The following is a 115,343-nucleotide window of genomic DNA, read 5'->3' on the forward strand; positions in this document are numbered from 1 at the left end:
TTCTTTATATATGTAACAAGTCATTTATTAGCGCCTTTTGTTTCTGATTACAATATTAATCATTATGACATAGAATTTTTGATGATTTTATGTAATCAAATTTTAATAGGAATGGCAATAGGATTATTGTTTCAATGTTTATTTTCTTGTATAATTTTTATAGGGGAAATTATTAGTTCACAGATTGGTTTATCATTTTCAGTTTTTTTTGATTTAGGTTTTCATGTATATTCTTTAGTTCTTTCAAATTTATTAAATATTTTTTTTTTATTTTCATTTTTCGTATATAATGGTCATTTAAAATTAATTATTTTTTTAATTAAGAGTTTTCAGGTATTTCCATTATATAATACATCGATAGATCGAAACATTATTTGGTCTATTATTCATTTTTCTAGTCTTATTTTTTTAAATGGAGTATATTGTGTTTTACCAATTTTGTTTTTTTTTTTGATTTTATTTATAGCATGTATGGTATTAAATCGTATAGTACCTAGTACATCTTTATTTTCTTCTTTTTCAGTTATTATTTTTATTGTAGGGATGATTTTATTAAAATATTTTATTTTTAAGTTTTACGGAATTAGTAAAATTTTATTTGATTATTTATTTCATTACTTGAAAATATATGGATTTAAATTATTGTGGCATAAATAACATTAACCATTCATATATATTATTTTTTTTATTTTTTAATAACAATAATATATCATTACAACTTATATTATTTTTAATATCAAATATTTACAAATTTCATTTATTGGAGATCTTATGGTAGATCTCCGGTAATTACGTAATTTATATTACGTATATATTTTTATATATAAAAACTATTTAATTTTTTTTTCTTCATATACTACATGTTTTCTAATTTTTGGATCATATTTTTTGAGCTTTAATTTATTAGTTTGGTTCCTTTTATTTTTTGTAGTAGTATAATAATGGTTGCTGCCGCTAGATGACATAAGTTTTATTTTAATACGACTCGTTTTTGCCATATTTCCTCTTATTTAAATAATGTATTTTTTATATATTTGTTCAATTCCAAATTTGTTAATCATTCTTAATCCTTTAGCAGATATGCGTAGTTTTATTTTTTTATTTTTGTCGGGCAACCAAAATGAATGATATTGTATATTTAAAGAAAATTTTCTTTTAGTAGCATTCATAGCATGTGAACGGTTTTGTCCTAACATTAATTTTTTTTTAGTAATTTGACATATTTTAGGCATAATTATTATTTCCTGAATTATACGTGATGATTTTATAAATTTGAAATTCTCAACATATATTGAAATTTATTATAATAAATATATTTATAGATTTATTTTTCTTGATATCTATGAATAGCATTTATTATTTCTAATTTTGCACATTGAACATCTTTCCATCCATTTATGATGACGGATTTATTTTTTTCTAATTTTTTATAATGTTCAAAAAAATAAATAATTTGTTTTTTTAATAATTCAGATAATTGATGAATATCATAAATTTGGGTATATTCTTGTGTAATTTTTGTATGCGGTACAGCTATTATCTTTTCATCTTTTCCTGATTCATCTTGCATATCTAATAAACCAATAGGACGGCATCGAATGATAGATTTAGATTGTAGAGGATGTGGAGTTGGTATTAAAATATCTAATGGATCTCCATCTAAAGATAGAGTATGATTTATAAATCCGTAGTTACAGGGATAAAACATAGTAGTAGGTATAAATCTATCTACATATAATTCTTGAAAGGATTTGTGTATTTCATATTTTATAGGACTGGAAAATGCAGGAATTTCTATAATTCCGTATATATCATCAGGAATATTTTTTCCTGCGGGTACTTGAATAAAATTTTTCATTTTTTTTGTTTTTTATAAATAGTTGTCGTAGTAAATGATTTGTATAAAAATTTATATACAATATTTGTATTTATTATAGATGTTATCCATTAATAATGTAAATCTACATATTTATATATGTATTACATTAATGAAAATTAGTATAATATAGTATATTATATTTGTTTAAATTTGTATCGACTTTAGGTATCTAGAAATGCTACATTTTACATGTAGAAGAAGATTTAAAAATCTTAATATATAATATACAACAAATAATATTTTATATGAATCAAAAAAAATATACTGATATTATTAAAATAAATAAAATATATTTTTTAAGTGCATCAAATCGATACGGAGTTATAGATAATATTGAGTTATTTTAATTATGTTACTAGTATGATGACGATATATAATAATTATTGTTGATATGTTATTTCATTGAATGATATATCTATTTTGGGTATGCGTTAATCTGTTGATAGATCAATTTATTTATCTCAATATACAACTATTAATCAATTTATTATTTTTTCAGTATAGATCAGTTATATTGCTATAATAAAAAAATTAATTTATTTTTCTCTCAATCGTTTAAGTTTAAATGAGATTAATGATTTAGTCAATACTATAGATTCTACTGCTTTAAATTTTGATCCTCGAATTGTTAATACAGATGGTGCTATTTTTGAACATTTTTATTGATATTAAGGTGATAGGAAATAGTTTAAATTGGGCAGGAAATCAACTATTAATAGATAATTATTTATCTAGCAGTGTTGTAGCTTCGTGTCATCACCATTCTATAGAAAGAGATTTTATTTATACTGTTACAAGAGATTTTAATAATTTAGAAGATCCAATATTTATTGGATAAAGTAGTGCTAGAAAAAGTATTACTAAATTAAATTCAAGAAAAATATCCGTACAAATTTCTCCTATTATATTAAGTTCTGATATTTCATATGAATTATTTTTCTTGTTTAATATACGCGATAAATGGAGATTCTGTATACAATGAATCAACATTTTTATTAAATTCTTTAAATAAAAATATTTTGCCAAATTAGCTAAATATTTTAGAAAATCTGTTTTTATGTAAAGGTTTTATCATCCAGTTTATTTGATAATGAAAGTGTAGAAATTGTTACTAGAAAAATTATAAATCAAGGTATTTTGAAGATGTGGTTATTAGATATGTATTCAACTTGTCGTTTAAATATGTATAATACTAGGTATGTTGGAGCAACGTATAATTGGATAGTATCTACGGATAGTAAATTTATAAAATCTTTTAATCAAATTTTATCTTTTATGTCTTGAGGATTTTTAGTCACTGAATTGATAGGTGATGGTTTTGACGTCATTACCGGCGAATATTCTTGTTGCGAATATGGTTTTTGGATAGAAAGAAGTCGAGTACAATATTCAATTCATGAAGTTACAATTTCGGGTAACTTATTAAGTATTTGGAAGAATATTGTTTTATATATCTGATGATATAAATAAAAAAAAATAAAATTCAATATTCATTGTTATCAATAGACAGAATACACATTTCTAGATTTTAATAAGTAGTTGTTTTTTTTATATATTATGAAGTTGACTTATAAGCCGGGTTCTGTTTAAAACAGTCATTTATCTAGATTAATAATTACTTATTAATTCATAATAGCAGTCTACCCGGAGTAACGTGCGGGCCACACTCTCCTACTTGACCTTGCTCCAGGTGGAAGTTTACCGTGCCAAAATTGTTACCAATTTTGCGGTGCGCTTTTACCGCACCGTTTCACCTTTTCCTATTTAAAATAGCAGGTAATGTATACTTACATATATTATAATAGGTAGTTTATTTTCTGTTGTACTAGTCGTAAGATCACTCTTCCCAGGTGTTACCTGGCACCATACCCTGTGGAGCCCGGACTTTCCTCTGTGTATAATTATTTTTTACAGTGACTGTTCAATCAACTTCATAAAATATTTTTTTTAATTATTTCATTATAAAGAATATTTTTATTAAATCTACATATTTTTGCTGTAATTTTTATAGCTGTAGTATTACTAGTATTTTTTTTTAATATTTTAAATATTCTAAATACTCGTGAAGGTATTATATTTTTATTTTTTTTTTTAGCTCCGCTAATAATAATAGTTATTTCTCCTTTTTTGCAATAAATATTATCATTAATAGTTAGTAATAGCTGTTCAACTGTGCCTCGTTGTATATTTTCCCATTTTTTAGTTATTTCTTTAGCAATTGTAATTTTCCGTTGAACGCCCATAATTTTTTTTATTAATTTTAATGTATATTCTAATCGTTTTGGAGACTCGTATAAAATTATCGTTCGTGTTTCTTTGCGTAACGAAGATATTTTTGTTTCACATTTTTTTTTTTTATTTGGTAAAAATCCTTCATAACAAAATCTATTAGTTTTTAATCCTGAAGCGCAAATCGCTGTAATGGCAGCACAAGCTCCGGGTAACGGTACAACACGAATATTATTATGATATGCATATTTAATTAATATATATCCTGGGTCGTTGATCGTGGGCGTACCTGCTTTAGATACAATCGCCATATTATTTCCACTTTTTAATATATCGATATATTGATTAGTTTTTTTTCTTTCATTAACGATATTTAAAGATAATAACTTATTTTTAATAGAAAATTGATTTAATAAAATTGATGTGTATTTAATATTTTCAGTTATAATAAAATCTACTTTTTTAAGAATATTAATAGAGCGATATGTTATATCAAGTAAATTTCCTATGGGTGTCGGAACGATATATAATAAACCAATATTATTTTTTTTTTATACATAAGAATTAATTATTCCTTATATCGATAATTATAGTTTTTAGTTAATTAATACGAAATTAGTATTTTTTCATCAATAAAGTATTATATATTTTTATATATGCTAACTATATATTTTTTTTTAAAATTATATCATACTTTTTAAAAGATAATTTTGTATTAATTATTAATAAAATTATTTCTTTATTAAATTCTACAAGTAATTTAATGAATCTAAATTTAGAGAATAGATAAAATTATTTTATGTAAACATAAAATAATTTTATCTATTATTGGAATATTTTATTAAGGATAATAATCATTGAAAAGAGTAGTTATTACTGGTTTTGGAATTATTTCAAGTATCGGTGTTACTGAACAAAATATTGTAAAATTATTAAAAAAAGGTATTTCAGGAATAGTCTTTTCTAAAAAAATGAAAGAATATGGTTTATATAGCACTGTGTGGGGAAATGTTTCTTCTAAAAGAAAAAATCAAATACCTAAAAATTTTTTGCGTTTTATGAATTCTGCATCGATATATTCTTATTTATCTTTACAAGATGCCATTAAAGATAGCAACTTACATCCTGATGTATATATGGAAAATCCCAGAGTAGGTATTATTATAGGATCTGGTAGTGGAGCTGTTAGTCCGTATACAACTTTATTAATGAATAAAAAAAATAATAATAACAAAATTAGTCCATATACAGTTATTAAAAATATGCCTTCTTCTATTTCAGCTTGTTTAGGGGCTTTTTTTAAAATTTATGGTATAAATTATTCTATTAGCTCTGCTTGTTCTACTTCTGCACATTGTATTGGAAACGCATACGAACTGATTTCTTTAGGAAAACAAGACATTATTTTTGCAGGCGGCGGAGAAGAATTAAGTGTAGAATTAGCACATCAATTTGATGTTATGAGGACTTTATCTGTACGATTTAATGAAACTCCTGAACTTTCTTCTCGAGCGTTTGATAAAAATCGTGATGGATTTGTTATTTCCGGAGGTAGTGGTGTTATTGTTCTAGAAGAATTAAAGTATGCTGTATCTCGAAATGCCAAGATATATGCTGAAATAGTTGGTTACGGAACTGCTTGTAATGGTTATGATGTTGTACGTCCAACAAGCGATGGTTGTGTGCGTTGTATGAATAATGCGATTAAAGGTATCAAGAATTCTATTAATTATATTAATGCTCATGGCACTTCTACTAAAATTGGCGACATTAAAGAATTAAATGCTATAAAAAAAGTTTTTAATGGTTTTAGTATGCCATATATATCGTCTACTAAATCCATTACAGGTCATTCGTTAGGAGCAGCTGGGGTTCAGGAAATAATTTATACTATGTTAATGATTAAATATAATTTTATTGCTCCCAGTATTAATATAGAAGATTTAGATCCTATAGCATATAATATGAATATTGTTACAAAACCTATAGATACAATAATAAATTTCGCTATTTCTAATAGTTTCGGTTTTGGAGGAACAAATGTTAGTTTAGTACTAAAAAATATTATTAAATAAACAATTATTTAAATTTTTATTGGAAGATTTATGTAATTGTTATATATTTTAATAAATATATATTTAATAGTTTTATTATTTAATAATAGGTGTAACATTATATGTAGTGGTATGATTAGATTGATTTTGATAATAATAATATACACATTTCATGTGTTGTTTATATTGATACAGTATTAGTTTAATTTTATTTTTGAATTTCTTATATTATAAGGTTTTATATATGAATCAACTAGAACAATTAAGAAAATATACTACTGTAGTAGTAGATAGTGGAGATATAGAATGTATTCAAAAATATAAACCACAAGATGCTACCACTAATCCAACATTAATTTTAAAAAGTGTTTTATCTAAAAAATATGATTTTATCGTTAATAACGCAATTCAATATGCGCAAAAAATAGGCGGTTCAGTATCTGATAAAGTGCAAAATGCTAGCGATATGGTCTCTGTAGGATTTGGTACAGAAATTTTAAAATATATTCCAGGATATATTTCTACGGAGGTTGATGCGCGATTATCTTTTAATACTGATAAATGTATACAAAAATCAATTCAATTAATTAATTTATATCGTAATCGAGGGGTTGACACTTCTCGAGTTCTTATAAAGTTAGCGGCTACATGGGAGTGCATTCAAGCAGCTCATCAACTAAAAAAATTAGGCATTTTTTGTAATTTAACATTACTATTTTCTTTCGCTCAGGCTCGTGCATGTGCGGACGCTAATGTTTTTTTAATTTCTCCATTCGTGGGTCGAATTTATGATTGGTATCAAAAATTTAGTTTAAATTCTTCGTATTGTTCTTTATCTGACCCTGGAATTTTAGCTGTAAAAAAAATTTTTGTATATTATAAAAAATATATGTATAAAACTATTATTATGAGTGCCAGTTTTAGACGAATAGAACAAATTTTAGAATTAGCTGGATGTGATCGTATTACTATATCTCCTGATTTATTAGAACAACTAAAAATACAAACATTGAGTTTTACGAAAAAATTAGATGCTTCTAAAATTGATACTGTAGCAACTCAACCGGTTCCGTTAACAGAATCTGAATTTAGATTTTTACATAATCAAGACGCTATGGCTGTTGAAAAGTTATCCGAAGGTATTCGACAATTTAGTTATGATCAAATGGAACTAGAAAAATTTTTATTAAACTTAATATAGTTTTTAAAAACTATATTAAAATAATATATTTATAATATTTTTATGAGAATTACTTTCTGAAAGGAACATACATGTTATTTCGACGTGAGTTATCTAATGCAGCGCGAATGTTAAGTATTGATGCGGTTCAACGAGCGCAATCTGGTCATCCAGGTGCTCCTATGGGTATGGCTGATATTGCTGAAGTTTTATGGCGTGATTTTTTAAAACATAATCCTAATAATCCGTTATGGCAAAATAGAGATCGATTTATTATATCAAACGGTCATGCTTCTATGTTATTATATAGTTTGTTGCATCTATCTGGATACAATATATCTATAGAAGATTTAAAAAATTTTCGGCAATGTTTTTCTAATACTCCTGGTCATCCTGAAGTTGGTTGTACTCCAGGAGTAGAGATTACTACTGGTCCTTTAGGTCAAGGACTAGCTTCTAGCGTAGGTATGGCTATTGCTGAAAAATTATTATCACAATATTTTAATAGAAATAATTTTAATATTATTGATCACTATACGTGGGTATTTGCTGGTGATGGATGTTTAATGGAAGGTATTTCTCATGAGGCATGTTCATTAGCGGGTACATGGCAATTAGGTAAATTAATTGTTTTTTATGATAAAAATGGTATTTCGATTGACGGCGAAATATCTGGTTGGTTTACTGATGATACAAAAAAACGGTTTTTAGCATATAATTGGCACGTAATAGAAATAAACGGTCATAATTCAGAAGAGATTATTAATGCTATAAAAATAGCTAAAGGCAACATAATTCAACCATCATTAATAGTATGTAATACAGTTATTGGATTCGGTTCTCCTAATAAATCTGGTAAATCTAGTGCGCACGGAGCACCTTTAGGTGAAGTAGAAGTAGCTTTAACTCGTAAACAGTTAAATTGGATTCATCCTCCATTTTTTATTCCTCCTCATATATATTCTGCATGGAATGCTAGTCATTCAGGACAATTAGTAGAATTATCATGGAAAAATTTACTTAAAGAATATTCTATTAAATATCCAAAGTTATATTCGGAATATATACGTCGATTTAAACGACAATTACCTAGTCAGTTAGATGATAAATTGCAAGAATTTTTATTACAATTAAATAGTTCATTAAAAGATGTTTCTACACGCGAAGCATCACAAAATTTTTTAGAAAAATTTGGATCTTATTTACCGGAATTAATAGGCGGTTCTGCTGACTTGGCTCCTAGTAATTTAACTATTTGGTCCGGATCTAAATCTATTAATAAAGAGAATTTAGGTAATTATATTCATTACGGAGTAAGAGAATTTGGAATGACAGCTATAGCAAATGGAATATATCATCATGGAGGATTTATTCCGTATACTGCTACTTTTTTAGTTTTTGTTGATTACGCACGTAATGCTGTACGAATGGCGGCATTAATGAAAACACAACAAATTTTCATTTATACACATGATTCTATTGGTTTAGGAGAAGACGGTCCTACTCATCAACCAATTGAACATATCTCTACATTAAGATATATACCTAATTTAAGTGTTTGGAGACCTTGTGATTCCGTTGAAACCGCAGTGTCTTGGTTTTATGGTTTAAAAAGAAAAAAAGGACCTACATCTTTAATATTGTCTCGTCAAAATATAACACAATTTTCAAGGACTGATGATCAAGTAAAAAATATTTTTAAAGGCGGATATATTTTAAGAGAATATGGAACAGTTATTACTATAATTATTATTGCAACTGGATCAGAAGTACCGTTAGCAATTAAAGTTGCTAAAAAATTATATACATTAGGGTATCATACCCGGGTAGTTTCTATGGTTTCTACGGATTGTTTTGATAATCAAGATATAATATATCGTGAATCTGTTCTTCCTACAAAAATTATACATCGAATCTCTATAGAAGCTGGTATTAGTGATTATTGGTATAAATATGTAGGTCTTAATGGTATTAAGATTGGTATTGATACGTTTGGAGAATCTGGTCCTGGAAAAAATTTATTCAAAATATTTGGTTTTACGGTAAATAAGATTGTTTCTCGAATTAAAAAAATATTTTTTAGTTAACTGATCTAATTTTTTCAGTTTTATGTTTTTTAGTATGTTATTTTTTCATTAAAAAACGGTTTTTAATATAATAATTAGGAATTATGTAAGATAATATTAGGGTATGGTATGCATACAACAGTATTAAATTTAGCACGAAAATTAATTAATATACCATCAATTAGTCCAAACGATTTTGGTTGTCAAGAAATTTTAATACAAAGATTACAATCTTATGGATTTTTTATTGAAAGAATGAATTTTAATGACACTAGTAATTTTTGGGCATGGCGAGGATCAGGAAAAACAATTACTTTTTTAGGACATACTGATGTAGTACCAGCTGGAAATATACTTGATTGGAATCATCCGCCATTTACATCTACTGTAGAACATGGGTTTTTATTTGGCAGGGGTGCGGTAGATATGAAAGGTTCAATAGCTGCTATGACAGTAGCGGTAGAAAAATTCGTTCAAAAAAATCCTAATCATAATGGTCGTATATCATTTTTAATTACTTCAGATGAAGAATCAACAGGTAAAAATGGAACTAAAAGAGTAATTTCATTATTAAAAAATCGTAAAGAAATAATTGATTATTGTCTAATTGGCGAACCGACTAGCGAAAAAGTTTTAGGTGATTGTATTAAAAATGGTCGTCGAGGTTCTTTATCAATTGATTTAACGATATATGGTAAACAAGGTCATACAGCATATCCGGAATTAGCTGTAAATCCTATTCATATTTCTATACCGTTTTTAACAGAACTATCTACTATATCATTTGATGATGGTAATGATTTTTTTAAACCAACTACATTACAAATTTTAAAAACGTCTTCGGGAAAAAAATACGTAACTAATATGATTCCAGGAGAATTAAATATTTCTTTAAATGTAAGATTTAGTTATTTATCAAGCGAAAAAAAAATTATTAATACAATTGATATGTTACTTAAAAAATATTTTATAAAATATTCTATTCGCTGGATTTGTCATGCTAGACCATTTTTTTGTTCGCCGGATAGGTTTTACAATGTTGTTGCAGATAGTATATATCGACAAACTAATGTAACTACTATTTTAAAAACAAACGGTGGTACTTCTGACGGACGATTTATGACGGATATCGCAAATGAAATAGTAGAATGTGGTTTATTAAATTCTACTATTCATCAAATCAATGAATGCGTTAGTGTTTCAGATTTATTTACATTACAAAATATTTATAATAGTGTATTAGATACACTATTGTTGTAATTTTTTTTTAAATGAGGCGCTATGTTTAAAGTTAATATTATTTTGATTAATTATTAATTAATATAATTATATATATATTTTCTATGCAATGATAAAGATTTATTTTATCATTGCGTAATAAGTATATTGAGTGTTTCTAAATGAAATAGATTTTGATAAATATTTTTTATATATGTATATGTTATGGTACATAACTATAAGAACAGTTATGTTTATAGAATTATTCTATTGTATAATACTATGGATAGAATATACTATAAATTAATTGAATTAATAACTTTTTTTAATATATTTTGATTTTTTTTTAATAACGGCGTCATAGGTAATCTTAATGAATCTGATTCTATTAATCCGACATATTTAGTAGCCCATTTTATGGGTATAGGATTTGTTTCTTTGAATAAAAGATGATGTAGAAGATTTAATTTTTGATTTATTTTTCTAGCTTTTATAAAATCTCCTTGTAATGCTAGTGTACACATTTTTGTCATATAATTTGCGGCAATGTTTGCTGTTACTGAAATAACGCCTATTCCTCCTAGTTGGATAAAATCTAATGCTGTTGTATCATCGCCACTAATTAAAAGAAAATCATTTTTTACTAATTTTTTAATTTGATTAATTCTAGATAAATCTCCTGAAGCATCTTTTAATCCAATTATATTTTTATAATGAGATAGTTTAGCAATTGTTTCTGGTAATAAATTACATCCTGTCCTATTAGGAACATTATATAATATTTGTGGTAAGCAAGTATTTTCGGAAATGGCTTTAAAATGAAGATATAATCCTTGTTGTGTAGGTCTATTATAATAAGGAGTAACACTTAAACAACCTGAAACTCCAGATTTTTCAAGTTTTTTAGTTAAAAGAATACTTTCAGAAGTAGCGTTAGATCCTGTTCCGGCTATTATAGGTATTTTTTCATCTGCAAATTCTAGAGTATGCATAATGACATTTGTATGTTCTTTTCGGGTTAACGTTGCTGACTCTCCAGTTGTTCCTACAGAAATTATTGCATTTGTTTTGTTATCAATATGATAATTTATTATTTTTTTTAAGCTTTTTTTGCAAATATTTCCTTTGTTATCCATTGGTGTAATAAGAGCAACCATGCTTCCTTTAAACATTTTTTTGATTCCTTGTGAATACAAGAATATATTTTTTTTTAAATGCAATTAAAATTTTTTTAAATAATTTAATTTAAATTTATAAAAACAATTATTTTATTTATATCAATATTTAATATTGTTTGTTAAAAATAAAATTTTTTAAAAATAAAAGGAATTTGATATATTTATCATAAATTTTTTATTATTGATAATAGATTTTATTTATATTCATGAATAGTTATAGAATTCTAATATAGATTATTTTTAATGTATTGAATTTTTGTATATTTTAATTATTATATGATTATATCAATTTTAATTGATAAAAGTATAACTTAATTATACTAAGTCAATAATTTACTATCAATGTATTATTAGTAATATACGATTATTATCCGCATTGAGCTCGAAATCGTAAAACATGATCCATTAATGTTATTGCTAACATAGCTTCTGCAATTGGTACAGCTCTTATACCAACACAAGGATCATGTCGACCTTTTGTTATTATATAAGTTTCTTTTCCGAATTTATCAATTGTTTTGCCGGGTATTCTAATACTCGATGTTGGCTTAAAAGCTGCCTGAACAATTATTTTTTCTCCATTACTAATACCTCCTAAAATTCCACCTGAATGATTACTGGCAAATCCGTTTGGTAAAATTTCATCTCGATGAATATCACCTGTTTGCTCAACAACTTTGATGCCGTCTCCAATTTCAATAGATTTAGCTGCATTGATGCTCATAATCGCGTGCGCAATATCTGCGTTGAGCCTATCAAATACGGGTTCTCCTAATCCAATAGGAACATTTTTTGCAATGATAGTAATTTTAGCTCCAACAGAATTACCGGATTTTTTTAAGGTTTTCATATACTGACTTAATGGTTTGATTTTTTCGGAATTACTACAAAAAAATGGATTATTTTCTACTTCTTTCCATGATTTAAAAGGACATTTAATAGGTCCTAATTGTGATAAATATCCTCGAATAATAATATTAAATTTTATTTTTAAATACTGTTTTGCAATGGCTCCTGCTGCCACGCGTATAGCTGTTTCTCTAGCTGAAGCTCTGCCACCACCTCTATAATCTCGAATTCCATATTTTTTGTCGTATGTAAAATCAGCATGATTGGGGCGATATATATTTTTGATACTAGAATAGTCTTGTGAACGTGTATCTGTATTTTTGATGTTTATTCCTATACTAGTTCCTGTTGTCATTCCTTTAAATACACCAGAAAAAATTTCAATAACATCAGATTCTCTTCTAGGAGAGGTAAATGAAGAAAAACCCGGTCGTCTTCTATTTAATTCATACTGTATATCACTAGTTTTTAAAGGAAATCCAGGTGGTACTCCATCAATAATTCCAGCTAACATAGGTCCATGTGATTCCCCGCATGTTGTTACTTTAAATAACTTTCCTATAGTATTTCCAGACATTTTAACCTCAATTTTAAAATAATTAAATATACATTTAAATCTAAAACCATTTTATATTATTATAATGTTTTATTTATTTAAAATAAATATATTATTGACTATATTGGTCTATATATATAAGTATATATACTTATATTTTTTTGTGTAATTTGTTTTAACACTATAAAAAATAGTTAATATTCTTTTAAGTGTTATACATTTATAAAATTTTATTATGGCAATTAATTATTATGGAAAATTTATTTATGAAAAAAAATAATTCAATTAATTTAAATAAAAAAGAAACTTTTTTACATTATATGAAAGGAGTAAAACGAATTATACAAGATAAAATTTATCATCTAGATGTTAATAATAATAATCAACATACTGTACATAATAAAGATATTTATACACAAGAAGCGCATAGTTATTACTTTAAAAGTCTAACGAATGAACATAAATATTCTTTACATGATAATCCTATTTGTTTTGTTCGTAATTTGAATTATAATTTCAATCTGAAAAAATTAAAAAGAGGTGAATATATACCAGAAATTATTTTAGATTTACATGGAATGAATTTATATCAAGCACGAAAAGAGTTAGGAAAATTAATTACAATTTGTCATCAAGAAAAATTTTTTTGTGCTAGTATTTTACATGGACATGGCAAAAAAATATTAAAAAAATATATTCCGTTTTGGTTATCAAAACATCCTGATATATTAGCATTTCATCAGGCTCCGAAAATATTTGGATATGATGCAGCTATCTTAGTTGTTATAAAAAATGATGATTTGCAATAAATACCGTCTTTTTATGAGAGTAGTATGATTACTGTTATGTTTTAAGAAAATGAATTAATAATTTTTATTATTAAAATTTAATTATATTTTTATTATTAATTTTTTTTATTTAAAATATTTAAAAATATTTTTTTATTTTTTAGAATATATATTATTATATTAATAAATTTATTAGTTTAGTTATTAAAAAATAGATAATTATTTATTTTCATGATTATTAATGATATATTAATTATATTAATGATAAGTTATAAGGTTATAACTTAAACATAGAATGTTTAAGTTGTTTAAACTATATAATATAGTGTTTATATTACAGTGTTATGCTGGTATAATTAAAAATTAATTGTTTAAATAATTATATATATTAATCAAATATGATATATAATATGTCATTTATATGTTGCAAAGTTAAAGACATTGTTATCTTTAGGGATGTTTAAGAATACTGATAAATAGGACGATAAAATTGAATAAAAATCGTGTACGTTTAGCTATACAAAAATCAGGCCGGTTAAGTTATGATTCACAGAAGTTATTAAAAAGTTGTGGTATAAAAATTAATTTACAAACATCTAGTTTAATCGCATTTGCTGAGAATATGCCTATTGATGTTATGTTAGTAAGAGATGACGACATTCCTGGTTTAATTATGGATGGAGTAGTAGAATTAGGTATTATTGGTTCTAACGTTTTAGAAGAAAAATGTTTAACTCGATCGTTAGCTGAAGAATCTGTTTCATATACTATTTTACAAAATCTTGATTTTGGGATTTGTCGACTATCTTTATCGGTTCCTTTAGATATGCATTATTCAGGGATCTTATGTTTAAAAGATTCCCGTATTGCTACATCATATCCTAATTTATTGAAACGATATTTTGATAAAAAAAATATTTCTTTTAAACCGTTTGTTTTGAATGGTTCGGTGGAGGTTGCATATAGTTCGGGATTAGCGGATGCGATATGTGATTTAGTTTCTACAGGAGCTACTTTAAATGCTAATGGTTTAAGAGAAGTAAAAACTATTTATAATTCTTGCGCATGTTTGATTTCTCGTAAAATGAAACATTTGGTTCCAGAAAAAAGAATATTTATTAAAAAATTATTAAATCGTATTCAAGGTGTCATTAAAGCACGAGAATCTAAATATATTATGTTACATATTTCAAAAAATAAATTAAGTGCGGTCACTGATTTATTGCAAGTAGCAGAACAACCAACTATTTTAGAGTTATTTGGTAATAAAAATAAAGTTGTTCTTCATATGGTAAGTAGTGAAACTATTTTTTGGGAAACGATGGAGCAACTAAAATTATTAGGAGCAAGTTCTATCTTAGTATTACCTATAGAAAAAATGATGGAATAAAATAATTATGTTAGATGCAAATAAAAATATTATTTATTGGAATAATTTAACAACACAAGAACAAAGTAATATACTTTTAAGACCATCTTTGCATACTGATGATAAGATCAAATTATATGTTTCGAAAATTATTAATAGAATTCGAAAATACGGAGATACTGCTTTACATTCCTATAATTTAGAGTTTGATAAAATAAAAACAGATTGTTTTTATATAACTCAAGAAAAAATTGATTTTTCCTCTAATTTAGTGTCTACATCATTTAAGAGATCTATATTAATAGCAAAAAAAAATATTAGTACATTCCACGCTAAACAAATATTCTCTAATTTAGAAGTAGAAACATACCCAGGTATACACTGTCAACAAATTATTAGACCGATTAATTCAGTAGGATTATATATTCCAAAAGGGCAATATCCATTGGTTTCTACTGCTTTAATGTTATCAATTCCTGCGCAATTAGCTGGATGTCCAAATATTATATTATGTTCTCCGCCGCCTGTTAGTAATGAAATATTATATATTGCTAAAGTGTCTGGTATTAAAAAAGTTATTCAATTAGGAGGCGCTCATGCTATTGCTGCTCTTGCGTTAGGTACTGAGAGTATAGGGCATGTAGATAAAATTTTCGGACCCGGTAACATGTTTGTTACAGAAGCTAAACTACAGATTAGTCGTTCAGTTCCTGGAGTATCTATTGATATGCCCGCTGGTCCTTCAGAAATGTTAATTATTGCTGATAACAGTTCTCGTCCTGATTTTATTGCTGCTGATTTTTTAGCTCAATTAGAACATGATAGTAATTCACAAGTAATATTATTAAGTACGAACATAGAGTTATTAAAAAATGTAGTATTTATTATTAATAAACAAATATTAGGCTTAAAAAAACAAGATATTATCTTACATGCATTAAAAAATAGCAGAATTATTGTTGCTCAATCGTTAATTGATTGTTTTAATATTTCTAATTTATATTCTCCCGAACATCTGACTTTACACATAAAAGATTCAGAAAATTTTTTATCGTATATAAAAAATGCTGGATCAATTTTTTTAGGAAAATGGACACCTGGATCTGCAGGTGATTATATTACAGGAGCAAATCATGTTTTACCCACATATGGATACTCTAATGCTTATTCTTCTTTACAAATTTCCGATTTTCAGAAAATAATTACAGTTCAAAAAATGACAAAACAGTCTCTAATGAATTTATCACATCATATTAAAGTATTATCTAAAATAGAAGGCATGGATGCTCATAGTAAATCGATAACAATCAGAACAAATTTTTTAAAAAATATTTCTACTATATAGTGAGTGGATATCATATGAAACATTTAGTTCCTCGACATATAGATGCGTTAAAACCGTACCAGTCAGCACGTCGTATTGGTTTAACTGGTCGTATTTATTTAAATGCTAATGAATCTCCTTGGACGAATACGATTGAATGTAAACATAATAATTTAAATCGATATCCTGATTTTCAACCATATGAATTATTAAACAAGTATTCTCAATATGCCGGTATTTCAAAAAAAAATATTTTAATTACACGAGGTGCAGATGAAGGCATAGAATTATTGATGCGTTCTTTCTGTATCTCGGGTAACGATAAAATTATGTTTTTTCCTCCTACATATGATATGTATGCTATAAATGCTGATATTTTTAATATAAGAAAAATAATAATTCCACTTTTATCAAATTTTCAGTTAGATTTAATTAGCATTAAAAAAAATATTAATAATGTTAAATTAATTTATGTATGTAATCCTAATAATCCAACTGGAAATATGTTTTTACGAAAAAATATTATTAGTATTCTTAAATTTATTCCGAAAACAACTTTATTAATAATCGATGAAGCTTACATAGATTATGCTATAGAAAATAGTTTTATCGATATATTAAATCAATACACTAATTTAGTTATATTGCGTACTTTATCAAAAGCTTTTGGTCTGTCGTCTTTAAGATGCGGATTTGTATTATCAAATACATATGTAATTAATATTCTAAAAAAAGTGTTAACCCCTTACCCGATTGCTACGCCGATATCTGATATCGCCGTACAATCATTGAAAGCAGGTAATATTAAATACGTACAAAAAAACATATTGAAAATTTTGTATAATAAAGAATTTTTAGTTAGAAAATTAAAAATTTTTTCATGTATACAAAACATTTTTTTAAGTCAAACTAATTTTATTCTTATTAAATTTTTTTATTCTGAAATTATTTTTCAATATCTCACATCAAATGGAATCATTATACGCGATCAATCTCATAAACTCGGTTTAAAGGATTGTTTAAGAATATCAGTAGGTACTATGAATGAATGTCAAGATTTAATTTCTGTATTATCTAGGTTTGAGACAAAAAAATTGTAATATGAAAGAAAAATTTTTATTTATTGATCGTGACGGTACGCTAATTCGCGAACCTAAAAAAACATTTCAAATTGATAGTTATAGTAAATTTTTTTTAGAAAAAAATGTCATTGTTTCTTTGTTACAATTAATTAAACTGGGATATCAGTTAGTTATCATAACTAATCAAGATGGTTTAGGGAGTAAATCTTTCCCTATTCAGAAGTTTAGCAAAATACATAATTTAATGTTGGATATTTTTTGTTCACAAAAAATATTTTTTAAAAGTATTTTAATTTGTCCGCATTTTATTCATGAACAATGTGATTGTCGAAAACCAAATACTTCATTAGTAAAATATTGGATTAATAATAAATTAGATAAAAAAAATAGTTACGTAATAGGAGATAGAGATACAGATATTAAATTAGCTGATAATATGGGCATTAAAAGTTTTTTATATCATCCTGAATTTTGTTCATGGGAACATATAGTAACACAATTAACATATCCTAATAGGTTTTCAGAAATTTCTAGAAATACTTTAGAAACAAAAATATTTATTAGAATTAGTTTAGATATTCCTATTGTTTGTTACATTAATACAGGTATTAATTTTTTAAATCATATGTTAGATCAAATCAGAATACATGGAGGTATTTTTATGTATATTGATGTCATTGGTGATTTATCTATTGATGATCATCATACTGTAGAAGATATTGGAATAACATTTGGAACTGCATTAAAAAATGCACTAAAGAATAAAATAGGAATATCAAGATATGGTTTTACGTTGCCTATGGATGAGAGTATTTGTTCATGTATTATCGACATATCTGGTCGTTCTTTTTTATCGTTTTATGCAAATTTTACAAATAAATATGTCGGTGATTTAAGCACATGCATGATAGAACATTTTTTTTATTCATTAAGTCAGTCTATGAACCTTACGATTCATTTACATGCTCGAGGTAATAATGATCATCATTGCGCCGAGAGTTTGTTCAAAGCATTTGGTCGTACGTTAAAACAAGCTATTTATATACAAGGAAATGATTTACCTACATCAAAAGGTTTTTTACAATGACAATTGTGATTATTAATACGGGTTGTTCTAATTTGAATTCTATCAAATATTCTATACAGCGGGTAGGATATCAGGCTAGTATTACTGATTCAATTCACGATATTAAAATAGCTCATAAGATATTTCTACCTGGTGTAGGTACTGCTGCTGCCGTAATAAATATTTTAAAAAATAAAAATTTATTATCATTTATAAAAAATACAACACAACCAATTTTAGGTATTTGTTTAGGTATGCAGTTATTAGGAACATACAGTGATGAAGGAAAAAAATGTATTTTATTAAATAAAATACCTTATTCGATAAAAAAATTACCTAATAATAACTGTTATATTCCACATATTGGTTGGAATATTGTAAATATTACTAAAAATAATTTTTTATTTAACAATATTGATGATAATACTCGATTTTATTTTTTACATAGTTATTATATGAAGCAGAATGAATATACGATTGCTATTTCTAAACATGGTATTTCTTTTTGTTCTGCAGTAGCGGTGGAAAATTTTTTTGGTGTACAGTTTCATCCGGAAAAATCAGGTTATTCCGGCGAACAATTAATTAAAAATTTTTTAGAGATATAAAAATATGATTATTCCATCATTAGATTTTATTCAAGGTAAAACGGTACGATTATATCAAGGTAATTATAATTGTAAAACACGATATAATATTAATATTTTTGAACAAATTGACGAATACATATGTCACGGAGCTACTCATATACATTTAGTAGATTTAGATGGATGTAGCAATCCTTTAGATCGTCAAAAAAATATTTTAAAAATTGTTTCTAATTATAAGAATATTACGTTTCAAGTAGGTGGTGGTATACGTACACATGATGATATAAAATCTTTATTAGATGTTGGTGTTAATAAGATTGTAATAGGTACGGTAGCTATTTTATATCCTAATAAATTTAAACGATGGTTATCTAAATATGGAGGTGACAAGTTAATATTAGCGGTCGATATAAAGGTTAATAATAAAAATGAAAATAAAATTGCTATTAACGGCTGGAAGGTTATAACACAGTCTAATATAGAGGATATTGTTAGTATGTTTGTTCCATATGGATTAAAAAATATTTTATGTACTGATATCTTAAGAGACGGAACATTTTTAGGTCCTAATGTCGAATTATATAAACATTTAAAAAAACAATTTCCGAATATTATATTACAATCTTCCGGAGGTGTTTGTTCTATTGCGGACATATGTTCATTACAAGAACATAATGTAGAACACGTTATTATTGGGCGTGCTTTATTAGAAAAAAAATTTACTTTTTTGGAGGCTCGTCAATGTTGGCAAAAAGAATTATCGCTTGTTTAGATGTTAAAGATGGTATGGTTGTCAAAGGTATTCAGTTTAATAATCATATCGTTATTGGAAAAATAATTGAATTAGCGAAGTATTATTCTCAAAATGGAATTGATGAATTAGTTTTTTATGATATTTCAGCATCACCTCAAAAAAAATTATTAGATATACAATGGATTACTGGTATTGCTGAAATTATTAATATTCCTTTTTCAGTAGCAGGAGGTATTTCTTCTATTCACGATGCACAACAGATTTTATCAGCAGGAGCTGATAAAATTTCTATTAATTCATCTGCGTTAAATAATCCATATTTAATTAGTAAATTAGCAGATCGTTTTGGAGTTCAATGTGTTGTAGTAGGAATAGATTCATGGTACGATAAAGTAAACAAAAATTATCAAATATTTCAATATACTGGTGATAAATATAAATCACGTGTAACTCATTGGAAAACTGTTGAATGGATTAAAAAAGTTCAAAAATTAGGTGCGGGTGAAATTGTATTAAATACAATGAATACTGACGGCACTAAGAAAGGATATGATGTTGAACAGTTAAAAAAAATACGCGACATTTGTTTGATTCCTTTAATTGCATCTGGAGGAGCTGGAAACATGTATGATTTTTTAGATGTATTTAATATTTCTCAAGTTGATGGTGCGTTAGCAGCGTCGATCTTTCACGATAAAAGTATTTCTATTGTAGATTTAAAGAATTTTTTATTTAATCACGGAGTTACAATTAGACAATGTTAAATTATAATAATATTGCCAATTTAAATTGGGATAAATTAAAAAATATGATTCCGGCTATCGCACAACATTATGTTTCAGGCGAAATATTAATGTGCGGATATATGAACCAAGAAGCATATCATCACACTCTTGAAAAGAAATTATTTACTTTATATTCTCGGCAAAAAAAAAGATTATGGATTAAAGGAGAAACTTCAAAGAATTTTTTATATGTTAAAAACATCACTACAGATTGTGATGGTGATGTTATTTTAGTTCAAGTACAGCCTGCCGGAAATACTTGTCATCTTAATAGATTTAGTTGTTTTGAACATTCTCAACCAATTTATTCTTTTTTATTGCAGTTAGAAAATATAATTAAATTACGAAAAAAAAAAAAGTTAGAAAAATCATATATTAGTAATTTATTTACTCAAAATAGACACCGAATTGCTCAAAAAGTTGGAGAAGAATCAGTAGAAGTAATTATAGCTTTTTTAGAAAAAAATTCTGTTAATTTAATTAATGAATCATCTGATTTATTATTTCATTTATTAATTTTATTACAATCTATGAGTATAGATTTAGAATTAATTATTAATAATTTAAAAGATCGTATGCATAAATAAAAATATTTTATGATTAATTTTTTATTAATTATTTATTTTTTATATTTTATTTAATATTTTAAAAACATTTACTTTTGTGAAGGATATATATGTCAAACCATGATATTGGTGTTATTGGTATGGGAGTTATGGGAAAGAATTTAGCGTGTAATATTGTTAATCACGGATATACGGTATCGGTTTTTAATCGATCATTTAATAAAACAATGAAAATATTGTTTAACGAACCGATTGAACGATTACATCCATATCTTATTTTGAAAGAATTTATTCATTCATTACGCAAACCACGTTGCATTGTTATGATGATACAATCAGGTGCTCCGGTGGATGAATTAATACATAATTTATTGTCTCATGTGTGTGTTGATGATTTAATAATAGACGGAGGTAATTCATTTTATATAGATACAATTAAACGATTTAATTTTTTGCAAAAAAAATCTATTCATTTTCTTGGAGTAGGGATATCAGGCGGAGCAGAAGGTGCTTTAAACGGACCTTCTATTATGCCCGGCGGAACTATTGCAGCATATAAATTAGTAGCTCCTATTTTTAAAAATATTTCAGCTAAATATAATCAAGAAGAGTGTGTAGAACATTTAGGTCCTGACGGATCCGGACATTATGTAAAAATGGTACATAATGGTATTGAATACAGTGATATGCAGTTAATTTCAGAAACATATTCGTTATTAAAAAATTTAATTGGTATGAATAATATAGATGCATCAAATATTTTTAAACATTGGAATCAAGGAGAATTATGTAGTTATTTAATAGAAATAACCGGAAATATTTTATGTAAAAAAGATATAGACGGTAATTTTATTATAGATGTTATTTTAGATTCTGCATCTAATAAAGGTACTGGGACGTGGACATCAAAAAGTGGATTAGATTTACATGTACCATGCTCTGTTATTACAGAATCTGTTTTTGCAAGATATTTATCATCTTTTAAAGCTAACAGAATGATTGCGTCAACCATATTATCCGGTCCCAAAATATCTATAAATAATAATTTTAATCGAGAAAAATTTGTTGAAGATATTCGACAAGCTTTATATTTAGGAAAAATTATTTCATATGCACAAGGTTTTTACTTAATGAAAAGAGCATCAGAATATTATTCTTGGAATTTATCTTTTTCTATAATTGCTAAAATTTTTCGAGCTGGCTGTATTATTAGAGCAAATCTTTTAAATGATATTGCTATAGCTTATTCTGAAAATAAAAATTTAATTGATTTATTATTTGCTCCAATATTTCGAGATATTATTAATAAATATCACCAGTCCTTACGTAATGTTGTTAGTACAGCTGTGTCTAACGGAATTTCTGTTCCTGTTTTTTCTGCTGCATTATCTTATTACGACGGATATCGTACTGTAAATTCTTCTGCAAATTTAATACAAGCACAAAGAGATTATTTTGGATCTCATACATATCATAGAGTTGATAAATCAGGTATTTTTCATACTGATTGGTTAGATAAATAACAAATTTATCAAAATTATATAGATATAAAAATTAAACGTTTCATATATTGTAATATTTTAATGTAACAATTATTTATAAATAATATTTATTAGATTTTATCTGTATAAAATTTTATTTGTAATATTTATTTTCTATAATTATGGTTTTTTATGAAAAATTCTATGTATAAGAGTTTAGTAACATGCGCGTTTCCATATGCTAATGGAGAAATACATTTAGGTCATTTATTAGAACAGATACAAGCAGATATTTGGGTACGATATTTTCGTTTAAAAAATCGTTCAGTATTTTTTATTTGCGCTGATGATGCACATGGAACAGCAATAATGCTGAAAGCTAAGCAAATGAAGATTAGTCCTGATCAATTAATTAATAGTATGCATAAGCAACATAAAAATATTTTTCTGAAGTTTTCTGTTATTCATGATCATTATTCGTCTACTCATAGTCCAGTTAATAAAAAATTATGTAATAAAATATTTAATATTATTTTAAAAAAAAAATTTTTAAAAGAAAAAAAAATTGCTCAATTATATGATATTAAATTAAATATGTTTTTATCAGATCGTTTGGTTAAAGGGGTATGTCCACAATGTAATTCAGATGATCAATATGGTGACAATTGTGATGTTTGTGGCGCTATTTATGATGCAACAGAATTATTACAAGTTACTTCTGAGTTATCTAATTCATCACCTCAGATAAAATTTTCTAATCATTTATTTTTTAAATTATCTTTTTTTTTAAATTTTTTAAAAAAATGGGTTAATTCCGGTGTGTTACAAACATCAGTATTCAATAAAATTAATGAGTGGTTAACTAGTAATTTACGTTCTTGGAATATTTCTAGAGATCAACCATATTTTGGCTTTAAAATTCCCGGTTATTCTAGTAAATTTTTTTATGTATGGTTCGATGCTCCTATTGGATATCTTAGTTGTTTTAAAGAATTATGCGATATTAAAAAAGATATTAATTTTGATGAATTTTGGTCAATAAATTCTAAAAATAGATTATACCAGTTTATTGGTAAAGATATTATTTATTTTCATGCTTTATTTTGGCCGGCCATCCTTGAAGGATGTGGGTATAGAAAACCTACAAAAATATTTACTCATGGTTATTTAACTTGTAACGGATTAAAATTATCTAAATCTAAGGGAGCTATAATATTAGCTCGTCAATGGTTATCATGTTTTGATTCTGATTCTTTACGGTATTATTTTGCTTCAAAATTATCTAATACAATTGAAGATATAGATATAAATTTGTATGATTATGCATATAAAATTAATGCAGATATTGTTAATAACATAATAAATTTAGCATCACGTAATGCTTCTTTTCTAGAAAAATATTTTAATAACATATTATCTAATCAACTAATAAAATCAGGTATATATAAAAAATTTATTAGTACTGCTGTAGAAATTGAAAGTTTTTTTGAGGATAGAAAATTTTCTTTAGTAATTCAAAAAATTAGATATTTATCAGATCTTGCAAATAAATATATTAGTAAACGTAAACCGTGGATATTAATTAAAAATGCATCTAATAAAAATCAAGTACATAATATTTGCTCATTAGGGATTAATTTATTTAAGATTTTAATTATTTTCTTAAAACCGATTATGCCTGAATTAGTTACCAACATAGAGTTATTTTTAAATACATCATTAATGTGGAAACATATTTCTACGCCTCTTTTAAATCATAAAATTAATCGGTTTTCTTATTTATATAAACGTATTGATATTAAAGATATTGATTTTTTTTTAAAAAAAATTTAATTTTTTTAAATTTTATTAATCCATTTGACAGTTAAATATTTCCTATTTTTTATAGGATGATTGTTTGTAACAAATACACCGATACCAGATACTAGTTTATTATCATAATATAACAAAGGAATTATAGTTCTTAACCAGGGTGGTATATTGTATTTTTGCCATATTTTTTTTATTTTTGTATTATTTTTAGTATTGGTATAATTTTTTTTAATATAAAAACAAACGTTGATTAATGTATTTTTTAGTGGATATGGTATACGATGAATTGAAGTAATTTTTTCAGTTTTTAAATATTTTTTAGTAGGGATTAATATTCCTAATTTATTTGGTAGTCGTAAAGGTATTTTAATATCTTTCCAGATTACCATGGTATTTCTAATATTAGAATAAGGAATTATACAATATATTTTTTCCGTGAATCGTCTAATTTCGCGTTTATTAAAAATGATTTTTTTATTATGATAATTTTTATTGATAATAATTTCTGTATATATTCTTTTTAATATATTATGAGTGGGAATCTTATAGGTTTTTGTTAACCATGTTTTTAGAATAGAGAATTGGACTTCTTTTATTAATTTATTAAATCTTAGTAAAGATAATGATCCGTCTAAACATGTATTTTTTTTTAAAAAATGTAGGATAAAAAAATCTAATGATATTTGATGCTTTTTAAGCATCTGCATGCTTTGTGTACAATTTTTTAAAAAATGAGGCCAGCGTGTATATATTTTAGGTAGAATAATATTTCTTAAAAAATTTCTATCATATTTAATATTTTTATTTGATTCGTCATCTATCCAGATTAGTTGTTGGGATCGTGCCCAAGATATAATTTTTTTCTTTTGTACATTTATTAATGGTCGCACTATTGTAATTTTATTATATACAGAACTGTACGACATACCGGATAAACCGCGTATACCACTTTTTCTTTGTAGGGATAAAAAAATATTTTCACATTGATCATTGAGATTATGAGCTAGTAATAGTATTTCAGTTGGTAACAAGTAATTTTTAAAAATTTTTAATCTTGCAATTCTAGCATAACCTTCTATACCGTATTTATTTTTTTTAGGTATGTTTAGAGTATCAATAATGATGTCAATGTTATTTTGGTTACATATTTTTTTACAGTGATTTTGTGATCGTATAGAATCTATATTTAAATTATGATTAATATGTATAGCTCTAATTTTAATATTTGAAAATATTTTTTTATATAATATTAATTGATAAAATAATACAACAGAATCTACACCGCCGCTTAGAGCTAGTAAAAAATATTTTTGATGTGGATATTTTAAGAATAATTTTTTTATTAACATAATAATTTTTATTTTAATTTTATACGTTCGAGTGGATTTGAACCACTAACTTCTACTATGTCATAGTAGCACTCTAACCATTGAGTTACGAACGTGTATAATATATAATATAATATATGATATAATTTATCAATAAAAAATTATTATATTTTTACTAATGCTATTATTAGTTTAATTAAATTTAATAATATGATTTTTTAAGATTGTATAAGATAAAAATTAGTATATTTTTATGTTACTTTAGAATTAAAAATGAATAAAAATACACGTGTGTTAATTTTAAGAAATTTTAAAAGATATTTTTCAAATTCAAAAATTGAATTAAATTATTGTTCATTATTTGAATTACTTATTTTTATTATGTTATCTGCAAAATCATCTGATATTCAAGTTATTAACGTAACTAAAAAATTATTTTTATATATATCTAAGCCATCGGACGTAATACAATTAGGTTTTAAAAAATTGAAGGATATTATTCGTTCAGTTGGATTATTTAATAAAAAAGCTATATTTATTTTTAAAACTTGTCGATATCTAATAGATATATATGACGAAAAAATACCAATGGATATAGATCAATTATTACAGTTACCGGGTGTTGGTAGAAAAACTGCTAATTTATTTTTAAATATTGTATTAAAAAAAAATTTTATTGCAGTTGATACGCATGTATTTAGAGTAGCTAACCGTACTGGTTTTGCAGTTGGTACCTCTGTAAATATAGTAGAAAAAAAATTATTTCGTGTTGTTCCTGCTAAATTTCAATCTCGTATTCATACTTGGTTTGGATTACACGGGCGTTCTTTTTGTAAATCTATTTCTCCAAAATGTTCAAGTTGTATTATAAATACATGGTGTGAATATTTTAATAAAATTAAAAAATAAATTAAATAAATATAAAAATACATATTTTATAGATATTTATATTTAATACAATATATTATATATTATTATATATACGTTATATAAAATATTTTTTAAATTAAAATAAAACTATATTGTTTAATAAATTAAATATAATTATTTATTTTTATGAAGTTATAATTTTCATGGATCATTAAAATGATTACAGACATTAATATTTTAGATTTTTTAAAAAAAAAAGGTTTTTTTTATAAAATATTTAATAAATTAAATTTATATAAACATATAAAAAATAAAAATATTTTTTTATATTGTGGTTTTGATCCAACAGAAAGTAGTTTACATGTAGGTCATTTATTACCAATTTTATGTTTAAAATATTTTCAAAAATTTGGTCATACTCCCGTTATTTTAATCGGAGGAGCCACTAGCTTAGTAGGAGATCCGAGTTTTAGAATATCTGAGCGATCAAAAAATTCACCAGATATTTTACAATATAATCAAATTTGCTTAGAAAAACAGTTATCATATTTTTTTAAAGATAGTGATCATATTATAAATAAAGCAATTATATTAAATAATTATTCTTGGTTTAAAGACATATCGATATTATCGTTTTTAACGAAAATAGGTATACATTTTTCTGTAAATAATATGATTCATAAAGAATCTGTAAAAAAAAGATTAATAGAGCAAAAAACTGGAATTTCGTTTACAGAATTTTCTTATAGTTTATTGCAAGCTTATGATTTTTCAATTTTATACAAAAAATACGGCGTTACATTGCAGATAGGTGGTTCTGATCAAGGAGGTAATATTTTATCTGGAATTCGATTGATTAGAAAATTGTATCATAAAGAAGTATTTGGTATTACAAATCCACTGTTAACTACCACTAATGGAGAAAAATTTGGAAAAACTGGAAGCAATACAATATGGTTAGATGCTACAAGAACTAGTCCGTATAAATTTTATCAATTTTGGATTAATACTTTAGATAGTGATATAAATAACTTTATTCGGTTATTTACTTCAATGGATATAGAATTAGTGGATCTTAAATTTAATAGTGTTCATATAAAACAAAATTTGATAAATAAAAAAATTTTTTTAGCTGAGTATTTAACTAAATTTGTACACGGTAAAAAGGCTTTAAAATCTGTTAAACGTATTGTATATTTTTTATTTGGTCAAGGATCTATAAAAGAAATTAAAGAAGAAGATTTTGTACAATTAATACAAGATGGAATTCCATCTATCTTTTGTAACAATTTATTAGATTTACCGAATGCATTAGTAAAAACAAGTTTATCTTCTTCTTTAACGCAAGCTCGTAATATGATAAGTGCTCAGGCAATTCGTATTAACGGTCAAATACAAATTCAAAAAAATTATTCTTTTAATAAATCAGATTTATTATTTGGTAAATATACATTGTTATGTAGAGGTAGAAAACATTATGTATTGATTGTATGGAAAATATAATTTTTAAAAATATTTTTAACAATATTAAGTTTCAATATTTTCTATATTGAAACTTTCTCCGCAACCGCAAATAGAGGTGTGTTTAGTATTTGTAAATATAAAAGAATTATTTAATCCAGTTTGTATAAAATCTATTTTGGTTGTATATAATTGAGGTATTAGTTTTTTCGGAATAATAAATTTAATAGATTTTGTCATAAATATATAATCTGAATTTTTTATTTTTTTTTTTATTTTTAATACATATTTAAATCCAGCACATCCTGATTTTTTTAATTGTATTGTAACTCCTGAACTATCTTTATCTTTTTTTAATAAAAATAGTATTTGTTTTGCAGCTTTTTTAGTCACTTGAATTGGCAGAGATTTATTTATTTGATTTTTTAATATTATATTCATAATTATATTTTTATTAATTAATATGTTTTATATCATAAAAATGATAGTTTGAGTTTATAATTGTTATTTTTAATTATAGGATTTTTTTGTTAATATGTAAATATTAAACTTTATTGGATAGCATTTTAAATATAAATATGTAAGTTGTTTATGTATACGAATATTTAATACAATTAAAGTTAATATTTTTAATATTTAAAATAAACAGTTGAATTTTTATAAATAATTATTTTTTAAAAATGATATTAACTGTTAATATAGTTGTTATTATTGAGTATTTTAATAAAAAAAATCATTACTATAATAGTTTTTTTAAAAAGTAGTATTTATATTTTTAAATATCTTAAATCATTAAAGATGTTATTTAGTATGAATAATATTGTAATTAATAATATGTTGTTTTTCTTGAAAATTTTTAAAATATAATAAGTTTATATTTAATTTAATTAAATAATATTTATTAATTTTAAATTACATGATTTGAATATGGTATTATATATTAAATAATAAAAAATTGTGTTTTTTATTAATGATGATTTTTTTTAATAATATTTATTATTATATATTTGATAGAATTTAATTTATTTTATAAATAAAAAAAGTTATGTATATAAAATTTTTATTTTATAAAATAAATAATTAATTATCTTAAATGTGATTTTTTCAATTATGTAGAGAATGAAATGAAAAAAAATGATGAATTAGTTAGCATAAAATATGACGATGATTTATTAATAACTCCACGAGAATTATCGCGTCGTTATTCTATTACGTCTGACGTATATAATTTAATTAAAATAACGCGTAATAATATACAAAATATTTTATCAGGACGAGATAAAAGATTATTAGTTATTATTGGTCCGTGTTCTATTCATGATCCTATTGCTGCAATAGAATATGCTAAAAAAATACAGATATTACGTAATAAGTATTCTGATTATTTAGAAATTGTTATGAGAACATATTTCGAAAAACCTCGTACTGTATTAGGATGGACTGGATTAATTTCTGATCCTTTTTTAGATGGTAGTTTGAGTGTTAATCAAGGTTTGTCTATAGCAAGAAAATTATTATTAAAAATTAATAAATTAGGTGTTCCGACAGCAACCGAATTTTTAGATTCGATTGTAAGTCAATTTATTTTTGATTTAATTAGTTGGGGCGCTATTGGAGCTCGTACTACAGAAAGTCAAGTTCATAGAGAATTAGCTTCTTATTTGCCGTGTCCGGTGGGGTTTAAAAATGGAACAGATGGAAATATTTTGATTGCAATTGATGCTATTCGCGCTGCTAGAGCTAGTCATTTATTTTTAACACCTAATAATTCTGGCCAAATCGTTATTCATAATACTCTTGGAAATAATTGTGCCCATATGATTATGCGAGGAGGAAAATTACCAAATTACCATAAATCAGATATTGATCTTGCAGTTAAAAAATTGAAAATGTTTAATTTGCCAGAACATTTAATTGTTGATTTTAGTCATGCTAATTCTTTTAAAAACTACAAACGGCAACTAGAAGTTGCGTATTCTGTTTCTGATCAAATTTGTAGTGGATCCACTGCTATTTCCGGCGTTATGATTGAGAGTTTTTTAAAAGAAGGATCACAAAATGTAACTGATATTAAAGATTTAGTTTTTGGTCAATCTATTACAGATTCTTGTTTAGGATGGGAAGACAGTTTATCAATTATACAACAATTATCAAAAGTAGTTAAAATTAGATTTTAAATATTAAATATTTTATAGTTATATTTTTTAAATATATTCTTTAAGGATTAGATATGCCGATTATTACGTCGTGTAATGGAGTTAATAAATTTTATACTAGTGCGGTTACTTTAGAAGATATTTTTCGAGATATATTTCCTGATCACAAATCACGTTTTATAGCTGGACTAGTAAATAATCAGTTATTTGATTTAAATACATTAATACATCATGACGCGCATGTTGTGATGATTGATGAACATAATAGAAAATTTATACAACAAGTTAGACGTTCTTGTATGCAGTTATTAAATCGTGTATTAACAATTATCTGGCCAGAAGTGAAGATAGCTGGTGGAAGCATGACTGAATATGGATTCTATTGTGATTTTGATATGTCATATATGTTAACAAAAAACGATTTAAATAAAATTTCTAAAAAAATGATAAAACTAATTTTTAGTTCATATAAAATACATACTAAAAACATGATTACATCAGATTTTTTAAATATCTTAAATCAAAAAAATGAAATTTATCAAGTTAATATAATAAAAGCACAGTGTATTAACAAAAATATTATTAATGTTTGTTATCACGAAGATTATTGTGAATTTTCTAATCATTCTCAGGTTTCTAATATCAAATTTTGTCAATATTTTTCATTAAAAAATATATCAGGAGCATATTGGAAAAATAATAAAAATAATAGAATGTTACAACGAATTCATGTTATATCATGGATTTCAAAAAATCAGTTATCAGATTTTATTATTAGATCACAAGAACTAGAAAAACGGGATCATCGTAAAATTGCTAAATTATTAAATTTGTATCATATTCAAAAAGAATCACCTGGAATGGTATTTTGGCATCATCATGGGTATATTATTGTTAGAGAATTAAAAAAAATTATTCGTATTTATTTAATGAAAAATAATTATTTAGAAGTTAAGAGCCCAATCATTCTTGATAAATATTTATGGGAAAAAAGTGGTCACTGGAAATATTATCATACTTCTATTTTTATTACTAAATCAGAAAATAGAGAATATTGTATTAAGCCTATGAATTGTCCGGCACATGTTTTAATTTTTAAGAACGGTTTAAAATCTTATAAGGATTTACCGATACGCATTGCAGAATTTGGATGTTGCCATCGACAAGAATCATCAGGTTCACTACATGGATTAATGCGTGTACGAGGATTTATTCAGGATGATGCTCATATTTTTTGTACAAAAAAACAAATTAAGCTAGAATTAAATAATTGTATTAATTTATTACTTGATTTATATCAAACGTTTGGATTTAAAAAAATTACTATCAATATTTCTACTCGTCCAGAAAATAGAATTGGTGATGATCGTATATGGAATCAAGCTGAAAATGATTTAGAGTCTGTTTTAAATGAACATAGTATACCATTTCAGTATAAATTAGGTGAAGGAGCGTTTTATGGTCCTAAAATTGAAATTTCTTTAGAAGATAATTTACAACGAATATGGCAATGTGGCACTATTCAGTTAGATTTTTATTTAGCTAAGCAATTAAACGCGTCTTATATTAATAAACGAGGTATTAAAAAATATCCGGTTATTATTCACAGAGCATTATTAGGTTCAATTGAAAGATTTATCGGTATTCTTCTTGAAGAATATAACGGCAATTTACCGGTATGGTTGTGTCCTATACAGGTAGTAGTTTTAAGTATCGCAGATTCGCATATATTATATGTACAACAGATCATGCAAAAATTATTAATGAATAATATTCGAGCAGTTTCTAATATTACTCGTGCTAGTATAAGTTTTAAAATTCATTCTTATATTAAGCAAAAAATTCCATATATTTTAGTATGCGGTGATCAAGAAATCAAATCTAATTCTGTTACGGTAAGAAACCGATTTTCTTGTAAACAGTATCAACAAAATATAGATTATTTTATTGAGAATATCTTAAATAATATTAAAAATAATAATATAAAAGATTTTAATGTGGAGGATTAGAGTATTAAAGCCGGAAAAAAAAGTCAATTATCTCGCTCTTATTGCATTAATCATGAGATTCGTTCTTCTGAAGTTCGATTAATGGGTTTAAAAGGTGAGCAACTAGGTATCGTTAATATAAATCAAGCATTAGAGAAAGCAAAAATATATGGTTTTGATTTAGTAGAAGTTAGTCCTAATTCTCAACCTCCAGTATGTCGTATTATGAATTATGGTAAATTTTTGTACGAAAAAAGTAAAGCTCTTAAAAAACAGAAAAAAAAACAAAAAGTTGTACAAATTAAAGAAATAAAATTTCGACCGAATACAGGTGAAGGAGATTATCAAGTTAAATTAAGAAATTTAATAAGATTTTTGAAAGATGGTAATAAAATAAAAATTACTTTACGATTTAAGGGTCGAGAAATGGCACACCAAAATATCGGAATTAATATGTTAAATCGATTAAAAAATGATTTATCATCTTTAACTTGTGTCGAATATTTTCCCCAACGAATTGAAGGTCGGCAAATGATAATGATTTTGTCTCCAAAAAGATAAAATTTATTTATAATAATAAAATATAAATTTTTATTTAAATATATATATATATCTATTCTGGAATATTTATGCCAAAAATTAAAACTTTACGTAGTGCAGCGAAGAGATTTAAAAAAACTGCTTCTGGTCATTTTAAGCGTAAAAAAGCTAATTTACGCCATATTTTAACTAAAAAAGATACAAACTATAAACGTCATCTTCGTAAAAAAATTATTATTTCTGCATCGGATCATCACAGAGTATCTATTTTTCTTCCTTATTGTTGATTTTATCAAAGAATTTATATATTGAAATAATTTATAGGAGACTTTTAATGGCGCGTGTTAAAAGAGGTGTTACAGCACATGCTCGTCATAAAAAAATAATTAAGTTAGCGAAAGGATATTATGGAGCACGGTCCAGGGTATATCGTGTTGCCAATCAAGCTGTTATCAAAGCTGGTCAATACGCTTATAGAGATAGACGTATTAAAAAAAGAAATTTTCGAAAATTATGGATTATTAGAATTAATGCTGCAGTTCAGAATCATAACGTGTCATATAGTCAATTTGTTTATGGTTTAAAGATTTTAGCAATTAATATTAATCGAAAAATGTTAGCAGAAATCGCAATACATGATAAGGATATGTTTAATACGTTAGTAGAAAAATCTAAAATTGCTTTAATTAGTTAATAATTTTAAAAAATTTATAAATTGGATCAAAGGGAGAGTTTGTAATCTCCCTATGTATATTAAAAATTTTATAATATGTTTAATTGATAAACGGATATATTGGTGTACATGTGAAATTAAGAAAAGAAATATATAAGTCTATAAAAATAAATTTTATAGCTGCTATGCAAGAAATTAAAAAAATAAATGATAGTGTATCACTGAATAATTTTCAATCAAAGTATTTAGGTAAAAATAGTATTTTATGCTACTATTTTAGTAAATTAGTTACATTAAATATCTCTGAGCGTATAAAATGCAGTACTATTTTAAATAGTTTTAAACAAAAGATTAAAAATAAAATTTATAAAAAAAAAATAAAATTAAAAAATAATAAATTAATTAATCAAAAAAATAAATATTTTATAGATTATACATTACCTGGTAGAAAAATGGAACGCGGTAGTTTGCATCCTATTACCATGATTATGGAAGAAATTATAGAAATTTTTAATTATTTAGGTTTTAATATTTATTATGGACCTGAAATAGAAAATAAATATTATAATTTTGATGCTTTAAATATACCTCATAATCATCCAGCAAGAAATATTAGTGATACTTTTTGGTTTAATTCAAATTATGTTTTACGTACTCAAACATCTAGTATGCAAATTAGAGTATTAGAAAAAAATCCTGGACCTATTAGAGCGATTATTCCGGGAAAGGTATACCGTAGAGATTATGATCATACGCATACTCCTATGTTTCATCAAATTGAAGGTTTAATAGTAGATGAATCAATTTCTTTTTCGAATTTAAAATGGATTTTAGAAAATTTTGTAATTCAGATTTTAAAAAAAAATATTAAAATACGTTTTCGTAGTTCTTATTTTCCTTTTACTTGCCCGTCTGCAGAGATGGATATTCAAGATAAGAACGGTAATTGGTTAGAAATATTAGGATGTGGAATGGTACATCCAAATGTTTTAAAGACTTGTAATATTGACGGTAATGTTTACTCTGCTTGTGCATTCGGTATTGGTATAGAAAGAATAGCTATGTTGAAATATTCAATATCTGATATTCGTTGTTTTTTTGAAAACGATATACGATTTTTAAAACAATTTGTTTAATAGTGAGAAATAGTAATGAAGTTCGGAGAAGAATGGTTACGTCAATGGGTTAATCCATCTATTTCAAGTAAACAACTGTGTGAACAATTAACGAGTTTTGGTTGTGAAGCAGAATGTATTAGAGAAAATAAAATTCAAGTACATGATGCGGTGATTGGTGAAATTTTTTCTAAAAAACCGTATGATGTTAGTAACAAATTAGTTATATACAAAGTTTGTATATTAAATAATCAAAAAATTTTTATTATATTCTCAGATAAAAAATATTTATTAATAGGTTCTAAAATACCAATTATTTTATCTAATAATGTTTTTAAAAAAAAAAATCATATACCAAAAATAAATTTATTTAAAAACAGTGTTAATAATATATTTGGTTCTTATCATCTATTAGGAATAGATAAAGGTAATCATGATATTATTATTCTTGAAAAGAATGCTGTAGTTGGATCGAATTTCTGTAATTACAGACGCATAAATCGATATATAATGAAATTTTTTGTTCCGTTTAATAGAACAGATTTACATTCTATTTGGGGTGTATCACGTGAAATTGCATTATTAAATAAATCACAATTACCTCAACTTAAATATCAAAATTCTTTAAATCACAATAATTTTATTAAAAATAATATAAACGTTAGCATTAATAATGATTTTATTCAATATATTTTTTGTGAAATTTATTCCTTAGATTTAAAATCTATTTTACCTTTTTATATGCAAGAAAGATTAATTCAATCTGATTTATTTACAGATAATATTATAAAAAATATTATTAATTATGTATTTATTGAAACTGGACATTGGTTTCATATACTTGATTTGGATAATTTATGTAAGCAATTGTATATTGATAGTTTAGAGGAAGAAAAATTCATCATAAATAAAGATAATAAAAAATTTTTTTTACCTAAAAGTACAATTATTTTACGTGATTTGGAAAAAATTTTATCTTTTGAAGATATGCAGTATTCTGAGTTTATTGAATTAAAGAATTCTACAAAAAATTTATTTTTAGGATCTATTTGTTTTGATCCTGCTTTTATACGGCGACGATCTTTAGTATTTCCAGTTATTAATAAAAATACAGATTTTACAAGATATAATATATATCCTAATGTACAAAAAAATATTTTTGAATATACGCGAACATTAATCAATACAATATGTAGTGGAAATTTTTCTATTTTAAAAATATATCAAATGAATATGAGTATATTTACTCCTATAATTTTGTTATTAACACTTGAAAAATTAAATAAAATTTCTGGTATTGTGTTTACCAAAAAGGATATAATCGCTATTTTAAATGATTGTTATTTTCTATATTCTGAAAATAATAATGTTTTTTATATTACACCGCCGTATTGGCGTACTGATATTATAATTATTGAAGATGTAATTAGTGAAATAATTCGAATGTACGGATATGAAAAAATTATATCAAAACCACCGAAAAAATGTATAAATAATTTTTTAAATAAAGAAAATCGAATATCATTATCACGAATTAAATTATTTCTTTCTGATCGCGGATATTTTGAAATTATTTCATATAGTTTTATAAACGCTACTTTACACAAATTTTTTCGGTTAAAAGATAAGATTTTAAAAATAAAAAATCCTATTTCAAATGAAATGTCTGAAATGAGATCATCATTATGGATTGGTTTATTGAATTGTGTTGCGTATAATCAAAAACGACAACAGGAATCTATTCGTGTTTTTGAAACTGGTTTATGTTTTGTTTCTCCTAAAGAAAGTTCTTCTTCAATTTTTCAAGATGAATATTTATCTGGTGCTATTAGCGGTTTTGTTGGACGTCGCGAATGGTATATAAAAAATAGAAAATTAGATTTTTATGATTTAAAAGGTGATATTGAATCTATTTTAAATATTTGTGGTAAACTTAATAATATAGAGTTTATTTCAGAAGAATTTATGGGGCTATGTTCCAAACACAGTGTAGGAATTTATTTATATAATCAATTAATTGGTCGAATGGGAGTATTAGATTCTTCTTTTTATGATAAATTTGATTTAAAAGATTCTGTGATATTATTTGAGATTATGTGGAAAAAAATTTGCGATCAATCTACTATTAATATTCAGAATATATCCTTATTACCAAATAGTACGAGAGATATTTCTATTATTATTTCAGATACTATTTTAAGTAAAGATATTGTAAATCTGTGTTTAGATAACATTAGTATACAAAATACTCATGTATATACATATGATGTATATACCGGACATAATATTCCGATTAAAAAAAAGAGTATCTCTGTATGTTTTACTTTTAATAGTATGAATATTACTTTGAAAGAATCTGATATTAATTTAAATATTTTAAAATGTATTAATGCGTTAAAATATAAATTTGGAGCAGTATTAAGAGATTAAATTATATGTCTTATAAAGAAGACATTTTAAATTATTTCTTTAAAAAAAATAAAATTAAGCCAATAAGATAGTCAGTAGATATTTTTTTGAAAAAACGCGTATTTCTTTAGAAACTGGAGAGGAAGTTAGATTCTATGGTTTTATAAATTTTTATTTAAAAGATAAAGAATAATGATCTGATAAAAATAAACACGCCGGAGAATATGTAAAAATTGTTGTATATAGAGTAGTAATATTTAAATCTATTCAAAAAATTAAGAAATCGCGTATTTTATTTAAAAAAAATTAATTATAATAAAAAAGTTATTATGTAATTCATATAATTTAATGTTATTAAAATATGTGTTAATAATATATTTATTTTTTATAAAATATGTAGATATTTTTGTTTAATAACAATTTAATTTTTTTAAAAAATATATTATTATTCAATATTTTATATATTTATTAAATATTAAATATAATTTTTATATTTAACTGTATCGAAGGTATTAAGTCATTCTATGAATATAGAATGATATTTAATTATTTTTACAAGAATTATTGTATAAATATAACAATACATAATATGTATGCATTTAATATATATATTTATTTATATATATTAAATACATGAAATATATTGTTGCATAATGTATTTATTTATATTTTTAAGAAATAAACATCCATCTTGCCTTTATAGATAGGAAAAATCAGTTATATAGAAAAATAATTTTTTTATTTGTTGTAGTATAAATATACGATATGAACGTATTTCTATTTTTGGATCATTTATTAAAGATTTTTTAAAAAATATATCTATTGGTTTGCACAGTTGATGTATTTGTTTTAATAAATATAAATAATTTATTTTTTTGGATTGATCTATTTTTATATACAGGACTTTAATTAGCTCAATTAATTGATTTTCGTGCAATAAAAAATTTTTTTTATAAGATAAATAATTTAAATTTATTTTTATTAATTTTGATTTTTTTATAGTCGTTGAGATAATATTATTAATTCGTTTATATATTAAAATGATATTATTTAATTTATATTTTTTTTTAAAATCTGTTAGTGCATTTATACGTTTGTTAATATCAAGAATATTAATTAATTGTAGAGATAAAACAGATTGTATAATTTTTATATCATAGTTTTTTGAATATAATGATAGATATTTTGAGAGTATAAAATTTAAGATTAATTGTATTAATTTTTTTTTTTTTTGTATGTTTTTATATAAATAAATTGATTTCTTGATTGTTTGATAAAGATCAATATTTATTTTTTTTTCAACAATAATACGAATAATTCCAATACTTGCACGACGTAAAGCAAATGGATCTTTGCGATTTTTTGGTTGTTTATTAATACTAAAAATTCCTACAATAGTATCTATTTTATCTGCAATACTCAATGCACATGATATTTTTTGTGTTGGTATATCTGATTGTGCAAAATTTGGTAAATAATGCTCTTTAATAGCTAAAGATACTTTTTTGTGTTCTTGATTTTTTAATGCGTAATGCATACCAACAACTCCTTGAAGAGCTGCGCATTCTGTTATAATATTAGTTGATAGATCACATTTTGATAAAATAGCTGATTTTTTAGTTAATTTTATATCGGTATTTATTTTATTAGCAATGTATTGACTTAATTTTTTTATTCTATATGTTTTATCATACATAGACCCAAGATTTTTTTGAAAAGATATATTTTTTAATAAAATTAATCTGTCAGTAAATTTTATTTCTTGATCTTTTTTAATAAAAAATATTATATTGCTTAGTTTTGAATGTAACACTTGTTCATTTTCTCGTATTATTTTTTTTTTATTTATAGTATCGATGTTACTAATAATTATAAAATAATTTGTTAGAGTATTTGTTTGATTATTGTATAATGGAAAATATTTTTGATTATTTTCTATAACATAAAGTAATATTTCAAGAGGTATTTTTAAATATTTTTTTTTAAATTGACCTAAATGTGCTATTGGCCATTCTACTGATGCTGTAGTTTCTTCTAATAGTTTTTTATTAATATTAATAGATTTATGAATTTTTTTTGATAGAAAATTGATTTGATTGAGTATATTTTTTTTTCTTTCATCATAATTAATTATGATATATTTTTTTTTAAATAATTCTTGGGTATATTGATCAGCATGTGTAAAAATTATTTTTTCAGGAGCCATTAAAAAATGTCCGTGAGAAATATTTTTATAGGTAATTCCAGGTATGTTTAAGGTAAGGATTTTATGATTTAATAATATCATTATATTCAGTATTGGTCTAGAAAATCGTATGGAGTTAGAATTCCAAAGCATAGATTTTTTAGATGGTATTTTTTTTATTATTTTTGATAAAATATGTATTAAAATTTTTTTTAACGGAGGTGTTTTTTGTTTATTGGTATAAGATAGATATTTTTTTTGATTTATCAGTATTGTATTTGTATTTTGAATAGATATATGATTTAACTTTAACCATGATTTAATTAATGGATCTATATCTTGACTATCATCAAAAGATTTTTGTATTAACGGACCTATTTTTCTAATATATTTATTTTTTTGAGTATATAATACAGAAGAAATTTTTAAAGCTATTCGTTTAGAAGTATAATACAGAACTATTGATTTATATTGGATATCATGGATATTTAGTTCTTTTTTAGTAGATGAATAAAAAAATTCTGCTATATTTTTAAGTTCTTTACTTGGCAAATCTTCAGTTTGTATTTCTATTAAAAATATTTTTTTTTTCATTTTTTTTTTTACTCTTTATTTTGATTAAAAATATATTTTTTGGCAATTTTTTTAATTTTTTTTCGTATATTTAAGATATGATCTGTTCGATCAGTAGTTGATAAAACTTTTTTACAATCTAGTAAATTAAAATAGTGAATAGCGTATAACATATGTTCATATGCTGGAATAAGGACCGGATTAACGTTTTTGATTAATCGATTTGCTTCTTGTATATGTAATTGAAATAATTGTAGTATGCATGAAGTATTTGATAATTCAAAGTTATAATGTGAATTTTCTTTTTCATGATCTAGAAATATATCAGCATATTTAATTATATTAGTAGTATGTACATCCCATAATATATCATAAATATTTTGTACATTTTGTATATGCATAGCAATTCTTTCTAATCCGTACGTTATTTCAACAGTAGGTTCATTACAATTAATTCCACCCATTTGTTGAAAATATGTAATTTGTGTTATTTCCATACCATTTAACCATATTTCCCATCCTAATCCAGACGCTCCTAAAGTTGGGTTTTCCCAATTGTCTTCTATAAATCTAATGTCATTATTTTTTATGTCAATACCAATGTTTTGTAAAGAAGATAAATATATTTTTTGAATATTATTAGGTGTAGGTTTAATAATGACTTGAAATTGATAATAATGCTGTAGTCGATTAGGATGATTTGTATAACGTCCATCTGAAGGTCGTCTAGACGGTTGTAAATAAGCAATAGAAGAAGATTTTTTTTTTAAAATATTAAAAAAAGTATGATGATGGAAGGTTCCTGCTCCTACAGAAATATCTAATGGTTCTAAAATTACGCATTTTTTTTGATGCCAAAAATTTTTTAATAGTTTTATGATTTCATAGAATGTATGAATATGTGTTGACATAATTTTTTTTATTTTATTTATAATGTTTTTAAAATTATTCAATATATCATTGAAGTTAGAAGTAAGTATATTGTTTTTGATGTATTTTTTTAATAAATTTTTTTTATATTAATAATATTTTTTTATTATAAAAATAATTTTTTTAATTATATTAATTATTATAATCAATCTAGTATATCTATACTAGATTTATTTTTTTTTATTATAAAATATTAATATTAACAAGAATAGGAATAATATATTTTAATGACATATATAGGCGCGCATGTTAGTTCCCAAGGGGGAGTAGAAAAATCTATATTACGAGCGCATCAATTAGGTGCAACAGCTTTTTCATTATTTTTAAATAATCCATTGCGTTGGAATCATTCTTCTTTGACAAATAAAATAGTGAATAATTTTCATAAAAATTGTAAGATATATGGTTACTCTTCTTTACAAATTTTACCACATAGTAGTTTTTTGATAAATTTAGGTCATCCAGATAAAAATATGAATAAAAAATCGTGTTATGCTTTTATTCATGAAATCAATTGCTGTTATCAATTAGGATTGATAATGATTAATATTCATCCGGGTAGTTATTTATATCAAATTACAGAACAAAAATGTTTAGAAATTATTTCTGATTCTATTAATTTTGTGTTAAATCAAACGCGTAAAGTAGTAATTGTTTTAGAAAATACGGCGGGTCAGGGAAGTAATGTAGGTTATTGTTTTGAACATTTAGCTTTTATTATTAATAAAATTGAAGATAAATCTAGAATAGGTGTGTGTTTAGATATTTGTCATTTATTTGCTGCAGGATATCAATTAAATGATACAGATATTTTTTTAGATACATTTAAAAAATTTAATACTTTAATAGGATTAAAATATTTGTATGGTATTCATATGAATGATTCTAAAGGTAAATGTAACAGTCGTTTAGATCGTCATCATAACTTGGGTTATGGAAAAATAGAAAAACATGTTTTTTCTAAGATTGTTCAAATAACTGAATTTCAAAATATACCTATAATTCTGGAAACTAAAAACATAACTATGTGGAAAAATGAAATACTTTGGTTACAACAACAATCTTTGTTATGTCAAAAAAGTATTTTAAAAAAATAAAATAGTATTTGTACTATATATACGATATCATATAAATGATAAATTTTTTTTTAAAATGAAAGTATTGATATAATTTAGTGTATTAAAAAATTGAAAATTAATTGTATTAATAAGGTTATATATGATAACATTAAATGCTGTTCACCGTTATGGAAAAGGTACACATAATAGTCGTTACATGCGTAAAGTACATTGTAAGATTCCAGGAATAATATATGGTAAAGAATTTTTAGAGAAAGAATTATTAATTTTATTAGAACATGATATCGTGTTTAATTTACAAAAAAATAGCAATTTTTTTTCTCAAAAATTATTAATTAATCTAGATAAAAAAAAATTTTGTGTTATTGTTAAAGATATTCAATATCATGCGTTTAAATCTATTTTATTACATATAGATTTCTTATATGTTAATGAAAATATATAATAAATAATTTTATAATTAAACATTTATCGGTACGTATTTAAAAAATATTAAATTATAAAAATTATTATTTTAAATACGCGCCGGTTATTTTAAATATCTTGGATATGATGAATATCATCTATTTTGAATGTATCTTTAGATATATTATTATCATGAATATAGATATAATTATTTATAAAATCTATAAAATCTTTAGTTAAATACATATTTAATATATTTTTATATATAAAATATAAAATATTGATTTTTAATATCACCATTAATAATAATCGCAAACATAGTTTAGTATCTTAATTTAAGTATATTAAAGGTATATTTTTTCAAGTAATGAATTTTATTATAGTTATTGACATAATAATTATGTCTATATGATATACATTTCATAATTTTATTAAATATATATCAATAGTTTTATTATGTAAATATAGTTTAATATTTATAAGGTATATTAATGAATAGGTTTACATATGAACGACACATTCCTGTTAAACGATTTGGACAAAATTTTTTAAAAAATAAAACTATTATTAATACAATAATACAAAAGATGCATTTAAAAACTATTGATTCAGTCATTGAAATTGGACCTGGCTTAGGTGCATTAACATTTCCAATTTGTAATATCGTAGAAAAAATTACAGTTTTAGAAATAGATGAAAATATCATATTTTTATTATTAAAAAGTAAGTATTATAAACATGTTAAAATGATTTTAACTGATGTTATAAAATTTGATTTTCATTACTTTTTTTCTTTAAATACAAGTATTTTATATCGCTTGATAGGTAATTTACCATACAACATTGCTACTTGTTTACTAATAAATTTAATTCAATATAATGTATATATATTTGATATGCATTTCATGTTTCAAAAAGAAGTGGCGCATAGATTATTAGCAATTCCGGGTAATAAGAAGTACGGTAAATTAAGTGTTCTTGCTCAATATTTTTATAAAATTATTCCTGTTCTTGATGTAGATAGATATAATTTTTTTCCTGCTCCTAAAGTAGATTCTGTTTTTTTACGATTTATTCCATATAATAAATTTAATCAAAATAAAATAAATCGATATTTTTTTGCTTTAGAACAAATTACCCGCATGGCATTTCAACACCGACGTAAATTTTTAATTAATAATTTGTCTAAATTATTTTCCGAAAAAACATTATTAAAATTTAATATTAATCCGTTTTTAAGAGCAGAAGATGTTTCGATACATCAATATTATTTATTAGCAAAAAATTTTTTAAAGTTATACGTTTAAATATCAGTTATATCACTATATATAGTACATAGTTATTTATGGAGATATTCTTAATAGATACATAAGATCTATAAGATATATGATTTATTATCAAGATATATTTGTATGTAATATAATTTTTACTATTATGAAATTTTTTAAACAGGTATTATTTTAAATAATATTAAATATTAGTATTTATCATGACTTAATACATATATTTATTAAATAATAAAATATTTTTATATTAATAAAAATAAAGTTATATTTTAAACAAATATGTTAAGAATATTTTTGTTATTAATTAAATTATTAATTAGTAGAAATATTACGATATTGATTCTTTATTAAAATTATTTTTAATTTATATCTTGTAAACATATTATTGGATATTTTCCAACATGTTGTAACGCAGCGATAGTAGCACGAGCTCCGTTTAAAGTAGAATCATAATGTATTTTATAGTTCAGTGCTGCTTTTCGTATTGCGCGAGTTTCTTTATTTTTTTTATTGTCTATTGATGTATTTATTATATAGATATATTTTTTATTTTTAATAAAATCTTGTATATTAGGTCTGCCTGCATAAATTTTATTAACTAATTTTACCGGAATTCCTTGGTTTTTTATTTTTAAATATGTTCCTGAAGTTGCTTCTAAATTAAATTTTAGTTTTTTTAATTTTATAGCAATATCAATAATTAAATTTTTATCCTTGTTTTGAACAGATAATAAAACTGTTCCATTATTTTTAATAATAGCGGATATTCCAAGCATAGCTTTATAAAAAGCTAATGAAAAATTTTTACCGATACCCATAACTTCTCCCGTAGATCGCATTTCCGGTCCTAAAAAAGGATTTGCTTCAGGAAATTTATTAAACGGAAGTACTACTTCTTTTACAGAAAAATTTTTTGGTCGAATAGTTTTGATTTTTTTTTGCTTTAATAAATTTTTTCCGCATATAACGCGCATGGCTATTTTAGCTAATGGTACACCAATAGCTTTTGATACAAACGGAATGGTTCGAGAAGCTCTCGGATTTACTTCTAAGATGAATATTTTTTTATTTTTAATAGCAAATTGAATATTAATAAGTCCTAATACATTTAAATTAAGAGCTAAAATTTTTGTTTGACGTTTTATTTCTTGTTCTGTGTTAAAATCTACTGTATGAACAGGTAACGTGCATGCAGAATCTCCCGAGTGTATTCCTGCAGGCTCTATATGTTCCATAACGCCGCCAATAAAAACATTTTTTTTATCACAGATAGCATCTACGTCTATTTCGATAGCATTATCTAAATATTGATCTAATAAAATAGATTGGTTTTTTGACTGACGATCGCGATTTAAAAAATATTTCATAAGATGATTATCATCATAGATTATTTCCATATCTCGTCCACCTAGTACATATGAAGGGCGTACAATTATTGGATATCCTATATGATTAGATTTTTTTAATGCTTCTTTTATATTACGTGCTGTATCATTTTTTGGTTGTTTTAATTGTAGTTTATAAATAATTCTTTGAAATTTTTTTCTATTTTCGGCTATATCAATATATTTTGGTTGTGTTCCTAATATATTAATTCCTTCTTGTTGAAAATATGTAGCTAATTTTAATGGTGTTTGACCTCCGTATTGAATTACAACGCCTAGTGGTTTTTCAATACGTACAATTTCTAAGATTTCTTCTAACGCAATAGGTTCAAAATATAATCTATCAGATATATCATAATCTGTAGATACTGTTTCGGGATTACAGTTAATCATAATTGTTTCATATTTATCTTTTTTTAAGATTTGTGATGCATGTACACAACAATAATCAAATTCGATACCTTGTCCAATTCTATTAGGTCCACTACCAAGGATTATAACTTTTTTTAAATTTTTTGTAGCATAAGCTTCACATTCATCTTCCCAAGTAGAATACATATATGCAGTATTTGTAAAAAATTCGGCCGAACAAGTATCTATACGTTTGTATGTTGGATGTAATTTTAATTTATATCTTTTTTTACGTATGTCGTGTTCTTGAACATTAATTAATTGAGAAATACGTAAATCTGAAAATCCTTTTGTTTTTAAATATTTTAATTCCGAATAATTTAAATCAGATAATTTTTTATATTTTATTTTTTCTTCAATAAGGATTAAGTCTTGTATTTGTCGTAAAAACCATTTATCTATGAATGTTAATTTATAAATTTTATTTACGGACCATTTTGCACGAAAAGCTTCTCCTATATACCATAGCCGTTTCGGACCAGCTTCTTTTAATTCATACTGTATTTTTTTATCTTTTATTTGAATGGTATTATATTTTTGAATATTAATATTCATATCAAATCCTGTAAATCCAATTTCTAAACTTCTAATAGCTTTTTGTAATGATTCTTGGAATGTTCGGCCGATACCCATTACTTCTCCTATTGATTTCATTTGGGTAGTTAAACGATCATTGCATTTATAAAATTTTTTAAAATCAAATCTAGGCATTTTAGTTACAACATAATCAATTGAGGGTTCGAATGCTGCTGGGGTGTCATGTCCAGTAATATTATTTTTTAATTCATCTAAAGTATATCCTATTGATAATTTTGTAGAAATTCGCGCAATAGGAAAACCCGTAGCTTTTGAAGCTAAAGCTGATGATCGGGATACTCTAGGATTCATTTCAATAACTATCATTTTTCCAGTTTTTGGATGCACGGCAAATTGTACATTAGATCCGCCGCTAGTTACACCAATTTCTTTAAGAATCATAATTGCAGCATTACGCATCTTTTGATATTCTCGATCACTTAATGTTTGAGCGGGTGCAACAGTGATAGAATCTCCAGTATGGATACCCATAGGATCTATATTTTCAATAGTACAAATAACAATAAAATTATTTGATTTATCTTGTATTACTTCTAGTTCATACTCTTTCCAGCCGATTAATGATTCATCGATTAATAATTCAGATATCGGAGATAATTCTAAACCCTGTATACAAATGTTTTGAAATTCTTCATAATTATATGCAATTCCGCTACCGCTACCTCCCATAGTAAATGAAGGTCGTATAATACAAGGAAAACCAATAGATTTAATTACGGTATTTGCTTCTTCTATATTATGAGCAATACCGCATTTTGCTGTTTTTAGATTAATATTATTCATGGATTTTTCGAATAAATATCTATTTTCAGCTTTTTGAATAGATTGTATAGTAGCACCTATTAATTCTACTTGATATTTTTTTAATACACCTTTTTGATGTAATTTCAAAGCACAGTTTAAAGCAGTTTGTCCTCCCATGGTCGGTAAAATAGCATCTGGTTTTTCTTTTTTTATGATTTCTTCAATAATCTTAATATTGATAGGTTCGATATATGTTTTATCGGCTATTTCAGGATCTGTCATAATAGTAGCTGGATTGGAATTAATTAGTATTACTGTGTATCCTTCTTCTTTTAGTGCTGCGCAAGCTTGAACTCCGGAATAATCAAATTCACATGCTTGTCCGATTATAATCGGTCCAGATCCTATAATTAATACAGAGTTTATATCATGTCTTTTAGGCATTTAAAGATTCCTTGTTATGCATATTTTTAATAAAAATGTCAAATAATTTTCGAATATCATGAGTACCTGGATTAGATTCAGGATGTCCTTGAAAACTGAAAGATGGATGATTTTTTAATTTAATTCCTTGAATAGTTTTATCAAATAAGGATATATGTGTAATAACCATATTTTTTTTTATTGATTTTGCATCAATAGTAAAATTGTGATTTTGAGTAGTAATAAAGACACGTTTTGTATATAAATTTTGGACTGGATGATTAGATCCGTGGTGTCCAAATTTCATCTTAATAATCCTCGCTCCTAGAGATAATGCTAAAATTTGATGACCAAGGCAAATTCCGAATATAGGAATTGAAAAATTTAATATTTTTTTTATGTTATTAATAGATATGGAATATGATCTTGGATCACCGGGTCCGTTTGATAATAAAATTCCAGAAGGTTGTAAAGATAATATATTTTTTATAGATGTATCGGATGGAATTAAAGTAATTTGACATCCTTTTTGTTCTAATATTTTTAATATACTTTTTTTAACACCAAAATCATAGACTACAACATGGAATTTTTTTTTATTACCTATAGATTGTACGGGTATATCATTCCATTTTGTAATTTTTTTTACTCCAATAGATATAATTTTATTATTTATATTTTTATAATTTTTGATATTTTGAATAGCATTTTTGATGTTTAGATATTTTTCAGATTGTATACATCCGTATTGAGATCCTTTTTTTCGTAAAATATGAGTTAGTTTTCTTGTATCAATATTTGAGATTGCAACAATTTGATGTTTTTTTATATATTGAAATAGATTTTGTTTACTTCTAAAATTACTCTCGATAGGAGACATAGATCGAGTAATAATACCGTTGGCATGAATTTTATTAGATTCTTCGTCTGATTGATTTGTTCCTACATTACCAATATGCGGATTCGTAAATGAAATAATTTGTCCTAAATATGAAGGATCTGTTAAAATTTCTTGATATCCAGTCATAGCTGTATTAAATACTATTTCTCCAATTGTTTCACCTTCTATACCTACATTTATACCGTTAAAAACGGTACCATCTTCTAAGATTAAATTTGCTAAATTTAACAAAATATTCTCCTAATATATGATTGTTGTGAATATAAACAATATTATTATTAATACTTTATATATGGTGATTTTTTATAAAATAGGGATATTTGGAATTACATCAGACATATTGTACAAACCATTTTTTTTATTATATATCCAAATAGCTGCCTGAAGCGCTCCTTTTGCAAAAACTGATCGATTATTAGCTTTATGTATAATAGAAATTTTTTCATATTCATTAGAGAATAAAACTGTATGTTCACCGATTGTAATACCTTCTCTAATAGTTGAAAAACCAATGGTATGATTTTTTCGTATTCCGATATTTCCGTGTCGTGAAAAGATAGCCGATTTTTTAAAATTCCAATTCATTGTTTTTGAAATAATTTTACCTAATTGTAATGCAGTTCCTGATGGTGCATCGATTTTATTTCGATGATGCGATTCGATAATTTCAATATCAGAATTATTACCTAATATATGCGACATGTATTCTATTATTTTATGTATCATATTTATACCAATACTAAAATTAGGAGAATATAATATCGGAATTATTTTAGAAGCTTGTTTGATTTTATTTATTTGTAAAGAGTTAAAACCTGTCGTTCCTATAATCATTTTTTTTTTATTTTTAATACAATATTTTATCAGTTTTATTGTAGCTAAGGGCGTACTAAAATCAATTATTGTATCAAACGATGAAATATTTTTATTTTTTTTGAGGATTTTTAATGTAGTAAAAATTTTGTTTTTATTTAATAAATCATTTTGATTATTATTATCATGATATTTAATTTCTGTATTTTTAATTAATCCATATTTTAATGAAATATATTTATTTTTTTTGATTTCTTTAATTAAAATTTTTCCCATTCGACCTAATGCACCGGAAATTACGACATTAGTTTTTATATTTTTCATATTTATTATTTATCCTTTTTTTAATATATTATTTGACAATTACTGTAAATATAAATATTGATAAATTTTTTATTTATTTTAAATAAACCTATCAATATTATTATTTATATAATTTTCTTGACTACGATTTTTGTAGTATTTATTTGAATATTTTAAAATAATTATTATTTTTAATTTATAATAATAATTATTTTTATAAATAAAATATATGTAAATTTTTATAAAAAAATGTGTTTTTTTTCTGTTTGATTGATATTTGTTATACATTTATAACAATAGTTCATATTATGGTTTATAATATGATTTCTTTTTGAATAGTGCCAACATCTTGGACATTTTAATTTATTACTTTTCTTAATTATAACTTTTAAGTATTTTATACTATTACTACAGTAAGCTATTTTTGGAGCAGAAGAATATTTGTGTAGTTGCGTTTCAGAAACTAAAAATATATATTTTAGTTCATTATGAAAGGATAAAAGTAATTTAAATAATTTTTTATTTACAAATAATATTAATATTATTTCTAATGAATTACGTATATATTTATTTTTTTTCGCTTGTTCTATATAATTATTTATTTCATGTCGTATAGTAAATATTTTTTTCCAGAAAAATATATTATAAGGAATATTCTTCGATAGCGGTTTTATTTTTTTAAACCATTTTTCAGTAAATATAGAGTTTTTTTGTTTATTATTTAAATAATTCCAAGCTTCTTCTGAAGTAAAAGATAATATAGGAGAAATCCATCGTATAAGAGAATTTAATATATAAAATATTGTTGTTTGGCTACTTCGTCTTTCTACACTATTACTGTGCTGAGTATATAATCGATCTTTAATGAGTTCTAAATAACAAGATCCTAATTTAATAGAACAAAAATTAATAATTTTTTGTATTACGTTGTGAAAGTTATAATTGGAATAATTTTTAATAATTTTTTTTTGATATTGATATGTGGTGTGTATAATCCATTGATCTAGTAATAACATTTTTTCATATTTTACGGTATGAATGTGTTTTTTAAAATCAAAAATATTAGAAAATAAAAATCGAATTGTGTTTCTAATTCTTCTATAATGATCAGAAATTTGTTCTAATATTTTATTAGAAATAGATATGTCACTAGTATAATTTGTATAAGCTGTCCATAATCTTAAAATATCTGCTCCCCATTTTTTAATAATGTCTTTAGGTTTTTTATTATTTTTTAAAGATTTAGACATTTTTTGACCATATTTATTAAGAACAAATCCATGAGTAAGTACTGATTTGTAGGGAGCGCGGTTTTTAGTAATTACTGATGTAATTAATGATGACATAAACCAACCTCGATGTTGATCTGATCCTTCTAAATATAAGTTAGCTTGATAATTTAATTTATTATCGATATTGTTTTTATATATTTTGAGTTGATGGTTTGATCCTGATTCAAACCATACATCAAGGACATCATTGATTTTATCATACATATTAGCATTTTCTTTTAACCACGTGTCTGTATTAGACTTCCACCATATGTCATAACCGTATAATTGAATTTTTTTTGCTATTTTTTTCATTATAGAAATAGTATCAGGATGTAATTGTCCAGTATGTTTATGAATAAAGAACGGAATTGGTATACCCCAAGTTCTTTGTCTAGAAATACACCAATCTGGTCTATTTTTTAACATTATTTTCATTTTATTTTTTCCCCACTGCGGAATCCATAAAACTTTTTCAATTTCTTTTATAAATTTTTCTTGTAATAATAAATTATTTAACTTGATAAACCATTGCGGTGTAGTACGTAAAATGACAGGTTTTTTATGACGCCAACAGTGTGGATAAGAATGTTGAATAGTTTCTAAAAAAAATATTTTTTTATTATTACTTAATAATTTTAAAATTATGTTTTCTTTATTAAATATATGAATTTTATTTAACGAATGGCATGTTGGTAGATTATAAAATCCATACGAATTAACGGTATGATTAGGTTTTATATGATATTTTTTACATGCGATAAAATCTTCATATCCATGGTCTGGAGACATATGAACCGCTCCAGTTCCTAAGTCATTAGATACATGTTCAGATGATATAATCGGAACAAAAATATTTAAAAATGGATGTATACATTGTAAATTTTCTAGTTTTTTTCCTTTTATATCACCGAGGATAGTCCAATCTTTTACATTAATTTTTTTAGTTATATTTTTTATTAATTTTTTTTCACAAATATAATAATTTTTTTTTATTTTTATTAATTGATAATGTAAGTGCGGATTAATAGCAATAGCTTGACATGTCGGTAATGTCCAAGGAGTTGTAGTAAAAATAACAATGGAAATTTTAGCGATAAGATCTATTTTTTTTTTTATATTTTTATAGAATTTTATTTTTAATAAATTAATATTTTTTATTAGAAATAAAACGTAAAGAGATAACGAATTTTTTTTTTGATATTCTATTTCAGCTTCAGCTAAAGAAGATTGACAATGAAAACACCAATGAATAGGTTTTAAATCACGATAAATATATCCTTTTTTAACAATTTTTGTTAATACATTTATTGTATTAGCTTGATTTTTATAATCTAAAGTTAAGTTTATATTTTTCCAATCCGCAAGAATTCCTAACCTGATAAAATCTTTTTTTTGTTTGTTAACTTGTTCTAATACATATTTACGGCATATTTCTCGAAATTGATGTGGATTAATAGTATTTTTTTTTTTTTTTAGTATTTGTTCTACTTTTTGTTCAATAGGTAGTCCATGACAATCCCAGGAAGGAATGTATGGTGAAAAAAATCCAGACATACGCTTAGATTTTAAGATAATATCTTTTAATATTTTATTGACAGCATGACCAATATGAATATCTCCGTTAGCATAAGGTGGACCGTCATGTAAAGAAAAAATTTTTTTTTTTTTCTTATTTATATGCAAAGTATCGTATAATTTATTTTTTTTCCATTTTTTTAATATTTTTATTTCTTTAACAGCTAAGTTAGCTTGCATAGGAAATTTTGTTTTAGGTAAATTCAAAGATTCTTTAATTTTATTCATACGTAGCTCATAGTAAATTAGTAGATATATTGTTATGGAGTAACATAAAAAAAAATTATCTCATTATTAATAAGCATTTTATTATTATTTTCAAATAAATATTTAAAATAATAATATTTATTAAAAATTTTAATTATAAATAATAATATATAAATAATTACAATATTAATATAAATATATATAGATATATATCTATATATATTTGTTATAATAATTAATAATATATTTTTATTTATATAGTTAATAATATTGTTTTAATATAAATTAATACTATTTTAACATGAATAATAATATATATTTTATATATATTTTATATATATAAAATATATATAGTTGAGTTGTGTACTTTATAAATAAAAATTTATATTTTCAATATTATTCAATTTTTAAATATAAATAATTTTTTATTAATAGTATTTGTATATGAGGATATGATCATTATGGCTAATATAAAAGCATCTAAAAAACATGTAATTGTTTCCGAAAAACGTAGACAAAGTAATTGTAGTAAACGGTCTACTATTAAAACTTTTATAAAAAAGATATATTTTTTTATTAAAAAAAAAGACAAAGAAAAAGCGTATCAAACATTTTGTATATTACAATCTATGATTGATAGATATGCTTTAAAAGGTATTTTGCACGTTAATAAAGCTGCTAGACAAAAATCTATATTAATGAAATGTATTAAACAGATTGTTTAATATAACTATATTATTTTATACATAAACTTAAATAAGTATTGCATCTATTATATCTAGATAGATCGCAATACCCCCCTATTAATAATTATTTTATTGCGTAAGATTATCAAAAAATCTTTTAACACTATCAAAAAATCTTTTTGATTGTGGGCTATGATTTTCTCCTTTAACTTCACCAAAGCTTTTTCCTAATTTCTGTAATAATTTTTTTTGAAATTCATTTAATTTTACTGGTGTTTCTACTATTATTTTACATAATAGATCTCCTGGGTATCCTTTTCGTACTGATTTTACACCTTTACCTCGTATTCGAAATGATTTACCTGATTGTGTTTCAGAAGGTATTTTAAGTTTAACTCTTCCCGTTAATGTAGGTACTTCTATTTCTCCGCCTAAGGCAGCTATAGTAAAGTTAATAGGAACATGACAGTGTAAATTATTTTCTTTTCTAATAAAAATAGGATGTTTTTTTACTGTAATTTGTATATATAAATCTCCTGATTGAGCGCCGCATTGACCTGCCTCGCCTTCATTGTTTAATCGAATACGATCATTTGTGTCAACTCCTGCCGGAATTTTAATAGATAATTTTTTGGATATTTTTATTCTACCTTGTCCATAACATATTTTGCATGGATTTTTTATAACTGTTCCACTACCTTGACAAGTTGAACATGTTTGTTGTACGCTAAAAAATCCTTTTCTCATTTGTATGTGTCCGTGACCATTACAATGCGAACATGTTTGCGGTGTTGCGCCATACGCCGATCCTTGTCCAGAGCATGATTTACAGGTATTTAAGGTAGGAATGGTAATGTTTTTAGTAGTTCCTTGTACGGCTTCTTCTAATGTAATAGAGATATTATATTGTAAATCAGACCCTTTTTTTTTAGAATTTGTTCTGTTATTACCAAATATATCACCAAAAACATCACCGAATATATCATTTAAATCGGATGTTGAGCTTGTAAAACTACTGTGAAAACCACCGCTAGTGCCATGATTTTGTTCAAAGGCCGCATGTCCATATTCATCATATGCACTTCTTTTTTTAGGATCGTTAAGAATTTCATATGCTTGTTTAACTTCTTTAAATTTTTCTTCTGCTATTTTATTTCCTGGATTACGATCAGGGTGATATTTTATAGCGAGTTTCTTATAAGCTCTTTTTATTTCGCGTTCGTTAGCAGAATTAGAAACCTCTAAAATTTTATAGTAATCTTGTTGTGTCATAATTTATTTTGATTCCTGATATTATAAGTATAAATGGGTGCAGATATAATTTTCTACACCCTTGATATAGAATAGAATATTCTGATGATAATTAGATAATTTAAATAAATAAATATTTTAAATTGTTTCTTTGTAAATTATTTATTTTTATCTTTTTCTTTAATTTCTTCAAACTCTGCATCTACTACATTTTCTTTATTTATATTGTTGTCTTCTTGAGTATCAGGAGAAGGATTATTATTATTATTTTTTAAGATTTCTGTTAATTTTAAATTTAATTGTAATACTTGTTGTATATTTTTTTCAATTTCTTCTTTATTTTCACCTTTCAAAGAAAGATCTAATTTTTGTAAAGATTTTTCAATATCTGATTTTGTTGTTGAATCAATTTTTTCTTTACATTCTGATAATTGTTTTTTTGTATTATGAGAAATTTGATCACCTTGATTTCTAACTTTTATTAATTCTTCAAATTGTAAATCTTTTTCAGAATTTTCTTGAGCTTCATTAATCATTTTGTTAATTTCATCTTTATTTAATCCAGATGAAGATTGTATAGTTATTTTTTGTTCTTTTCCGGTTGTTTTATCTTTTGCTGAAACATGCAAGATACCATCTGCATCAATATCAAAAGTAACTTCTATTTGCGGAATTCCGCGAGGAGCTGCTTGAATACCATCTAAATTAAATTGTCCTAGAGATTTATTATCAATAGCTCGTTTTCTTTCTCCTTGTAAGACATGTATGGTAACAGCAGATTGATTATCTTCAGCGGTTGAAAATACTTGGCTATGCTTAGTAGGAATGGTTGTATTTTTATTAATTAACGGAGTCATGATTCCACCCATTGTTTCAATTCCTAAAGATAATGGGGTTACGTCTAATAATAGGACATCTTTAACAGTTCCTGACAGTACTCCTCCTTGCACAGCAGCACCTACAGCGACAGCTTCGTCGGGATTAACATCTTTTCTTGGTTTTTTTCCAAAAAATTCGGCTACTTTTTTTTGTACTAAAGGCATGCGAGTTTGTCCACCTACTAAAATAATATCATTAATATCTGATATTTTTAATTTAGCATCTTTTAATGCAACTTTTAATGGTTGTATTGATTTAACTATTAAATCTTCTACTAAAGATTCTAATTTTGCTCGTGTTACTTTAATATTTAAATGTTTAGGTCCTGTAGCGTTAGCTGTAATGTAAGGTAGATTTACATCAGTTTGTTGTGTTGCAGATAGTTCGATTTTTGCTTTTTCAGCTGCTTCTTTCAATCTTTGCATTGCCAGTGGATCATTACTTAAATCCATTCCTTGTTCTTTTTTGAATTCTGAAACTAAAAAATGAATTAATCTATTATCAAAATCTTCTCCGCCTAGGTGAGTATCTCCGTTAGTAGCAAGTACTTCAAATGTTTTTTCTTTATCTACATCATCGATTTCAATAATTGAGATGTCAAAAGTTCCGCCACCTAAATCATATACAGCAATTATTCGATTACCTTTGCCTTTATCTAAACCGTACGCAAGTGCAGCTGCTGTTGGTTCATTAATAATTCTTTTGACTTCTAGTCCCGCTATTTTCCCAGCATCTTTAGTAGCTTGTCTTTGAGCATCGTTAAAATATGCTGGCACTGTAATAACAGCTTCAGTAACTGCTTCTCCTAAATAATCTTCAGCAGTTTTTTTCATTTTTTTAAGAATTTCAGCAGAAACTTGAGGAGGTGCAATATTATCTTGTTTTATTTTTAACCAAGCATCACCGTTTTTGGACTGAATAATATCATACGGCATGATTTTAATATCTCTTTGTACTTCTTCATCTTGAAATTTTCTACCCATTAATCGTTTAATTGCAAAAAGTGTATTTTTAGGATTAGTGATTGATTGTCTTTTTGCTGGTTGTCCAACTAAAATTTCGTTTTCTTTGGTATAAGCAATAATAGATGGTGTAGTACGTTCTCCTTCAGCATTTTCTAATACTTTAGCTTTATTATTATCCATAATTGCTACGCAAGAGTTTGTAGTACCTAAATCTATTCCGATAATTGATCCCATCTCAGTAATCTCCTAATTTATATTTTATATATAACTGAAAAATATTTTTAATTATTATTAGTAAGATTTTTTATAATTATTAAAAATAATATTAAATAGATAATACTAATTAAATGGGGTCAGTTTATGTAGCATCAAGGGTAAATAAAAAATATAATTATATTTTTTTAAAATAAATATTTTTAATAACTTTAAAAGTTATATTAATAATTAAAAAATTAAATTTTTTTTAGGAAAATTATAACTTTTCTTATTTATAAAATGATATACTTAATAAAATTAAAGAATAAGTCATTATTCAGATAATTAAAAATAATATTTATTATTTTGTATAGTTATTTTATATAATACAAAATTAATTAACATTTTGAGTTTATCAATATTTATGAATATAAATGATCAACATTTACGTTTTATTTTTTTTATATTTTTTAGTTTTTTATTGTGTTTTGTAATGTTAGTATGCGGATATGTATTAGGTGGTAGATCCTATTTTAAACAATCTCCAGAGCCTTTTGAATCCGGTATTGTTTCAGTAGGATCAGCTCATATGCAAGTACCCATTAAATTTTCTTTAATTGCAATTTTTTTTGTTTTATTTGATGTAGAAGTGTTATATTTATATATTTGGTCTTTAGGTGTACGAGAAGCGGGATGGATAGGATTATTAAATATTTGTTTTTTTATTCATATTTTATTAATGACATTATTTTATTTGATAAGAAATAATATATTTAAGTGGATTATTTTAAAATAAATACTTATTTATTTTAATCTTTAGTAAATTATATGTATTAATATATATTAATTAGTTATTTAAATTTTATTTAACTAAATTTACCGATTAAATTAAATAATACTGTCTGGTAATGAGAGGATTTTTTTAATATGAAGTATACTTTAACGCAAGTTAATATAAACAAAGATATATCAAAAAAATATCCATTAAGTACTTTTAAAACTGTATCAGATCCTTTAATAAAACAAATTAAAAATAATGTTTTTTTTGGTAAAATTTCTGAAGTTTTTCATAATATTATAAATTGGGGTAGAAAAAATTCTTTATGGCCTTATAATTTTGGTTTATCATGTTGTTATGTTGAAATGGTAACGGCATTTACATCTGTTCATGATATTTCTCGTTTCGGAGCTGAAGTTTTACGTATTTCTCCTAGACAGGCTGATTTTATGGTAATCGCAGGAACACCATTTATTAAAATGGCTCCAGTTATACAACGATTATATGATCAAATGTTAGAACCTAAATGGGTAATTTCAATGGGGGCTTGTGCGAATTCTGGAGGAATGTATGACGTATATTCGGTAGTTCAGGGTGTAGATAAATTTCTTCCAGTAGATATTTATATACCCGGTTGTCCACCTAGACCAGAAGCGTATATACATGCTTTAACATTATTACAAAAATCTATAGCTAAAGAACGTCGACCGTTATCTTGGATACTAGGTGATCAGGGAGTTTATAAACCGAAAATTCAATCTGAAAAAGAAAAAAAAAATGATAGAAGAATTGCAGTTATCAATATTGATTCTGATGATAGTTGTTAGTTTTTCTATAACATTAAATATTTTATTATCTAATTTTATTAGTATAAAATATTTTTATATATATAGTTAATATATTAATTACGTAAAAGCTAATTTTACTTGCAGGAATTAGATCATGTCTGATGATTATTTACAAAAAAATTTTTTTTTTAAATAAAATTAATAAAAAATTATATGATAAAAATCCTATTATTGGTTCTTTATTTAATATATTCGGAGAAAAAAATTTTTTTATTCAAAAAACTTGTTTTCCGCATCCAGTATTATGGGTTAAGAGTGTAATTTTAATACCAGTTATTAAATTTATAAAAATAAACGATATTTGTTCATATGAAATGTTATTTGATTTGCACGGAATAGATGAACGTTTACGTACAAATATTAAAGATATACCTAATACTGATTTTACAGTATTTTATCATTTTTTATCTATTAATCATAACTGCGACCTTATTTTAAAGGTAGCTTTATCAGAAAATAAATTACAATTACCAACTATTACTTCGATTTTTTTAAATGCAAATTGGTATGAACGTGAAACATGGGAAATGTTTGGTATAAAATTTATCGGGCATCCTTGTTTAATTCGTATTTTAATGCCACAAAATTGGATTGGTCATCCTTTACGAAAGGATTATACATCTCATGCCACAGAAATAGATAGTTTCTTTTTTACAAAACAAAAAGAAGATGCAGCGATGGAAGCATTACGTTTTCGTCCTGAATTGTGGGGTTTAAAACGGGATAAGTCTAATAATGTAAAATATATGTTTTTAAATTTTGGACCTAATCATCCTTCTTCACACGGAGCTTTTCGGATCATACTTCAACTATATGGAGAAAAAATAGTTAATTGTGTGCCTGATATTGGGTATCATCATCGTGGCGCAGAAAAAATCGCTGAACGACAATCTTGGCATAATTACATCCCTTACACAGATCGTATAGAATATTTAGGCGGATGTGTCAATGAAATGCCGTATATATTAGCAATAGAAAAATTAGCAGGTATTATTGTACCAGATCGCGTTCAAGTAATTAGAATCTTATTATCTGAATTATTTAGGATTAATAGTCATTTATTATTTATTTCTACATTTATTCAGGATGTTGGTAGTATGAGTACAGTATTTTTAGCATTTACTGACCGTCAAAAGATTTATGATATAATTGAATATATTACTGGTGCTCGAATGCACCCTGCTTGGTTTCGAATTGGTGGAATAGCAAAAGATTTACCCGTTAATTGGCATCGTTTATTAAAAGAATTTTTACTTTGGATGCCTAAACGTTTAAATTTTTATGTAAAATCAGCATTAAAAAATAGTATTTTAGTTTCCCGATCTGTTGGTGTAGCATCTTATAATAAAGAAGAAGCTTTATCATGGGGAATTACAGGCGCTGGATTAAGAGCAACAGGTGTAAATTTTGATGTTAGAAAAAAAAGACCGTATTCAGGTTATCAAAATTTTGATTTTGACATTCCGATCGGAGATAAGTTAAGTGATGCTTATACGCGAGTATTGTTAAAAGTTGAAGAAATTCGACAAAGTTTAAAGATATTAAAACAATGTTTATTGAATATGCCTCACGGTCCTTTTAAATCGGATCATCCTTTAACCACTCCGCCAAATAAAAAAAACTCTTTATTTCATATTGAAACAATGATTACGCATTTCTTACAGTCTTCTTGGGGTCCGGTAATGCCTGTAAATGAAAGTTTTCAAATGATAGAAGCTACTAAGGGGATTAATAGTTATTATTTAATTAGTGACGGTAATTCAACCAGTTATCGTACTCGTATTCGTACACCTAGTTTTGCTCATTTACAACAAATCCCATCTGTTATACGCGGACAATTAATTTCAGATTTAATAGTTTATCTTGGTAGTATTGATTTTGTGATGTCTGATGTAGATCGATAAATTTTTTATATATACTCAAATAAGGAAAATATGTGTTTCTTTTAAGTTCGTCAGAAATTTCTGAAATTTTATTAAAAAAAAAATCTTATCGCGATTCGCGAGCTGTATGTATTGAAGCTTTAAAGATTGTACAAAAATATAGAAAATGGGTTAGTAATGACGCAATTATAGCAATTTCTAAAATTTTATCTATTCCGGTTTGTGAAGTAGAAGGTGTTGCAACTTTTTATTGTCATATTTTTAGAAAACCGGTAGGTCATTATGTTATCCGCTACTGTGATAGCGTAGTATGTTTTATTAACGGTTATCGTAATATTGAAAATCAATTAATAACTAGTTTAGGTATAGATCCAGGAGAAACAACAAGCGATCGTCGATTTACATTATTGCCAACTTGTTGTTTAGGTGCATGTGATAGAGGTCCTGTAATATTAATTAATGAAAATTTATATACTCATCTTACTTCTACTAAGATAATAGATTTACTGGATAAACATAAATGAAACATATATTTAAAAAACCGGATACACATCCACTAACATGGCGTTTAAATGAACCTTATAAACCAGTTAATATAATAGAGTATTGTCGTACTAATGGTTATCAAGCTTTAAAAAAATCTTTAAAAAATATGAATCCTGAAGAAATAATATCTTTAGTTAAAAAATCTGGTTTAAAAGGTAGAGGAGGTGCTGGATTTCCGACGGGTACTAAATGGAGTTTAATGCCTATTAGTTCTACTGAAAAAACTAGATATTTAATTTGCAATGCTGACGAAATGGAACCCGGAACATATAAAGATAGATTTTTAATGGAATATTTACCGCATCAATTAATTGAAGGTATGATTATAAGCGCGTTTGCTTTACAATCTACATGTGGATATATTTTTTTAAGAGGTGATTATTATTTATCAGAAAAAATTTTAACACAAGCTCTTCATGAAACTTATCAAGCTGGTTTTTTAGGAAAAAATATTTTAAATAGTGGTTTTACTTTTGATTTATTTCTCCATACTGGAGCCGGTCGTTATATTTGTGGAGAAGAAACTGCATTAATAAATTCATTAGAAGGTAAACGTGCAAATCCGCGATATAAACCACCTTTTCCAGCTAATTACGGACTTTGGGGAAAACCTACATGTGTCAATAACGTTGAAACATTATCTAATATTCCTGCAATTATTTTGCATGGAGTTAACTGGTATTTAAGTTTATCTCAGAGTGTAGATTCAGGAACTAAATTATTGGGTTTTTCAGGTAGGGTAAAAACCCCAGGTTTATGGGAATTGCCACTTGGTATTACGGGCAGAGAAGTATTAGAAGATTACGCCGGTGGCATGCAAAAAAAATTAACTTTACAAGCTTGGCAACCAGGCGGAGCAGGAACTAGTTTATTGGCTTGTAATGATATTGATACAAAAATGGATTTTACTAGTTTACAAAAAATAGGCAGTCGATTAGGGACTGGTATTGCTATGGCTATAGACAATGAAATTAATATTATATCTTTATTGTTAAATTTAGAAACATTTTTTTCTCGAGAATCTTGTGGGTTTTGTACTCCGTGTCGAGAAGGATTACCTTGGATTGTAAAAATATTACAATCTTTAGAAAAAAAAAATGGATGTAAAGGTGATATTGAAACATTAGAGGAATTATGTCTACAGTTAGAGTCTGGAAAAACATTTTGCGCTCATGCTCCAGGAGCAATTTCTCCACTAAAAAGTGCAATAAAATTATTTCGTAATGATTTTAGTGGTGGAATTAGATCATATAATAAAGCTAAAAATAATATAGACATTACTTCTTTATGTGAATAATTTTTTAATGAAATAGTATGGTCGTTTATATAAACTAATATAAATAAATATTTATATAAAGTATATATTTATAGTTGTATAGTCGATATTTTAAAGCGAGTATTTTATAATGGTTAAAATTTATATTAACAAAAAAATTTTTTTTGTTAAATCTTCTTATAATGTTTTACAAGCTTGTTTATCGGTAGGAATTGATGTACCTTTTTTTTGTTGGCATCCTGCGTTAGGAAGTATTGGTTCTTGCCGGCAATGCGCAATTAAGTTATATAGAAATGATGATGATCAATCAGGATTAATTAGCATGGCGTGTATGTTAGCAGTAAAACCAGATATGAATATATCAACTACACATTCCGATGTAAGAAAATTTCAAAAAAATATTATTGAAATGATGATGTTAAATCATCCGCATGATTGTCCTGTTTGTGCAGAAGGCGGTAGTTGTCATTTACAAGATATGACAGTTTTAAACAGGCATCATATTCGACGTTATAGATTTGAAAAACGCGTTTATAGTAATCAATATTTAGGTCCTTTTATTTCGCATACTATGAATAGATGTATTACATGTTATCGTTGCGTACGTTACTATAACGATTATGCCGGAGGACAAGATTTCGGTGTATATGGTTCAAGTAATAAAATTTATTTTGGTCGATTTGAGAATGGTATTTTAGAAAGTGAATATTCTGGAAATTTGATTGATATCTGTCCGACAGGAGTTTTTACTGATAAAAGCAATACTCAGAATTTTTATCGTAAATGGGATCTACAATATTCTCCTAGTATATGTCATAATTGTAGTATTGGATGTAATATTAGTATAGGAGAGCGTTTAGGTAAATTATGTCGTATTGATAATAGATATAATAAACATTTAAATAAATATTTTTTATGTGATTTAGGTAAATTTGGATGTAATTATGTAAATTTTAATTCTACTTTAAAACCATTTAAGAGAAAAAAAAATATTGTTCAATTTTTAAATTATGCAACAGTTATTCAGTTAATTTCTAATATTCTAAGAAATTCTTCTAATAGAATATTAGGTATTGGTTCCCCACGAGCTAGTATTGAAAGTAATATGGCGTTATTTAATTTAGTAGGCAAAAATAATTTTTCTAATGGAATGTTGCCTGAATTAGACAAATGTATTACTCTAATTTCTAAAATTATAAAGAGTGGAGGTATTCATATTCCTTCTATCTCGGAAATTGAAAAATACGATGTAATATTAATTATAGGTGAAGATATTACCCAAACTGCAGCATTAGCTGCGCTCTCTGTACGTCAAGCTGTACGTGGAGTTCATTCATCTGTTTCAGATGAAAGTAATATACCAATATGGCACATTAATGCCATAAAAAATATTACGCAAGATAAAAAAAATTTACTATTTGTTATTAATGGTACTTACACTAAGTTAGATGATATTAGTAAGATTAGCTACTATGGATCTATACAGCAACAATTACAGTTTAGTACTTCAATATTTGATTGCATTGATAATAACGCACAATATGTAAAAAATAATCATGTAGATATATTTGATCAAGTTAATTTTATTGCTACAGCATTATGTAATTCTAAAAAACCATTGATTATTTCTGGTACATCATATTATGATGTTAATTTTATTAAAATATCATTTAATATTGCTAAAATATTAAAAAAAAAAGGATTGCCTGTTGGTTTAGCATTGTTTCCGCCTGCAGCTAATAGTATAGGAATTTCGTTAATTCCTAGTATTTCTTTGGATGTTATGTTTAATATAATTTATTCAAAACAAGTAAACGTTTTAATTGTTTTAGAAAATGATTTATATCGATTATATGAATCGAATTTTATTGATAAAATCATAAAAAATATTAATACGATTATAGTAATTGATCATCAAAATAATAAGACGGTAAAAAATTCTCATATTTTTTTACCATGTACTAATTTTTTTGAAAGCTCTGGAAATATCATAAATTATGAAGCTCGTGTACAACGATTTTTTAAGACTCATAATCCTAATTTTTATAAAAAAAAAATATATAAATTAGAGAGTTGGCGATGGATACATGCTATTCAATATAGCATTAATTCTTTTACATCAATTCAATCATTTACTTTAGATAAAATGATGAAGTTATGTTCTTCATTAAATCCTATTTTTAAAAAATTACAAGATTCTGCGTGTTCCGCAGATTTTAGAATTTACGGTCAAAAAATCGCTCGATCTTCTTTACGTTTTAGTGGTCGTTCTGCTACTTTTGCTGATAAAAATATACATGAACCTGTTTCTCCGGTTGATCCGGACAGTATGTTTTCTTTTTCTATGGAAGGAAATCAACAAACGGGAAATAATTTTTCTCATGTTCCATTTTTATGGTCTCCTAATTGGAATTCTAATCAATCATTATATAAATCATCAAATCATGTAAATAATCGAGCTATTGGTGTATATGACGGAATATTATTATTCAGGCATCATAAAAATAAAATTGTATCAAAATTTTTGATAAAAAAAAATAATACAAATATAATGAAAAATTCATCGTATTTTCAAATTATTCCATATTATAAGTTATTAGGTAGCGAAGAAATGAGTCATAATTATTTTACAAAAATAATGAAAACAAATATTATTTATGCCCAATTAAGTTATTCGGATGCTTCTAGATTAAAAATTAATAATGGTGAGATATTACAATTTCAGATAAATAGATATATTATGAGACTACCTGTACGGTTATCTAGGAAAATAAGTTCATTTCACATAGGTTTACCAATTGGTTGTAGTAATCTACCAACTGTTTTTTTTAATAAAGTTGCTACAAACTTAATCAAGTTTAATAAATAAATATTTTATTACATTCGGTATAATATTATGAAAAATAATTTTTTTTTTGTTATTAGTTTTTTAAGTGTAATTATATTTAATGCTAGTCTTTTAAGTATAGTAGAAAGAAAGATATTAGGATTATTACAAAATCGATACGGTCCGAATAGAGTTGGGTGGGGTGGTTGTATGCAAATATGTGCTGATGGTATTAAGCTACTTTTTAAAGAAGATTGGACTCCTCCCTTTTGTGATAAATTTTTATTTATTTTAGCACCTATAATTTCTTTTACGTCATTTTTATTAGTTTTTTCTAGTATTCCAATTACTGTAAATTACAGTATTATTAATTTAGATATTGGATTATTATTTTTTTTTATGATGTCATCTATATCAGTATACGGTATTTTATTGGCCGGCTGGTCTAGTAAAAATAAATATTCTTTATTAGGTTCGATTAGAGCAGTAGCGCAAATGTTAAGTTATGAAGTTTTTTTAGGTATTTCTTCTTTGGGTACTGTCATGCAGTGTGGATCTTTTAATTTAGTAGACATTGTATATTCACAGCAAAAAACATGGAACGTTATTCCACAGTTTTTTGGTTTTATTATGTTTTTTATAGCATGTATTGCAGTTTGTCATCGACATCCATTTGATCAACCTGAATCAGAACAAGAATTAGCTGATGGATATCATATTGAATATTCCGGAATGAAGTTTGGAATGTTTTTTATTGGTGAATATATTTCTATTATGACTGTATCTGCGTTAATCGTTTGTTTGTTTTTCGGAGGCTGGTTTGGTCCGTGGTTTCCTTCTATGATTTGGTTTTTATTAAAATTTTTTTTATTTATTTTTTTATTTATTTTAATAAGAGCATCTTTACCAAGACCAAGATATGATACTGTAATGCTTTATGCTTGGAAAATTTTTTTTCCGTTGTCATTATTAAATTTAATTTATACTTCTTTAAAAATTTTAATATAATTATGAGGTTTTAAAGTATATGAACATAAAAAATATTTTTTTGAGTATATTCAGTAATATACGTAGTATTTTTTTAATATTTACTAATATTTTCGCATCACGTGAAACACGATTATATCCAGAACAGCCATTAAATTTATCATTACGATATAGAGGTCGTATTATTTTAACTCGTAACTCTGATGGATCAGAAAGATGTGTTGCTTGTAATTTATGTTCCGCGGTATGTCCTGTTAATTGTATTTCACTAAAAAAATCAGAAAATATAGATAGTGGTCGTTGGTATGCTAAATTTTTTAGGATAAATTTATCACGTTGTATTTTTTGTGGTTTATGTGAAGAAGCTTGTCCTACCTCCGCTATTCAATTAATTCCGGATGTAGAACTAAGTGAATTTAAAAGAAAAAAATTAGTTTATGACAAAAAAAATTTACTGATATCCGGGCCCGGAAAATTTCCGGAATATAATTTTTATTCTATTTCAGGTATAAAAAATAATAATAAATCACATGATACTAGCTCAAAAAAGATATTAAATTGTGTTGATGTAACATCTTTATTACCATAGGGATAATTTTTATGGTTTTGATATTTTATTTATTTAGTTTTTTATCTATTTTTTTTGCTTTATTGATTGTATTAAGTAATAATCCAATTTATTCTTTACTATATTTGATTCTTTTAATATGTTTTATTTCTGGTATTTTTTTTACTTTAGGAGTTACTTTAATAGGAGCTTTAGAGGTAATTATTTATGCTGGAGCTATTATGGTGTTATTTGTTTTTGTGGTCATGTTAATAAAAAATAATGTATTTAAAAAATACGATCGAGTTAATTCATCAGTAAATTTATATAACATTTTATGTTATATATGTTTAATTATAATTTTATTAATTTTATCGATTCAATTTATTAAAGAAAAAAATAAAGTTTTAATTTTCCATGATATAGCAATAAAACAGGTTAGTCTATATTTATTTAGTAAGTATAGATTTTTAGTAGAATTTACCTCTTTATTACTTTTTTCTGTTTTATTAGCAGTGTGTGTTTTTTTTAAAAAATAAAATTAATTTTATATTTTTATAAGGATAATTAAGAGAATCATGTTGTTATTAAATTACGGATTAATTATATCATTAACAATATTTTTAATGGGTCTTGTGTCATTATTGAAACATAAAAATTTAATATTTATGTTAATTAGTTTAGAATTAATGACTAATGCTGTTGCTTTAGTATTGATATTAGTAGGACATCATTGGAATCAATTAGATGGTCAAATTATGTATGTATTTATTATTACCGCAGCAGCAGCGGAAGTTAGTATAATGTTAACTTTTTTTTTAAAAATATATAAAGAGTACAATACGTTAGATATATTTAAGTTAAGCGAGATATATAAATGAATTTAATTTATTATGTAGTTCTTTTTCCGTTATTAAGTTGTTTGATATTGATATCTTTACAAAAATTTTTATCAAAAAATTATGTTTCATGGATTAGTATTTCTTCAGTTTTTATGTCTTTGTTATTTTTTTTGTATGTAGTATATGATTACTATATTAAATTTAATATATCAAAAATTTTTTTTATACCTTTATTAAATTGGACGACGGTATATAATTACAGGGTTGAATGGAATTTTTTAATAGATTTTTTTTCTTTATCGATGATTGGAATGGTTTTAATTGTTAGTATAAGTGTGTATTTATTTTCTGTTTGGTACATGCAAAATTCTTTGGTATATACAAAATATTTTATATATATGAATTTTTTTGTTTCATTAATGATGATTTTTATATTAACAAGTAATTTAATCATTATGTTCTGTGCTTGGGAATTAGTTGGGGTTTGTTCCTATTTATTAATTGGTTTTTATTATAATCGTCAACGAAATGGATATGCTGCTATTAAATCATTTTTAATGACTCGTTTTAGTGATATATTTTTTTTAGTTTCTATTTTTTTGATTTTTTTAAAATTCCATACAGTAGATTTTGTAGTCTTAAAGTATTTTGTTAGTGAAATTATATTATTAAATATTCATACTAATTATGTATATTGGATAACTTGTTTTTTGATTATTGCAGCTATAGGAAAATCAGTACAAGTTCCATTGCATACTTGGTTAATAGGAGCTATGGTTGGTCCGACGCCTGCTTCAGCATTAATTCATGCAGCTACTTTGGTAACTATGGGTGTTTATTTAATAGTACGTATGTATATTTTATTTATATATAATACATATGCTATGAGTTATTTAGCTATACTTGGATGTATAACGATTATAATATCAGGTATTTCTGCTATTTTTGAAAATAATATTAAACGTATTTTAGCTTATTCTACTATGAACCAAATTGGTTATATGTTTATAGCACTTGGTTCTTATAATATTAAAGGTGCTTTCATTCATTTAATTTGTCATGCCTTTTTTAAAGCTATATTATTTTTATCAACGGGATCAATTATCAAGTGTACTAATAATGAGCAAAATATTTTTAATATGGGAGGTTTATATAAAAAAATACCTTTAGTATATATAACTTTTTTAATAGGAAGTTGTTCGTTAATATCATTACCGTTTATAACTTCTAGTTTTTATAGTAAAAGTAATATTATACTTAATATTCCATATTATGGAAATAATTTCTTATTGTTATTCAGTTTAATAGGAATATTTTTAACTTCAATATATTTATTTCGGATGATATTTTTGGTATTTCATGGTTCTAGTAAACCCAAAATTATATTGTTTAAAAAAAAATGGTTTCATAATATATCATTATTTGTATTATGTATAGGTTGTACTCCTATTACTTGGTATGTAACATCATATTTTTGGGATCAAGTCTATTATTATACATCTAATAGTATATTGGAATATTCTATATATATAGAATATTTTTCTTTTCTTTTATCTGCACTTGGTTTTATTATTATATATTTAGTATATAAATCAAAAAAATTTTCATTAAAGAATTTTTATTCTAATCAAATATTTAATTTATTACGTACATTAGCACTAAATTATTGGTTTTTTGATTCTTTTTATTTTTATGTATTTATACGAACATATTATAATTTTTCAAATTATTTAAATAAAAATAATTTTTATTATATAGAAAAAATTTTTTTAAATAAAATTTATTGGTTTATTAAACAGTTCTCTAATTTTACTTCTATTAATATTATTTACCATATGAGATGGAATGTTATTTGTTTAACACTGTTTTTATTGATTATTTTTGCTGTAAACAACTATTAATATAATGTAATTATATTGTAATAATTTTAATAAATTTTTATGTATATATTTTATACTAACTTATAGTAAGGATCATATATTACATGATACTTTTGATTTTTATATTAGTACCCTTGTTAGGGGCTATATTATCAGTATTGACAGGGTTTTTAAATGAGAGAATTCCTCGCTATATAGCTATTTTTTCTGTGATGGTTTGTTTATTAACTGTATTGTTGATTTATTTGAAAAGTAATAATAATTTTTTAGTAAATTTTACTAATCATACTTTATTAGTGACATTTTATAAAAATTGGTTTCCGGAATATGGTATTTCTATTTATTTTGGTGTAGATAATTTATCACTATTAATGATTTTATTAACTTCATTCATTGGATTATGTTCTATATATTGCGAGTGGAATACATTAAATAATAAGATAGGAATATTTTATTTTTTTTTATTATGGATAATATCCGGAATGTTTGGAATTTTTTTATCTTTAGATATGTTTTTATTTTTTTTATTTTGGGAATTGATATTAATTCCTATGTATTTTTTTATTATTTTTTGGAATAAAAAGAATAAAAATTTCTGTGATATTATTTCTGTTTTTCGTAAATTTTTTATTCATTCTCAAATTTCTGGTTTTTTTTTGTTATTTTTTATACTAAATATAGTATGTATACATTATAAAAATTCTGGAATTTGGACTTTTAACTATTTTATTTTAAAAAATATAAAAATTTCTGTATATACTGAGTTTTATTTAATGTTTAGTTTATTGTTGTCTTTTATTATAAAAATTCCATTATTTCCATTTCATAGTTGGTTACCTGATGTTCAAGCATGTATTTCTCCTTCAGGATCAGTCGATCTAATAGGAATTTTATTAAAACCAGCAATCTATGGTTTATTACGATTTTATTTAGTCTTTTTTGCTCGTACATCTCATATTTTATCTTTGGTTTTTATGTGCATAGGATTATTTTCAATGTTTTATGGTTCTATAATGGCCTTTGCTCAAACGAATACAAAAAGATTCTTAGCTTATTCTAGTATTTCTAGTATGGGAGTTATTTTTGCTGCAATGCATAGTGAAAATATAATTGCTTATCAAGGTATTTTATTATATATAGCATCGTATGTTGTATCTACAGCTGCGTTATTGATAATTTTTGGAAAAATATTTACTCATATTAATACTCAGAATATTTTGTATATGAGTGGGTTATGGTCTTATATGCATATTATTCCGTCATTTTTTTTATTTTTTTCGTTAGCAATGCTAAATATACCTTTAACAGGTAATTTTAGTGGTGAATTTATGATGTTATTTGGTATTTTTATGCATTGTCCAATTTTAGGTTGTTTTTTTATTTTTGGTTTATTTTTATCTTCTATTTATTTTTTAAGATTGATACAACAAGTGTGTTATGGTTCTAATTCATTATCTATCATAAAAAATGAATTAAATTTTTTTGATTTTATTATATTGCTTTTTTTTGCTTTTTTTATATTTTTTTTAGGACTATATCCAAAATTTATTTTAAATTTTTTATAAGTATATCAGATTAGTTATATATATTTGTATATAATGTTATCAATTAGGTAATAAAATTATGATTAAATTATTTTATGGTGTTATTCCGATAACACCAATTTTATTATTAATTTCTTCTGTTATGATTATTTTTTATATTTCTTTTTATAAAAAAAATGTACGTTTAGAAAGTATTGTTACTATATGTAGTTTTTTATTGAGTATAATAACTATATTATGTTCAAGGGTATTTTTTTTAGAATACTTTTCTGAATTAGTCAAAATTGATCAATATTCTTACTTTTATATTTTTATGTTGTTATTATCCGGTTTATATACATGTATATTTGTGTATCCGTGGTTATTATATAAGAATATACATTCAACAGAATTTTATGCGTTTATTTTATTATCTACTATAGGAGGCATTTTAGTATCTATTTCGTTTCATTTTTCTACTTTATTTATAGGAATAGAATTATTATTTTTTCCCTTATTAGGTATTTTAATATTTTTTTCAAAATATAAAGTTAATTTATTTTATATATTGTTATATTTAATAACATCAGTTTTTTCATCTGTTTTGTTATTATTGGGATTTTCTTTTATTTATTTTATTTCGGGTCGATTATCGTGGTCTTTTTTTACATATCTTTTTATATACTATCCTACCATTATGCATAATAATATTATGTTACTTGGTATTTGTATAATTTTATTTGCTATTTTTTTAAAATTATCAATCTTTCCATTACATACATGGTCTCCGGGTATATATCAATATACTAATTCTTGTGTATTAATATATTTTTCAACCGTTACGAAAATTTCTCTTTTATCTTTTCTCGTTCGATTTTTTTATTATATTCCCTATTTCCATAAGATAAAATTATTATATTTGATATTATATTTTATTGGGATATTTTCTCTTTTATTCGGTAATATAATAGCTATTATACAAAATAAGATTCAAAGATTAATTGGATATTTATCTATTTCTAATCTTGGTTTTTTATTGTTACTAATAACAACATGTTCTCAAGAAAAATATATATATATGATGAAGTATTTAAACGTGTATATATTTAGTTATTTATTAGGATTGCTTGGTTTTTTTGGTATTAAAAGTATTGTTGATTATAATATATATATAAAAAATATTGATGATTTAGAAAAAAATTCATTGGTTGGGTTGTTTTGGTATGATCCTTTTTTAGGTATTATGATGACAATAATATTATTATCTTTGTCCGGATTTCCTTTAACGGCTGGATTTTGGGGAAAATTTTTTGTTTTTAAAAATTTAATTCATAATAATTTTATTATTACAACGATATGTATGATGTTAAGCAGTATAATAGGAGCATATAGTTATATAAATATTATTTTTAGTTTGTATTGTAATCCTACTATTTTAGAAAAAAAATATCTATTACATCATTTAAAAATAACTGTATTACAAAAGTATTTAATTATATGTATTGGGATTGTTTTAATTTTTTTAGGTTTATTTCCGAAATTTATATACAAATTATTTTTTTATGATTTATATTAATTAAAGTATATAAAAAGTTTTATTAAAAATTTTTTATATACCGGATTGTTTTATATATAAATAATTTATTTAATAAAATTTATATTTTTATATTTTAAATATTCTGTGTAAATAGACTATTTAAGTCTTGGTTAATATTGTTGATGTATAAATTTATTTTTTAATAATATAATGTTGGAATAATTTCCAACATTATATTATTTATAGAAATATAGTTGTTGCATAGATTGTTTTAATTGATAATATCAAAATTATAAGATTTATTATAAATCAAATAAATCTTATAATTTTGATAAAATACCGGAATATATAAAAAATTTTTTATTTTTAATAACTAAAACATTTCAGAGATTGATTGTTCTGTATGAATTCTATGAATAGCTTCTGCTAGCGTATCAGAGACTGTTAATATATGTATATTTTTTAAAGATTTTATTTTTTTAGAGAGTGGAATTGTATCACATATAATGATTTCATCTATATTTGATATTTTTACAATTTCATAGGCTTTACCAGAAAAAATAGGATGAGCAGCATACGCGTAAATATAACGTGCTCCTTCTTTTTTTAAAGAAGTGGCAGCTTTGCAAAGAGTTTTTCCGGTATCTATGATATCATCTATTAAAATACAGTCTCTATTTTTTACTTGACCAATAATATTCATGACTTGAGAAGAATTTGTGGAAGGTCTACGTTTATCGATAATTGCCATTTCAGAATCATGTAATAATTTTGCAATAGTTCGTGTTCTAATAATACCACCGATATCTGGTGATACAAATATAGGATTAAAAAAATTAATTTTTAATAATTTTTTTAAAAGTATTGAACTACTAGAAATATTATCTATAGGAACATCAAAAAATCCTTGAATTTGTTCGGCATGCAAATCAATAGTAAGAATACGATCAACGCCAACATTTGATAAAAAATCAGCAATTACTCGAGCTGTAATAGGTACTCTAGAGGATTGGATTCTTCTATCTTGTCGCGCATATCCAAAGTAAGGAATAACGGCTGTAATACGACCAGCCGAAGCTCGTCGTAGAGCATCTATCATAATTATTAATTCCATTAAATTATCGTTAGTGGGTGAACATGTTGATTGTATTACAAAAACATCAGAGCCTCTTATATTTTCATTAATTTGGATACTAATTTCTCCATCACTGAATTTACTAACTGTAGCTTTTCCTAATTTAATATTTAAATAATGAGCTATTTTTTTTGCTAGTTCTGGAACTGAATTTCCTGAAAATAATTTGATTTTATCCATATTGATCTCTTGTATGATGTATATATTACATATGTAATTAGTGATTTTACCACAAGGAAATTATAAATTATAAAAAATTTTTTTTATTTTAAAAAAAAATAATTATATATAAATATATATGATTTTATCATATATATTTAATAATATTATGTTATGATTTATCAAATATACATATTAAATAATATTTTTGCGGTTTTAAGTTAATAGGTATTTTTATGAAAAAATCAATTATTACAAAATTAAAAAATTTAATAAAAAGATATACAGAATTAGAACAGTTATTATCAAATAATTATACAAAATTTAATAAAGAAGAATTTTTTAAATTATCTAAAGAAAAATCAGAATTATTCAGATTAAATGAATCATTTATGCAATGGTTATCTATAAAATCAGAAATTAAAGATATTAAGTTAATGTTAAAAGATCCAGTCGTTAGGACGTTAGCTGAAGAAGAATTATATATATTAAATAATAAAAAAAAACAGATTGAAAGAAAAATAAAAATGTTATTACTTCCAGACGATCCGTATGATAAAAATAGCTGCTTTATTGAAATTAGAGCTGCAACAGGAGGATTAGAAGCTGCAATTTTTTCTGGAGAGTTATGTAGAATGTATATGAGATATGCTGATTTACGGTCTTGGAAAGTTAGTATTATTAATATGCATGAAGGAGAAAAAGGAGGTTATAAGGTAGTTATTTTAAAAGTTATAGGAGCGGGAGTATGTAAGCGATTAAAATTTGAATCCGGAGGTCATAGAGTACAACGAGTTCCGCAAACAGAATCTCAAGGTCGTATACATACTTCAACATGTACAGTAGCTATTATGCCTGAAGCACCAAAATCAGAAAAAATTATTTTAAATATTAATGATTTAAAAATTGATACGTTTCGTTCTTCAGGTGCAGGTGGACAACACGTTAATACAACTGATTCTGCAGTCCGTATTACACACATCCCTACGGGCAATGTTGTTGAATGTCAAGATGAACGATCTCAACATAAAAATAAAGAAAAAGCTTTGTCAGTTTTGTCTGCTAAAATTTATTCTGAAAAAAATGCACAAAAAGAATCAGAAAGTTCATTAATGAGAAAAAACCTATTGGGTACAGGATCAAGATCAGATAGAAACAGGACATATAACTATCCTCAAAATAGAGTAACTGATCATCGTATTAATTTAACTTTATATCGATTAAATGAGGTTTTATCTGGAAAATTAGATTTATTTATTAATCCATTGTTACAAGAATATCAAGCAGATTTATTATTAATGACAGAATAGAATGAAATTGATATATATAGAATAATGAAAGTTTTTAAATGGATATTTAACGCAAAAAAAAAATTAGTGAATAGTTCAACACCACAATTAGATGCAGAGTTATTAATATGTTACGTATTAAAATATTCAAAAAAAGAATTATTTTTAAATTCTATGCGAATAATTAAATTTAATAATTTATTGGTATTACGTTATTTATTAAATAGACGAATATTAGGAGAACCAATAGAGTATATTATTAATAAAAAAGATTTTTGGTCTTTTTCTTTATTTATTTCTTCTTCTGTTTTAATTCCTAGGCCAGATACAGAAATTATAGTTGAACAGATTTTATTAAAAGTTTCTTTAAATTTCAAGTTAGTTCTTGACTTAGGAACTGGTAGTGGTGCAATTGCATTAGCAATAGCTACAGAATTTCCTCAATGTAAAGTTATTGGCACGGATAATAATTTAAATGCCTTATCAATAGCTCGGTATAATGCTAAACAATTAAATAAGAAGAACACTATATTTGTATATAGCGATTGGTTCTCACATCTTCCTTGTAAAAAGTTTCATGTAATTGTCTGTAATCCACCATATTTATCTGAACAAGATTTTAATAATTCTTTTACAAATCTTATTTTTGAACCATATAATGCATTGGTTTCTGGCAAAACAGGAATAGAATGTATACAGTATATTATAGAAAATTCTTGTTTTTATCTTATTGACGGTGGTTGGTTATATATTGAACATTGTTATAAACAAACTAATATAGTACAAAGGATTTTTAAAAATAATTTTTTTATAAAAATATCTTCAATAAAAGATTATTCTAATTGTAATAGAGTGACTTATGGATGTTTTAAAAAAAAAGGATAATTTTTATAAAAATTTTTATATATATTAATTTTATTAATTATTATTTAGGATAAAATATGATAGATTTTAAGAATATTGATTTTTCTACAATGTCTTTATTTGAAGTTATGATGAAAATAATAGCAAATATTCGTAATGATTTTAATGAGATTAAAATTATGAATATTTATATAAAAAAAATACAAGAAGTTTTATTCTGTATTTCTGATAAATTCTCAGAAATAGAAAAATTAGAAAAATTATTATTCTTGTTTTATAAGACTTGGAACTTTGGTAGTGCTATAAATGTATATAAATTATCAGATATGATCTGGTTAGATAACGTAATTTTATATCATAAAGGTAATTCCTTTTCTTTAGGAATTATTCTGATATATATTGCTAGTCAATTAAATTTGACTATTATACCAATAATTTTTCCAACGCAACTGATTTTAAAATTTCAAAGCCTTGAGAAAAAAATTTTTTATATTAATCCTATAAATGGAGAAATACTTAATAAGCATATTCTTAAAGTTTGGTTGAAGGGGAATATTAGTTCGTCTACTAAATTAGAAGAGAGTTACTTACAAGAATCGGAACCATTACTTATTATACAAAAAATTTTAGACATTTTAAAAATTGCTTTAATTGAAGAACGAAGTATTGAGTTGGCTTTACATGTTAGTAATATACTATTGAAAATTAAACCCAAAGATCCATATGAAATTAGAGATAGAGGATTAATTTTTTCTCAATTACAGTGTTATCATGTAGCTATTTCAGATTTATTATATTTTATTGAACAATGCCCCGAGGATCCGGTTAGTGACATTATAAAAATGCAAATTCATTCTATTGAACAAAAAAGAAATACTTTACATTAAATACTATTTAGTAGAAAATTATTAGTAAATAAATTATTTCTATGTGTTTTTGTAATATTAAATATAAATTATAGTAATTTATATTTTTGAAAATACATTTTTTAGAAAAAGAGATTTTTATGAAAAAAAAATTGATTTTAGTATTAAACTGCGGTAGTTCATCTATAAAGTTTTCAATTATCGATCCTGTTAAAATAGTTAAATATATTGATGGTATTGTAGAATTCATGCAGACTACAGCGTCTTTGATAATATACGATTATATCGTTGATAAAAAATTGTTGAATAAATTTGATAATATAAATTCATATGAACAATTAATTATATTAATTTTTGATATATTATCTTCTAAATACAAAAATTATATAAATTATGTAATTGGTATTGGACATCGTGTAGTACACGGTGGAGAATATTTAAATAAATCTATGATCATTGATCACGATGTTTTATTAAAAATTCAACAAGCGTCTATTTTTGCTCCTTTACATAATCCATTTCATATAATTGCTATTCAGATATCTTTACAAAAAATATCAAAATTAAAAAATAGTAATATAGCAGTATTTGATACTGCTTTTCATCATACGATACCAAAAAAATCATTTTTATATGCTATTCCTTATCGATTTTATAAAAATTATTCTATTCGTAGATATGGTGCTCACGGTATAAATCATTTATATATAACACAAACATGTTCTCTATTTTTAAAAAAATCTCTTGATCAAGTAAATATTATTAGTTGTCATTTAGGTAGCGGATCTTCTATTACAGCTATTGTAAATGGTCAATCAGTAGATACATCGATGGGTTTAACGCCATTAGAAGGATTAATAATGGGAACTCGGTGTGGAGATATTGATCCGTCTATAATTTTTTATATGGTTCAACATTTAGGAATATCTATTACTGAAGTACAAAAAATATTAACGAAAGAATCAGGAGTTTTAGGAATTAGCGATTTAACTAGTGATTTTAGAGAATTAGAAAAAAAATATTATATGCATAAAAAAGTAAAATTATCTATTGATATGTTTTGTCATCGAGTATGTAAATATATTAGTGGATATTCTGTATTAATGAATGGACGATTAGATGCCATTGTATTTACCGGCGGAATTGGAGAAAATTCTAGTTTTATACGTAATAAAATTATAAAAAAATTATCTTTATTAAATTTTTTTGTTGATATTAAAAAAAATATAAAAAATAACAAAAAAAATTTTTTTATAAATACTGATTGTAGTAAACCTATATTGGTAGTACAAGCTAATGAAAATCAGATTATTGCTCAGGAAACGTATGATTTACTTAAATAAATGGTACTAGTTTAAATAGTATGAAATATTTACTTTATTATTAGTAATATATTGCTTGATAGCATCATTAAGACTAGATTTATAATAAATTATTTTTTAATCTTATTTATTGAATTAATAAAAATATCTATGAAAAATTATATAGAAGAATTTAAATTTTTTTTACAAAAAAAAGCTAGTTCATTAGTTAAAACGATTGTTTTTCCTGAAGGAAATAATATTAATATCATTAAAGCTGCATGTATATGTAGTAAATTAAAGATATCAAAATGTATATTGCTGGGAAATAGAAAGTATATATATGATATTGCTATTAAGAATCAATTGATGATAGATAAAAATATTATTGTAATTAATCCAGATAATATTCGTCATCGTTATATTGAAAATTTATTTCAGATGAGAAAATATAAAGATATTCCAGATCATCAATCATCTTTAAATTTATTAAGTAATAATATAATATTATCATTAATGATGTTAAATCAAAATGATGTAGACGGTGTTGTAGCTGGAATTGAACATTCTACAGCTGATGTTATACGCCCTGCATTTAAATTAATACAAAATAATTGTACAAATTCGTTTGTATCATCAATTTTTTTAATGTTATTTCCGGATCAAGTATTGATATATGGCGATTGTGCCATTAATCAATATCCAGATTCTAATACACTTGCTAAAATCGCAATACAATCTGCAGAGACGGCACATTCTGTTGGAATATTTCCTAAAGTAGCTATGTTATCGTATTCTACTGGTAATTCAGGATCGGGAATTTCTGTAGATAAAGTTAGAGAATCTATTAATATAGTAAAAAATATTAATTCAAGTTTATTAATTGATGGTCCGATGCAATATGATACTGCTGTTTCATCAGAAATAGCGTGTATTAAATTACCTAATTCTAAAGTAGCTGGTAAAGCTACAGTTTTAATTTTTCCAGATTTAAATTCTGGGAATATTACATATAAAGCCGTTCAACGTTCTACAGGGATTATATCTATCGGTCCTATTTTACAAGGTTTACAAAAACCTGTGAATGATTTATCCCGTGGAGCAACAATAAACGATATAGTTTATACAACTGCTATGACAGTAATTCAATCGTTTTAATTTTTATTTAATTACAAATATTATGTAAATATTAGATAGTTTAGATATCGCGTGATTCGTAAAATTACTATAATAAATTGTCTTTTAAAATAGTAATTTTATGATAATAAAGGAGTATGTGATAGTTTTTGTAAACCAACTACTTTTTCTTTTTTTGTAGTACGAATTAAAATAACTCCTTGAGTATTTCTTTTCAAAATTGCAATTTCAGATACTCTTGTTCTAACAAGAGTTCCTGCGTTCGTAATAATCATAATTTGATTATCATGATGTACTTGTATAGCACCAATAACGACTCCGTTTTTAGGGGTTACTCGAATAGAAATAACACCTTTAGTTGCACGCGATTTAATAGGAAATTGATTTATTTTGGTTCTTTTTCCGTATCCATTTTCAGTTACTATTAGTATATCGTCTTTTTTATTTGGCACTATTAAGGAAACTAATCGATCATTATCAACAATTTTTATTCCTTTTATACCAGAAGCGGTACGTCCCATATTTCTTATTTTATTTTCAGAAAATTGCACTACTTTTCCTTTGGAACTAAACATTAAAATATTATTTTGTCCATTAGTTAACGCTACACCAATTAATTCATCTTTTTTTCTTAAATTAATAGCAATGATTCCTGAATTTCGGGGTTTTTGAAATTGGTTTAACGGTGTTTTTTTAATAAACCCTAAAGCAGTAGCCATAATAATATTTATGGATGATTTATATTCCGAAATAGGTAAAATGGTTGTTATTCTTTCTTTTTGTGTTAAAGGTAATAAATTAATTATTGGACGTCCGCGGGCATGACGGCTGGTTTCTGGTAATTGGTACACTTTCATCCAGTATAATATCCCTCTACTTGAAAAACAGAGAATTGTATCATGTGAATTTGCAACTAATAAGTTTTCTATATTATCTTCTTCTTTTGTTTTAGCAGCTGATTTCCCTTTTCCTCCTCTTTTTTGCGCGTTATAATCAGAAATTGGTTGGTATTTTACGTATCCGGATCGTGATAATGTTACTACAACACTTTCTTTTACTACAATGTCTTCCATATTAATTTCGGATGTTTTGTTAATAATTTTAGTTCTTCGAACATCAGAAAATTGTTTTTTTATCTGTACTAATTCGTTAGTAATAATTTTTTTTAATTTATGAGAATTAGATAATATATTTTCTAATTTTTTTTGTTTTATAAGTAAATATTTATATTTTTTATAAATATTATTTTTTTCTAATTTAGTTAGTTTATTTAATTTGATATTTAAAATAGCTTGTACTTGTTTTTTACTAAAATTGAAATGTAATTGATCAAGATGTATATTATCTTGATATTGAATAGTCAATTTATTTTTCCAGATTATTTTTTCTAAATTTTTTTTAGCATTTTTATTATTATTTGCAATTTTTATAACTTCAATAATTTTGTTAATATTATTTAGCGCGACATAAAATCCTTCTAGTATATGTATTTTTTTTGTATATTTTTTTAGCTTAAATAAGCATTTTCGAGTAATAATTTTTTTTCTATGTTTAATAAATGCTTTTAAAATTTTCTTTAAACTCATTTGTTTTGGTTGTCCTGATGACAGTGCAACCATATTAATTCCGAAAGATGTTTGTAATGCAGTCATTGTATATAATTGATTAAGAATTATTTTAGTAAAAAAATCTTTTTTTATTTCTATAACAATTCTCATGCCGTCTTTATCGGATTCATCGCGAATAGTAGAGATACCTTGAATTTTTTTTTCTTTTATTAATAATGCAATTTTTTCAATTAATTTAGATTTATTAACTTGATAAGGTAATTCGTATATTATTAAGGATTCTTTTTTAGTTTTGTTATTGATTTCGATAGAATATCTAGATCTAATGGATATCTTTCCTTTACCAGTACGGTAAGCTTCTTCAATACCGATTTTTCCATAAATAATACCCGCGGTTGGAAAATCAGGTCCTGGAATATACATCATTAATTTTTTTAATGTAATTTTCGGATTATGTAGGTATGCAATGCAGCCGTTAATAATTTCTTTTAAATTATGAGGAGGAATATTAGTAGCCATACCTACAGCAATTCCAGAGGATCCGTTAATTAGTAAATTAGGAATTTTTGTAGGTAAAATTTCAGGTATTTTCTCGGTACCATCATAATTTAAAATAAAATTAACTGTATTTTTATCTAAATCACTTAACATCTCATGTGTAATTTTGGACATACGTATTTCTGTATATCTCATAGCCGCAGCAGAATCTCCGTCAATAGATCCGAAGTTTCCTTGCCCATCAATTAATGTATATCTTAATGAAAATGGTTGAGCCATTCGTACTATAGCATCATAGACTGCTGAATCTCCATGAGGATGATATTTACCAATAACATCACCTACAATTCTAGCAGATTTTTTATATGGTTTATTCCATTCATTATTTAATATATTCATAGCAAATAATATTCTACGATGTACGGGTTTTAATCCGTCTCGTACATCAGGTAAAGCTCGGCCAATGATTACAGACATAGCATAATCAAGATAAGATCTTTTTAATTCTTCTTCAATATTGACCTGTTTGATTTCTTTTGCAATGTCTTTCATGTATTTCTTGTCTCTATAAAATAATTTGTAATATGTCACATATGTGAATTAACTTATAAATATACTGTGACATAATTAGTATTAGAAAGATTTTAATAGTGTAAATAAATATTTACTTTGTATATCAATACAATAATGTATTTCATTTTAAATGAATGTATATATCGTAATATATAATTTTATATTTTTTTAAAATTTTTAGATAAATATTTTTTTATTCCATCTGTTGTTGCGATAATTGCTTCTTTGCCCGGATACCAGTTAGCAGGACAAACTTCACCAAATTTTTTATAAAATTTTAGTGCGTCAATTATTCGAATGATATCTATAATATTACGACCAATTGGGAGATCGTTAATAGACTGATGTCGGACTATATGATCTTGATCTATTATAAAAGAAGCTCGTAATGCTATTTTTAATGTTGTATGTTCAACACCATAAGATTGTTGTATATTTTTAGTGATATCAGATATCATAGGAAATTTTATAGATCCAATACCTCCATTATCGGGTGTAGTATTACGCCATGCATTATGTGTATATACTGAATCTACGGAAACACCAATGATATTTACATCTCTATTTTTAAATTCGTTATATGAATTATTAAATGCGATTAATTCTGACGGACATACGAAGGTGAAATCTAAAGGCCAAAAAAATAATACTGTTATTTTTTTATTAGAATTTCGGTAAAGATTAAAATCGTTTATTATGGTTCCGTCGTGCAGGATAGCTGGAGCGGTAAAATCAGGAGCTTTTTTAGATACTAAAATCATTTTTTATATTTCCTGTAATTTATATTTGAGTGTTTTATAACATTATACACTATTTTAATTATAGTATGATAGACTATACCATAATTTTAATTATTACGTATTTTATTTTAAATAAATAATTTTAGTTATGCTTATATATCGGTAATAATATTGATTATTCAAATAGAGTTTTAAAGAATTTGTAATCTAATATCTTAATATATTAAATGGTAATATTTATATAGGATGATTTTATCATGATTTATATTTATCCGTCATGGTCGAATTTTTTTTATCTAGAAAAAAAAAAAAAATATTTTATTAATTTACAAAATAGATTAAAACAGATACGAAAAAACACGATTGTATATCCATCGGAAAAAAATGTTTTTAATGCTTTTTTATTAACTCCTGTACCAGATATTAAAGTAGTAATATTAGGACAAGATCCGTATTGTAATCCTAATCAAGCACACGGCCTATCATTTTCTGTTCTTGATTCTGTTAAAATACCTCCTTCGTTGAAAAATATTTTTATAGAATTAAAAAATAATTTTTTGATGTCTAATATTAAAATGCGCGGATGTTTAAAACCATGGGCTCAACAAGGTATATTGTTATTAAATTCAATATTAACAGTTTCAAGCGGATGTCCTCAATCACATAAAGGATTAGGTTGGGAAATTTTTACTGATCAAGTTATTAAATTTATTAGTATTGTTAGGACGAGGGTAATCTTTATATTATGGGGAGCATATGCTCATCAAAAATCTAAGCTTATTAATACAAATATACATTTTATTTTAAAATCGTCGCATCCATCACCATTATCATGTTATCGAGGTTTTTTTGGATGCAGACATTTTTTGAAAATAAATATGATATTAAAATATCTAAAAAAACAACCGATCGATTGGTTTAAAGATATTCAATATTAAATAATATTTAGTATATTATCGATGTTTTTTAAGATATTAATATTTTTGTTATATAATAGTAACTATAGCTTTTTTAATGATTTCTTTTTTAAAAATATACCCATTTTTTTTTATTTTTTTAACTATTTTATTATTTTTATGTTCGTTTATTTCTTTATTTATTGTCATAACATGTATATTTGGATCAAAAGGTATATTGACTTTATTTATTATTTTAACATGCCATGTTTTTAAGTTCTTTTCTAAGATATTGAATGTTAATCGTATACCTTCTGTAACTGTATTTTCTGTAGAATTTGAATTTATTGATATTTTTACTAGATTATAAATTTTATCAATAATAGATGTTATAGATTTTAAGAAATTTTTAAATTTATTATGTTTGATTAGTTGTATTTCTTTTTTATTTTTTTTAGTTAAATTATCGATATCGGCATAATATCTTAATTTTATAACTTTTTTTTCTTTTTTAAATTGAAGGATTTTTTTTTCTATTTTATTGATTTTTTCTTTTATTATTTTTTTTCGATTAATAATGATAGGTTTGTCATTTGTATCATTTTTTTTTTCGTTATCAATTTTTTTTTGCATGATTTTTTAAATAAACTGTTAGTTTTATAATTATTTAAAGATGTTTTATAATTAAATTTATTAAAAAATTTGAATAATGAAAATATTAGTATATTATTTGATATGGATATATCAGTTAGTATATTTCTATATATTTAATATACTTTAAATTAACTTAAATTCATTATAATAAACTATTTTTTAGATTTAAAAAAAATTTTGAAGGTGTGGAGCTGGCGGGATTCGAACCCGCGTCCAAAATTACTTAAATTATTGATCTACATGTTTAGTTTATTTTTAAATATAACAACAATAATACTCAATAAACGAAGTATTATCGGGTATCTTGATGAATATATAACTTTATTGTTTCAAGATTAACAGACTAAAGTTATCTCTTTTTTATGTGACCTTTCTAAATATTACTATCTTATTTAAGAGATGAAATAAAATAGTGTGAAAGGGCTTTATCTAGTTTTTTAAGCTGCTAAAGCGTAATTTTGTTTATTTGCATTTAATTAAATTGGTTTTTTAACGAGGCAAACCAACCCTCGACATGCAACAACGATTTTCGTATATCTTGTCAAATCCATAACAGCCCCATATACTATGTTAGTATAGTAGATTTATTTGATTTAAACAATATATTATATAATAAATTATATAATTTATTTTTATAAAATTTAATATTTTAAATTATTTTAAAATAAAACTATTTATAATAGTATGGTATATATCATATATTTTAAAATAAATATTATTTTATTTGCATATATTTAAATAAAATATTTTTAAATATTATTAGACTAATGAGTGATTTTCATATGAAAGATGTTTTTAAAAAAATAAAACAACAATTAAAAGACAATAATATTATTATTTATATAAAAGGATCTCCAGAACATCCTAGTTGCGGTTTTTCAGCTAAAGCAGTTCAAGTTTTATCTTTATATACTGCAGATTTTTTTTACGTTGATGTTTTGCAACACCCTGATATTCGTTCAGCTTTACCCAAGTATTCTAATTGGCCGACGTTTCCACAATTGTGGATTAATCAGCGATTAATAGGAGGATGCGATATAATATTAGAATTATCAAATAATGGTGAATTACTACGTTTAATCCAAAATTGTCACAAATAATATTAATATAAAATTAATAATTATTATATTAAATAAATTTAAAATATTTTATATCTCATCGGTTTTTTTACGATGAGATATTTTTGGAGGCCATCCACCTAATCGTTTAAATCGGTTAACTAATTCACAAAAAAGATATGCGGTTTGCATAGTATCATATAATGCAGAATGTGCTTGAGTAGTATCAAAAGGTATACCGGCTATTTTACATGCTTTTGCTAATACCGTTTGCCCTAAAATTAAGCCGCTAAGCGCTGCTGTATCAAAAGTAGTAAAAGGATGAAAAGGATTTTTAATTAAACCAGCTCTTTTAGTTGCAGCCATTAAAAAATTATGATCAAAATTAGCATTGTGTGCTACTAATATTCCTTTTTTACAATCATTGAGACTAATTTTTTTTCTGACTAATTTAAAGATACACTTTAATGCTTTTTTTTCGCTAACAGCTCCCCTTAGAGGATTAAAAGGATCAATTTTATTAAATGCCACAGATTCTGCTTTTATAATAGATCCTTTAAAAGGTATAATGTGAAAATGTAGAGTATCATCTATATTTAACCAACCTAATTTATTCATTTTTAAAGTCACAATAGCAATTTCTAATAATGCATCTGTTTTAGATTGAAATCCTGCACTTTCTACATCTATAACAACTGGATAAAATCCTCTAAATCGATTTTTGATGGTGTATCTTAAATTTTTTTTTATAGACATGAGTATCTCAATTTCAGTATATAGTATAATGTTTAAGTTCTTATGTTTTCGAATAATAGTATGAAATTATAATCATCTTATCTAAATAACTCAATATATTTAAATAAAAATAATAAATATATACGTATCTTATATATAATAAGATTAATAAATTATATTGATGATTTATATATATGATTATACGATTATAATTTATAATTATATAAATCTTTTTATGATTTTTAATTTAAATGTTTTTAAAATAATTTTTATATAACGTAATTATAAATATAATTAGGTTATATAAACGCAATATTTTTAAAAAAACAATAAATTTATCAATATAAATATTTTTTATATAAAATATATAAAATATTATTTTTTTATATATAAAAAGTATTATTTTTTAATTTAATAAATTTTTATAAGAAGGTATTTTGAATACAATAAAAATGATTGTAGGTCTCGGTAATTATTTAGACCAATATGCTGATACAAGACATAATGTAGGGCATTGGTTTATCAATATGTTATCTGATTTTTACAAAGTTTCATTTAATTTTAAAAAAAAATTTTTAGGATATGTTTCATGCATTACTTTAAATAATAATAAAATTTATTTATTACGTCCGAATCTTTTTATGAATTTAAGCGGTTATTCTGTGCGCGCATTATCATCCTTTTATAAGATTGATTTATCTGAGATTTTAATTGTACGAGATGAATTAGATTTGATACCAGGAATTATGAAAATAAAATTTGGAACACATCATAACGGTCATAATGGTGTAAAAAATATTTTAAAGTTTTTAGTAAGTAAAGGTAATTTTTTACAATTATGTATTGGTATCGGTCGTCCAGAACAAAAAAAAAATATTTCAGAATTTGTATTAAAGGCTCCAAATCTAATAGAGATGAACATGATAAAAAAATCAATATTTGAGTTTATTTTACTTACTAAAAATAGAATATATCAGAAAAAATTTTTAATAAATAAAACAATTAATATAAATACAGAATAGTTATTTTTTATATGCTTAGATATATTTAAATTATAATGTTGAATCTTATAAGGATAAATAAATATGATATATAAATTTGGTCTTATTGGATTACCTAACGTAGGAAAATCAGCATTATTTAATGCGATAACAAAATTAAATATTCCTTCAAAAAATTTTCCTTTTTGTACAATTAAACCGAATATTGGAATAGTATCAATTTTTGATGATCGATTAAAAAAAATTGCCGATTGTGTTTCAACAAGTACTATTGTATATAGTACTGCTATTTTAATTGATATTGCTGGATTAGTTAAAGGAGCTTCTACCGGAGAAGGACTAGGAAATAAATTTTTAGAAAAAATTAAAGAATGTCATGCACTTATACAAGTTGTACGATGTTTTAAAGAAAGCGATATTATTCATATATATGGTGATATTAATCCATCTCGTGATATTGACATTATTAATACAGAATTATTATTATCTGATCTTGATTTATGTGAAAAAATTATTCAACGATATATTACTGTAAGTAATAAACAAGATATTTGTTATGATTTTCTTATAAATTTAATACATCGTTGTATAGATCAATTAAAAGCCGGATTTGCTTTACGAAATATTTTATTTACGCGAGAAGAATTAGAAATATTAAAACAGTATCAATTTTTAACTTTAAAACCTATGGTGTACGTATTCAATATAGCTCGTAATATAGATTTACGTACGTATATAGATCAATGTTGTACAAATAATTTAATTGACAAATCTACTATATTTCCTATTGCATTAAATGATGAAAATAAGATGATATTAAATCATATTAATGATCCGATACATAAACAAAATAGTCTATATATTGGTAATTTAAATTACCATAAATTTATTGAAAAATTATGTAATTTTTTACAGTTAAAAACTTTTTTTACTGCCGGACAAAAAGAAGTAAGATCATGGTTGTTTAAAGCGGATAAAACAGCTATACAAGCAGCTAATTTAATTCATACTGATTTTTCTAAGGGATTTATTAGAGCTCAAATTATTTCATATCATGATATGATCAAATATTGTAACATTAGTAAAATTAAACAATTAGGAAAAATACGTAGTGAAGGAAAAAAATATATTATTCAAGATGGTGATATTATAAATTTTCTATTTAATGTATAAATAATATATATTTATAAAATATTTTATTGATTAAATAGTTCTTTAGAGAGGATTTAAATCTACCTCTCTAAATTGTTATATTTTTAAATCTGAGTCAATAAAAAATTTTTTAAGTTTAAGAAATTTGGTTTCATTTGATGTGAAAAATTTTTTAGATGGACTCTTGATTGTAATGAATTAGGTAAATTTAATTTAATATTTAGAACTTTTTCAATGGTATCTTGAAATTTAGCTGGATGAGCGGTACCTAAGAATAATCCAAAATCTGTTTTTTGTATATTTTTTTTCAATGCTCTATACGCGATAGCTGCATGTGGTTCTGATATATATCCAATTTTATGTAACTCTTGAAGTGTTCGTATAGTTTTTGCATCAGATATACTTTTAGATGTTAAATTTTGTAAATTCCATTTTTTCCGTTTAAATAATTCTTCTACTCTAGGCCAATTATTAGGTTGACTAATATCCATAGCATTTGAAATAGTAGATATAGTGTTATGTGGATTCCAAATACCAGTTTTTAAAAACCGCGGCACAGTATCATTTGCATTTGTAGCCGCGATGAATGATTTAATAGGTAATCCTAATGATTTTGCAATAAAACCTGCGGTTAAATTTCCAAAATTACCACAGGGTACAGAGATGATAATATCATTATGATATTGAGGAGGTATTAATGCAAATGCTTCAAAATAGTAACAAATTTGAGCTAATAATCGACTAATATTAATTGAATTAGCGGAATTTAAACCAATTTTATTTTTTAATTTTGTATCATTAAAAGATTTTTTAACTAAATATTGACAATCATCAAAACTTCCATCAACGGCAATTGTATGTATATTTTTACCTAAAGTACAGAATAATTTTTCTTGTAATGCACTAATCCTTCCTTTAGGATATAAAATTACAACACGAATATTATGCATACAGTAAAATGCATGCGCAACAGCAGCACCGGTGTCACCTGATGTAGCCGTTAATATTGTCATAATAGAATTTTCATTCTTCCAATATGACAACATGGTAGCCATAAATCTCGCTCCAAAATCTTTAAAAGCTAACGTTGGACCGTGAAATAATTCCAAACACGATATATTTTTAGTAACCGGAGCAATTATTGGTTGAGTAAAAGAAAATGCAGATTGAATTTGTTTTTTTAGATCGTTTAATGAGATTTCATCAGATATAAAATGTGAAAGTATATGTGTGCTACGAGTAATAAAATCCATACTGATCAATTTTTTTAAATCATGGGAATTAAATTTTGGTAAATATTTTGGAAAAAATAATCCTTGTTTTTTACCTAAACCGTGCTGAATGGCATTTAAAAAATTTACTTCTTCATTACTATCTTTTAGATTGTATAGTTTCATGGTTATATCCTTATTTTTCTAGCGCCTAATTGATCAATTTTACAAATATGAACAAATCCTTGATTATTTTTAATATAATTTTTTTCTAACCATTCTTTTACTTTATTTGCTACGGAAATGTTTAAACATATTGAAAATAATGTAGGACCAGAACCGGAAATATTACATGTTAATGCTCCTAATTTTAGGAGAGCAGTTTTTATATATAAAAAATTCTGTATTAACGATATTCGATATGGTTCTGCAATAGTATCTTGCATAAATCGAATGGCTAATTCAGATTTTTGTGTATATAACGCGTGTATAAATGTTGATAGATTTCGGCTATTTTGGATGCATATCTCTTTGCTATATTGTAAAGGTAGAATATTTCTTGCAGTAGAAGTAGATACCGTAATTCCCGGCCAAGCAATAATCCATAACCAATTTTTAAATATAGGTAATTTTTGTGTTGGATTATGTATATCATCTGTAATGAGTTGTAGTCCTCCTAAATAACACGGGGCTACGTTATCGTAATGAATGCCTCCAGAGATGCTTCCTTCTAATATACCCATTAATTTTATTAATTCTACTTGTGTGAGTTTAGTTTTATAAAATTTATTGAACGCCAGAACACTAGCGACAATAGATGAAGCACTAGATCCTAATCCAGATCCGACCGGCATATTTTTTTCTAATGTAATTGATATTGGTTTTTTTTTATTAGTTTTTTTACTAAACCATTTCCATGCTTTCCAAGTGATATTTTTTTTTATATCCTTAGGTAAATGAGTAGAAAAATTTCCATAACAATTTAATTGAAAGGTATTTGATGGCTCGATTGATACACAATCACCTAATAAAGTATCATCTATTGGTGTAATAGCTGCTCCTAAAATATCAAAACCAACACCAACGTTTCCAATGGAAGCAGGAGCATAGATTTTTATCATTTTTTTTAAACTCGTAATATTATAATATTATACGTAATAAATCAGAGAAAATACCTGATGCTGTTACTTTGTTTCCAGCTCCATAACCGCGTATTATTAAGGGAATTGGTTGGTAATATTTTGTATAAAATACAAATATATTTTCTCCGTTTTTGATGTGATATAATGGACTGTTGTTATCGACTTCTTTTATTCTGACACTACATGATCCGTTACCTTTAATCGTCCCAACATATCGTAATACTTTATTTTTACATTTTGCATAATTAACTTTTTCAGTAAATTGATTATTTAATTTTTTTAATTGTAATAAAAATTTTTTTTTATTATTTATTGTTTCAAAATGTTTGGGTAGAATTTTTTCTATTTTAATGTCCGTAAGTTCTATTGAATATCCGAATTCTCTAGCTAAAATTAATAATTTTCTTGCTACATCTATTCCAGATAGATCATCTTTGGGATTAGGTTCGGTAAATCCTAATTTTTGAGCTTGTTTAGTAGCATCGGAGATAGTTATATCATCATCTAATTGTCCAAATATACAAGACATTGAACCTGATAGAATTCCTTGAAATTTAATTAAATGATCTCCAGATTTTATTAGATTTTTTAAATTATCAATAATTGGTAATCCAGCTCCAACATGTGTTTCATAAAGAAATTTTTTATCGTATTTATTAGCTATTTGATGAACAGATAAATAATCTAATAATAGGGATGAATTAGATTTTTTATTGGCAGTAATAATATTAAATCCGGATTTTATGATGGAATTATATTCATTTGCGATATCTTGACTGGCTGTACAATCTATTAAGACTGGATTTAAATATCCATATTTTTTTACTAGTATTAAAATTTTTTTTAAATAAAAATTTTTTTTAGACACAGCAAATTCATGAGTCCAGTTATTTAAATTTATGTTAGTTTTATTGGTGATATATTTAGTTGAATTAGCAATGACATTGACATTCAATTGAATAAATTTTTTTTCTAACTTATCTCGTTGTTCTAAAATTATTTTTAATAATTCTGATCCTACTCCACCGATACCAATCAAAAAAATATTTATAGGTATAGTTTTGTTAATTATAAAATCATGAATTTTTTTAATGATATTAATGATATTGTTAGTATGTAATACTATAGATAATGATATATTAGATATGTTATATGATATTTCAAATATTTTATTATTAAATTTTTCAAGAGATAAACAAATTTTTTTAATAATTTTTACATTATATTTTTTTATATTATTACCCACTATAGAAATAATATTTAGATTTTTAATTTCAATAATCGATTCTATTAATTTTTTTTGAATTTCTTTATTAAGTATTTTTTTTATTTTTTTTTTAATATTAAGTGTGTTATTTTTGTGTACATAAAAACTAATAGTATTACTTGATAAGGACTGATGTAATAAATATACAGAAATATTTTTATCTGATAAATATTTTAATATTTTATTTGAAATATTTGCTATTTGAATATTTTTAATACTATAAATTTTTATTAAAATCATATTACTTAAATATGTAATTCCTTTAATAATATCAGAATTATTTTTATTTTGATTGGTTATTAATGTCCCTGGATGATTACAATTATTAGTATTTTTTATAGTACATGGAATATTATAGTATTGTAGTGGTTTTATAGAAGCAGGATGAATTACTTTAGCACCTAAATAGGCTAACTCTAGTGCTTCTTGATATGTAATTTCCGATAATGGTCGTGCTGTTGATATAGTGTTAGGATCACTAGTATATATTCCATTTACATCTGTCCAAATTTCACAAATATGAGAATTTGTACATATAGATAATAATGTAGCTGAATAATCTGATCCGTTTCTTCCTAATACAACTAATTCATTAAATTGGTTTCCGGCAATGAAACCAGGCATAATAATAATATCTTGTTTATAGATTTTTAATTTTTTAAAACGTTTTTTTGATTTATGTATATCTACAACAGCATTAATATAGTTATTATTAGCTAACAACAATTTAACCGGATCAAGTAAAGTAACCTTGTTTCCAAGCGTTTCTAGAATTGCTTTCATAATATATGCAGATAAGATTTCTCCCATAGAAATTATTTGAGCATAAATTTTATCGGGACAATAATTGAGAGTTTGGATATGATCTAATAAATTGTTTAATTGTTTAAATTTTAAAGTTATTTTTTTTTTAATTTTATTGATAGGATATTTATCATGGATGATATTAATATCATCTATTAATTGTAAAAAAAATTTTTTGATATTTATGAAAATTTCTATTGGAACGATGTGATTAAATGTATATTTTTGGATAATTTTTTCTAATTGATTAGTTATGTTGGCTGGAGCAGATAATACAACAGCTATTTGGTCATTTTTTACCTGATTAAGAATAATTGAAGATACTTGTATAAATTTATTTGCATTCGCAAGTGACGTACCTCCAAATTTTAACGTTTTCATAAATATAATCTCGTTTAAAAATCATTATTTAGATTTAATTTATTAATAATAGTACGATATACTATATATAAATTGTTGTAATAGTAAACATTGCTAACATATTAATTGTATTTGATTGTATTATTATGAATGATATGGATAAATCTTTAAAATATAAATTTTTTATTTGTATATTTAATATTTATATTAAATCACGTGCATCATGAGGTAAATTAATAAATTGTAACATATTTTTTTATTTTTTTTTTTTTTTTTTTAATTAATTTATTATGAAATAATATAAATAAAAATAATATTTTATATTTAATTTTAAAATTATTTATTTTAAGAACGTTAAAATAATATAAGTAATGTTATTTTTGATGAGATAATATGATACAAATAATGTGATAGTATTAAAGATATTTTGTATATGTATAATAAAGATATGTCAAAATCAAATATTGATATGTATATTTTATGATTATAAATAAGAGTTAAATTTTATATTTAGTAAATATGTAATTTACATTAATTTTTTTTTAAAAAAAAAATATTTTTTTATTCCAAATGAATAAAATTTTTTTAATTCATGTTTATTTTCTGTTTTAGAACGTAATGAAATAAGCTCTAAAGCTCGAAAAAAATTATTATATTGAATAATTGTTTTAGTTTCGCAATTTTGTTTAGTTTCTATTTCTTTTTGTAAATTCCATATTTTTTCAATATTTAATAGAATATTTTTAGGTATTCCAAGTAAAATTGAATATTTTTTTAATATATAATTAACAGATATAGAATATGCTTTAAAATATTTTAATTTTTTATTAATTGATAATTCTTGTATCTTTTCTGTTAACGGATACCATAACAAAGATGCAAATAAAAATTCAGGACATCGTAATATTTTTTTAGAAGTGGGAGAATCTACTTTTTTAAAACAATAAACAATAATATTGTTTAAAAAAATAGTATTATTTTTACTGAATTTGTTTACTAAAAAAGGTAATAAGATATATATTAAAGAATATTTTTTTAATCGCATATAACTTAAATAACCATATCCGAAACAAAATAATTTTATGGATTCAGTAAATAGTCGAGCTGGTGGAATATTTTTTAATAATTTTGATAATTTATTAATTGGTTCTGCAGTTTTTTTCTCTATACACATCTGTAAACGTACTGAAAAACGTATGACTCTTAACATACGTACTGGATCTTCTCGGTATCGAGTTTCAGCATTACCAATTAATCTAATTATTTTTAGTTTAATGTCTTTAATGCCTCCTATATAATCCCTAATTCCTGAATCTTTAATACTATAATATAATGCATTAATTGTTAAATCACGTCTATAAGCATCTTCTTCGATTTTTCCAAAATTATTATCACATAATAACATTCCGTTATTTGATTTTTTTATATGAGAAGAATATGATTTATGATTTGCAGGAGTATCATTATTTGCTCGAAATGTTGATACTTCAATAATTTCATTTTTAAAGATTAAATGTGCAATAATAAATCGTCTACCTATTAATCTACAATTTTTAAATAGTTTTCTAATTTCATTTGGTTTCGCGTTAGTTGCAATATCAAAATCTTTAGGTTTTTTACCTAACAATAAATCTCGTACTCCGCCACCTACCAAATAAGCTTCATAACCTGATTTATTTAATCTGTACAATACTTTCATAGAATTTTTGCTAATCTCTCTTTGAGATATATTATGATTTTTTTTTATAATTAGATTCATATGGTAATATCGACGCTATTTTTTATATTTATATATAGTTTCTTAAAATTAGTAATTTTATACTAGATAAAAATATATAGTATTTAAATACATAGTATTTATTTTTAAATAAACATACAATATTTTAGTTTCATATTAAAAAAATATTTAATATATATATCAATATATTTTATAATTGAAATATTTTTATTAAATATTTTTTAAAATAATATAATGAATATATATTTTATATTTCGTACTATACTAACATATAGTATCTTGATATCAATAATATTAATATATTGCATATTTAACAATATATTAATATTTAATAACAATTAAAATAATTTTTATTACAATATAAAAAATAAATTTAATGTATGTAATATAAAAATATTTTTAAAAATATTAATTTTTAATTTATATAGTTTATATATGAAATATTTTTATAAAAATAATTATTTTGATAAAAATATTTATATGATTATTTTAAATTAAATAGAACAATAATTCTTATTATAAGAACGGATATAAATTTTATTTATATTCTAAAATAGAAAATATATTTTTAATATTTTTTAAAAAATTATTATGTATAATATATTATTTTGATTTTTTTTTAAATTATCTTACATATTTAATATGTACATGAATTAAAAAAGATATATGTTATTTATATATATAAATATAAAAATTTTTTTAATTTTTTGTAAAATTTTTTATATAGAGATATATCTATATATTTTATGTTAAGTAAACTGATATAATACGAAAATTCTTATGTATTATAATGTAATATACATATATTACACTTAATAATTTTAAGATATAATTAACAACTTTAGAATTAATAATTAGGAAACATAAATGAAGTTTGTTTTTGGTGTAGAATATGACGGAAGTATGTATTTTGGATGGCAAAAACAAAGATCAGTTTTAACTATACAGGGGTATCTCGAGCAGGCTTTGTCTAAAATAGCTAATTATAAAATAGATGTAGTTTGTGCTGGTCGCACGGATAGAGGAGTACATGCGATTATGCAAATTGTTCATTTTAATACTCATATTATGCGAAGTTCAAAAGTATGGTTGAAAGGTATAAATTCATTATTACCAACTGATATAACAGTATTGTGGTTACGAAAAATTTCATCCGATTTTGATGCGAGGTTTTCAGCATTGTCGCGATCATATCGTTATTTAATTCTTAATCGAAGAGTACGATCTAGTTTTTTAACTAAATATTATTTTCATGTAAGAAATATATTAGATATTAAAAAAATGCGATATAGTTCTAAATGGTTACTTGGTCAACATGATTTTACTGCTTTTAAAAGTAGTGGTTGCCAATCCCTTTCTGCTTATAGAGAAATTAGCTCATTAACAGTATATCGTATTCATGATTTTATCATTATTGATATTACTGCTAATTCTTTTTTATATCATATGGTTAGAAATATCGTAGGATGTTTAATAGTTGTAGGATTATCAAAACGTAATACTTATTGGGTAAAACAGGTTTTACATGAAAAAAATATAAAAAAAAGTTATTCTACAGTACCATCGCAAGGATTATATTTTTTGTCTGCTTCATATCCTGAGTATTATTCTATACCTATAAAATATAATGTGTTTAAATATATAGATTTATTTTAATTATTTTAGAATTTATATAGTATGATACTAATTATTAATTTTTATAAAATTTAAAAATTAATTTTGATCAGAATAAAATCTATTATTTTGATACATCAGTTATATTTAAATATTATAAGTAATAGTCAATATTTTTATATAAAAACTTTTGAATATATTTCATGTTAGATATTATTTAAACATGACAATGGAATAGATAGTATATATAATACATGTTTAGTAAATTATATGTATAAAACATACTACTATATGGATAGTAGATTATATAAAAATATTTTTATGTATATTGTTAAATTTTTTGAATTTATATTATTTTAACGTTGATATTGTATATTTATTTTTAATTTTTTAAAGATTTTATATATAGTTTTTTATATTTTATTAAATAATTTTAAATTATATTGTAATTTTATTGGTAGTATTAGCGAATATGAGATTTAGTATGTTAGGTAAAATAATTAATAATTTTTTTATGAGCCGTAACGAGCGTATCTTGAAAAATTTAAATGATCTTGTTATTAAGATTAATTTCTTAGAAAAAGATTTGTTAAAATTATCAGATAATGAATTAAAAAAAAAAACAGATGAGTTCAAGTTACGATTAAAATATGGTGATACAGTTGATTCATTGCTTCCTGAAGCTTTTTCTGTAATTCGCGAGGCTAGTAAAAGAGTGTTTGGTATGCGTCATTTTGATGTTCAGATTTTAGGAGGAATAATTTTACATCGACACTGTATTGCAGAGATGCGTACTGGCGAAGGAAAAACATTAACAGCCACGTTACCGGCGTATTTAAATGCATTAGTTGGTCATGGAGTTCATATTGTTACTATGAACGATTATCTTGCAAAAAGAGATGCTAGTAAAAATCGTATTTTATTTGAATTTTTAGGTTTAAGTGTTGGATTAAATATTTCTGGAATTTCTCAACAAGATAAAAAAATAGCATATTTGGCAGATATTACATATGGAACGAACCACGAATATGGTTTTGATTATTTACGAGATAATATGGTTTTTTGTCAAACTCAAAAAGTACAAAGAAAGTTATATTTTGCTTTAATCGATGAAGTAGATTCTATTTTAATTGATGAAGCTCGAACTCCATTAGTAATTTCAGGACCAATTGAAGATAGTAATTCTTTATATCAGCGTATAAATTCTTTGGTTCCTTTTTTAATTCCTAAAAATAAAAAGAATTATAATAAAATATCTCAAGTAGGTGATTTTTATATTGATAGTAAACAACGTCAAATTCATTTAACTGAAAAAGGATTAATAAAAATAGAAAATTTATTAGTAAAATATAATTTTTTATTAAAAACAGAATCATTATATCTATCTAAAAATATTTTTTTTATTCATCATATGCTATTAGCTTTGAAAGCACATTATATTTTTTTAAAAAATATAGATTATATTATACAAGATAAAAAAATAATTATTGTTGATGAACATACTGGAAGAATTATGTCCGGTAGAAGATGGTCTGATGGGCTACATCAAGCTATAGAAGCCAAAGAAAATGTTTGTATACAAAACGATACTCAAACTTTAGCTACTATTACTTTACAAAATTATTTTCGTTTATACGTGAAACTTTCAGGAATGACAGGTACAGCTTCAACTGAAGCATTTGAATTTAATTCTATTTATAATTTAGATACAGTTGTTATTCCAACAAATAAACCTATGATTCGTCATGATATGTCTGATTTAATTTATTTGTCAGAAACTGATAAAATGAATGCCATCTTATCTGATATAAAAGATTGTGTAGATCGACAACAACCGGTACTAGTAGGAACGGTTTCTATTGAAAAATCCGAACAAATTTCTAAACTTTTAAAAAAAATAAATATTAAACATAATATTTTAAATGCTAAAAGACATGCGCAAGAAGCTAATATTATAGCTCAAGCAGGTGAACCAGCGGCTGTTACTATTGCGACAAATATGGCCGGAAGAGGAACGGATATTGTATTAGGAGGTATTAATCGATATAAAAATAATATAAAACATTATTTTAATAAAAATTCTTCATTTAATAAATTGTGGTGTAAAAAAAATAAACTAGTAGTAAAATCAGGTGGATTGCATATTATTGGTACAGAAAGACATGAATCGCGTAGGATTGATAATCAATTACGTGGGAGATCTGGTCGGCAAGGAGATCCAGGTTCATCTAGATTTTATTTATCATTGGATGATTCGTTAATACGTTTTTTTGCTTCAGATAATATAATTAGTTTTATTAAGACTATTGGAATACAGAAAAGTCAATCTATTGAGCATCCGTGGTTAAATATAGCTATTGAAAGAGCTCAGAAAAAAATAGAAAATCAAAATTTTGATGCAAGAAAACAATTATTAGAATATGATAATATCATTAATGAACAGCGTGCAGTAATATACCACGAACGAAATAAATTAATTAAAAATTCTAATATTCATGATCATATTTTATCGATTTTAAAAGATCGTATTTATTTTTGTATAAAACAATATATGTCAGGAGATGTTGTGAATGCAGATAGTTTTTTGGCTCTAGAACAAGAATTAAAAAATAATTTTTATTTTATTAAGTCAATAAATAAATTTTTAGAGCATGATACTACTTTATATAATAATGTAGATAAATTAATTGATTTGATAGTTACTACAATACAGTTTAGTTATAGTAAAAATACTCAATTAATTACTAATCAATATTCTAATATGATAGAAAAATCGGTAATGTTGCAAATATTAGATATTTTTTGGGTGGAACATTTAAATACAGTAGATTTCTTACGACATAGTATTCATTTAAGAGGATATGCACAACAAGATCCACAACAAGAATATAAACGAGAATCATTTTTTATGTTTCAAACAATGCTAGAATCAATAAAAAATAATGTAATTAAATGTTTGATAAACATTTTTTATATGGATTTTGAACAAAAAAAAAATATATATACTCGTTTACTTGATCAAAAAGATTATGATGCATTTCATATGCTAATTATGAAATCTATTAATATTAATTAATAATATTAATATTTAATATAAAAATATTTATTAAATATAAAAATATTTTTACTATAATCATTATTTATAAATTTACTAGATTTTTTATTTATAAGACATATATTTTGAGGGATCCTGAATAATAAAATATATACGTTTTTAAAAAAATATATATCTATATTTATATAATTTTAATTGTATTTATCATGAATATATGTAATTTTTCAATATGTATACTATACATAGTATATATATTTTATTAATATAATAAATATTAATAAAATATATAAAATTATTAAAATTATTAAATTATTCAATAATTAACATATATTTAACTGAAAGGTTTATTAATTATGCCACGGAATATTTTTAAAGATATTGATCCAGTAGAAACATCTGAATGGATGGATGCTATTGAGGCAGTAGTTACAAGACATGGTATAAAACGAGCTCATTTTATAATAGATAAAATTCTAAATATAAAATTATTAAAAAATACTTATGTACATCAAAATGATGTTTCAGATTTCGTGAATACTATTCATGTTAGTAATGAACTTCCATACCCAGGAAATATAAGATTAGAAAAAAAAATTTGTTCAGTAATACAATGGAATGCAGTTATGATGGTATTACGAGCTTCTAAAAAAAATTTAGATTTAGGAGGACATATTTCTTCATTTCAGTCTTCTGCTATGATGTATGAAGTTTGTTTTAATCATTTTTTTCGTGCTTCTAACAAGAATGATGGAGGTGATTTAATCTATTTTCAAGGACATATATCGCCGGGTATTTATGCAAGAGCTTTTTTAGAAGATCGTTTAACAGAAGAACAAATGGATAATTTTAGACAAGAAACTGATGGAAAAGGATTATCTTCATATCCTCATCCAAAATTAATGCCTAATTTTTGGCAGTTTCCTACTGTATCTATGGGTTTAAGTGCTATTTCTGCCATTTACCAAGCAAAATTTTTAAAATATTTGAATAATAGAAATTTAAAAAATACTTCTAAACAAACAGTATATGTTTTTTTAGGAGATGGAGAAATGGATGAACCGGAATCAAAAGGTGCTATTACTATAGCAGCACGAGAAAAACTTGATAACTTAATATTTATTGTTAATTGTAATTTACAACGATTAGATGGACCGGTAAACGGTAATGGTAAAATTATTAATGAACTAAATGATTTTTTTTTAGGAGCTGGATGGCATGTTATTAAAGTTATTTGGGGTAGTTCATGGGACCATTTATTAGAACAAGATACTTCAGGACACTTAAAAAAATTAATGAATGAAACTTTAGATGGTGATTATCAAAATTTAAGATCAAAAGATGGTGCTTATATTCGAAAATATTTTTTTAATAAATATACAGAAACAAAAAAATTAGTTGATAATATGACTGATAAGGATATTTGGAAGTTAAAAAGAGGAGGGCATGATTTTAAAAAATTATATTCTGCTTTTTATTCTGCTAAATTGATTAAAAATAAACCAGTAGTTATACTAATTCATACTATTAAAGGTTATGGGTTAGGTAATATTGCTGAAGGTAAAAATATCGCTCATCAAGTTAAACATTTAGATATTAAAGATATCAAACATTTACAACGTCAATTAAAAATAAAATTAGATTCGGGTTCATTGAAAAAATTACCTTATATAAAATTTTCTCCTGATTCTATAGAATATAAATATATGCATCATCACAGAAGAAAATTAAAAGGTTATATACCTGTACGTTTAAAAAATTTTTCCGAAGTGTTAACCATTCCTACTTTAAAAGATTTTCAGTCATTATTAGAAAAGCAAAAAAGACCTATTTCTACAACTATAATGTTTGTTCGTATCTTGAATTTATTATTGAATAATGTTCATTTAAAAAATAGAATTGTACCAATTATAGCTGATGAAGCACGTACTTTTGGAATGGAAGGTTTATTTCGCAAGATTGGTATTTATAATCATAAAGGACAACAATATACGCCAGCAGATAAAGATCAGATGTTTTATTATAGAGAAGATTGTCAAGGTCAGATTTTACAGGAAGGTATCAATGAATTGGGCGCTGGTTCTTCATGGTTAGCTGCAGCAACATCATATAGCACAAATAATTTTCCAATGATACCCTTTTATATTTATTATTCTATGTTTGGTTTTCAGAGAATAGGAGATTTATTATGGTCTTGTGGAGATCAACAGGCTAGAGGATTTTTAATTGGAGCAACTTCCGGAAGAAGTACATTAAATGGTGAAGGATTACAGCATGCTGACGGACATAGTCATGTTTTATCTGCAACTATACCTAATTGTATTTCTTATGATCCAACATATAGTTATGAATTAGTAGTGATTATACAATCTGGATTAGAACGGATGTATGGAAAAAAACAGGAAAATGTTTTTTTTTATATAACAACTTTAAATGAAAATTATAATATGCCAAGTATATCTGATGATATGATAGAAGGTATATGTAGAGGAATATATAAATTACGTACATATCATGGTACTAAAGGACATATTCAATTATTAGGTTCTGGATCTATCTTACGATGTGTAAAAGAAGCAGCTAAAATTTTATTATCTGAATATCAAATAGGATCAGATATTTATAGTGTTACATCTTTTACCGAGGTGGCTCGTGACGGTCAAGATTGTGTACGATGGAATATATTGCATCCATTGAATAAAAAGAAACAACCGTATATTACTTCTATTATGAACAAGTCACCTGCTGTAGCAGCTACTGATTATATAAAAATTTTTGCGGAACAAATTCGAGCATATGTACCGTCGAATATATTTCGTGTTTTAGGATCTGATGGATATGGTAGATCAGATAGTCGTAAAAAATTACGTAATTTTTTTGAAATTGATGAATCATATATTGTCAGCGCGGCATTAGATGCATTAATCGAACAAGGAAAAATTAGCCCTGATATCCTTGATAATGCTTTAAAAAAATTAAATATTATTTCCAATAAACAGAATCCACGTTTAGCATAAGAGGTGATATAGTGGACGTAGAAGTTTATGTACCAGATATTGGTGTGAAAAGTGTCGAGGTAATTGAAATTTTAGTAAAAATAGGAGATGAAGTAAAAAAAGAAGACGGTTTAATTTCGGTAGAAAGTAATAAATCCGTATTAGAAATACCTTCTCCATTTTCTGGAATTATTAAAAAAATTTCTGTTAACGTAGGAGATAAATTATCTGTTAATAATTTGATTATGATTTTAGAAAATACTGATTCAAATCAGTACTTAACAACAAATACTATAAATGACAGTAACCTATACGACAGGGAGCAATTAAATACTCCGCATTTATTAGATCAAAAAAACATTATTAATAATGTTATTAACGATATTTATGCGTCTCCTAAAGTACGACGTATTGCAAGATTATTAAATATAAATTTATTAAACTTAACCGGAAGCGGTTCTAAAGGTCGAATTACTTGTAAAGATATAGAAAAATATAATATGAAACAGATGTCTAATACTTTATGTGAACATAATACCGGATATACTGATTCTAATCATAAAAATATAGATCATATTGATGATAATCAATCGTATCAATCATTAACTAAGATTCAGCGTATTTCTGGTAATCGTTTATTAAATAATTGGAAAAATATTCCACATGTTACTCAATTTAATGAAGCAGATATCACTGATTTAGAAGATTTTCGAAAATTATATAATTCTCGTTATTTACATGATAAAAGTTATAAGAAAATTTCGATTCTTTCATTTTTAGTAAAATCTGTTATACGAGCTTTATTGGAATATCCGAGATTTAATAGTGTTTTGCATTCTAGTAATAACAGCATTATTTTGAAAAAAAATATTAATATAGGTATTGCTGTAGATACTAAAGATGGATTATTAGTTCCTGTTTTGAAGAATTTAAAAAATAAAAATATTAGTGAAATTTCATATAAAATCTTTGATATTGTTCAAAAAGCTAAAAACAATAAATTAGATATTCATGATATGAAGGATGGAAGTTTTACTATTTCTAGTTTAGGAGGAATTGGCGGTACTGGTTTTACGCCTATCATTAATGCTCCAGAAGCTTGTATATTAGGTATATCAAAAGCTACAATAAAGCCTATTTGGAATCAAAAAAAATTTTATCCTCGTTTAATTCTTCCATTTTCTTTATCATATGATCATCGTATAATTGACGGTGCTGATGGAGTACGTTTTACGAATTTTTTAGTTCAGTTATTATCTGACATTAGAACTTTGCTAATGTAATCATTTTTAAATATAAAACAATGATATTGTAATTTTTAAGCATAGAATTTTAATCAAGATAGAAATTTATTTTTATTAATAAAAAGAGTTTTTTATGAAAAAAAATATTGATATTGATGTAGTAGTAATTGGCGGTGGTCCGGCGGGATATTCGGCAGCTTTCCGATGTTCTGATTTAGGATTGTCTACTTTAATTATAGAAAAATATGGTATTTTAGGTGGTACTTGTTTGAATGTTGGTTGTATTCCATCAAAATCATTATTATATTTAACTAATTTAATTAAAGAAATAAAAGAATTTTCTAAATATAAAATAAATATCGGTAATTCTAATCAGTTGAACATTGTTCAAGTTAGGAATTGGAAAAATAATATTATTTATCAATTAAATCGCGGTTTAAGTGATTTAGCTAAATATAGAAAAGTTGATATAATACAAGGAATAGCTAAATTTTTAAATAAAAATTTATTAGAAGTTACATATAAAGATATTATATATAATATTCACTTTAATTATGCTATTATCGCAACTGGATCGCAGCCGAGAGAATTATCTCAGTTCTCTAAGAGAGATAATCGTATTTGGAATTCTACTGATGCTTTAAATTTTACTATAATTCCTAAAAAATTATTAATTATTGGTGCCGGAATTATTGGATTAGAAATGGCTACAATATACAGCTCTTTAGGATCACGAGTAGATATTATAGATAGTGCCACTAGGTTTTTTCCATCTATTGATAAAGATATTAGTGATATGTTTATTCAATATACACGAAATGATTTTAAGGTGTATTTAAATACATCTGTGGTTGATTTGGTTGCTGGTACTTCCGGAATAACTTTAAAAACACAAAAAAATAGTGATGTATTACAAAATAAAATATATAGTAATGTACTAATCTCTGTTGGCAGACAAGCTCATACAAATAATTTAAATTTGTCTAACATCGAGGTTAAATTAAATCCTTCAGGTTTTATTAAAGTTAATAATCAAATGCGTACAAGTATATCAAATATTTTTGCTATAGGAGATGTAGTAGGAGCACCGATGTTGGCTCATAAAGGTATACATGAAGCGCATATAGCTGCTGAAGTTATTTCTGGTAAAAAACACTTTTTTGAACCTAAGGTAATTCCATGCGTTGCATATTGTGATCCGGAAGTTGCGTGGACCGGTATTACAGAAGAAAATGCAAAATTAATAGGAATTAATTGTCGATCAGTTATGATGCCATGGAAATTTTCAGGTAAAGCAATCAGTTCCAATTGTTCTGAACGCGGTATTACAAAATTAATTGTTAATGCTGATGATAATAGAATCATCGGGGGTATTATTGTTGGTAGACATGCCGGAGAATTATTATCAGAAATTAATTTATCTATCGAAATGGGCTGCGATATAGAAGATTTAGCATTAACAATTCATTCTCATCCTTCTTTATCTGAATCGATTAATATATCTGCCCAATTATTTAATAAAACCGCAACTGATTTAATCAATTAAATATATCTCAATACTATATAAAATAGTATTATTATTTTAATTATTTTATGCATGTATTCATGTTTAATTTAATTTTTATTCATTGACATTTTTATATTCGTAATTAATGCGTTAAGTTAATTAATTTTAAAAATTATTAATGATGTTATATTATTAACTCCACAGAGCAGGAAATAACCTGCTCTAAATAAAATTTTTTATAATATTACTATTCAAAGTAGTAATTATACGATGACATCGTTTTATTATTTGTTAATATAAATTTATATTAAAATAATCGTATTAGTATGTTATATACTAAATGATAATCCGCAGCCACATGTTGTTTTAGCATTTGGATTAATTATGATAAATTTAGAACCTTCTAAATTTTCTACATAATCTATTTTTCCTTTTATTAAATATTGAGAACTAATAGGATCAATGACAATTTCTATTCCAGATTGTTTAATATGAAGATCGTCTTTATTTATCATCTTTATTAGTTTAAATCCATATTGAAAACCACTACAACCGCCTCCGGTTATATAAATACGTAGTTTAAATTTTAATTTTTTTTTTATAATTATAAGTTGTTTTATTTTATTAATTGCTTCAATAGTAATATTGAATGGAAATGTTGATGTATTCATATAAACGCTATTTTTGTAAAAGTTATAAAAATTTTATTAGATCATATTATGATATAATCATTAATTAAATTAATGATTTATGTGGTTAATAATATTTTAAAAATTAGATTTATGATACAATTGTAAAAATTTTCTATATTTTTAATGAATGATATTTATGAATAATTTTGATTCAAGAATATATTTTTTATGATAAATAATCTTATTTTTTTCTTCTCAAAAAAGCCGGTATATCTAAAAAATTTTTTTCATATTTTTTTGGTTGTGATAAATTATTATTGATATTTTTTTGCGATTGTTTAGTGTGATTTATAATTCGATTTTTTTGTAAGGTTTGATTTCTATAATCTGATAATAATTCTTTGGAAGTCTGGTTTCTCATAAAAGAAATTCCAGATCTTTGTTCCATACCAATACCGGTAGCAACTACAGTTACTCGCAAGGCATGATCCATTTGAGGATCTAATGAAGTACCAATGACAACTGTAGCATTATCAGAAGAAAATGCACGTATGGTATTTCCAACAGTTTCAAACTCATCTAGTCTTAAATCAAAACCAGCAGTAATATTTACTAATACTCCTCGAGCTCCAGATAAATCTATATCTTCGAGTAAAGGGCTAGATATAGCGATTTCTGACGCTTCTTCAGCTCTATTTTCTCCTGATGCTGATCCTGTTCCCATCATAGCATATCCCATTTCTGACATTACAGTTCTTACATCTGCAAAATCTACATTCATTAAACCAGGTCGTGTAATTAGTTCTGCGATTCCTTGTACTGCACCTTTTAAAACATCATTTGCCGCTCCGAATGCATCTAACAACGATATTCCACGAGTTAATACTTTCAATAATTTATCATTAGGAATAGTAATTAATGAATCAACGTATTTAGATAACTCATTTAATCCTTGTTCAGCAAAATTCATTCTTTTTTTTCCTTCAAAACTAAAAGGTTTTGTGACTACTGCAACGGTTAAAATGCCAAGTTCTTTGGCAACTTCCGCTACTACTGGTGCGGCTCCAGTACCTGTTCCACCGCCCATTCCAGCGGCTATAAATACCATATCTGCTCCATCTAATGCTGATTTTAATGTTTCTTTATCTTCTTCAGCAGAATCTTTTCCTACATCAGGATTTGCTCCAGCACCTAATCCTTTGGTTATGGTATTACCAATTTGTATCGTTTGTCCGACAGCTATTTTTCTTAATGCTTGTGCATCCGTATTAATAGCAAAAAATTCAACTCCTTCTATTTTTTCGCGAACCATATGTTCTACAGCATTACTACCGCCTCCGCCAACACCAATCACTTTAATAACTGCATCATTATTTAATTCAGACGGTTCAAACATAAAATATACTCCATTATATTAAGATATTTAATATTATTAAAAATTTTTAAGATTTAATTATTCATGTAACCAGCATTTGATTTGGTTAAATAAATATTGTAAAAATCTCGGAGATTGATTTTTTTTCCGAGAAGATTGTTGATAATTTTTTCCATATTGTAGTAACCCGATAATAGTAGCATATTCTGGTTGATGAAGATATTCGGGTATTTTGGGTATATTGCAAGGTTTTTTTATTATAATTTGTGCTTGAAATATTTTATTTGCACATTTTAACAAATGTTTTATTTTTGAAGAACCTCCAGTAAGTATAACATTAGATATTTTTTGATATTTATTTTTTTTAATATTGTATTTATCATATAAGTTTATAATTTCATTATTTACTAAGTGTAATAATTCAGTATATCTTGGTTCAATAACTTCAGTTAAAGATTGATAATGACAGTGATCAATTTTATTACCATTTTTATTAAAAATTTCTATATTTTTACATGTCATAGATAGATCCGCAACAGCATATCCGTATTTTTTTTTTATAAATTCTGCATCTGAAAATGATAAAGAAAATGCATAAGCAATATCACGTGTAACTGTATTTCCTGCATAAGGAATTACAACATTATGATATAAAGAGCCTTTTATATGGATACTAACATGCATTGTTTCACCGCCCATATCTACCAAACAGACTCCTGAATTTTTTTCTTCTTCTGTTAAAATCGATAAGCTAGATGCTAGTCCGGTAAATATAGTTTTTTTAACATTAATTCCGCATTTTTTAATAGCATTAATAATATTTTTTTTAATATTTTTATTGCCTGTAATTAAATGTACATTAGCTTGCATGCGTACACCGGATAATCCGATTGGGTTTTTAATTCCCGATTGGTCATCAATAGAAAATTCTTGTGGAATAATATGTAAAATATTATGATTATTTTTTATTTTAACAGATTTAGCGGTTTTAATAACTTTTTCTATATCTTTTTTTGTAATTTCTTTACTTTTAATAGGAGTGATACCAATTTCATTTTGACAATTAATTTCATTATGTGATATTGATAAATATACAGAATATATTTTACATTTAGCCATTTCTTCTGCGTCATGAATAGAACTATTAATACATTGTGTTAATAGTTCTAAATTATTAATATTACCTTTTTTTATACCTTGAGTTGGATGTTTACTAAAACCAATTATATCAATAATCCCACATTCAAGAATTTCTCCTATTAACACAATTATTTTTGTAGTTCCTATTTCTAACCCGACAATGATATTTTTTTTTGTTGAAAGATTCATATGATTTAACTAAACTAGATTTTTATTTTTATATTGATTATGTTTATAACTGCAGTATATAATATGTTTTTTATGTATAAATACTGATTATATATATAAGTATATACGATATTATATTTATATATATAAATATATTTTGATTTTAATTAATAAAAATGTTTATTTAAATATATGATATACTTTTTTGATTTTTTAAAATGATAATATTTTGCGATTAATAATAGTAAATATATTTATTTCTTGATTATAGTTAATTCAAGCTTATTGAATATAAATATATTTTTGGATATAAAAATAATATTTTTTATTTTGGTTAATTTAAATATTAATTAAGTTCTATTATTCGTACACTGTATCAGTAGAAACAATATTTTTTTTTGATAATAATTTCATATATTTGATAATTTTTTTTACTTTTTTTTCTTCTTCTGAAACTAATATTATATCATATTTATTAGTTTTATAAAAAATAAATTGTATTGCTTTTTTTATTTTGTAAAATATAAAAAATTTATTTTTTTTATAATAATTCATTATTATCTCATTAATAATTAATAATTCATGGTTTTTATGAGGATCATTATTAATTAATATGATAAAATCAGAAAATTTTTCTACAATGCTCCCTATGATTTTTCTCTCACTGATATTTTGTGTTTTTTTATATCCTAAGATACACCAGATATTTTTATATTGATAATTTTTTAATGAAGATAATGTTCGATACAATATTTGTGGTGTATGAATATTATTAATAATAAATAAAGGACTATTATTTATCTGAATTTTTTCCATTTTACGATGAATAGGTCGTAAAAATTTACTGCTTGGAATCAATATGTTTAATGGATGTTTTAATGATATCATTGTTGCCATTGCGAGAATTATATTGGTAACATTAAAGTCACCAATTAATGAGCTATATAAATGCCCGGACCCCCATGTTGAATTAAAAAAAATTTTTGTACGCAAAGTACTATAAATAATTTTGATAGTATGAATCCAATATTTTGTATTAAAGATATCGTTTTTTTTAAGTGTAGTAATAAATATAATTTTTTTATTTTTTATTTTGTTTATCCAATTATTTGCAATGTTTTCATTTCCATTTAAAATAATGGTTTTTATTGTATTTTTATTTAAAAAAGAAAACTTAATTTTTTCTTTTTCAAACATATTTTTCTGTCCGTTTATATTGTTGTTAGTTATATTAGTACATATTATTGATTCAAATTTTAAATAAGATATTTGTTTTTGCATTAATACGGTATAAGGCATTTCTAATATGGTAAGATCTATTTTTTTTTTTACTAACCGATATAGTATTTTTTGAACATTATTATAGTAATGAATACTATTCTTCATAGTTGATTGAAATATATTTTTCGTATCTTCTAAATTTTTTATTACACCGATTTTTTTATTAATTAATTGTTCCCATTGTGCGATTAAGTTAGTAACAGTAGTTTTTCCGTAAGTTCCTATTACTCCGATTAATTTAATTTTTTTTTGTGGATAACTAAAAAATCTTTCATATATATCATGGATATAATTTCTTAATTTTTTAAAATAAATAATAAGTGTATTATATTTTGTTGATATACATAATCCGTGTTTATTTTTTTTTGTTTCATATAAAACGACATTTGCTTTATTTTTAATAGCATTTATAATAGATTTTTTATGTATATTTATTTTTTGGTTTAATGATATAAATAAATCACCAATTTTTATTTTTTGACTGCATCTGGTGATATTACAAATTTTTTTTTGAGGAATATTATTGATCCAAGGATTTAATAGTATTTGGATATTGTCTATTTTTTTTATCATAACATAATACTTTATAAATTTTTCAGCTTATAATATTTCAGCAATTCTTAATATTGCGCTGCGTGCGCGAGGGTTTTTTTGAATTTCTTGATTGCTAGGTTTAATTTTTTTAATAATTTTCAATTTTTTTTTTGAATATTTAATTATTTGATTATTAGAAATCGGTAATCCTTGGGGAAAACTAATATGACCACTATTTTTTTTAAAAAAATTTTTTATAATTCTACTTTCAATTGAATGAAAGCTAATAATAGCTATTCGTGCTTTTTTTTTTAATATCTTTGTAGATAGATTTAAAGTTTTTTTTAATGAATCTATTTCAGAGTTAATATAAATGCGTATTGCTTGAAAAGTGCGTGTAGCGGGATGCTTTTGTTTATATTTGTATTGTGTTGGTATTATTTTTTTTATAATATCAACCAAATCAAATGTATTTATAATAAGATTTTTTTTATTCTGGTTAACAATAGCATAAGAGATTTTTTTAGCGTATCGTTCTTCTCCAAAATTTTTTAAAACATATTCTATTTTTTTTTGACTAGATTTTTGTAACCATTTCCATGCCGGTATTCCTGATTGATTATTCATTCGCATATCTAATGGTCCATTTTTCATAAACGAAAAACCTCTATCAGCTATATCTAATTGTACTGATGAAATTCCTAAATCTAATAGAATTCCATTAACTCGTATATTATTACGAAAATATAAATTTTTAATAATGTTAGAGAAATTTCCGTATTTAATAAAAAATCTTTTATCTTGTATTTTTTTACCTATTCTTATAGAATAAGGATCTTGATCAATAGCGTATAATGTTCCTTTAGGTCCAATATTTTTTAATATTTCTAATGAATGCCCCCCTGATCCAAATGTCCCATCAATATATGTACCTGTCGGTTTAATTTTTAAAGCATTTATTGATTCTTGGAGTAGTACTGGTATATGTAACATGATTTTTATAATTAAGTTTAAATTTATACATTCTCTAAAACATTGTTTATAGGGAATAAAACATGGTTAGATATTTAATAGAAAATGTATAAAATAGTTATAATGAATATTATAAATTAATCTATATCATATTAATTAATAACAATGATTATTGTTTTTTATTTACAACAATTGATACTAATTATTCCAGATCTAGACGATTCTATAATGGTAAACGATTGTTTTACAATTTTTAAAAATGAGTCAATTGTATGGCTAGTATCTGTAATTTGGATAATGTATTGTTCTTTAGAATCATTAATAAGAATGCCGTTATAAATTTCTATTAATTGATTCATTTTGTGTAGTTTTTTAAAATCTTGTATTTGAATTTTTATTAGCAAAATTTCTCTTTCTATGTAGTTTTTATTAGTTATTTCGATAACTTGATGAATATCAATTAATTTTTGTAGTTGTTTTTCAATTTGTTCAATAGTTTTTTTATTTCCAAAAGTTTGAATAGTTAATCGAGATATTTGATTATCTTCAGTAGGAGCGACTGTTAGGCTATCTATATTATACCCACGTTGTGAAAATAAACCTATTACACGAGATAACGCTCCTGATTCATTTTCTAATAAAATCGATAAAATTCGGCGCATAATTTAAATTTATCCTGTTTTTTGTAATAACATATCATTCATACCACCGTCTTTAATTTGCATAGGATAAATATGTTCGTAAGGATCTATCAGAACATCTACAAATACTAATGATCCTAATTGAACTTTTTTTATAGCTATTTTTAATGTTTTGATAATTTCATCCGATGTTTTAATTTGTAGTCCGATATGTCCGTATGATTCAGCTAGTGTGATAAAATTAGGTAATGATTTCATATATGAATGCGAATGTCTGCCTGAATATATTATATCTTGCCATTGTTTTACCATTCCTAAAGATTTATTATTTAAATTAATAATCAATATTGCAAGATTATATTGTTTAGCGGTAGATAATTCTTGTATATTCATTTGTATACTTCCATCTCCGGTAATACAAATTACAAGTTCTTTAGGAAAAGCTATTTTTACACCTAATGCTGCTGGTAAACCGAATCCCATTGTTCCTAATCCTCCAGAATTGATCCAGTAACGAGGTTTGTTAAAGGTATAATATAGAGCAGTAAACATTTGATGTTGACCGACATCCGATGTTATATAGGCGTTTCCTTGAGTTAATTTATATAATGTTGCAAGTAACGCTTGCGGCTTGATGATATTTTTATAGTTTTTAGTATTAATAGTTTTAATTTTTTTCCATTTTTTAATTTTTTTCCACCATTTATCCAAATAAGAAGCAGATCTATTATGGATATGTAAATTAATAATTTTTAACATTTTTTTTAATATTTTTTTTGCATCGCCAATAATAGGAATATCTGCTGTAATAGTTTTTGAGATAGAAGTGGGATCAATATCAATGTGTATAATTTTTGCATAAGGACAATATTTTTCTACGTTATTAGTAGTTCTATCATCAAATCTAACGCCAATAGCTAAAATTGTATCAGAATTATGCATAGCCATATTTGCCGCATATGTTCCGTGCATACCTAACATTGATAAACATTGCGAGTGATTGCCAGGAAAAGATCCTAAGGACATTAAAGACATAGTAACTGGGATATTAAGAATAGTTGCTAATAAATATAATTCGATATGACTATTGGAGCTAATTACACCTCCTCCAGCGTAGATAATTGGTTTTTTAGATTTTAATAATACATGTATTGCATTTTTTATATATTTAATATTATCTTTTTGTTTGGATTGATAAGATTTAATTTGTATAGTATTAGTCCATACATATTTTTTTTTTATTTTTTGGTCCAAAATATTTTTTGGTAAGTCGATAACAATTGGTCCCGGTCTTCCGCTAGATGCTAATAAATATGCTTTTTTAAAAATTAATGGAATATTTTCAGTTTTTTTTACTAAAAAGCTATGCTTTACAATTGGTCTAGAAATACCCATCATATCACATTCTTGAAAAGCATCTAATCCAATTAAATGTGATGATACTTGTCCTGAAATAACAATCATAGGTATAGAATCCATGTATGCTGTTGCAATACCAGTAATAGCATTTGTTGCGCCTGGACCAGAAGTTACTAATACTACTCCTATTTTTCCAGTACATCTAGCATATCCGTCAGCCATATGGGTAGCGCCCTGTTCATGTCGCACCAATATATGTCGAATTTTTTTTTGACCGATTGTATAGATAGCATCGTATATATCTAATACGGCTCCACCGGGATAACCAAATATTGTATCTATTTTTAAATCTATTAATGACTGTATGACCATTTCAGCACCTGATAATAATGTCATTTTATAATATATCCTTATATATAGAAGTATTTTAAATGTGTATATTAAATATACATTAATTATAATACTGATCAGTTTATATAATATATAATATATATTATTATAATTTTATATATATTTATGTTATTAAAATAACATCCGCCTTATTAGGCGGATAGAAATTAATGATAAAAATTATTTTTAATTATATTTAATTAATTGCCATACTTCGCAGTAAAGTATTTAGTTCAGTTTTTTTTAATGTATTGTTATCAACTTTCTTGACTATTACCGCGCAGTATAATTGTATATTTTTATATTTACTAGAAGGTAAAGTTCCCGAGATTACCACTGATCCAGAAGGAACACGTCCGTATAATATTTTTCCCGTTTCTCGATCATAAATTTTAGTACTTTGACCAATATATACGCCCATAGAAATAACTGAATTTTTTTCTACAATTACACCTTCGACTATTTCAGATCTCGCACCAATAAAACAATTATCTTCTATAATAGTAGGATTATTTTGCAAAGGTTCTAAAACACCGCCTATACCTACACCGCCAGATATATGGACATTACAACCGATTTGTGCGCATGAACCAATAGTTGCCCAAGCGTCAACCATAGTATTTTGACCTATATAAGCTCCAATATTTACAAAACTAGGCATTAATACAACATTTTTACCAACAAAAGCACCGAACCGAACTATTGAATTAGGAACTATTCGTACGGAATCGTTAACGAATTGTGATTCACAATAATCTTTATATTTTAGAGGTATTTTATCATAAAAAACATTATTTGATGTTTTTATAACTTTATTGTTTTTAGAATACAAATATAATAATACACATTTTTTTATCCATTGATGTGTAATCCAAGTATTATGGATTTTTTCTGCAATTCTAATAGTTCCGGAATTTAATTGTGATATTGTATCATTAATATAGGATTTTTCATTTTTTGTAATTTTATAATTATGTTTCTTAATTTTTTTTTCAAATATTTCTTCTATATGATCTCGTATTCTTGTCATATGTATTGTTGACCTATTATGATTGCATAATGATTTCATTATTTAAAATATAATATAGTAATAAAATTATCAAATAAACTTTAAAAATATTTTTTGAAAAATTTAAAATTTTTGTATATACTTAAAATAATTTTTTTACACATTTTATGTATTAATAAAAATTTTTGGAATTTTTTCGTTTTCTTGATGTGTTATGATTTCACATCCAATATCGGTCACTAAAATAGTGTGTTCATATTGAGCGGATAAACCACCGTCTTTAGTTTTTATTGTCCATCCGTCTTCCATACATTTTGTATGGGAAGATTTTTCATTCACCATAGGTTCTACGGTAAAAACCATACCTTCTCGCATGATTGTAGAATCATTTTTATTATAAAAATGTAAAATATATGGTAAATCATGAAAATTTTTTCCTATTCCATGTCCACAATATTCTTTTACTATAGAAAATTTATTTTGTTCTACATATTTTTGAATAATTTTTCCAATATTATTGATTCGAGCGCCATGTTTTATACATTTTAATGATAAATATAGACTATTTTGAGCAATTTTACATAATAGTTTATTTTTTTTATTTATTGGACCTACTGAAAACATTTTAGATGCGTCAGTGTAATAATTATTTTTAATGACCGATACATCTATATTGACAATGTCTCCGGTTTTTAAGAATGATTTTTTATTTGGAATTCCATGACATATAACATCATTAACGGATATACATATAGATTTAGGGAAATTATTGTATCCTAAACATGCTGGAATAGCTTTTTTAACGTGCGTTATATAATGATGACAAATTTTATTTATTTCTTCGGTTGATATATCAGGTATTATGTACGGTTGAATCATTTCAAGTACATTAGCTGTTATTTTTCCTGATATTCGTATTTGTTGAAGATCGTATTTATTTTTTAATATATTTTTCATATTGAAAATAATAATTTATTTGTTATTTAATGAGTTATAAAAATTTTTATATTTGAGGTAATAATCAATGTTGTATGTAAATGTTAAATAAAATTAATAGTATGAATTGTATTAAAAATATAAAAAAAACGATATAAATAATATTATTATATTGTGATATAATATATTTTGTATAAAATATGTAGGATAGAATTTTTTTGCTTGATAAATTCTAGTAATTAACAATAGTAAATATATTTACTATTGTTAATTCTATAAGTATAAATACTTTTATTAAGATAATTTTATTGTCATATTGATGCATATATTATTATATTAACATATTTTTTTTTATTTTAAAATTTATAGGAGAATAGTAATGGATATTCCTTTAATGAAGAATATGATTAAAGCTGGTGTTCATTTTGGACACCAAAC

General features: G+C 24.4%; 92 protein-coding genes, 1 tRNA gene, 2 other RNA genes and 1 pseudogene (2 of these 96 cut by a window edge). 59 read left to right on the plus strand and 37 right to left on the minus strand.

The window, feature by feature from the left end; translation table 11 throughout:
* Positions 1–657, plus strand: the 3' portion of a protein-coding gene (locus APCICUMA2628_RS00270) for a flagellar biosynthetic protein FliR (protein ID WP_154027073.1). The gene continues 135 nt to the left of window position 1, outside the view; the window shows 657 of its 792 coding nt (coding positions 136–792); its start codon lies beyond the left edge, outside the window; it ends in the stop codon at positions 655–657.
* Positions 658–830: 173 nt separating this feature from the next.
* Here the strand turns inward: APCICUMA2628_RS00270 and rpmG are convergent, their stop codons facing one another.
* The 3 genes from rpmG to ppa all read right to left on the minus strand — a co-directional run bounded on the left by rpmG (position 831) and on the right by ppa (position 1,858).
* Positions 831–998 carry a 50S ribosomal protein L33 gene (gene rpmG, locus APCICUMA2628_RS00275; protein ID WP_154027076.1) on the minus strand — a complete coding sequence of 56 codons (168 nt, stop codon included), beginning with the start codon at positions 996–998 and terminating at the stop codon, positions 831–833.
* Positions 999–1,010: 12 nt separating this feature from the next.
* Positions 1,011–1,232: a 50S ribosomal protein L28 gene (rpmB, locus tag APCICUMA2628_RS00280; protein ID WP_154027078.1), complete on the minus strand. Its 222-nt coding sequence runs from the start codon at positions 1,230–1,232 to the stop codon at positions 1,011–1,013.
* Between the two features lie 92 nt (positions 1,233–1,324).
* A complete protein-coding gene (ppa, locus tag APCICUMA2628_RS00285; RefSeq protein WP_154027081.1) occupies positions 1,325–1,858 on the minus strand; it encodes an inorganic diphosphatase in 534 nt (177 codons plus the stop codon).
* A gap of 670 nt (positions 1,859–2,528) precedes the next feature.
* On the opposite strand from ppa, the gene APCICUMA2628_RS00290 reads away from it, so the two are divergent.
* Both APCICUMA2628_RS00290 and APCICUMA2628_RS02085 read left to right on the plus strand, forming a co-directional pair.
* On the plus strand, positions 2,529–2,717 hold the full coding sequence (locus tag APCICUMA2628_RS00290) for a hypothetical protein (RefSeq protein WP_154027084.1): 189 nt from the start codon (positions 2,529–2,531) through the stop codon (positions 2,715–2,717).
* Between the two features lie 209 nt (positions 2,718–2,926).
* Positions 2,927–3,337 (plus strand): annotated as a pseudogene (locus APCICUMA2628_RS02085) (metallopeptidase TldD-related protein).
* Positions 3,338–3,434: 97 nt separating this feature from the next.
* On the opposite strand, the gene rnpB reads toward APCICUMA2628_RS02085, so the two are convergent.
* Positions 3,435–3,812: RNase P RNA component class A (rnpB, locus tag APCICUMA2628_RS00305), an RNA gene on the minus strand.
* Positions 3,811–4,647, minus strand: a complete 837-nt coding sequence (rsmI, locus tag APCICUMA2628_RS00310; protein WP_154027087.1) for a 16S rRNA (cytidine(1402)-2'-O)-methyltransferase — start codon at positions 4,645–4,647, stop codon at positions 3,811–3,813. The genes rnpB and rsmI overlap by 2 nt, the downstream gene beginning before the upstream one ends.
* A 318-nt stretch (positions 4,648–4,965) precedes the next feature.
* On the opposite strand from rsmI, the gene APCICUMA2628_RS00315 reads away from it, so the two are divergent.
* From APCICUMA2628_RS00315 to dapE, 4 genes are all read left to right on the plus strand, one after another.
* A complete protein-coding gene (locus APCICUMA2628_RS00315) occupies positions 4,966–6,183 on the plus strand; it encodes a beta-ketoacyl synthase N-terminal-like domain-containing protein (RefSeq protein ID WP_154027090.1) in 1,218 nt (405 codons plus the stop codon).
* Between the two features lie 223 nt (positions 6,184–6,406).
* Positions 6,407–7,363, plus strand: a complete 957-nt coding sequence (tal, locus tag APCICUMA2628_RS00320; RefSeq protein WP_154027093.1) for a transaldolase — start codon at positions 6,407–6,409, stop codon at positions 7,361–7,363.
* Between the two features lie 71 nt (positions 7,364–7,434).
* Positions 7,435–9,429, plus strand: a complete 1,995-nt coding sequence (gene tkt / locus APCICUMA2628_RS00325) for a transketolase (RefSeq protein WP_154027096.1) — start codon at positions 7,435–7,437, stop codon at positions 9,427–9,429.
* A 108-nt stretch (positions 9,430–9,537) separates the two neighbouring features.
* The gene (gene dapE, locus APCICUMA2628_RS00330) at positions 9,538–10,668 is read left to right on the plus strand and encodes a succinyl-diaminopimelate desuccinylase (protein WP_154027099.1); all 1,131 of its coding nucleotides are present in this window, start codon (positions 9,538–9,540) and stop codon (positions 10,666–10,668) included.
* Between the two features lie 254 nt (positions 10,669–10,922).
* On the opposite strand, the gene dapA is transcribed toward dapE, so the two are convergent.
* Positions 10,923–11,798 carry a 4-hydroxy-tetrahydrodipicolinate synthase gene (dapA, locus tag APCICUMA2628_RS00335; protein WP_154027102.1) on the minus strand — a complete coding sequence of 292 codons (876 nt, stop codon included), beginning with the start codon at positions 11,796–11,798 and terminating at the stop codon, positions 10,923–10,925.
* 373 nt (positions 11,799–12,171) lie between these two features.
* Complete coding sequence (gene aroC, locus APCICUMA2628_RS00340) at positions 12,172–13,230, minus strand: chorismate synthase (RefSeq protein WP_154027105.1); 1,059 nt, start codon at positions 13,228–13,230, stop codon at positions 12,172–12,174.
* A gap of 245 nt (positions 13,231–13,475) precedes the next feature.
* Between aroC and smrB the strand changes: the two genes are divergently transcribed.
* The 11 genes from smrB to metG all read left to right on the plus strand — a co-directional run bounded on the left by smrB (position 13,476) and on the right by metG (position 24,847).
* Positions 13,476–14,018 carry an endonuclease SmrB gene (smrB, locus tag APCICUMA2628_RS00345; RefSeq protein ID WP_154027108.1) on the plus strand — a complete coding sequence of 181 codons (543 nt, stop codon included), beginning with the start codon at positions 13,476–13,478 and terminating at the stop codon, positions 14,016–14,018.
* 469 nt (positions 14,019–14,487) lie between these two features.
* Positions 14,488–15,387, plus strand: coding sequence for an ATP phosphoribosyltransferase (hisG, locus tag APCICUMA2628_RS00350; protein ID WP_154027111.1), 900 nt, complete (start codon positions 14,488–14,490; stop codon positions 15,385–15,387).
* A 7-nt stretch (positions 15,388–15,394) separates the two neighbouring features.
* The gene (hisD, locus tag APCICUMA2628_RS00355; RefSeq protein ID WP_154027114.1) at positions 15,395–16,711 is read left to right on the plus strand and encodes a histidinol dehydrogenase; all 1,317 of its coding nucleotides are present in this window, start codon (positions 15,395–15,397) and stop codon (positions 16,709–16,711) included.
* A gap of 14 nt (positions 16,712–16,725) precedes the next feature.
* Complete coding sequence (gene hisC / locus APCICUMA2628_RS00360; protein WP_154027117.1) at positions 16,726–17,790, plus strand: histidinol-phosphate transaminase; 1,065 nt, start codon at positions 16,726–16,728, stop codon at positions 17,788–17,790.
* Position 17,791: 1 nt separating this feature from the next.
* Positions 17,792–18,859, plus strand: coding sequence for a bifunctional histidinol-phosphatase/imidazoleglycerol-phosphate dehydratase HisB (hisB, locus tag APCICUMA2628_RS00365; protein WP_154027120.1), 1,068 nt, complete (start codon positions 17,792–17,794; stop codon positions 18,857–18,859).
* Positions 18,856–19,446, plus strand: coding sequence for an imidazole glycerol phosphate synthase subunit HisH (hisH, locus tag APCICUMA2628_RS00370; protein ID WP_154027123.1), 591 nt, complete (start codon positions 18,856–18,858; stop codon positions 19,444–19,446). Before hisB ends, hisH begins: the two co-directional genes overlap by 4 nt.
* Positions 19,447–19,450: 4 nt before the next feature.
* On the plus strand, positions 19,451–20,200 hold the full coding sequence (locus tag APCICUMA2628_RS00375) for a 1-(5-phosphoribosyl)-5-[(5-phosphoribosylamino)methylideneamino] imidazole-4-carboxamide isomerase (protein ID WP_154027126.1): 750 nt from the start codon (positions 19,451–19,453) through the stop codon (positions 20,198–20,200).
* A complete protein-coding gene (hisF, locus tag APCICUMA2628_RS00380) occupies positions 20,170–20,946 on the plus strand; it encodes an imidazole glycerol phosphate synthase subunit HisF (protein ID WP_154027129.1) in 777 nt (258 codons plus the stop codon). Before APCICUMA2628_RS00375 ends, hisF begins: the two co-directional genes overlap by 31 nt.
* Entirely contained in the window at positions 20,940–21,554 is a 615-nt protein-coding gene (gene hisIE / locus APCICUMA2628_RS00385; RefSeq protein WP_154027132.1) for a bifunctional phosphoribosyl-AMP cyclohydrolase/phosphoribosyl-ATP diphosphatase HisIE, read from the plus strand. Before hisF ends, hisIE begins: the two co-directional genes overlap by 7 nt.
* A gap of 89 nt (positions 21,555–21,643) precedes the next feature.
* On the plus strand, positions 21,644–23,056 hold the full coding sequence (gndA, locus tag APCICUMA2628_RS00390; protein ID WP_154027135.1) for an NADP-dependent phosphogluconate dehydrogenase: 1,413 nt from the start codon (positions 21,644–21,646) through the stop codon (positions 23,054–23,056).
* Positions 23,057–23,206: 150 nt separating this feature from the next.
* Positions 23,207–24,847: a methionine--tRNA ligase gene (gene metG / locus APCICUMA2628_RS00395; RefSeq protein WP_154027138.1), complete on the plus strand. Its 1,641-nt coding sequence runs from the start codon at positions 23,207–23,209 to the stop codon at positions 24,845–24,847.
* Positions 24,848–24,852: 5 nt separating this feature from the next.
* On the opposite strand, the gene tilS is transcribed toward metG, so the two are convergent.
* Positions 24,853–26,175 (minus strand): tRNA lysidine(34) synthetase TilS, encoded by a 1,323-nt coding sequence (gene tilS / locus APCICUMA2628_RS00400; RefSeq protein ID WP_154027142.1) that lies wholly within the window; start codon positions 26,173–26,175, stop codon positions 24,853–24,855.
* 22 nt (positions 26,176–26,197) lie between these two features.
* Positions 26,198–26,270 (minus strand) — tRNA-Val (locus APCICUMA2628_RS00405).
* A 157-nt stretch (positions 26,271–26,427) separates the two neighbouring features.
* Here APCICUMA2628_RS00405 and APCICUMA2628_RS00410 point away from each other — a divergent pair.
* Both APCICUMA2628_RS00410 and tyrS read left to right on the plus strand, forming a co-directional pair.
* Entirely contained in the window at positions 26,428–27,063 is a 636-nt protein-coding gene (locus APCICUMA2628_RS00410) for an endonuclease III domain-containing protein (RefSeq protein ID WP_154027145.1), read from the plus strand.
* A 180-nt stretch (positions 27,064–27,243) separates the two neighbouring features.
* Positions 27,244–28,527 (plus strand): tyrosine--tRNA ligase, encoded by a 1,284-nt coding sequence (gene tyrS, locus APCICUMA2628_RS00415; protein WP_420021841.1) that lies wholly within the window; start codon positions 27,244–27,246, stop codon positions 28,525–28,527.
* Positions 28,528–28,551: 24 nt separating this feature from the next.
* Here tyrS and APCICUMA2628_RS00420 read toward each other — a convergent pair whose 3' ends face one another.
* A complete protein-coding gene (locus APCICUMA2628_RS00420) occupies positions 28,552–28,926 on the minus strand; it encodes a HesB/IscA family protein (protein ID WP_154027151.1) in 375 nt (124 codons plus the stop codon).
* 683 nt (positions 28,927–29,609) lie between these two features.
* On the opposite strand from APCICUMA2628_RS00420, the gene APCICUMA2628_RS00425 reads away from it, so the two are divergent.
* From APCICUMA2628_RS00425 to pheT, 7 genes are all read left to right on the plus strand, one after another.
* Complete coding sequence (locus APCICUMA2628_RS00425) at positions 29,610–30,662, plus strand: 3-deoxy-7-phosphoheptulonate synthase (RefSeq protein ID WP_154027154.1); 1,053 nt, start codon at positions 29,610–29,612, stop codon at positions 30,660–30,662.
* Positions 30,663–30,715: 53 nt separating this feature from the next.
* Positions 30,716–32,650 carry a threonine--tRNA ligase gene (gene thrS, locus APCICUMA2628_RS00430; protein ID WP_154027158.1) on the plus strand — a complete coding sequence of 645 codons (1,935 nt, stop codon included), beginning with the start codon at positions 30,716–30,718 and terminating at the stop codon, positions 32,648–32,650.
* A gap of 3 nt (positions 32,651–32,653) precedes the next feature.
* Positions 32,654–33,190, plus strand: coding sequence for a translation initiation factor IF-3 (infC, locus tag APCICUMA2628_RS00435; RefSeq protein ID WP_154027161.1), 537 nt, complete (start codon positions 32,654–32,656; stop codon positions 33,188–33,190).
* 68 nt (positions 33,191–33,258) lie between these two features.
* Positions 33,259–33,456 carry a 50S ribosomal protein L35 gene (gene rpmI / locus APCICUMA2628_RS00440; RefSeq protein WP_154027164.1) on the plus strand — a complete coding sequence of 66 codons (198 nt, stop codon included), beginning with the start codon at positions 33,259–33,261 and terminating at the stop codon, positions 33,454–33,456.
* 47 nt (positions 33,457–33,503) lie between these two features.
* A complete protein-coding gene (rplT, locus tag APCICUMA2628_RS00445) occupies positions 33,504–33,863 on the plus strand; it encodes a 50S ribosomal protein L20 (protein ID WP_154027167.1) in 360 nt (119 codons plus the stop codon).
* A gap of 164 nt (positions 33,864–34,027) precedes the next feature.
* Entirely contained in the window at positions 34,028–34,978 is a 951-nt protein-coding gene (pheS, locus tag APCICUMA2628_RS00450; RefSeq protein ID WP_154027766.1) for a phenylalanine--tRNA ligase subunit alpha, read from the plus strand.
* A gap of 15 nt (positions 34,979–34,993) precedes the next feature.
* Entirely contained in the window at positions 34,994–37,387 is a 2,394-nt protein-coding gene (gene pheT / locus APCICUMA2628_RS00455) for a phenylalanine--tRNA ligase subunit beta (RefSeq protein WP_154027170.1), read from the plus strand.
* Positions 37,388–38,063: 676 nt separating this feature from the next.
* Here the strand turns inward: pheT and glyS are convergent.
* Positions 38,064–40,145: a glycine--tRNA ligase subunit beta gene (glyS, locus tag APCICUMA2628_RS00460; protein ID WP_154027173.1), complete on the minus strand. Its 2,082-nt coding sequence runs from the start codon at positions 40,143–40,145 to the stop codon at positions 38,064–38,066.
* Positions 40,146–40,153: 8 nt separating this feature from the next.
* Positions 40,154–41,035: a glycine--tRNA ligase subunit alpha gene (locus APCICUMA2628_RS00465; protein ID WP_154027176.1), complete on the minus strand. Its 882-nt coding sequence runs from the start codon at positions 41,033–41,035 to the stop codon at positions 40,154–40,156.
* Positions 41,036–41,281: 246 nt separating this feature from the next.
* On the opposite strand from APCICUMA2628_RS00465, the gene nfo reads away from it, so the two are divergent.
* The 3 genes from nfo to rsmA all read left to right on the plus strand — a co-directional run bounded on the left by nfo (position 41,282) and on the right by rsmA (position 43,845).
* A complete protein-coding gene (gene nfo / locus APCICUMA2628_RS00470) occupies positions 41,282–42,151 on the plus strand; it encodes a deoxyribonuclease IV (protein WP_154027179.1) in 870 nt (289 codons plus the stop codon).
* A 121-nt stretch (positions 42,152–42,272) separates the two neighbouring features.
* On the plus strand, positions 42,273–42,578 hold the full coding sequence (gene rplY, locus APCICUMA2628_RS00475; RefSeq protein ID WP_154027183.1) for a 50S ribosomal protein L25: 306 nt from the start codon (positions 42,273–42,275) through the stop codon (positions 42,576–42,578).
* Between the two features lie 451 nt (positions 42,579–43,029).
* Positions 43,030–43,845, plus strand: a complete 816-nt coding sequence (gene rsmA, locus APCICUMA2628_RS00480; RefSeq protein WP_154027186.1) for a 16S rRNA (adenine(1518)-N(6)/adenine(1519)-N(6))-dimethyltransferase RsmA — start codon at positions 43,030–43,032, stop codon at positions 43,843–43,845.
* 338 nt (positions 43,846–44,183) lie between these two features.
* Here rsmA and carB read toward each other — a convergent pair whose 3' ends face one another.
* The 4 genes from carB to ileS all read right to left on the minus strand — a co-directional run bounded on the left by carB (position 44,184) and on the right by ileS (position 52,478).
* On the minus strand, positions 44,184–47,405 hold the full coding sequence (carB, locus tag APCICUMA2628_RS00485; protein WP_154027189.1) for a carbamoyl-phosphate synthase large subunit: 3,222 nt from the start codon (positions 47,403–47,405) through the stop codon (positions 44,184–44,186).
* Positions 47,398–48,516, minus strand: coding sequence for a glutamine-hydrolyzing carbamoyl-phosphate synthase small subunit (carA, locus tag APCICUMA2628_RS00490; RefSeq protein ID WP_154027191.1), 1,119 nt, complete (start codon positions 48,514–48,516; stop codon positions 47,398–47,400). The genes carB and carA overlap by 8 nt, the downstream gene beginning before the upstream one ends.
* 72 nt (positions 48,517–48,588) lie before the next feature.
* Positions 48,589–49,422 (minus strand): 4-hydroxy-tetrahydrodipicolinate reductase, encoded by an 834-nt coding sequence (dapB, locus tag APCICUMA2628_RS00495; protein WP_154027194.1) that lies wholly within the window; start codon positions 49,420–49,422, stop codon positions 48,589–48,591.
* A 218-nt stretch (positions 49,423–49,640) separates the two neighbouring features.
* Positions 49,641–52,478: an isoleucine--tRNA ligase gene (ileS, locus tag APCICUMA2628_RS00500; RefSeq protein ID WP_154027199.1), complete on the minus strand. Its 2,838-nt coding sequence runs from the start codon at positions 52,476–52,478 to the stop codon at positions 49,641–49,643.
* A gap of 440 nt (positions 52,479–52,918) precedes the next feature.
* Here ileS and rpsT point away from each other — a divergent pair, with 440 nt between their 5' ends.
* Entirely contained in the window at positions 52,919–53,182 is a 264-nt protein-coding gene (rpsT, locus tag APCICUMA2628_RS00505) for a 30S ribosomal protein S20 (protein WP_154027202.1), read from the plus strand.
* Between the two features lie 90 nt (positions 53,183–53,272).
* Here the strand turns inward: rpsT and dnaJ are convergent, their stop codons facing one another.
* A complete protein-coding gene (gene dnaJ, locus APCICUMA2628_RS00510; RefSeq protein ID WP_154027204.1) occupies positions 53,273–54,415 on the minus strand; it encodes a molecular chaperone DnaJ in 1,143 nt (380 codons plus the stop codon).
* 137 nt (positions 54,416–54,552) lie between these two features.
* Complete coding sequence (gene dnaK / locus APCICUMA2628_RS00515) at positions 54,553–56,472, minus strand: molecular chaperone DnaK (protein WP_154027207.1); 1,920 nt, start codon at positions 56,470–56,472, stop codon at positions 54,553–54,555.
* Positions 56,473–56,857: 385 nt separating this feature from the next.
* Between dnaK and ndhC the strand changes: the two genes are divergently transcribed.
* The 13 genes from ndhC to APCICUMA2628_RS00580 all read left to right on the plus strand — a co-directional run bounded on the left by ndhC (position 56,858) and on the right by APCICUMA2628_RS00580 (position 71,946).
* A complete protein-coding gene (gene ndhC / locus APCICUMA2628_RS00520; protein WP_154027210.1) occupies positions 56,858–57,229 on the plus strand; it encodes an NADH-quinone oxidoreductase subunit A in 372 nt (123 codons plus the stop codon).
* A gap of 131 nt (positions 57,230–57,360) precedes the next feature.
* The gene (locus APCICUMA2628_RS00525) at positions 57,361–58,038 is read left to right on the plus strand and encodes a NuoB/complex I 20 kDa subunit family protein (protein ID WP_154027213.1); all 678 of its coding nucleotides are present in this window, start codon (positions 57,361–57,363) and stop codon (positions 58,036–58,038) included.
* Positions 58,039–58,160: 122 nt separating this feature from the next.
* Positions 58,161–59,963: an NADH-quinone oxidoreductase subunit C/D gene (gene nuoC / locus APCICUMA2628_RS00530; RefSeq protein WP_154027216.1), complete on the plus strand. Its 1,803-nt coding sequence runs from the start codon at positions 58,161–58,163 to the stop codon at positions 59,961–59,963.
* A 32-nt stretch (positions 59,964–59,995) separates the two neighbouring features.
* Entirely contained in the window at positions 59,996–60,466 is a 471-nt protein-coding gene (nuoE, locus tag APCICUMA2628_RS00535; protein WP_154027219.1) for an NADH-quinone oxidoreductase subunit NuoE, read from the plus strand.
* Complete coding sequence (gene nuoF / locus APCICUMA2628_RS00540) at positions 60,463–61,785, plus strand: NADH-quinone oxidoreductase subunit NuoF (RefSeq protein WP_154027222.1); 1,323 nt, start codon at positions 60,463–60,465, stop codon at positions 61,783–61,785. The genes nuoE and nuoF overlap by 4 nt, the downstream gene beginning before the upstream one ends.
* 109 nt (positions 61,786–61,894) lie before the next feature.
* Positions 61,895–64,633, plus strand: a complete 2,739-nt coding sequence (gene nuoG, locus APCICUMA2628_RS00545; protein WP_154027224.1) for an NADH-quinone oxidoreductase subunit NuoG — start codon at positions 61,895–61,897, stop codon at positions 64,631–64,633.
* Between the two features lie 27 nt (positions 64,634–64,660).
* On the plus strand, positions 64,661–65,599 hold the full coding sequence (gene nuoH / locus APCICUMA2628_RS00550) for an NADH-quinone oxidoreductase subunit NuoH (protein WP_154027227.1): 939 nt from the start codon (positions 64,661–64,663) through the stop codon (positions 65,597–65,599).
* Positions 65,600–65,618: 19 nt separating this feature from the next.
* A complete protein-coding gene (gene nuoI / locus APCICUMA2628_RS00555) occupies positions 65,619–66,167 on the plus strand; it encodes an NADH-quinone oxidoreductase subunit NuoI (RefSeq protein WP_154027230.1) in 549 nt (182 codons plus the stop codon).
* A gap of 11 nt (positions 66,168–66,178) precedes the next feature.
* A complete protein-coding gene (locus APCICUMA2628_RS00560; protein WP_154027233.1) occupies positions 66,179–66,664 on the plus strand; it encodes an NADH-quinone oxidoreductase subunit J in 486 nt (161 codons plus the stop codon).
* 39 nt (positions 66,665–66,703) lie between these two features.
* Complete coding sequence (gene nuoK, locus APCICUMA2628_RS00565; protein WP_154027236.1) at positions 66,704–67,006, plus strand: NADH-quinone oxidoreductase subunit NuoK; 303 nt, start codon at positions 66,704–66,706, stop codon at positions 67,004–67,006.
* Entirely contained in the window at positions 67,003–68,868 is a 1,866-nt protein-coding gene (locus APCICUMA2628_RS00570) for an NADH-quinone oxidoreductase subunit L (RefSeq protein ID WP_154027239.1), read from the plus strand. The genes nuoK and APCICUMA2628_RS00570 overlap by 4 nt, the downstream gene beginning before the upstream one ends.
* An 83-nt stretch (positions 68,869–68,951) precedes the next feature.
* Positions 68,952–70,412 carry a complex I subunit 4 family protein gene (locus APCICUMA2628_RS00575; RefSeq protein WP_154027242.1) on the plus strand — a complete coding sequence of 487 codons (1,461 nt, stop codon included), beginning with the start codon at positions 68,952–68,954 and terminating at the stop codon, positions 70,410–70,412.
* A 58-nt stretch (positions 70,413–70,470) separates the two neighbouring features.
* Positions 70,471–71,946, plus strand: coding sequence for an NADH-quinone oxidoreductase subunit N (locus APCICUMA2628_RS00580; protein ID WP_154027245.1), 1,476 nt, complete (start codon positions 70,471–70,473; stop codon positions 71,944–71,946).
* Between the two features lie 334 nt (positions 71,947–72,280).
* Here the strand turns inward: APCICUMA2628_RS00580 and APCICUMA2628_RS00585 are convergent, their stop codons facing one another.
* The gene (locus tag APCICUMA2628_RS00585) at positions 72,281–73,213 is read right to left on the minus strand and encodes a ribose-phosphate pyrophosphokinase (protein WP_269472303.1); all 933 of its coding nucleotides are present in this window, start codon (positions 73,211–73,213) and stop codon (positions 72,281–72,283) included.
* A 224-nt stretch (positions 73,214–73,437) separates the two neighbouring features.
* Here APCICUMA2628_RS00585 and prfA point away from each other — a divergent pair, with 224 nt between their 5' ends.
* From prfA to pta, 5 genes are all read left to right on the plus strand, one after another.
* The gene (gene prfA, locus APCICUMA2628_RS00590) at positions 73,438–74,511 is read left to right on the plus strand and encodes a peptide chain release factor 1 (RefSeq protein WP_154027251.1); all 1,074 of its coding nucleotides are present in this window, start codon (positions 73,438–73,440) and stop codon (positions 74,509–74,511) included.
* 24 nt (positions 74,512–74,535) lie between these two features.
* On the plus strand, positions 74,536–75,375 hold the full coding sequence (prmC, locus tag APCICUMA2628_RS00595) for a peptide chain release factor N(5)-glutamine methyltransferase (RefSeq protein ID WP_154027254.1): 840 nt from the start codon (positions 74,536–74,538) through the stop codon (positions 75,373–75,375).
* 56 nt (positions 75,376–75,431) lie between these two features.
* A complete protein-coding gene (locus APCICUMA2628_RS00600; protein WP_154027257.1) occupies positions 75,432–76,241 on the plus strand; it encodes a tetratricopeptide repeat protein in 810 nt (269 codons plus the stop codon).
* Between the two features lie 119 nt (positions 76,242–76,360).
* Positions 76,361–77,563, plus strand: coding sequence for an acetate/propionate family kinase (locus APCICUMA2628_RS00605; protein WP_154027260.1), 1,203 nt, complete (start codon positions 76,361–76,363; stop codon positions 77,561–77,563).
* 129 nt (positions 77,564–77,692) lie between these two features.
* Positions 77,693–78,679: a phosphate acetyltransferase gene (gene pta, locus APCICUMA2628_RS00610; protein WP_154027263.1), complete on the plus strand. Its 987-nt coding sequence runs from the start codon at positions 77,693–77,695 to the stop codon at positions 78,677–78,679.
* 98 nt (positions 78,680–78,777) lie between these two features.
* Here the strand turns inward: pta and gyrA are convergent, their stop codons facing one another.
* Together gyrA and APCICUMA2628_RS00620 are read right to left on the minus strand one after the other, a co-directional pair.
* The gene (gyrA, locus tag APCICUMA2628_RS00615; RefSeq protein ID WP_154027266.1) at positions 78,778–81,276 is read right to left on the minus strand and encodes a DNA topoisomerase (ATP-hydrolyzing) subunit A; all 2,499 of its coding nucleotides are present in this window, start codon (positions 81,274–81,276) and stop codon (positions 78,778–78,780) included.
* A gap of 179 nt (positions 81,277–81,455) precedes the next feature.
* Positions 81,456–82,058, minus strand: coding sequence for a redoxin domain-containing protein (locus APCICUMA2628_RS00620; protein WP_154027269.1), 603 nt, complete (start codon positions 82,056–82,058; stop codon positions 81,456–81,458).
* Between the two features lie 245 nt (positions 82,059–82,303).
* On the opposite strand from APCICUMA2628_RS00620, the gene ung reads away from it, so the two are divergent.
* Complete coding sequence (gene ung / locus APCICUMA2628_RS00625) at positions 82,304–82,975, plus strand: uracil-DNA glycosylase (RefSeq protein ID WP_420021842.1); 672 nt, start codon at positions 82,304–82,306, stop codon at positions 82,973–82,975.
* 48 nt (positions 82,976–83,023) lie between these two features.
* Here the strand turns inward: ung and grpE are convergent, their stop codons facing one another.
* The gene (grpE, locus tag APCICUMA2628_RS00630) at positions 83,024–83,566 is read right to left on the minus strand and encodes a nucleotide exchange factor GrpE (protein WP_154027275.1); all 543 of its coding nucleotides are present in this window, start codon (positions 83,564–83,566) and stop codon (positions 83,024–83,026) included.
* A gap of 204 nt (positions 83,567–83,770) precedes the next feature.
* Positions 83,771–84,147, minus strand: a transfer-messenger RNA (tmRNA) gene (gene ssrA, locus APCICUMA2628_RS00635).
* A gap of 222 nt (positions 84,148–84,369) precedes the next feature.
* On the opposite strand from ssrA, the gene grxD reads away from it, so the two are divergent.
* Positions 84,370–84,687, plus strand: a complete 318-nt coding sequence (gene grxD / locus APCICUMA2628_RS00640) for a Grx4 family monothiol glutaredoxin (protein ID WP_154027277.1) — start codon at positions 84,370–84,372, stop codon at positions 84,685–84,687.
* 48 nt (positions 84,688–84,735) lie between these two features.
* Here grxD and rnt read toward each other — a convergent pair whose 3' ends face one another.
* Positions 84,736–85,401 carry a ribonuclease T gene (gene rnt / locus APCICUMA2628_RS00645; protein WP_154027279.1) on the minus strand — a complete coding sequence of 222 codons (666 nt, stop codon included), beginning with the start codon at positions 85,399–85,401 and terminating at the stop codon, positions 84,736–84,738.
* A gap of 416 nt (positions 85,402–85,817) precedes the next feature.
* Here rnt and pth point away from each other — a divergent pair, with 416 nt between their 5' ends.
* Together pth and ychF are read left to right on the plus strand one after the other, a co-directional pair.
* Positions 85,818–86,402, plus strand: coding sequence for an aminoacyl-tRNA hydrolase (gene pth, locus APCICUMA2628_RS00650; RefSeq protein ID WP_154027281.1), 585 nt, complete (start codon positions 85,818–85,820; stop codon positions 86,400–86,402).
* A gap of 63 nt (positions 86,403–86,465) precedes the next feature.
* Positions 86,466–87,554 (plus strand): redox-regulated ATPase YchF, encoded by a 1,089-nt coding sequence (gene ychF / locus APCICUMA2628_RS00655; protein WP_154027283.1) that lies wholly within the window; start codon positions 86,466–86,468, stop codon positions 87,552–87,554.
* An 83-nt stretch (positions 87,555–87,637) separates the two neighbouring features.
* On the opposite strand, the gene thrC is transcribed toward ychF, so the two are convergent.
* From thrC to pcnB, 4 genes are all read right to left on the minus strand, one after another.
* On the minus strand, positions 87,638–88,930 hold the full coding sequence (thrC, locus tag APCICUMA2628_RS00660) for a threonine synthase (protein WP_154027285.1): 1,293 nt from the start codon (positions 88,928–88,930) through the stop codon (positions 87,638–87,640).
* A 2-nt stretch (positions 88,931–88,932) separates the two neighbouring features.
* Positions 88,933–89,865 (minus strand): homoserine kinase, encoded by a 933-nt coding sequence (gene thrB / locus APCICUMA2628_RS00665; protein WP_154027287.1) that lies wholly within the window; start codon positions 89,863–89,865, stop codon positions 88,933–88,935.
* A gap of 19 nt (positions 89,866–89,884) precedes the next feature.
* Positions 89,885–92,338 (minus strand): bifunctional aspartate kinase/homoserine dehydrogenase I, encoded by a 2,454-nt coding sequence (thrA, locus tag APCICUMA2628_RS00670; RefSeq protein WP_154027289.1) that lies wholly within the window; start codon positions 92,336–92,338, stop codon positions 89,885–89,887.
* Positions 92,339–92,843: 505 nt separating this feature from the next.
* Positions 92,844–94,076, minus strand: a complete 1,233-nt coding sequence (gene pcnB / locus APCICUMA2628_RS00675; protein ID WP_154027291.1) for a polynucleotide adenylyltransferase PcnB — start codon at positions 94,074–94,076, stop codon at positions 92,844–92,846.
* A gap of 846 nt (positions 94,077–94,922) precedes the next feature.
* Between pcnB and truA the strand changes: the two genes are divergently transcribed.
* The 5 genes from truA to lpdA all read left to right on the plus strand — a co-directional run bounded on the left by truA (position 94,923) and on the right by lpdA (position 104,507).
* Positions 94,923–95,711 (plus strand): tRNA pseudouridine(38-40) synthase TruA, encoded by a 789-nt coding sequence (gene truA, locus APCICUMA2628_RS00680; protein ID WP_154027293.1) that lies wholly within the window; start codon positions 94,923–94,925, stop codon positions 95,709–95,711.
* 442 nt (positions 95,712–96,153) lie between these two features.
* Complete coding sequence (gene secA, locus APCICUMA2628_RS00685; RefSeq protein ID WP_154027295.1) at positions 96,154–98,745, plus strand: preprotein translocase subunit SecA; 2,592 nt, start codon at positions 96,154–96,156, stop codon at positions 98,743–98,745.
* Between the two features lie 332 nt (positions 98,746–99,077).
* Positions 99,078–101,738, plus strand: a complete 2,661-nt coding sequence (gene aceE, locus APCICUMA2628_RS00690) for a pyruvate dehydrogenase (acetyl-transferring), homodimeric type (RefSeq protein ID WP_154027297.1) — start codon at positions 99,078–99,080, stop codon at positions 101,736–101,738.
* A gap of 11 nt (positions 101,739–101,749) precedes the next feature.
* A complete protein-coding gene (locus APCICUMA2628_RS00695; RefSeq protein ID WP_154027299.1) occupies positions 101,750–103,000 on the plus strand; it encodes a 2-oxo acid dehydrogenase subunit E2 in 1,251 nt (416 codons plus the stop codon).
* A gap of 94 nt (positions 103,001–103,094) precedes the next feature.
* Positions 103,095–104,507 carry a dihydrolipoyl dehydrogenase gene (lpdA, locus tag APCICUMA2628_RS00700; protein WP_154027301.1) on the plus strand — a complete coding sequence of 471 codons (1,413 nt, stop codon included), beginning with the start codon at positions 103,095–103,097 and terminating at the stop codon, positions 104,505–104,507.
* A 290-nt stretch (positions 104,508–104,797) separates the two neighbouring features.
* On the opposite strand, the gene erpA is transcribed toward lpdA, so the two are convergent.
* The 9 genes from erpA to map all read right to left on the minus strand — a co-directional run bounded on the left by erpA (position 104,798) and on the right by map (position 114,926).
* The gene (gene erpA / locus APCICUMA2628_RS00705) at positions 104,798–105,139 is read right to left on the minus strand and encodes an iron-sulfur cluster insertion protein ErpA (RefSeq protein WP_154027303.1); all 342 of its coding nucleotides are present in this window, start codon (positions 105,137–105,139) and stop codon (positions 104,798–104,800) included.
* A 202-nt stretch (positions 105,140–105,341) separates the two neighbouring features.
* Positions 105,342–106,496 (minus strand): cell division protein FtsZ, encoded by a 1,155-nt coding sequence (gene ftsZ / locus APCICUMA2628_RS00710; protein ID WP_154027305.1) that lies wholly within the window; start codon positions 106,494–106,496, stop codon positions 105,342–105,344.
* 57 nt (positions 106,497–106,553) lie between these two features.
* A complete protein-coding gene (ftsA, locus tag APCICUMA2628_RS00715; RefSeq protein ID WP_154027307.1) occupies positions 106,554–107,804 on the minus strand; it encodes a cell division protein FtsA in 1,251 nt (416 codons plus the stop codon).
* 339 nt (positions 107,805–108,143) lie between these two features.
* Positions 108,144–109,637 carry a Mur ligase family protein gene (locus tag APCICUMA2628_RS00720; RefSeq protein WP_154027309.1) on the minus strand — a complete coding sequence of 498 codons (1,494 nt, stop codon included), beginning with the start codon at positions 109,635–109,637 and terminating at the stop codon, positions 108,144–108,146.
* Between the two features lie 27 nt (positions 109,638–109,664).
* Positions 109,665–110,591 carry a 16S rRNA (cytosine(1402)-N(4))-methyltransferase RsmH gene (gene rsmH, locus APCICUMA2628_RS00725; protein WP_154027311.1) on the minus strand — a complete coding sequence of 309 codons (927 nt, stop codon included), beginning with the start codon at positions 110,589–110,591 and terminating at the stop codon, positions 109,665–109,667.
* A gap of 158 nt (positions 110,592–110,749) precedes the next feature.
* Positions 110,750–111,232: an acetolactate synthase small subunit gene (ilvN, locus tag APCICUMA2628_RS00730; protein WP_154027313.1), complete on the minus strand. Its 483-nt coding sequence runs from the start codon at positions 111,230–111,232 to the stop codon at positions 110,750–110,752.
* A gap of 9 nt (positions 111,233–111,241) precedes the next feature.
* Positions 111,242–112,966: a biosynthetic-type acetolactate synthase large subunit gene (ilvB, locus tag APCICUMA2628_RS00735; RefSeq protein WP_154027315.1), complete on the minus strand. Its 1,725-nt coding sequence runs from the start codon at positions 112,964–112,966 to the stop codon at positions 111,242–111,244.
* A gap of 190 nt (positions 112,967–113,156) precedes the next feature.
* Entirely contained in the window at positions 113,157–113,990 is an 834-nt protein-coding gene (dapD, locus tag APCICUMA2628_RS00740; protein WP_154027317.1) for a 2,3,4,5-tetrahydropyridine-2,6-dicarboxylate N-succinyltransferase, read from the minus strand.
* Positions 113,991–114,134: 144 nt separating this feature from the next.
* Positions 114,135–114,926 carry a type I methionyl aminopeptidase gene (gene map / locus APCICUMA2628_RS00745; RefSeq protein ID WP_154027319.1) on the minus strand — a complete coding sequence of 264 codons (792 nt, stop codon included), beginning with the start codon at positions 114,924–114,926 and terminating at the stop codon, positions 114,135–114,137.
* Between the two features lie 358 nt (positions 114,927–115,284).
* Here map and rpsB point away from each other — a divergent pair, with 358 nt between their 5' ends.
* On the plus strand, positions 115,285–115,343 hold the start of the coding sequence (rpsB, locus tag APCICUMA2628_RS00750) for a 30S ribosomal protein S2 (RefSeq protein WP_154027321.1). The gene runs 667 nt beyond the window's last position; 59 of the gene's 726 nt are visible here — the first part of the coding sequence; its start codon is at positions 115,285–115,287; the stop codon falls past the right edge of the window.

The sequence above is a fragment of the Buchnera aphidicola (Cinara cuneomaculata) genome (assembly GCF_900698865.1).
Classification (GTDB): domain Bacteria; phylum Pseudomonadota; class Gammaproteobacteria; order Enterobacterales; family Enterobacteriaceae; genus Buchnera_F; species Buchnera_F aphidicola_AA.

Excerpts from the sequence above, each read along its gene's own strand:
- rpmG (WP_154027076.1), bottom strand. The coding sequence starts at position 998 with ATGGCAAAAACGAGTCGTATTAAAATAAAACTTATGTCATCTAGCGGC.
- rpmB (WP_154027078.1), bottom strand. The coding sequence starts at position 1,232 with ATGCCTAAAATATGTCAAATTACTAAAAAAAAATTAATGTTAGGACAA.
- ppa (WP_154027081.1), bottom strand. The coding sequence starts at position 1,858 with ATGAAAAATTTTATTCAAGTACCCGCAGGAAAAAATATTCCTGATGAT.
- tal (WP_154027093.1), top strand. The coding sequence starts at position 6,407 with ATGAATCAACTAGAACAATTAAGAAAATATACTACTGTAGTAGTAGAT.
- tkt (WP_154027096.1), top strand. The coding sequence starts at position 7,435 with ATGTTATTTCGACGTGAGTTATCTAATGCAGCGCGAATGTTAAGTATT.
- dapE (WP_154027099.1), top strand. The coding sequence starts at position 9,538 with ATGCATACAACAGTATTAAATTTAGCACGAAAATTAATTAATATACCA.
- dapA (WP_154027102.1), bottom strand. The coding sequence starts at position 11,798 with ATGTTTAAAGGAAGCATGGTTGCTCTTATTACACCAATGGATAACAAA.
- aroC (WP_154027105.1), bottom strand. The coding sequence starts at position 13,230 with ATGTCTGGAAATACTATAGGAAAGTTATTTAAAGTAACAACATGCGGG.
- smrB (WP_154027108.1), top strand. The coding sequence starts at position 13,476 with ATGAAAAAAAATAATTCAATTAATTTAAATAAAAAAGAAACTTTTTTA.
- hisD (WP_154027114.1), top strand. The coding sequence starts at position 15,395 with ATGTTAGATGCAAATAAAAATATTATTTATTGGAATAATTTAACAACA.
- hisC (WP_154027117.1), top strand. The coding sequence starts at position 16,726 with ATGAAACATTTAGTTCCTCGACATATAGATGCGTTAAAACCGTACCAG.
- hisB (WP_154027120.1), top strand. The coding sequence starts at position 17,792 with ATGAAAGAAAAATTTTTATTTATTGATCGTGACGGTACGCTAATTCGC.
- hisH (WP_154027123.1), top strand. The coding sequence starts at position 18,856 with ATGACAATTGTGATTATTAATACGGGTTGTTCTAATTTGAATTCTATC.
- APCICUMA2628_RS00375 (WP_154027126.1), top strand. The coding sequence starts at position 19,451 with ATGATTATTCCATCATTAGATTTTATTCAAGGTAAAACGGTACGATTA.
- hisF (WP_154027129.1), top strand. The coding sequence starts at position 20,170 with ATGTTGGCAAAAAGAATTATCGCTTGTTTAGATGTTAAAGATGGTATG.
- hisIE (WP_154027132.1), top strand. The coding sequence starts at position 20,940 with ATGTTAAATTATAATAATATTGCCAATTTAAATTGGGATAAATTAAAA.
- gndA (WP_154027135.1), top strand. The coding sequence starts at position 21,644 with ATGTCAAACCATGATATTGGTGTTATTGGTATGGGAGTTATGGGAAAG.
- metG (WP_154027138.1), top strand. The coding sequence starts at position 23,207 with ATGAAAAATTCTATGTATAAGAGTTTAGTAACATGCGCGTTTCCATAT.
- tilS (WP_154027142.1), bottom strand. The coding sequence starts at position 26,175 with ATGTTAATAAAAAAATTATTCTTAAAATATCCACATCAAAAATATTTT.
- APCICUMA2628_RS00410 (WP_154027145.1), top strand. The coding sequence starts at position 26,428 with ATGAATAAAAATACACGTGTGTTAATTTTAAGAAATTTTAAAAGATAT.
- APCICUMA2628_RS00420 (WP_154027151.1), bottom strand. The coding sequence starts at position 28,926 with ATGAATATAATATTAAAAAATCAAATAAATAAATCTCTGCCAATTCAA.
- APCICUMA2628_RS00425 (WP_154027154.1), top strand. The coding sequence starts at position 29,610 with ATGAAAAAAAATGATGAATTAGTTAGCATAAAATATGACGATGATTTA.
- thrS (WP_154027158.1), top strand. The coding sequence starts at position 30,716 with ATGCCGATTATTACGTCGTGTAATGGAGTTAATAAATTTTATACTAGT.
- rpmI (WP_154027164.1), top strand. The coding sequence starts at position 33,259 with ATGCCAAAAATTAAAACTTTACGTAGTGCAGCGAAGAGATTTAAAAAA.
- rplT (WP_154027167.1), top strand. The coding sequence starts at position 33,504 with ATGGCGCGTGTTAAAAGAGGTGTTACAGCACATGCTCGTCATAAAAAA.
- pheS (WP_154027766.1), top strand. The coding sequence starts at position 34,028 with ATGCAAGAAATTAAAAAAATAAATGATAGTGTATCACTGAATAATTTT.
- pheT (WP_154027170.1), top strand. The coding sequence starts at position 34,994 with ATGAAGTTCGGAGAAGAATGGTTACGTCAATGGGTTAATCCATCTATT.
- glyS (WP_154027173.1), bottom strand. The coding sequence starts at position 40,145 with ATGAAAAAAAAAATATTTTTAATAGAAATACAAACTGAAGATTTGCCA.
- APCICUMA2628_RS00465 (WP_154027176.1), bottom strand. The coding sequence starts at position 41,035 with ATGTCAACACATATTCATACATTCTATGAAATCATAAAACTATTAAAA.
- nfo (WP_154027179.1), top strand. The coding sequence starts at position 41,282 with ATGACATATATAGGCGCGCATGTTAGTTCCCAAGGGGGAGTAGAAAAA.
- rplY (WP_154027183.1), top strand. The coding sequence starts at position 42,273 with ATGATAACATTAAATGCTGTTCACCGTTATGGAAAAGGTACACATAAT.
- rsmA (WP_154027186.1), top strand. The coding sequence starts at position 43,030 with ATGAATAGGTTTACATATGAACGACACATTCCTGTTAAACGATTTGGA.
- carB (WP_154027189.1), bottom strand. The coding sequence starts at position 47,405 with ATGCCTAAAAGACATGATATAAACTCTGTATTAATTATAGGATCTGGA.
- dapB (WP_154027194.1), bottom strand. The coding sequence starts at position 49,422 with ATGAAAAATATAAAAACTAATGTCGTAATTTCCGGTGCATTAGGTCGA.
- ileS (WP_154027199.1), bottom strand. The coding sequence starts at position 52,478 with ATGAATAAAATTAAAGAATCTTTGAATTTACCTAAAACAAAATTTCCT.
- rpsT (WP_154027202.1), top strand. The coding sequence starts at position 52,919 with ATGGCTAATATAAAAGCATCTAAAAAACATGTAATTGTTTCCGAAAAA.
- dnaJ (WP_154027204.1), bottom strand. The coding sequence starts at position 54,415 with ATGACACAACAAGATTACTATAAAATTTTAGAGGTTTCTAATTCTGCT.
- dnaK (WP_154027207.1), bottom strand. The coding sequence starts at position 56,472 with ATGGGATCAATTATCGGAATAGATTTAGGTACTACAAACTCTTGCGTA.
- ndhC (WP_154027210.1), top strand. The coding sequence starts at position 56,858 with ATGAATATAAATGATCAACATTTACGTTTTATTTTTTTTATATTTTTT.
- APCICUMA2628_RS00525 (WP_154027213.1), top strand. The coding sequence starts at position 57,361 with ATGAAGTATACTTTAACGCAAGTTAATATAAACAAAGATATATCAAAA.
- nuoC (WP_154027216.1), top strand. The coding sequence starts at position 58,161 with ATGATTATTTACAAAAAAATTTTTTTTTTAAATAAAATTAATAAAAAA.
- nuoF (WP_154027222.1), top strand. The coding sequence starts at position 60,463 with ATGAAACATATATTTAAAAAACCGGATACACATCCACTAACATGGCGT.
- nuoG (WP_154027224.1), top strand. The coding sequence starts at position 61,895 with ATGGTTAAAATTTATATTAACAAAAAAATTTTTTTTGTTAAATCTTCT.
- nuoH (WP_154027227.1), top strand. The coding sequence starts at position 64,661 with ATGAAAAATAATTTTTTTTTTGTTATTAGTTTTTTAAGTGTAATTATA.
- nuoI (WP_154027230.1), top strand. The coding sequence starts at position 65,619 with ATGAACATAAAAAATATTTTTTTGAGTATATTCAGTAATATACGTAGT.
- APCICUMA2628_RS00560 (WP_154027233.1), top strand. The coding sequence starts at position 66,179 with ATGGTTTTGATATTTTATTTATTTAGTTTTTTATCTATTTTTTTTGCT.
- nuoK (WP_154027236.1), top strand. The coding sequence starts at position 66,704 with ATGTTGTTATTAAATTACGGATTAATTATATCATTAACAATATTTTTA.
- APCICUMA2628_RS00570 (WP_154027239.1), top strand. The coding sequence starts at position 67,003 with ATGAATTTAATTTATTATGTAGTTCTTTTTCCGTTATTAAGTTGTTTG.
- APCICUMA2628_RS00575 (WP_154027242.1), top strand. The coding sequence starts at position 68,952 with ATGATACTTTTGATTTTTATATTAGTACCCTTGTTAGGGGCTATATTA.
- APCICUMA2628_RS00580 (WP_154027245.1), top strand. The coding sequence starts at position 70,471 with ATGATTAAATTATTTTATGGTGTTATTCCGATAACACCAATTTTATTA.
- prfA (WP_154027251.1), top strand. The coding sequence starts at position 73,438 with ATGAAAAAATCAATTATTACAAAATTAAAAAATTTAATAAAAAGATAT.
- prmC (WP_154027254.1), top strand. The coding sequence starts at position 74,536 with ATGAAAGTTTTTAAATGGATATTTAACGCAAAAAAAAAATTAGTGAAT.
- APCICUMA2628_RS00600 (WP_154027257.1), top strand. The coding sequence starts at position 75,432 with ATGATAGATTTTAAGAATATTGATTTTTCTACAATGTCTTTATTTGAA.
- APCICUMA2628_RS00605 (WP_154027260.1), top strand. The coding sequence starts at position 76,361 with ATGAAAAAAAAATTGATTTTAGTATTAAACTGCGGTAGTTCATCTATA.
- pta (WP_154027263.1), top strand. The coding sequence starts at position 77,693 with ATGAAAAATTATATAGAAGAATTTAAATTTTTTTTACAAAAAAAAGCT.
- gyrA (WP_154027266.1), bottom strand. The coding sequence starts at position 81,276 with ATGAAAGACATTGCAAAAGAAATCAAACAGGTCAATATTGAAGAAGAA.
- APCICUMA2628_RS00620 (WP_154027269.1), bottom strand. The coding sequence starts at position 82,058 with ATGATTTTAGTATCTAAAAAAGCTCCTGATTTTACCGCTCCAGCTATC.
- grpE (WP_154027275.1), bottom strand. The coding sequence starts at position 83,566 with ATGCAAAAAAAAATTGATAACGAAAAAAAAAATGATACAAATGACAAA.
- grxD (WP_154027277.1), top strand. The coding sequence starts at position 84,370 with ATGAAAGATGTTTTTAAAAAAATAAAACAACAATTAAAAGACAATAAT.
- rnt (WP_154027279.1), bottom strand. The coding sequence starts at position 85,401 with ATGTCTATAAAAAAAAATTTAAGATACACCATCAAAAATCGATTTAGA.
- ychF (WP_154027283.1), top strand. The coding sequence starts at position 86,466 with ATGATATATAAATTTGGTCTTATTGGATTACCTAACGTAGGAAAATCA.
- thrC (WP_154027285.1), bottom strand. The coding sequence starts at position 88,930 with ATGAAACTATACAATCTAAAAGATAGTAATGAAGAAGTAAATTTTTTA.
- thrB (WP_154027287.1), bottom strand. The coding sequence starts at position 89,865 with ATGATAAAAATCTATGCTCCTGCTTCCATTGGAAACGTTGGTGTTGGT.
- thrA (WP_154027289.1), bottom strand. The coding sequence starts at position 92,338 with ATGAAAACGTTAAAATTTGGAGGTACGTCACTTGCGAATGCAAATAAA.
- pcnB (WP_154027291.1), bottom strand. The coding sequence starts at position 94,076 with ATGAATCTAATTATAAAAAAAAATCATAATATATCTCAAAGAGAGATT.
- truA (WP_154027293.1), top strand. The coding sequence starts at position 94,923 with ATGAAGTTTGTTTTTGGTGTAGAATATGACGGAAGTATGTATTTTGGA.
- secA (WP_154027295.1), top strand. The coding sequence starts at position 96,154 with ATGTTAGGTAAAATAATTAATAATTTTTTTATGAGCCGTAACGAGCGT.
- aceE (WP_154027297.1), top strand. The coding sequence starts at position 99,078 with ATGCCACGGAATATTTTTAAAGATATTGATCCAGTAGAAACATCTGAA.
- lpdA (WP_154027301.1), top strand. The coding sequence starts at position 103,095 with ATGAAAAAAAATATTGATATTGATGTAGTAGTAATTGGCGGTGGTCCG.
- erpA (WP_154027303.1), bottom strand. The coding sequence starts at position 105,139 with ATGAATACATCAACATTTCCATTCAATATTACTATTGAAGCAATTAAT.
- ftsZ (WP_154027305.1), bottom strand. The coding sequence starts at position 106,496 with ATGTTTGAACCGTCTGAATTAAATAATGATGCAGTTATTAAAGTGATT.
- ftsA (WP_154027307.1), bottom strand. The coding sequence starts at position 107,804 with ATGAATCTTTCAACAAAAAAAAATATCATTGTCGGGTTAGAAATAGGA.
- APCICUMA2628_RS00720 (WP_154027309.1), bottom strand. The coding sequence starts at position 109,637 with ATGATAAAAAAAATAGACAATATCCAAATACTATTAAATCCTTGGATC.
- rsmH (WP_154027311.1), bottom strand. The coding sequence starts at position 110,591 with ATGTTACATATACCAGTACTACTCCAAGAATCAATAAATGCTTTAAAA.
- ilvN (WP_154027313.1), bottom strand. The coding sequence starts at position 111,232 with ATGCGCCGAATTTTATCGATTTTATTAGAAAATGAATCAGGAGCGTTA.
- ilvB (WP_154027315.1), bottom strand. The coding sequence starts at position 112,966 with ATGACATTATTATCAGGTGCTGAAATGGTCATACAGTCATTAATAGAT.
- dapD (WP_154027317.1), bottom strand. The coding sequence starts at position 113,990 with ATGACAAGAATACGAGATCATATAGAAGAAATATTTGAAAAAAAAATT.
- map (WP_154027319.1), bottom strand. The coding sequence starts at position 114,926 with ATGAAAAATATATTAAAAAATAAATACGATCTTCAACAAATACGAATA.